The following is a 115,343-nucleotide window of genomic DNA, read 5'->3' as shown; positions in this document are numbered from 1 at the left end:
GCTCTATAAGCTGATCTTATGGCGCCGCCCCTTTGCGCCTATACGGCCAGGCCGGTAGCGCTGGGATCATGACCTCTCCTCACACCATCGTCTTCGATCTCGACGGCACGCTTGTGGATACGGCGCCCGACCTGATCACCGCGCTCAATTACGTGCTCGACCGCGAAGGGCTGCCGCCCGTGCCGATGGCCTCGGCCCGCAACATGATCGGCGCCGGCGCCCGCAAGCTGATCGAGCGGGGGCTGGAGGCCGAGGGCCGCAACGTCACGCCCGCCGATATGGACCGGCTGACGGCCGATTTCATTGTCTATTACGCCGACCATATCGCCGTCGAATCCCGGCCGTTCGAGGGGCTGGAAGCCGCGCTCGACCATTTTGCGGCCCAGGGCCATCGCCTCGCGGTCTGCACCAACAAGCTGGAATGGCTGTCGAAGCGGCTGCTGGACCAGCTGGACCTGAGCCGGCGCTTCGCGGCGATCTGCGGCGCCGACACTTTTGGCGTCCAGAAACCCGATCCGACCATTTTTCGCGAAAACGGTGGCGCGGGCCGGCGGCGAGGTCAAAGCCAGCATCATGGTCGGCGATGCCGGACCCGATGTCGGCGTGGCCCGGCGCGCTGGAGTTCCCGTGATCGGGGTCAGCTTCGGCTATACGGACGTGCCGATCGCCGAGCTCAAGCCGGACCGGCTGATCCATCACATGCGCGACCTGCCGACGGCAGCCCACAGCCTGATGACGGCGTAAGAACACATCAAGTGACTGAAATCACGTGGTTATTTCTCTGTACCTGCGTTAACCATCTATTAATTATGCGCGGCCCGCCGGTTGCTTGCCTGGAACGACGCTCCTAGGTTTAGCCGGGGATGTGGCGGTTCGTCGCAGCAGAAGTGGATGGTCATGCGTCGTGTCATCGCGATTGCGTTAACTGGGGCAAGCCTCCTGGGGGCAACAAGCCTCGCCGGCTGCTCCTCGATGTCCTGGGACGTGTTCAAATCAGCCCCGCCGACGGTCCAGGTCCGGCTCGAATCCAATCCTCCGGGTGCTGACGCCACAACCTCGCTCGGTCCGGGCTGCAAAACCCCCTGCTCCGTCTCGATTCCGGCCCCCGACGCCCCCTTCACGGTGGCTTTCGCCCTGCCAAAATACCAGCCGGCGAGCGTGCCGGTGAACGTCATCAAGAATCCCGGCGATTTCACCACACCCGCCTCGGTCACGACCGACCCGAGCCCGGTTTTCGCTGAACTCCAGCCGGCCACCCCGCCAAAACCGGTCCGCAAGCCGCACCGGCCCAAGAAGCCGAAACCGGCGGCGTCCGCCGCTGCCCCGGCTGAGGCCGCACCGGCCGCGGGTTCGCCGTTTCCCGATCCGAATGCCGGCAAACGCTGACCTCCGTTATCCCCCAATTGTCTCTGACGCCTCTGATGCTTAGATTGCTTCCAGAGCACCGCTGACGCAAAGCTGCGCCCGTTGCCGTAAGGGACAAGGCATTTGGTATGAACGGACTTTCCGCGAGCCCCCGCGCCGCGCTGTCGAGCGCGATGACCGATCCGTTCGGACGGACCATCTCGTATTTGCGCGTCTCCGTCACCGACCGCTGCGACCTGCGCTGCTTCTACTGCATGTCGGAAGACATGACGTTCCTGCCCAAGGCGGATCTGCTGACGCTGGAAGAGCTCGACCGGCTCTGCTCGGCCTTCATTGCCAAAGGCGTGAAGAAGCTGCGGCTCACCGGCGGCGAGCCGCTGGTCCGCCGCAACGTGATGACGCTGGTGCGTTCGCTGTCGCGGCATCTCAAGAGCGGCGCGTTGGGCGAGCTGACGCTGACCACCAACGGCACCCAGCTTGCGAAACATGCCAGCGAGCTCGCCGATTGCGGCGTCCGCCGCATCAACGTCTCGCTCGACACGCTGGACCCGCAAAAGTTTCGCGAGATCACCCGCTGGGGCGAGATCGACAAGGTGCTGGAAGGCATCGAGGCCGCACGGGCCGCGGGGCTTGCCGTGAAGATCAACGCCGTGGCGCTGAAAAACCTCAACGAGGACGAGCTGTCCGGACTGATGGGCTGGGCCCACGGCAAGGGCATGGGGCTGACGCTGATCGAGGTCATGCCGATGGGCGAGATCGGATCGGGACGAATCGACCAGTATCTGCCGTTGTCGCTGGTGCGCGCGCGCCTCGCCCAGCAATTCACGCTGACGGATCTTGCCGAAAGCACTGGCGGGCCGGCGCGCTATGTCAGCGTCGCCGAGACCGGCGGCAAGCTCGGCTTCATCACCCCGATGACCCACAATTTCTGCGAATCCTGTAACCGGGTGCGCGTCACCTGCACGGGAACGTTGCACACCTGTCTCGGCCACGAGGATGCCTCCGACTTACGCAAACCTCTGCGTGCATCGGATGACGATGTGCTGCTTGCGGATGCGATCGACCGCGCCATCGGGCTCAAGCCCAAGGGCCACGACTTCATCATCGACCGCCGCCACGACCGCCCCAGTGTCTCGCGGCACATGAGTGTCACCGGCGGCTAGCATCGGCTGGCCGGCCGCGACTTATTCCCCTTAACTATCAACAAACTTCCGATTGACTGGCGGCACGCTCACTGGTTTGGTGCGGCTGCCTCATGCCTGCGCGGCGAGACAAGCCAACGCGCCACTCGGCGCAGTCAAGACGGCCGGGGCAAATCGGGGAGGACCAATCTTGCAAGCGCTCCTGAAGCTGAGCAATGGAATTGACGCGTTCACACGTTGGACGGGCAAGCGCCTGGCGTGGCTGATCCTGGTTGCCGTCGTCATCTCGGCGCTGAATGCGATTATTCGAAAGACGTTGGACACGTCCTCCAACTCGTGGCTCGAGCTGCAATGGGTGCTTTTCAGCATCGTGTTCCTGCTGTGCTCGTCCTGGACGCTGCTCGATAACGAGCACATCCGGATCGACATCTTCAACAGCATGATGCCGAAGCGGGTTCGCAACGTCATCGACGTGATCGGGCACCTCTTCTTCCTGATACCGCTGACCGTCGTCATGATCGTAACCGGCGTACCGTTCTTCCTGCGTTCGCTCCAGATCAACGAGCAATCCGGCAATGCGGGCGGCCTGCCGCAATGGCCGGCCAAGTCACTCGTCATGATCGGCTTCACGCTCCTGCTTGTTCAAGGCATCTCCGAACTGATCAAGCGGATCGCCATCATGCGCGGCATGATTCCGGATCCCCACGAGTCGCAGATTTCGGCGCTGGAGGCCGAAGTCGAGCACCTCGTTGAAGCGATCGAACAGAAGTGATCGCCAAGCGGCATCGTAGGGGGATTCAATGACCGCGTTTCTCATCGCCAATATGGCGCCAATCATGTTCGCCACGCTGGTGATCGTGCTGCTGCTCGGCTACCCGGCGGCATTTTCGCTCGGCGCCGTCGGCCTCTTCTTCGCTGTGATCGGCATTCAGCTCGGCGAATTCCATCCGGATTTCCTGCAGGCGCTGCCCGAGCGCGTCTACGGCGTGATGAACAACGACACGCTGCTCGCCATTCCCTTCTTCACCTTCATGGGACTGGTGCTCGAGCGCTCCGGCATGGCCGAGGATCTGCTCGACACTATCGGCCAGTTGTTCGGCACAATCCGGGGCGGCCTCGCCTACGCGGTGGTGTTCGTCGGCGCCCTGCTTGCGGCGACGACCGGCGTCGTGGCGGCTTCGGTGATCTCGATGGGCCTGATCTCACTGCCAATCATGCTGCGCTACGGCTATGACCGCCGCGTGGCGACCGGCATCATTGCGGCCTCCGGCACGCTGGCGCAGATCATTCCACCCTCGCTCGTCCTGATCGTGATGGCGGACCAGCTCGGCAAGTCGGTCGGCGACATGTACGAGGGCGCCTTCATTCCGGGCCTGGTGCTCGCGGGCCTCTACGCGGGGTACGCTTTTCTCGTCACCCTGATCTTTCCGAAAGCGGCGCCGGGCCTTCCCAAGGAGGCGATCGGCTTCCGCGAGGAAAGCGGCGACCGCGGCCTGAAGTCGCTTGGCGTGCTGTTCCTCGCGAGCTGCGTGTTCGGCTGGTTCATGATGCGGAATTCGGAGACCCACGGCGCCGACTTCGTCGTGCTCAGCATGTTCTTCGGCATCCTCTTCGCGTTCTTCGTCGCCGTCGCGAACTGGGCCATCGACAAGCTCACGGGCTTCCGTTTCCTCTCGAAGATGGCGCAACAAACCACCTTCGTCATGGTGCCGCCGCTGTTCCTGATCTTCCTGGTGCTGGGCACGATCTTCATCGGTGTCGCGACGCCCACCGAAGGCGGTGCGATGGGCGCAGCCGGCGCCCTCATTCTCGGTGCCATGAAACGTCGGCTGACCTGGGACCTCGTTCGTCAGGCGGTCGAATCGACGGCAAAGCTCTCCGCCTTCGTCGTCTTCATCCTGGTCGGGGCACGCGTATTCTCGCTCACCTTCTACGGCGTCAGTGGCCACGTCTGGGTCGAGCACCTGCTGACCTCCCTGCCCGGCGGCCAGGTCGGCTTCCTGATCTTCGTCAACGCGTTCGTGTTCGTGCTGGCGTTCTTCCTCGATTTCTTCGAACTCGCCTTCATCGTGATCCCGCTGCTCGGGCCCGCGGCGGAGCATCTCGGCATCGACCTGATCTGGTTTGGCGTGATCCTCGGCGTCAACATGCAGACTTCGTTCATGCACCCGCCGTTCGGATTTGCGCTGTTCTATTTGCGCTCGGTCGCGCCAAAGGAACGTTATACCGATCGCGTCACCGGCAAACGCATGGAGCCGGTCACGACGGGACAGATCTATTGGGGCGCGGTGCCGTTCGTCGTCATCCAGCTCATCATGGTGCTGCTGGTGATCATGTTCCCGTCGATGGTGATGCACTACAAGGGCGTGCAGTCCACCGTCGATCCCAACAGCATCAAGATCGAAATTCCGCAGATCGATCTGCCGCCGCTCGACTTCGGCCAGCCGAAGCAATAGCGCCCGGCCCGCCCGCAAAAAAAGAACCCGGAGCTTTCGCTCCGGGTTTTTCGTTTGGCCGATCGCGGCTCGCAATCAGCTCTGCGAGTTGCGCGCCATGAAGTTGTCATAGCCGACTTCGGCGACCTGGAACCACTGATATCCGTTGTTCGAGAACGCGGTCAGCGATTCGTAAACCTTCTTGAAGTCCGCGTTGCTGGCCGAGACTTCAGTGTGCAGCTCCTTTGCCGCCTTGAAGCAGGCTTGCATGACCTCCGGCGAGAACGGATGCAGCTTGGCGCCCGCCGCTAGCAGGCGCCGCAACGCCTGTGGATTGGCCTGGTCATACTTCGCCATCATCCAGTTGTTGGCGTAGTGCCCCGCTTGCTCGAGGATGCTCTGATAGTGCTTCGGCAGCGCGTTCCACTTGTCCTGGTTGACGAAGGCCAGAAGCATGGGCCCGCCTTCCCACCAGCCCGGGAAGTAATAATGCGGCGCGACCTTGACGAAGCCGAGCTTCTCGTCGTCATACGGTCCGACCCATTCGGCGGCGTCGATGGTGCCCTTCTCCAGCGCCGGATAGATGTCCCCTCCGGCGATCTGCTGCGGCACCGCGCCGAGTTTGGCCATCACCTTTCCGGCGAAGCCGCCGATGCGGAATTTCAACCCGCTGAAGTCCTGAGGCGTCTTGACCTCCTTGCGGAACCAGCCACCCATCTGACAGCCGGTGTTGCCGGCAAGCAGCGAAACGACGTTGTACTTCTTGTAGAACTCGTTCAGGACGTCCCTGCCGCCGCCCAGCATGTACCAGGCCTGGTTGATGCGCATGTTCGGTCCGAACGGCACGGCCGAGCCGAAGGTGAAGGTCGGGTCCTTGCCGAAATAATAATAGGACGCGGTGTGGCCGATTTCGCAGGTTCCGTTCTGCACGGCATCGAGCACCTGAAGGCCCGGCACGATCTCGCCGCCGGCAAATGTCTGAATCTGGAATTTGTTGTCGGTCGCTTCCGCGACCATCTTGGCCATCATCTCGGCGCCGCCATAGAGCGTATCGAGTGATTTCGGCCAGCTCGTCGGCATGCGCCATTTGATCTCGGGCATCGATTGCGCGATGGCTGGAGCCGCGAGCGTCGCGGCACCCGCCGCACCAAGCCCGGTTACCTTGATGAAGTCTCTTCTTTTCATGATTTCCTACCCTGATGGATTGTGATGATGGGCCTTCTTGCCGAGGCTTGGAGGCCAGCATGGAACATGTCTCATCCGATTTCCATCCCGACGATGGCGAGGGACACAAATGCCCAGCTCCGACGCCATCCGGTCCTGCGACTTTAGGCTTAGACGATCAGCCGGAGATCGAAGGACGGAGCACGAAGTGATGCAGACCCGTTGGGCGCCTGGTGAGCCACACGCCGCGATCGAGACGGCGCAGGTTCAGCCCGCCGCCGGTCCGGCCGCCTGCATCCCCTCCGCCAGCCTGAACCGCAGCGTGAACTCCGCGCCGCCGCCCGGAAGGTTCTCCACTGCGACCGTCGCCGTGTGATCGTCGGCCACGGCGCGAACGATCGAGAGCCCGAGGCCGGCGCCGTCGCTGCGCTGGCGGTCGGCGCGCCAGAAGCGCTGGAAGATCAATTCGCGGTCGGCGTCCGCGATGCCCGGGCCGCAATCGCGCACCCGCACCGCACCGTCCTCGCTCACCTCGACGTCGACGGACGTGTCCTTTGCCGTGAACTTGATGGCGTTTTCGGCGAGATTGAAGATCGCGCGCTGGAGCATCTCGGAATTGCCATGGACCAGCACCGGCGCCTCGGTGCCCTTGAGGGCGATGTCCTTGTGCTGGGCTAGCGCGAACGGCGCGATCGCACCGACCACCTCGGCGCAGACGGCGCGCAAATCCGCGGACTCGCCGGGATCGAGCACCAGCGTGTCGAGCTCGGCGATCTCCAGCAGCTGGGCGACGATGCGGCTCATGGCTTCGATGTCGGCATGCAGCGCCTGCCGTGCGGCGCCGTCGCCAAGCGTCTCGATGCGCGTCCGCAGGATCGCGAGCGGCGTGCGCAATTGATGCGCGGCATCGGCCGTGAACTGCCGCTGCACGCGAAAGCCATCCTCGAGGCGATCGAGCGCCTGGTTGACGGCGGTGACGAGCGGGATGATCTCGCGCGGGATCTGCTCCGTCGGCAGGCGGATGTCGGTGCGCGCCGGCCCGATATTGCTGGCCTCCTCCGAGGCCTTCCACAGCGGTGCGATGGCGCGGCGGAAGATGATGATGTCGGCGGCGAGCAGGATCAGCAGGATCGGAATGGTGATCCACCCTACCCGCCGGAAGAAGTTCGAGATGATGTCGTCGATGATGACGTCGCGATGCGCAAGGTCCTCGGCGACGCGGATACGCACGATCTTGCCGTCGATGATGCGCGTGACGCCGGCGCCGGAAATCGTCTCGGACAGCGGCGGCGCCTGTGCCGCGGCGCCCGTCTTGCGGCGGGACGAAAACAGCAAACGGCCGTCGGCGTCGCGGATATCATACAGATACCGGCCATAGGCTTCGGAGTAGAGACCGCGCAGGCTGTCCGGCAGATTGAACGTCAGCAAGCCGTCCGGCTGCGCGACGATCCGTTCCCCCAGCACTTCGGCCTGCGCCCGCATGGCTTCGCGGTGCAACTGGTCGACTTCGGAATTGAGCAGCCAGAACATCACCAGCGGCAGGAAGATGGCAACCACCGCGACCGCCACGATGTGCATGAACACGATGCGCCAGATCAGCGATTTGAACGTCGGCGATCTCGCATAGATCCCGGCGACCCCCACGCTATTTCTCCTCGGCCATGAGATAGCCGACGCCGCGGATGGTGTGGATCACGACCTTCGCGCCGTGCTCGGTCAGCTGCTTGCGCAGCCGCGAGACGTAGACCTCGACCGCATTGGAGGCGACCTCGCCGTCGAGCCCGAAGATGTGGTCCTCGACGTTCTTCTTCGGCACCACGCGCCCCTGCCGGCGCAGCAAGATCTCCAGCACCGAGGTCTCGCGCGACGAGATGATCCGCGGCTGGTCGTCGACGAAGATCTGGCGGCTTTCGGTGTCGTAGACGAGATTGGCGAGACGCAGCGAGCGGCCGAGCAACTGGCCCGGGCGGCGCAGGATCGCCTCCAGCCGCGCCACCAGCTCCTCCATCGCGAACGGCTTTGCGAGATAGTCGTCGGCGCCGCTGCGCAGGCCGCTGACGCGGTCCTGCAAGCCGCCGCGCGCGGTCAGCACCAGCACCGGCAGTGGCTCCATCTGCCGGCGCAGCTCGCGCAGCACCGAGAGGCCATCGCCGTCGGGCAGACCGAGGTCGAGGATCATCGCGGCATAGTTGACGCTGCTCACCGCCTCGCGCGCCTCGGCCGCGCTGCCGACGATATCGCTCTCATAGCCGGCCGCCGACAGCCCGCCGGCCACCAGCCGCGACAGTTCGGCATTGTCCTCGACGATCAGAAGGCGCATCGCATTTCCGCCGGATACCCACGTCACCCCACGGCCCTTGCCGCATCTTCGCTCTCTTCCACCATTCCGGCCACCTCGGCCAGCGAAAAAGCACCCGACAGACCGGTCACCTCTTCTGTCAGCTTCGCGTTAGCCAACCAGGCGCGCGCCTCTGCGGCGCCCGTGTCGGTTGTTGGACGCGAGCACACATCCCTGCCCGATCAAGCGTTACCGCTCCTGACCCAAATCTGGCATCGGACGGGGCTATTCGCTGAAACGTGAACGCGTTCACACTTGCAATCCGCCGGTCGTCCTAGGCTCTTTAACCGACGGGGGGCTGTTCTCGAAGCGGAGAAGCTGCAATGCGTGAACCAAACCTTGAAAAGTTGAACGCGCTCGTAGGAAAGCTTGTCGGCGACCTCGGCATCTCGCTTGGCGGCGCAAGCATCCTGCTCGGTGATCGCCTCGGGCTCTACAAGGCGATGGCCGATGGTGCGGTGGTCACTCCGTCCGAGCTTGCCAAGAAGACCGGTCTGCATGAGCGCTATGTGCGCGAATGGCTTTCCGGGCAGGCTGCCTCCGGATACATCGACTACCACCCCGAAAAGAACGCGTTCTCACTCTCGGCAGAGCAAGCCATGGCATTCGCCGAAGAGACCTCGCCGGCTTTCTTTGCCGGCGCATTCGATGTCGTGCAGTCCACCTACCTCGACGAACCCAAAGTCGCCGAAGCGTTTCGAACCGGGAAAGGCGTTGGCTGGCACGAGCATTCGAAGTGTCTTTTCTCTGGCACCGAGCGCTTCTTCAGGCCGGGCTATAACGCCAATCTGGTTTCGAACTGGATTCCGACGCTCGAAGGCGTCGAAGCGAAACTGAAAGCTGGCGCCAGGGTCGCCGACGTCGGATGCGGCCACGGCGCCTCTACGATTGTGATGGCGCAGGCCTACCCCAATTCAGAGTTTTTCGGGTTCGATTACCACAAGCCTTCGATTGAACGCGCGAAGGTCTTGGCGCAAGAAGCAGGAGTTGGAGACCGCATCACGTTCGCGCAGGCCAGTGCCAAGGATTTTCCGGCCAAAGACTATGATCTTGTGGCGTTCTTCGATTGCCTGCATGACATGGGCGATCCCGTGGGTGCAGGCAAGCATGTCAAGGAAACGCTGGCCAAGGATGGGTCGTGGATGATCGTCGAGCCGTTTGCTCATGACAATCTCAAGGACAATCTCAACCCGGTCGGATGCGTCTACTATCACGCCTCGACATTCATTTGTACGCCGGCATCACTGTCTCAGGAAGTGGGCCTGGGGCTCGGCGCACAGGCGGGTGAAAGCAGATTGCGTCAGGTGGCCACTGAAGCAGGCTTCAGGCGCTTCCGCCGCGCGACCGAGACGCCGTTCAACATGATCTTCGAAGTGCGTTCTTGACCGCAAACATTCCGCTCTGGACCCGGAGCGGAAGTGAGCTATGTGCCGGCGCCCCAGCCGCATTCCTGAACACCGCGACCTGGACCGCGATCAAGGAGATGGCCGCGGCCGCCGTCATACAAGCCGACGACGCCGATTTCGAGAGAGAAACGAACACGTGGCGTTCCCGTTTGCCTCGGCTGCAGCATTTCTCATTTGCATGGGGCGTCGTGCAGACTGCTGAGGCAAAGCTGTGGCGCAAGGTGTGCGGCGTCACCCGCTTCGTAATCTCCGCGATCTCGGCCGCGACATGGCAGGCGCGCGTGAGCTGGCGCGTCGTCATCGGGTTGGTCGGGTTCTGGCCCGGAAACAGCCAACCCTGCTGCCGGTTGTTTTGAGCCCCGAGAAACCTTGCGCGGCTCGTGCATGAACGCCAGCTGCTTGGCGAGGTCGGGACGATCAAGCGTCACATTGAACAAGAACCGCAGCGCCGAGACGGTGGCGTTGATCTTCGGCGCCCGCGCCCCACGATGCCAGATGCAGCCGGAAGCGGCGCACGTCCTCTGCTTTGGCTGCGTCGGGAGAGCGGCCGAGAAACGCGGCGAACTCCTTGTCCCTTTGCACGTAGTCACGTTGGGTCCTTGGCGCGAACTTGCGGATCGACATGTCTTCGATCATGCGCCAGCGTAACGGGCTCACGGCCTGGTCGGTCATGGAGGTCCTCCTGTCTTGAGTGAGGTTTGCAGTTCCTCGATCTCAAGACAGGACGCTTCCGCACCTACGCCCTCGATAGTCGCTAAATGCCCGCCCCAAGCGCCCTACCGCGCGAGCGGTTTAGTCCCTTGACTCTAAGCGGTCATTGGCGAGCCAGCCACAAAGTTGATCCTCCGTTCGATATGTCGGATCTCTGCCCATAGATGCGTTATTCGAATAGCAATCGAGTAGCTCAGCAACGTTTGCGCGCTGTTGGCGGATATCGATGGCACCGGACATCATAGATTCTGGAGAGCCGAGACCATCGACCGCCTCCTTTGCGTCAGGTCGAAACGGATTCCGTTCCATGCCTACGGTATCAACCAGATTTTCCCTCAATGGCGGCGGCTATATCGCGGCTGTCACTCGTTGATGCAGTCCACGACTGCCGCCCACGCACTCCGCGAGGTAGTCCACGAATATTCGGACGCGAGCAGGCATGTTCGCCCCGCCGACGAAGACGGCGTGGAATATCTCCTTGTCGCCGGGATTGAACGGTTCGAGAAGCGGGACTAGGCGCCCCGCCGCGATCGCGTCCCCGAGGCTGAAATTGCCGACCCGGGCGATGCCGACGCCGTCGAGCGCCAACTGGCCCAGCGTCTCGCCACTATTCGCCTCAATAGCGCCTCGCACCTTCAGGGCGAAGTCGACTCCGTCCCGGCGAAACGGCCAGACCGGCTCGGCCCGGCGAAAACTGAAGTTGAGGCAATTGTGGTTATGGAGGTCTTCCGGCCTTTCGGGCACGCCCCAGCGCGCTAGGTAGTCCGGCGAGGCAACGATGGTGCGGCCGTTTTCGCTGAGGCGGCGTGCGGTGAGGGCGCTGTCGGCCAGCGGGCCGCCGCGCACCGCCACATCTGCCTGACCGGCGGCGACATCGACGACCCCGTCGCCGAGATTGATGTCGATCACGATATTCGGATAGCGGCGCACGAACTCGCCGAGCAAAGGCACGATGCAAAGACGCCCGTGGGAAAAACACCGCTGCGCTGACCCGGATGCGACCGCGCGGTGAGCCCTGATCGGCAATCGCCTGCTCGGCTTCGTCGAGATCGGCGAGAATGCGGCGGGCCGCGCTGAGATAGGCGCGGCCTTCCGCAGTCAGGGTGAGCGCGCGCGTCGTCCGCAACAGCAAGCGTGCGCCGAGCCGCCGCTCGATCCGGTCCAGGGTGCGGCTCACAGCCGACGGAGTCAGTCCGAGGCTACGGCCCGCAGCCGAGAAGCTGCCGCTGTCGATGACGCCGCAGAACACTTCCAGTTCCCGGGCACGGTCCGCGGTATCTGCTGCCACCTTTGCGCCCCAGTCAAAAATGCTTCGCTTAGATAGTAGCTAATCCCAACGATCTTCCTCGTCTACCTTTGCGTCTACGAAAAAGGCCTACCCAAGGAGATCGCCCATGAACGTCCCCATCCAGCTTCGCCGGGTTGCCCTGACCGGAGCCGCGCTCGCCATCCTGGCCGGCACCGCCGTCGCGTCAGCGGCTGACGGGCCGACGGATTTTCCGAACACCTTCCACACCGAAGAGGTCGCGACCAATGGCACGACCCTCCACGTCCGGGTCGGCGGGTCTGGACCGACGGTCGTGCTGCTGCATGGCTATGGCGAGACCGGAGACATGTGGGGGCCGCTCGCGGCGAACCTTGCGCGCAATCACACGGTGATCGTGCCCGATCTGCGGGGCATGGGCCTTTCTGCCCGCGCAGAGACTGGTTTCGAGAAGGTCAATCAAGCAGACGACATCGTCGGCGTGATGGACACGCTGCATGCGCCGCGCGCTGATATCGTGGCGCACGACATCGGCAACATGGTCGCCTTTGCCCTGGCCTCACGGCACGCCGAACGGGTGACGAAGCTGGTGCTGATGGATGCACCGGTGCCAGGCGTCGGGCCGTGGGAAGAAATCCTGAAGAACCCGTTGCTGTGGCACTTCCGGTTCGGCGGGCCGGATATGGAGCGCCTGGTGGCGGGCCGCGAGCGGATCTATCTCGACCGATTCTGGAACGAGTTCTCGGCCAATCCGGCCAATTTCCCGGAGGCGTCCCGAGCCCACTACGCTCAGCTTTACGCCGCGCCGGGGCGAATGCACGCTGGCTTCCGCCAGTTCGCCGCCTTCGATCAGGACGCGATCGACAACCGCGCCTGGCTCTCGGCCCACGGCAAGCTGCTCATGCCGGTTCTCGCGGTCGGAGGCGCTGCATCCTTCGGCCCAGCAATGGCGGCGGTGATGCAGGCCGGCGCGGTCGATGTGCAGGAGCGGGTCATCGCAGGCTCCGGTCACTGGCTGATGGAGGAGCAACCCGCAGCTATGGCGGCCGCGATCGAGACCTTCCTCGACGAACGACCCATCGCCGCGGAGAGCGGGCACCTAAGGCAGACGGCTCTGACGCTGGAACAGACGCAGGCAATGCCGCAGTCCGGTGCGGGTGCCGGCACCTCCGGAGTTGCTGCTATCCGTACCGTGCTGCTTTCCGGCGACCCGGCCAAGCCCGGCCCCTACGTGCTCGAAATCCACGTGCCGCCGAACACCGCGATCGCACCGCACACCCACCGCGACGACCGCTTCGCCACGGTGATCTCCGGCACCTGGTACTTCGGTTACGGCAGCAAGGCGTCCGACGCCCCGATGAAGCCATTGACGGCAGGCGGCCTCTACACCGAGCCCGGCGACGTTGCGCACTTTGCCTTCACACGCGCCGAGGGCGCCGTCGTCCGTCTGACCGGGATCGGCCCCAGCGACACGTCACGCGTCCCCGCATCCCGCTGACCTGCTCCAGACAAGTGCACATCCACAAAGGAAATTCCGATGACGTCGTTCCCCACCATCCGCGATGCCAAAACCGACCATCTTTTGACCCCGCAAAATGCGGCTCTGGTGATCATCGATTACCAACCGGTTCAGGTCAGCTCGATTCAGTCGATGTCGAAACGAACCCTTGTCGCCAACATCACCGCGGTGGCCAGGACCGCGAAGCTATTCGCCCTGCCGACGGTGATCGCCACCGTGAATGTCGCCACCGGTCGCAACCAACCCACCATCCACCAGATCTCCGAGGTTTTTCCTGATGTCGTGCCGATCGACCGGACCTCGATCAACGCCTGGGAGGACGCGGACTTCGTCGCCGCGATCCGCAACACCGGCCGCAAGAAGCTGATCATGACCGCGCTCTGGACCGAAGTTTGCCTTGTGCACCCGGCACTGGACGCGCTGCAGGAGGGATTCGAAGTCTATCCGGTGGTCGACGCGGTGGGAGGCACCTCGCGCGAGGCGCACGATGCGGGGCTGCGGCGCTTGGTCCAGGCTGGCGCCCAGCCCACCAGTTGGGTGCAACTGATCTGCGAATTGCAGCGGGACTGGAATCGCTCGGCAACCGTGCCCGGCTTTTCGGAGATCCTGTTCACCATCGAAGGCCACTGATCATGGCCATGCAGACCGTGGACGATGCGATCGAGCGGGTGAATGCATCACACAAGCCGCCGGTCATATTCATTCATGGCCTGTGGTCGATGCCCAACTCGTGGGACCGATGGGCTGAAATGTTCGAAGCCGCCGGCTATGCTCCGTTGGCGCCCGGATGGCCGGCGGAGCTGGGCGGCGCCGCGGCGCCAGAAACCATCGGCCAAGTCGCGGCGCATTTCGCCCGCATTGCCGGCGCACTGGGCCGCCGCCCGGCCCTGATCGGCCGTTCGTTCGGTGGGCTGATCGCGCAGACCCTGGCCGGGCGCGGACTTTCGGCCGCGACGGTGGCGATTGATCTGGCTCCGCTTCGCGGCGGCCTGCCTGTCTCCGCTTGGACCAAGGCTCGCGTCGACACCGAGGCAGTCGAGCGGGGACCACTGCTGATGATCTCCGGCGAGCGCGAGGACACCGTGGCGCCATCGGTCACCCGAACTACCTACGAACGGCAGAAGCGCAATCAGCACGCTGTTACCGAATTCGTCCAACTTCCACGATGCGGCCGCTCGCTGCCCATAGACAGCGGCTGGCGGGAAGTGGCGCAGACGGCGCTTACATTCGTGAGACGGTTTCTGTAGCGTTCAGTCGCTCATGTTTTGAGGGCAGCTCAACTGCCGTTTCTGTGAAGGGTTTCGGATGCCGGCCCATGCCTTAGGCCGTCGATCCGATTGTAAAAATGGTCGCCGGCCGGCAGAGGCGTCTTCAGCAAGTCGCCGCCGAAGAGCTCGTGAAGGAGCAGCGCGGTGACGTTGCATTGCCCTGCCGCCGGATTGTTCGCCGTCCATTGGCTGGCGGTTGCCAACGACCAGGCCTTGCGCAGCGCGCTTTGAACCTCATCGGGATCGAAGCTCATCGTCACTCCCCAGGTATCGGCGAAAATTTCGGATTATACGATTATGCCTTTCTGCCACTGTTTTGCCCGACGAGTCAAACGGCCTCGCTGAAGCACTCGCTTGGTGCTCCTGGGCACACCCCGCCTTGGCTCACAAAATGCGGACTTGCCCTCGGCCGCACGATGATCGGGCCTGCCTGCCAATTAGCTCCGTCGCATCAAGCTGTTGGCTGCGCTCACAGCGCCTTGTCCTCTCACCCCTCGTCTACTGTGCATGGGGTTGTTTTTCAGATTTTTTGTTGGACACCCTTCGTACCGCGGCCTCCGCGGCGCCCATCCCGATCGCGTCGCGCCAAAGAAAAGCCCAGCCTCGCGAACGAGACCGGGCGTATCGCCTTTCGACTTCTTGCGAAGATCAGCCGCGGGTGCGCGAGCGGATCATGAAGCTGTCGTAGGTGTATTCGGCGACCTGCCACCACAGATATTCGTCGGAGCGGTAGGCCTGCATGGCGTCGATCGACTTCTTGAAGTCGGGATTCTTGGCCGAGATTTCGCCCCACAATTCGTTGGTCGCCTTGAGACAGGCTTCCAGAACCTCGTTGGTGAACGGGCGAAGCTGTGTTCCCCCGGCCACCAGACGCTTCAGGGCGCCGGGGTTCACCATGTCGTAGCGCGCGGCCATCCAGGTGTTGGTGTTGACGGTCGCGTTGGTGAGGATCGCCTGATAGTTCTTCGGCAATTCGTTCCACTTGTCGATGTTGGCGAAGGCGTGAACGGTCGGACCACCTTCCCAGAAACCCGGGTAGTAGTAGTATTTGGCGACCTTGGCGAAGCCGAGCTTCTCGTCATCGTAGGGGCCGACCCATTCGGCCGCGTCGATGGTGCCCTTCTCGAGCGACGGATAGATGTCGCCGCCGGCGAGCTGCTGCGGCACCACGCCGACCTTCTGGAGCACCTGGCCGGCAATGCCGCCGATGCGCATCTTGAGGCCCGAGAGGTCGGCAACAGTCTTGATCTCCTTGCGGAACCAGCCGCCCATCTGGGTGCCGGTGTTGCCGCAGGGGAAGCCCACCACGTTCGACTTCTTGAAGAACTCGTTGGCGAGCTCGTTGCCGCCGCCCTGGTACAACCAGGAATTCTGCTGGCGTGCGTTGAGACCGAAAGGCACCGACGCGAAGATTGCGAAGGTCGGGTCTTTGCCGACGTAATAATACGACACTGTGTGGCACATCTCGACGGTGCCTTTCTGCGTCGCATCCAGCGCCTGCAGACCCGGAACGATTTCACCCGCCTGGAAGACCTGGATCTGAAACTTGTTGTCGGTCATCTCGGCGACGTACTTCGCCATCTGCTCGGCACCGCCATAAATGGTGTCGAGCGACTTAGGGAAGCTCGACGTCAGGCGCCACTTGATCTCGGGCGAGGACTGCGCGATCGCCGGCGAGGCCACCGCGGCGGTCGCCGCCGCGCCGGCTGCCGACACTTTCAGGAAATCACGACGCTTCATCTTCAGTCTCTCCTTGTTGGGGCGTTTCCCCTAACTTCCTCTTTGCTGCCGCTCATTCCGGCGACGCGTTTTTGGGCCGCGTCGAACCGAAGGGGCTTGACTGCCGTGGGCCTTTAACACGGTAGCCCCGCTTTCGAAACGCGACATTGGCATGACAGGGCTCTACGAAAGTCGCATGTCCCCAGGGTATTGGTTTGAAGGGATTGGCTTGGATCCGCTCATGCCGCGGCGATGACGCCCTTGAGCTGGTCCCGGACCTGTCCTGCAACGGCGCGGTAGATCGCCGCATGGGGACCGTCCGGCTCGCTGTCGACCACGGGCGTGCCGGCATCCGAGGTGGCGCGAATCGCCATGTGCAGGGGGATCTCGCCCAGGAACGGTACCCCGAGCTTCTCGGCCTCGTGGCGCGCCCCGCCATGGCCGAAAATGTCGGATTTCGTGCCGCAATGCGGGCACTGGAAATAGCTCATGTTCTCGACGATGCCGAGCACGGGCACGTTGACCTTCTTGAACATCGCAAGCCCCCGCCTTGCGTCGATCAGGGACAGGTCCTGCGGGGTCGAGACAATCACGGCGCCCTTCAAGGGGACGTTCTGCGCCAAGGTGAGCTGGGCATCGCCCGTGCCCGGCGGCATGTCGACGACGAGCACGTCGAGCGTGCCCCATGCGACGTCGCGCAGCATCTGCGTCACCGCCGACATCACCATCGGCCCGCGCCAGATCATCGCGGTCTCTTCCTCCACCAGGAAGCCGATCGACATGATGGCGAGGCCGAAACGCCGGAGCGGAATCATCTTGCGCTCGTCGTTCAGCGCCGGCTTGTCGTGCAGGCCGGTCAGCCGCGGCACCGAGGGGCCGTAGATGTCGGCATCAAGCAGCCCGACCTTGAGGCCGAGGTCGCGCAGGCCCAGCGCCAGATTGAGCGCAGTGGTGGACTTGCCGACGCCGCCCTTGCCCGAGGCGACCGCGATCACGGCTGCGACGCCCGGAATCTCGGACTGCCGCGCCATCGGCGATTGACCGCCCTGCGGCGGCTTGTGGGCGTGGACCGGCTGCACGCCTGGCGCGCCGCGGCTCGGCGTTGGCGGCGGAGGCGGCGGCGCGGCGCCGGCCTTGCGCTCGGCGGTCAGCGCCACCATGACGGTGGTGACGCCGGGGATGGCGCGGACCGCGGCCTCGGCTTCGGCCCGGACGGATTCCCAGGCCCGCGCCTCGGCGGCATCGACATTGATCGAGAAGAACACCTTGCCGTCGGCGGCGTTGATCGCGCTCAGCACATTGGCATTGGCGAGCGCGACCCCGCGGGGCGATTTGATCCTGGCGAGGCTGTCGAGAACCTGTTGCTGCGTCACGGTCAAAGCGCATCTCCTCGAATTCAAGATGCCCCATTAGAGCGGAAACGCCCAAAAGGCTACCGCCTGCCGATATCGCCAGCCATCTCGGCGGGCGCCGCCCCCTGCTCCAGGGCCGCCTCGTAGTTGAGCTCGATCATGACCCCGTTGGGGTCGTGGACGAAGATCTGCCAGAGTTCGCCGCCGGGCACCTGGCGGGAGTCGAACTTCATCCCCTTTGAGGCCAGCCGCTGCTTCATGCCGTCAAATCCACGGCTGGCGAAGGCGACGTGGTGGACAACGCCGGAATCCGGCTTTTGTGGCTCGGCGGTCGGGGAAATATCGACGAGGTGCACCACCGGCTTGCCCTCGCTGTACATCCAGGCGCCGGGGAAGGCGAAATTCGGCCGGGCGCCATTTTCCAGGCCCAGCACCTCCTCGTAGAAGCGGACTGTCGCGGCCAGATTCCGGGTCCGGATGTTGAAATGATCGAGCACGCCCACGCTTACGCCGCCCATGCTTTCGCTCCCTTTTTGAAGTCCTTAGGTCCGCCATCCTAGCACAGGAGGGCATCGAACGAAGCCGTTGCCCTCCGGCCTCAACGGTTTATGGTGCGCGCGATCTGCCGCAATGGCGGAACTTTTGAGGGCGTCGATTGGCGCCCCCTCGCCCGGCAAAAAACCGTAACACCCGAACTACGGACAAGGTACCCCACATGGCTAAAGTCGCTTTCCTCGGTCTCGGCGTCATGGGCTTCCCCATGGCCGGACACCTCGTGAAAAAAGGGGGCCATGAGGTCACCGTCTACAACCGCACCGCGGCCAAGGCGAAGGAATGGGCGGACAAGTTTGGCGGCAAGACCGCGGCGACGCCGAAGGCTGCAGCCGAGGGCCAGGATTTCGTGATGTGCTGCGTTGGCAACGACAATGATCTGCGCGCGGTCACGATCGGCGCCGACGGCGCGTTCGCCGGCGTGAAAAAGGGCGCGACCTTCGTCGACCACACCACCGCCTCCGCCGAGGTCGCGCGTGAGCTTGATGCTGCCGCGACCAAGGCCGGCTTCAAGTTCATCGACGCACCCGTGTCCGGCGGCCAGGCCGGCGCCGAGAACGGCGTGCTGACCGTGATGTGCGGCGGCGCCCAGGATGCCTATTCCGGCGCCGAGCCAATCATCACAGGCGCCTATGCGCGAATGTGCAAACTGCTCGGGCCGGCCGGCTCGGGCCAGCTGACCAAAATGGTCAACCAGATTTGCATCGCAGGCCTGGTTCAGGGACTCTCCGAGGGTATCCACTTCGCCAAGAAGAGCGGCCTCGACGTCGCCGCCGTGATCGAGACCATCTCAAAAGGCGCGGCTCAGTCCTGGCAGATGGAGAACCGCTACAAGACCATGAACGACGACAAGTACGATTTCGGCTTCGCGGTCGAATGGATGCGCAAGGACCTCTCGATCTCGCTGGCCGAAGCCCGCCGCAACGGCGCCAATCTGCCGGTCACCGCGCTGGTCGACCAGTTCTACGCCGAAGTCGAGAAGATGGGCGGCAAGCGCTGGGACACGTCGAGCCTGCTCGCGCGCCTTAATCGCTGACACCTGATGAAGTGATCCTGCCTTGCTGATCGCACTCGCCGCAATCTTCGTCCTCGCCTATGCGGCGATCGCGCTCGAGCATCCGATCGGGGTGAACAAGAGCGCGTCTGCGCTGCTCGGCGCGGGCGTGCTCTGGACAATCTACGCGCTCGCGACGGGCGACCACACGTTGGTCAGCCGTCAGCTTGATGAGTCCGTCGCCTCCACCGCGCAGATCGTGTTCTTCCTGATTGGCGCGATGACCATCGTCGAAGTCATCGACGCCCATGACGGTTTCGAGGTCATCACCTCCCGCATCAGCACGACCAGCCAGATCCGTCTGATATGGCTGATTGGCTTCGTGACCTTCTTCCTCAGTGCGATCCTCGACAATCTGACCACCACCATCGTCATGGTCTCGCTGATCCAGCGGCTGATCGCCAAGCGCGACGACCGCCTGCTGTTCGCCTCCCTCATCGTCATCGCCGCGAACGCCGGCGGCGCATGGACCGTGATCGGCGACGTCACCACGACCATGCTGTGGATAGGCGGACAGATCTCGCCGCTGAAGATCATGGGCGCGGTGTTCCTGCCCTCGCTGCTCAACCTGCTGGTGCCGCTCGCATTCATCAGCTTTTCACTCAAGGGCAAGACCATCGCGCCGCCGCCGAAAGAGGACGGATTGCAGAGCGTCGATCCGCTCGAGCGGAACGTGATGTTCTATCTCGGACTCGGCGTACTGATCGCGGTGCCCGTCTTCAAGACGGTCACGCACCTGCCGCCCTTCATGGGCGTCCTGCTCGGGCTTGGTATCGTGTGGTTGGTCGGCGAGATCCTTCATCGCAACAAGGATGAGCATGTCCGTGGCCCGCTCACGCTTGCGCATGCGCTGACGCGGATCGACATGGGCTCGATCGTGTTTTTCCTCGGGATCTTGCTCGCGGTCGCCAGCCTCGAACATGCTGGCCTGCTCTCCATGCTGGCCAAATGGCTGGACGCCGCGATCGGTCGCCAGGATCTCATCGTCATCGTGCTCGGCCTTCTGAGCGCCGTCATCGACAACGTGCCGCTGGTGGCCGCGACCATGGGCATGTACGACCTCGGCCACTATCCGCCCGACAGCTTCCTCTGGGAGTTCATCGCCTATTGCGCCGGCACCGGCGGTTCGATCCTGATCATCGGCTCGGCCGCAGGCGTCGCCGCCATGGGGCTCGAGCGCATCGAGTTCCTCTGGTATGCCCGCCGCATCGCCGTCCCCGCGCTCGCCGGCTATCTGGCGGGAGCCGTGGTGTACATCGCGCAGCATGCGGTGCTGCAATGAGCTACTCAGGCCGGATCCAAAATTAACGCCGGGTTAACGTAATTCTTTAGCTCCTTAAGTCACCTCTTAAGGATTTCTTGCCAGAGATAGACAATGCAGAAGGCCCGCCTCGCGCGGGCAGGAATTGTTGTTGTGCGATGAGTAAACCCGCTGAAAAGCCCGAGGTTGTCCAGCTTCCGGCCGAGCCGGTGAGCGCGCCGTCGGCGAGCAGCCGAAGGGCTGCGGCGCAGCGGGTGCGCGAGGCGCGCGACAAGTTAACGTCGACCAGCGGAACCCGGCCGGCTTTCGACGCCGAGATGCTGCGCCAATATGCCCAGACGCGGTTGTCGGCCTCCTATGTCGCGATGCTGCTGGTCGTTGCCACCGGTGTGCTGTTCGGGCTGTGGATGCAGCCGATCCCGGCCGCAGCCTGGACCGCCGGCATGCTCTGCATCCACGCAGCGATGATCCGCAGTTGCCACCGCTTCCTGGCCGCGCCCTCCTCGCCGACCGCGACGCGCGCCTGGCGGACGCGCTTCGTCGTGCTCGACCTGCTCTATGGCCTATGCTGGATGGCGATCCTGATCCATCCCGTGCTCGACCTGGTCACGGAAACGCTGATGATGTTCCTGATGCTGCTGGTCATCGCAGTATCGAGCATGCTGGCGGCCAATCTGCCGATCGCGGCCCTTGCCGCCACGGCGCCGGTCGCGGTCGCGATGGCGCTGAGTTTTGTGATGACCGGCTCGCTGGACAATTACATCCTGGCCGGGCTCGCGCTCGCCGCCGAAGGCTATTTCGTGCTGCTGGCGCACCGCCTGCACTCCTCGACTTTCGCCACGCTCGAGGCGCGCGCCGAGAAGGACGCGCTGATCGGCGAGCTCGAACAGGCCAAGGCGATCTCGGACGAAGCCCGTCACCGCGCCGAATCCGCCAACGTCGCCAAGTCGCGCTTTCTCGCGCAGATGAGCCACGAGCTGCGCACGCCGCTGAACGCGATCCTTGGCTTCTCCGAGGTGATGAAGAGCGAGATTTTTGGCGCGCATGCCGTGCCCGTCTACAAGGAGTATTCCGGGGACATCCATAATTCCGGCGTCCACCTGCTCAATCTCATCAACGAGATCCTCGACCTGTCGCGGATCGAGGCCGGCCGTTACGAACTCAACGAGGAAGCAGTCTCGCTGGTCGGCATTGTCGCCGACTGCCATCATTTGATGAAGCTGCGCGCCTCGAGCCGCGGCATCACCATCCACGAGGTGTTCGAGCAGGCGATGCCGCGGCTCTGGGCCGACGAGCGCGCGATCCGCCAGGTCGTGCTCAACCTGCTCTCCAACTCGATCAAGTTCACGCCGCAGGGCGGCGAGATCTGGCTCAAGGCGGGCTGGACGGCCTCGGGTGGACAATATCTCTCGGTGAAGGATTCCGGCTCCGGAATCCCCGAGGACGAGATCCCGGTCGTGCTCGCCTCGTTCGGCCAAGGCTCCAACTCGATCAAGTCGGCCGAACAGGGCGCGGGTCTCGGCCTGCCGATCGCAAAAAATCTAATCGACCTGCATGGCGGTACGTTCACGCTGAAATCGAAGCTGCGCATCGGCACCGAGGTGATCGTTACCTTCCCGCCCGAGCGCGTGATGAGCGCGCTGGCGCCGATGTCGGATGATTCTCCGCCGCTTCAGCCGGACAGTTCCGCGGTGGCGGACGAGAAGCGCAGGCCGCGTAACAAGCCGATCATGAGCGCAGGTACAGGCTCGTAACGAGATGCTTGCAGACATGCCCGACGATCCCTCACTATGCCCGAATGAGCAAAGAAACGCCGTGCGTCGCCGTCTGCATGATCGATCCCAAGACAAAACTGTGCTTCGGCTGCGGACGCACCTTGCCGGAGATCGCGCGCTGGCATGCTATGGAAAGCGCGGAACGGCTGGCGGTCATGGCGCTGTTGCCGGTGCGCATGAATCAGGCTGGACTTGCGCCCATGGCGGGATCGCCGAAACGCACTTGACCGGCCGGCGCGCATCCGGAGGTGCGCGATGATCCGCTTCCTGCTCGTTCTCATCATGCTCGCCGGCACGGCGGGTGCCGTCGTTGCCTATGGCGATTCCGACCAGCTCGCGCGCGCGAGCAGCAGGGTCTCGCACATCTTTCGCACACAGACCGCATCGCCTGCCCCCGCCGTGCAGATCCAGCGCGGCCAGGGCGGCGAATTCGCGTTGCGCGCGAAGATCAACGGCGTCGCCGCACCGATGGTCATCGACACCGGCGCGACCTCGGTGGTGCTGACCTGGGAAACCGCGAAAGCGATCGGGCTGCCGCTCGAGATGCTCGAATACGACGTCGATCTCGAAACCGCGGGCGGCCACACCAAGGCGGCCCGCCTCACGCTTGAGCGCCTCTCCGTCGGCCACCTCGTCGAGAAGTCGGTGCCGGCCCTCGTCGTTCAGCGCGGGCAGATGAAGACGAACCTGCTCGGCATGAGCTTCCTCGACCGCCTGGAGAGCTGGGGCGTGCGCGCCGACAAGCTGAAGCTCACCGGCTATCCGGAGCCCCAGACCGGTCACCGCCGCTCGCGTCTGGCAGTCGACTAGACTCCCCACGGGAGCCAGCCGCGCCGCCACTGCCGACAGACGCGATCACGCGGGCTGCCATCGATCACGGACGCAACATCAGGCGGCGCGCCGCGGACTGCAATCCGGCTCTTCATGACTACGGCTAGGCTGCCGCCTCTGCCGGCGCGCGTGCACCGACACGCGCGATCGCATCGCGCAGCACCTCGAGGCCGGCGCCCGGCTTCACCCCCTGCTCGGAAAGGTGGCGGCGGAAGGCGCGCGCGCCGGGAACGGCGTGGAATGCGCCGACGAAATGCCGCGTAATGGCGTGCAGCCGCGTGCCGCGCGCGAGCTGCTGCTCGATGTAGGGCATCATCGCCTCGATCGCATCCTGCATCGAGGCATGCGGCGCCGCCTCGCCGAAAATGTCTTGATCGACCTCGACAGCAGCCGCCATGGCTCCTGATAGGCGGCGCGGCCGAGCATCACGCCGTCGACGTGTTCGAGATGTGCTCTCGCCTCGTCGATGCCGGGGATGCCGCCGTTGATGATGACGGGCACGTCAGGCATCGCGCGCTTGAGACGATAGACGCGATCATAGTCGAGCGGCGGGATGTCGCGATTCTCCTTCGGCGACAAACCGTTGAGCCATGCTTTCCGGGCATGCACGATCAGCGCATCGCAGCCGGACGCGACGACCGCGCGCGCAAGCTTGTCGAGCGCGATTTCCGGATCCTGGTCGTCGATGCCGATGCGGCACTTCATGGTGACCGGCACGGCAACCGCACGCTTCATCGCCTCGACGCACCCCGCCACGAGATCAGGCTCCGCCATGAGGCAAGCGCCGAAACGGCCGTCCTTCACGCGATCGGAGGGGCAACCGACATTGAGGTTGATCTCGTCATAGCCGAACTCCTCGCCGATCCGCGCGGCCAGCGCGAGCTCGCGCGGATCCGACCCGCCGAGCTGAAGCGCCACCGGGTGCTCGGCCGTGTCGAACCCAAGCAGCCGCTCCCGGTCCCCATGAACAATGGCGCCAGTGGTCAGCATCTCTGTATAAAGCAGCGCCCGCCTCGTCAGGTGACGGTGGAACACCCTGCAATGCCGGTCGGTCCAATCCATCATGGGCGCGACGGAAAATCGACGCGCTAACATGTTATTTCGCTTATCATCTTGTCCGGAACAGCTGATTTTCGGGGCCGACGGAAATTCAAAACTGACTATCGGGGCATTTTCCTTTCATTTCAAGCTCTTACTCGATCGCCAGTTTGTCCCTCGACGACGCCGCGCCTCCTCCACTACAGCATTGCAGTACCGAATGAGCTCATGCAGTACCGCGCTAGTTCCGACCCTCATTACCAATCCCGCTTGCCTCGAGCGCAAAGTAACGTGCCGCTCTGACCACGCCTAGCATAGAACAAGTGCCATCGTAGTTTTGGCGGTGATAGGGCAAGGAACCTCGGAGCGGCGATCCGAGGTTAGCGTTTGCGCATTCTCATTCCAGGAAGGGACGATGGTCGCTTTCTCCTGCATGAATCGTGTCGCTTCGTTGCGCAAAGGGTTATGCCCCATTCATCAAGGAGTGACCGAGCTTTGGTTTGGCGCTGCGATAGCGACAGAGTCAAGCAGAGCTGGCGTCAGTCGCTCCTCGAGTACGAAGCCGAAGCACTGTACACGGCGGCTTATGCCATCGAGGACTGCGCTTCGGTCATCAAGATCGAAGTCCTCAGTGATCGACCAGTTCCAACGCCGCTTTATGGAGGCGCTCACCCAGAATGGGAGTGCTTGAAACGGTCCCCTCGATTGCCGTGAAATCGGACGTGGTCAATTGGACATCGACGGCGCCGAGGTTCTCTTCGAGCCGGCGCAACTTCGTGGTGCCCGGAATCGGAACGATCCAAGGCTTCCGCGCCAGCAGCCAGGCGAGCGCAACTTGCGCCAGCGTTACCCCCCTCTGTTCCGCGACCTGTTTCAAGGCGCCGACCAGGACCAAGTTCGCTGCGCGCGCTTCCGGCGCAAAGCGTGGAACGTTGCTGCGGAAATCGGAAGGATCGAGCCTGGTGTCCGCAGTAATTGCACCCGCCAGAAACCCCGCGCCCAGAGGGCTCCAGGGAACGAAGCCGATTCCCAGCTCCTCGCAGGCCGCAAGAACATGGTTGTGTTCTACATTTCTCGTCCATAGCGAATATTCGCTCTGGACGGCGGTGATCGGCTGAACAGCGTGAGCGCGGCGAATGGTTCCCGCGCTCGCTTCGGAAAGGCCATAGTGCTTCACCTTGCCTTGCTCGATAAGCTGACCGAGAACCCCGGCCACGTCCTCGATCGGCACTGCGGGGTCGACACGGTGTTGATAGTACAGGTCAATGACATCCGTCTTGAGCCGCTTGAGCGACTGCTCGACTGCACCCAGGATGTGTTCAGGACGGCTGGTGAGGCCGTAGCGGGAGCCGTCAGGATTGATGCCGAAGCCGAACTTGGTTGCGATGACTACTTTGTCGCGGAAGGGGGCGAGGCCATCACCCACGAGTTCTTCGTTCGTGAATGGCCCGTAGACCTCGGCCGTGTCGAAGAAGGTGACGCCGTGGTCAACCGCCGCGTGAATCATCTTGATCGCTTCGGCTCGCTCGAGCGGTTTGCCATAGGTCGAATCAAGCCCCATGCAGCCATAACCGAGAGCTGACACCTCGAGGCTGCCCAGTTGACGTTTCTTCATTAGAATCTCCTTCGCGTTCATCGCTTCAGAACGGCGCTTAGCTCGCTGATTTCATGCCTCAGATATGGATCGACAAACGCACTTTGATTAGACATTCAATTCTGCATGCCGTGATGCATGATATTCACAAGTAGATTCGATTTTCGCAGTTGCGGTCGGAACGAGCTAACTGACGGCCGAGGACATTATCTGCGCGTGAAAGAAGTGGGGGAATCTCGCGGCTGAAAGGGACACCCCACGCGGGAAAGGGTTTTTATAACGCCCCTTCCCTGCCTCGATATCGCAACGAAGGACGCCTGTCAGGCAAAGGCCAGATGCTGGCCAAAGAACTCGGCCAGCTTCGAGACGGCCGGTCCAACGAACTGCGGTTTGTCGTAGAGATCGACATGTGTTGCACCGTCGACCACGAACAGTTGCTTCGGCTCCTTGGCCTTCTCGTAGACCCGATCGCTCCAGAACTTCGTCTCGGCCTTGGAACCTGCGATAACCAGCAAGGGCCGAGGTGAAATCGTCTCGATCATTTCAAACGGGTAGAACGCCATCTGCTGGGGCAGACTCGAGAACACATAGCGGTTCACCGAGTTGGGATGCTGCCCTCGTGCCGTGCGGTAATACTCATAGCCTTCCCTGTACATGACAGGAGTCGCCGCCGTGAAGTCAGCCGGCGAATTGGCTACGACAGGCACGAGGCGTACGGGCTCGCCGCGTGCCTCCCGGCTGCGCTGTTCGCCGGCGTCCTTGAGCCGTTTGATCCGCTCCCCATAAGATATCGAACCCGAAAGACCTTCCCGGCGGCCTTCTCCGATATCGAACGTGCTGACGGCGGCAACTGCCCTCACACGATGTTCGTGCTGGGCGTGGTTCAGCGCGTAGCTGCCACCGATGCAAATGCCCAGCGAGCCGATACGGGCCGGGCCGACCTGAGGGTGCTGAACGAGGAAATCGATGGCGCAACTGATGTCGTCCACGCGTTGCCCTGGCACTTCCATGAGGCGCGGTTCGCCGCCGCTTTCACCCTGGTATGACGCATCATAGGCCAGACCAATAAAGCCCGCCTCGGCGAGACGCTGGGCATAGAGGCCGGAGGACTGTTCTTTGACGGCGCCGAACGGATGGGTCACCACGATCGCTGCATACTTCCTGCTGCTGTCGAAGTTCGCAGGTTTGAACAGGTTGGCGACGATGTTCATCCCAATGTTCCTCGCGGGGTAAGTGACGCGTTCAATCGTCACGCCTTTCTCATTGGGATAGTTGACCACTGCCGGCTCCTTCACGGCGGTGGATTGAGCAGATGCCGAAGTGACGCCAACCAGTGCCGAGCTGGCCACGACAGCACCAGACAGAGCAAACGCAGAGGTTCCGAGGAACTGGCGTCTCTTCGCATCAAAGGTTCTATCAGCCATCACATATTTCCTTGTTTGAAGGTTTGAAGAGGATCGAACCGCGACGAGCCGCCAGCCTAACGCGTCCACGAAATGCACTTCCCTGCATCTGCGAATGTTCAAGGGCTTGCCACGCTCCAGCGACGTCTCAGTCCAAGCCTAGTGCAACTTCGACACAGCGATTAGCCTGCAAGATTGGCATGCAGTTTTGAATAAGATTCATGAGTGTGGGGCGGCCGCGACATAACGGGAGTTCTTGCGGTCGCTCGGGCGCGCAACTGCGCAAAGGCGGCTGCGAACCCGGGGGGATTCGATCTTTATGACGCCAGTTCTGTAACTTGTGGCCCATCTAGTGCAATTGGATCGATCGTACTAGATTGCATAATTAGCGGGCAATACTGAAACGGATTCAAGAATGGCGCGAGACAATATGAGCGACTTGACCACATTTCTCGCTGTCGCCCGGGAGCGCAGTTTCACGAAAGCGGCTGCCCAACTCCGCCTGTCGCCGTCGTCCCTTAGCCATACGATCCGCGGCATGGAAGAACGACTCGGTGTTCGGCTTTTAACGCGGACGACGAGGAGCGTCTCACTGACAGACGCCGGCGAGCGCCTGCTCCAGACAGTGGGCCCCCATTTCGAAGAAATCGATTCCGCGCTGTCGGCGTTGACCGAACTCAGGGATAAACCTGCTGGCAGCGTCCGCATCACGGCTGGTGAACACGCTGCCGTCGCGGTCATCTGGCCTACCGTCGAAACGCTCCTGCCGGATTATCCCGACATCAAGGTGGAGATCATCATCGATCACGGCTTCACGGACATCGTTGCTGAACGCTTCGACGCCGGCGTGAGGCTCGGCGAGGAGGTCGACAAGGACATGATCGCGGTGCCCATCGGTCCCGAGATGCGGATGGCTGTGATCGGCACACCATCCTATTTTGCCCGACATCCAAAACCGCTGACCCCGCAGGATCTGACCGCTCACCGCTGCATTAACATTCGCCTGCCAACATTCGGCGGCTTTCATGCCTGGGAATTCGAGAAAGACGGGCGCGAGCTGCGGGTCCGAGTGGACGGACCTCTTGCGTTCAACGGATCCCGATTGGCGTTGGCCGCTGCGCGCAGCGGCGCAGGACTGGCCTACCTCTTTGAAGACCATGTCCGGGAGGATATTGCCGACGGCCGCCTGATGCGCGTCCTGTCCGATTGGTGTCCGTCGTTTTCCGGTTATCATCTCTATTATCCAAGCCGCCGGCAACTCTCGCCAGCCTTCGCCGTTTTGGCGGACGCTTTGCGGCGTCGATCAACCATCGGAAGTTAAGATTCCTGATTGTGGCAATCGAAGAAAACGTCCAATTCTCGAGATGATCCTCCTGCACAGTTCGTTATTGTCACTCAGTTGCTCGGCAAATCGGCGCTTTGTCACTGGAGCAGTTCTTCTCTCCATTCACATGCAACGCGAGCGCCCCAAAGAAGACGCTAAGAACGTCCCACATTCAACCGAAATCAAGAATCAGCTTTGGCAAATGAAATCAATGTTGATCCAAGGCTTCGAGAGAGAAATCACATGCGCCGCAACATGAGCGTGGTCCGGGAAACTCCTCAATAGAGCGTGAGCAGCATGATGAAATTGGACCACATGGCCGGTCAACCCGCATCAAATCAAGCACGTTGGGCACGAGCACTCCATAACTGCGACCGGATTCTGCGCCCGCTCGGTCTGCAGACGTCATGCAACGCATCGAGCGAAAGCTCGCCTCGCCGATGGCGGCTAAAGGTTATGATGAGCCGGTTCACTCACGGCCCGCCAAACGGCTTCGGTCGCTCTAGCGGGACGAAAGCGCTCAAATGGGCTGGGTATGTCGACGCGCCGCCGCCTATGGTCGTGCCCGTGCTGATGCTCAAGTAGACGTCCTTCACTCCCCTGGGCGTTTCCAGCAGGATCCAGTTCTTGCTTACATCCCCTATGCCGATAGTCGTAAAGCGCATCGACTTGCCGAACTGCGAACAGGAGATTGGCTTTTCGGTCGTAAACGAATTCCAGGGGCCATGCAGGGTACCCGATCTGCCGCCGGTCTTCGGAAGAGTTAAGCCAAAGCCCAGGCCGACCGCCGCATAGACGTAGGTGCACTTCAAATTGTTTTCCGTGTCCCATATGGAGAACAACGCGCTGGCAAACGCAATCCCGGCTCCAGCCCTGCCCTTCACGATGCGCTTGATGGCCGCTCTCGCTGCAAACGAGATCGAACCGTCGACCTCAAGCAGCATGGCTATCTTGAAATTTCGACTGACCTTTGGTTTCGGCGGAACGGGTCGCGGCAAGTCTGGCTTTATGATCGGTTCGAAATAGACCTTAGGCAGTACCCAAAGGACCACGGATCTATCGTTGTCTTCGTCCAGCCTGTGATTTGCCGTCTGCGTATTGCCGATCGCGTGCGTCTGCATTTGCTCCGGGTGGATGCCCATCTCGGACAGAGACTTCGCGACCGTAATCACGCGGTTGGCTGATGTCGTCATATTCCAATCAGCCGTACCGATCCGGCTCGCGGATCCCGTCATCCAGATCTGACCAGCGTCGTGCTCCAGCAGGGGAACCACTTTGTTCTTCAGAAATTCGGAGTGCTCTGTCTTCAAGCCCCGAAACTGGTAGCCGGCAAAGTCATCGAAATCGAAATTCCAAAGCCGCGCGTGCAGAACCCCCACTCCCGAAAAATCCAGATCGACGTCAACCTGGCCCCGACCAGTTTTGTGGAACATGTCTTTTCAACCTGCAATCGACAAATAGGAACTCGTCGGTGATCGGCCGGACGGCGCAGGACCACCTTGTTTTTAGTGCTGGCAAGAAAAGAGAAGTTCATGAAATCGACAGCTGCAACGAAGGTTGTGATCTTGTTCCCATTTCGATCTGGCACCGAAGCAGTATGCGCTTGTGCAATACGCGACATCACTGTCGCGATCGGAGCAGCGACGATCTAAGGGAGTCGCGACAGGACGGGCCCGGAATTCGTACAGCACGACGACTTCGCGGAATCGCCCTAGACTTGGAGGCCCCTACCCAACCGCTGTTAAAACGGCAGCGCATCTGGAGAATACCTTTACCGGCTTGCTCTGCGTCTGCCTGATCGCCCATCAAAAATAGAGCGAAACGGTAAGCGTCGTCCAGCAACCGCAGCGCAATATCCCGGAAGCACTTGATATGGTCGTTGGTGATTTCATCGTTGGGGTCATTTGCGTATCAATTGCGCATGGCTTTTCGCAAAGCGGGCGAAATGGTTACGAGCGTGATCGCAATCATGGACTCTCGCGCTCAACGCCTGGATTGGAGCGACGAGGATCTCGCGAATAGGAACCTGGCGCCGTATCCTCGATCTGCTCCCTCTTTAAGGCTGTCGCCGCCATGGCCCGTTTCCCGCGGGCGCGCGATCTGCAGAACGACGGAGGTGACGACTTCTGCGGTCGGCCGCCGACTTATCCGCCAAATCGCTTGACCAGCTTTGAGCCCTTGGCTGCATCAATCTGCTGGCCCGTCAGGTCAGAGCCGACGCTCAATCCTATCGTCATGAGGTTCTTGACACGCTGCGCCGCCTGCTTCTCATTGGAATAGTCGATCTCGACGTGATCGAGGCTCATCAGATGGCCAAGCTCGTGAGCCCAGGCGCGTCCATTGGCGTGGTCATTGCCATACCACTGGACGAAGCTTGCCGGCTCCGGTTGGCTATTGGGGTATGAGCTTCCGCCGGCGGACAGATTTTCAATCGAATTAACGAGGTAGATGTGGATGGCATTGTCCGGATCGTGCCGAGAGGCAAGAACGCCCAGCAATCGCTGATCATTGCTGCGCGCGCTCTTTGCCATGTCGAGCGGCTTCTCCATCAAGCAATCGCTGATCACGAACGCGATCTTGGCCTTTGACCAGATCGTATTGACCACGTCGAGCGCCTTCTTGGCCGTCTCGCTGCTCCATTGCCCGGGCTCAACGATCCCCCTCTCGGCAAATGGCGTGATGTAAACCCTCAACGGAACTGGCATCAGCTTCTCCGAAGTTCGGAATTGCGATTGTATCCCCGTGCGCCGTCCTTCGAAATGGAGCGGCTTACATTCAGCGCCTTCTGATCAAGCCGGCTGGCGACTTGCGCTCCTACGACCTTCCGGTAGCGGCTACCGACGCGATCGACTGGTTGACCATGGCCAGCCTTCGCAATTCGGAGGACCTTCATTTCAACTCTACCGCAGGAACAATTTCCGGGCCGGGCGCTCCGGCGGGAACATGAAGGTGACGATCGCCTGGGGAGATGGAAAGCCGAACTAACCGGCTCCTGACCTCCGTGCAAGCTGTAACCGAGACGATCACGACCCGCAAGCCGGCCCCCAAGAGTTCACGTCCCCTCGATCTGCCGTCAGCGGAACTTTCGTTTGAACTAAGCCAGAGCCTTCTGCCGCGCTGTCGCGAGCACACCATAGGATGCAATAATCGTGTAATTTCAAAAACTTAATTCATTCGCGCGAGACATAGGCACTGGCGGGTACCCATCATCCACACGAAACCGCCCACAGCGCCGGGCCGCGATTATCTTCCGTGCCTTTTGAACGCGTCCGCATTTCAAGACAACACATAGGAATGGATCGGGCTCGAGATTGGTACTGTAGGCCGATAGGTAGCCGCCACTGGCGTACGAATTCAGTAATTATTTCTTACGCGGCCGTCCTCGCGACGTTACCATTTTATGGGCATAGTTGGGTGTTCGCCATGAGATTATACAGGCGCCTTCGAATTTTGCTTCTCCTTGCCGCTTCGCTGTTACTGGCAGCTCAACCAGCCTGGGCGACAAAGCGCGTGGCTTTGGTGGTTGGCAATGCCAACTATCAGAACGCCCCTCTGCTCCCAAACCCGGCCAACGACGCTGCGGCCATCACCGCAACCTTGAAGGAGGCAGGTTTCGATGTGGTTGACTCAAGGCTCAACCTCGCCGCGACTGATATGCGGCGGGCCCTGAGAGAATTCGCCGATCAGGCTCGCAATGCGGACATAGCCCTGGTGTACTATGCTGGCCACGGTATCGAGATCGACGGGACAAACTATCTGATCCCGACCGACGCCAGACTCGAACGTGACACTGATATCTATGACGAAGCATTCTCGCTCGACCGCGTCCTGCTGGCAATCGAGCCTGCGAAACAGTTGCGCGTGGTGATCGTCGACGCGTGCCGCAACAATCCGTTTGCCGATTCGATGAAGCGTACAGTTGCCTCTCGATCAATCAGCCGCGGGCTGGCCAGGGTCGAACCCGCCGTCTCCAACACGCTGATCGCGTTTGCCGCGAAAGCCGGACTAACCGCACTCGATGGCAACAGCAAGAATAGTCCGTATGCGACGGCTCTCGTAAAGTACATCGCAAAGCCGGGGCTCGACTTGCGCAGGGCCTTCGGCTTCGTCCGCGATGATGTCTTGCAAGCCACGGGCAACCGACAGGAGCCCTATGTCTACGGCTCGCTGGGCGGCGAAGACGTTGCACTTGTTCCCGCTGCCAAGGCTGATGAGCCGGTGCAAGCAGCCAATCCCCAGGCAGAAATTCGTCGTGATTACGAATTGGCCTTGCAGCTACGCAACAAGCCCGCTCTGAACGCGTTCCTGGACCAGCATCCGGACGGATACTACGCAAATCTGGCGAAGCTGCAGCTTAATCAGCTCGATGCTGAGGACGCACGCGTCGCGGCAACAGCGAAGGCGCAGCAGGCTGAACAGCAGAAAACTCGCCTGATGTCGCAGGGCGCCCAGCGTGCCGACCAGGAGAAGGCGGCCGCGGATCTGAAGGCTGCGGAAGAGGCCCGAATTGCCGCCGAGAAGGCGAAGCAGGCGGCGCAGGAGCAGGCCACCGAGGCGGAACGGAAACGGACTGCGTCCGAATCTACAATCGTCGCTGCTCTCTCCGGGAATAAGCCGGCTGTTGGGAGTGCCTTCGCGGATAATCCTACAGCCGCTGCACCCGCTGACGACAATACGCCGCCAAAGCTTGCCGCACTCAGCGCCGAGCCGCGCCAGACCGATATCGCAAAAGCCGATATCACCAAGTCCGTACAAAGCGAATTGAACCGCGTCGGCTGCTTCACCGGTACCATAGATGGCCAATGGAATGCGGCCTCACAGCGCTCGTTGGCTCTGTTCAACCGGCACGCGGGAACGAAATTTGATGCCAAGCTCGCAAGTCTCGACGCGCTTGACGCAATCAAACTCAAGCCAACCCGGGTCTGTCCCGTGATCTGCGATCATGGCTACAAGGCTAACGGCGACCAGTGCGTCAGGATCACGTGTGCCGAGGGCTCGTTCCTCAACGATGACAACGAATGCGAGAAGCGGCGCGGAAAGAAGCCAGTTGCCAAGCGCAACACGGACGAAGGTTCGTCACGTGCCGATCGTTCGGCGCGCCAAAGATCTGAGCCCATGGCAGACGTTCCGCGGCGACAAGCCACTGCGAAGGCAAGTGGCGGAGGCGGCAGCGGCCAGGTTGTTTGTGACCAATATTTGTGCCGTCAGGTCCGTCGCGGCTGCCACCTCGACTACCGTGGCGGGGGAGGCCCGGGTGGCAACACCGGGAATGTCGAGGTATGCAATTAGCAAGGCGCGAGTTCGCCACGCCAATAGGAAGCCGTATCGAGGATATGGCGAACAATTGAGTGCAACACCGGGTCGGCCCAAATCCACGTCCGATCTGGTCGACGCGGAGCGACCTTCGTGGTGGCGTGTGAGCTCGAACAGAAGGACGCCACCTCCTTTCCAGGGGTGACGCTCTTTACGAAGCGGCTAGCGCCCGGCATGAAGCCGACGGCGGTCTATCTTCCGCCAAAGGACGTAACCGCTGCCACCAAGCTCGATATCGTAATCTGGCTGCATGGCTTCTACGTCAAAGACCACGAATTCCTGTTTCACAACGATCCAGCGCGGCTCCGCGAAACAAGTTCGGGATTCCGGCAAGGACGTCGTGCTCGTAGCGCCTTTTCTGGGCTATGAATATGCCGTTGGCGATACCTTTGCTGGAAATTACAGCGTCAAGGATCTGGCAACGTCGAACTGGGGGGAACGCTACCTCGAGGAAATTCTTGGAGCTCTGGCCCGGTTCCTGGGAGGCTCTTCGACGTCCATTCCTCAACTCCAAATTGGCAAGCTCATCATCGCATGCCACTCCGGCGGTGGTAACGGCATGCGCAATCTGGTCGGAACGCTCGGAAAGTATCAGGCGAAGCTGACTGCTTGTTGGGGATTTGACTGTCTTTACGGCGCCAAGGCGCGGCCAGACGATGCGACCTTCTGGTATCAGTGGCTGGCTGGACAGAGCGGCCCGCTTGAGATCGTGTATGGTCCGTCAACGCTGCCGCAGTCCGTGAAGTTGGATCTGATAGGACGCGGGCTGGCGATCTCCGACGGCAATCAAGCGCATCCTCAGCGCCCGGCCCTCAAGAACCTCCGCGTGGCCGTAGGTCACTACGATCAGTTCCCGGCATTCGGTCAGATGGTCAGAGTCGCAGATCTGGACGAAGCTTTCGTGGATCGGTTCATGCTACCTCAGGTCGCCGACCAACCACGGTTGCATCAGAAGCCTCCGCCGGCGAGTGGTGAGTTCCTCCAACACGCGATTTCCAATGCTCGCAGCGCGTTTCCTTTCCCCAGCGACATTCATTACATGATCGCCCGCGGCGGCTTCTTCAGCCGGCTCAGCAAGCTTTGAGCTGGGCGACTCGTCCGGACGAGTTCACCTGATGGAATAGGATTTGACGTCGAACGACCAATTGTTCGGCAACAACTTTCCGCTGGCGTTGTCCAGCACGCGCAGCTCACTGGTCCAGGCCGATAGATAGCTCAACGCGTCGGCCTGACCTTCCAGCTTGCGGGGCATGTCAGGCAAATCGAGCAATTGCACGCGCTGCTCGCTCAGGATGGCGATCATCACTGCGGACCCCGTCGGCGGTGCGACGACATACTCAAAACCACGCTGCCGCGCCGCCGGAGCAGGGACGACAAATTCGACACCCGGCTTGACGAGATTAATATCGCGTTCGTTCGATTGCGCCAATAGCTCGGGGGTCGGAAAGATCTGGGACATCCGCCCTTCCGCGTCGACGTCGACCAAAATGAGATATCCAGGCTTCCTGGCGGTGACGCCGAACGAGACCTTGCCGCCGACGTTGACGGTCTGACTCGGCAGGATCTGAAGGGACACACTCGCGGTATTGCTCTGCCTGCGCACCGCTTGTACGGGCCAAAGCCAACGTGCGTACGTCGTGCCGACATGCAACGAGCCCGTCGGCAACGGTGCTGCGGACGCAACTCCGCTAGCCGCCAGTAGCAGCAGGAATGCGAGCCATGGTCGCTCCTGGCGGATCGGCTGCGATGACGGCATGGCCTGCCCCCTAAGAGTCAGGGAGCACTGAAGAAGCCGATCGAGGCGATTCGCGCGTCCGCGGGCAAGTAACGCTCGAGACTCTTGATCACCTGCCCCGAGGCGCGACGCCGGTTGAACTGCACTAGGGCTGTCTCAAGATCGACCATGCGTTGCTGCGAGGTCACCGCAACGATCTGTTCCGCACCGAACGGCTCGCCGACCCTGAGCGGTAGGCGCAAACTCGCCGATCGGGCCAACGCCGCATCAGCACCCACCGGATACAACAATTGGATGGTGCCATCGCCGGACACATTGAACAGCAGCACCGCCCTTGATGCCACATCAGACAGGTCAACTTCAATGGTCTGGCCAGCACGTTGTTGGCGATCGTCTGGCCAAATACGCATCACCTGCGGCGACCGGGTCGCAATGCGCTTGAGTTCACGAATTGCCGCAGTCCGATCAATCACCGTCGGCAGGCTGGCAACGTCCATCCCATAGGCGACCACATCACCCCAAGCGATCACGTCGTGCGACACTGGATCCCAGATCAGGTCGGGATTATCCGTCGGTTGAACAGCCTGCACGGGAACATCTTTTGGCTTCACGCTTACAAAATAACTCGTCTTGCCGTCGAGCGCCGCCAGCCGGATTGGTGCAGCGAGGCGGAGAGGCCCCGGCGCGTCGCCAGTCGGAAGTTCCTTGGTCGCCCCGGCAAGGGTCGGAACGGCTGGTGCCTTGGCCGTGACAACCGACGGTGCGGGCGCCTGTCCCTCGACGGGCACCCCGGCTCCGGCGTGACCCGAGGCCGCTCTCGCGGCCGGCCCCTGAATCAGTACGACACCGCGCGTCAATCCGAAGGCGACGTCGGTATCCGGCGTCTGAGCTGGCGATGATATGGTCACGATGTTCTGGCGCTGGTCCGAGAGCTGATAGACCACCTGCCGAACATTGCTGAAAAGCTCCTTAAGCGTCACCTTCCCATCGTGGTTGATGTCCGCGCTGCCTTCCACCGCGCGCGCGACCGCATAGCTCAGAGCCCCGCGTAGGCCATCGATGCCAGGGATGCGGACTTCCGGCGCCTTGGTGTAGCGGTCCACCGCAGCCAGGAACGCCGTGTGGTCAAGGTCAAGTTCAGACTTCGGATCGTTGCTGTCCGACACCGGCTTCAGTTCATCGACCAGCAACGTGTAGCGCGGGACCTGCCGGAAGCTCATCTCAGCGGCACGCGGATCGATATCGCGCACCATACCGCCGCCGTGACAGGTATCAGCCACGAAGATCACCCTCGCTCCGCGCAGCTCGAACTGCCGGATGAAATGGTTGAACTCGCTGCCCAGAACACGCTCAACGGACCCGGTTGGCGTGATTTCAAAGCCTGGCAGCAGGAACACGTTCTCCATCCCGTCCGGCTCCGCGCCCTTGAGGCGCTCCGGCTCCTGGGTGCCATGACCGGCGATCGACAGAAAGATGAGGTCGTTGTTCTTGGTCCGCTCCACCAGTGCACTGATCTCGCGCAGGACGCCTGCCCTGTCGGCCTGGGCGTTAGTCAGTTCGATGACGTCGTCAACCCCCATGGATTTCAGGCTGGTCACGATGTCCGTGGCGTCAGCGACCGCACCCTTCAATTTGCGCACGTGCTGGTAGTCGTCGATCCCGATCACGAGCGCGCGCACTGCCGCCCCGTCTGGATTGCTGATCGACAAATCTCCTGCCGCATGCGCTTGCGGGATTGCCAGTCCGATCAACGCACCGAGCCCGACGGTGGCGCATAGCCGCCCGATCCCGCAATCAAGTCCTCTGGGCATCCGCATCGTGATCCACCTCGACATCATGCCTACCCATTTTGTAGCTCTGGCGACACGCTGGGTTCAGCGCCTTTTGCTTGCCGTTTTGCGGCCCGCCGGCGGTTGTTCGGTCTCCTGATAGGCGCCCGCTGAAACCGTCGTCTGATCATCCGCGAACGCCCGAAAGCGGACCGGAACATAGCCGCGCGCTAGCAGGCTCGCCAACGGATAGACGTTGCGACAGACGCGGCCGTTGCAGCCACCGGTCGAGGACTCCATCACCTCAGCCTTGCGATCGGGCGTGAACCGCAGGAACAACATCACATGCGAGCCCGGCTTGTTCAGCGCATCACCGGGCCTCAGGTCCCAAGGATTTGCCACGGGCGCTGCGATCGCGGGGATGGCGGCAGTCGTGTAGTGGACGGAGAGCCCCCACGCGGCGCTGACGAATGCCGAACAGTCGACGCCAGCCACATCCGGCCGTGGCGCATTGCGAGTGCACACATTGCCAGCCAGCGTTCCGCTCTCGATCCGCTGCCGGAAGTTCGCGAGCGAACCGTGGCAGCCCCAGCAATAGGGTACGCCGCGCACCTCCTGGTTCACTTTTCCCTGCAGATACCACGGCCGACGAACACGGCTGAAGCCGCTGCATTGGCTGTCGGGATCGTTGCCGTAGTTCGCCTGCGTCAATTTCCACTGGATGCCCTCGAACGCAAACGCGGTCTCGATCGCCTGCTGGCGATTGGACGGCCTCACGGCGGCCGAAGCGTCAAATTTGACGTCGGATTGTGGTGCCGGCGCTGTTGTCGTTCGCGACGGCCGCACGTCGATAATCGAGGCATTGGTCAGAGGTCGGAACCCGACGCCCACCACTTCGATACCGTCCGGCTTGGTTCGCAGGAAATAGACGTCGCCATCACCCGAAACCGTGACGAACCGTCTGGTCAGCGGCGTATTTTCCAGAGGAAGCTCATAGATTCCCTCGAGACGCCCATTCGCGGCATAGCGTGCGACGAACGTGGAGGCGTTCTTTCCCGATGGCGGAACGTCCTCGGCCAGCACGTAGAAGCGGTCGCTGTTATCGATCTCGAGAAACTCCACCGTGCCGAGTTGGTTGCGCACGCGCAGGCCGAGCTGGCCGATGGTCTCGTTGGTGATCATGGTCTGGATCTCGACCCGTACGCCGGCATTACCCTTGTCAGGAATGATATCGGCGATCACCGAGCCCTTGCTTCGGGAAGCCACATATTGCCGGTCGGGTTGCCGAGTCATCTTGATGATGGCCGCGCGGGTGTTCTGACCGAGCAGGTCTGCCGCGCTGCCGGGCGCCTGCGATCCCATCTGGGCGAAAGCGGAGGCGGCGACCTGGTCGTCCGCGCCGCGGCTCGAGACCTCCTCAAGCTGGATCACGTCACCACCGAGTCCGCGGGTGGATTGCCCCGGCGCTGCCTTCAGCGTCCGTACGCCGCCGTCCCAAACCATTATGTCGTCATCGTGGACGACGAGATCAGTCGGCTGGACGTCTTTAGGCATCTTGAGGACGTCAGGATAGGAATTTGGCTGTTTCGGGTCAAACTGGAGGATGCGACCGTTGATCTGATCGAGCACAAAAAGGGTGCCCTGCCCGTTGGCGCTGAGCGCTTGCGGTCCCGCGAGTTCCACGTCCTCGCTGGCCGGGACGATGCCGACCATGGAAGCAGCCGAACCGCCAGCAAAGCTGCGTACGACAGTATCGTCGGCGTGCGCCTTGGTTCCGAAAAGGCCAGCGCCAACGATGAAGATCCAGACCCAATGATTTGGACGAAGCATGTTCGCCTCAATGTACCCCGAACCGATCGCCGCGTCGGATCGACTAATCCGAGATGCCGTTGATGCGGCGCGTCAATTAGTGGTGAGCAATCTCAATCACGTTCAATCCTATCACTGGACGGTGATCGTTCGAAATTCCTTCAGCTTGCGGTGGAAAACCATGACCCGGAATAGATTTGAGCAAGTGAACGAAATCCAGCCCGACGCGATCACGCTACTCCTGAAACGCGACAATGACGGCGCCTCCGGATCGATCGTGCTGCCTGCCGCCGCGAGCCAGGGACGGCTGACCGCCGATCAGGTCAGCGCGCAATTGCCGGCTCAGGATGCTTTTCGCGGCGCGATCCGGCTGGCAAACGACGTCAAGCTCGCGCTCGTGGTGTGCGATCCAGACGGGGTCTGGAAGCCTGAATGGGGTGATCTTTATCAGCCGATCGATTGACCCGCATCGGATGGAGCCAGCATATGCTGCGACGCCGCATAGAGACCAGATTGCCGAACGGACCCTCCACCCGACTGTCGTTCCGGATACGGGCCCTGATGGTCGCGCTGCTGGTTGCGACAGGCTCGCCGGCACGCGCCAACGACTCGGCTGCGGAATTATCGATCGGTGGGCTCCAGTTGGTACGCACCAATGACGTGGCCATGGAGAGCGAGAACCTTCGTATCGCGCTCGACAGGATCAGCGTTCGCTACCAATTCGCCAACGTCACCGCCAAGCCAGTCACGCTTACTGTTGCCTTTCCGCTGCCCGACATCGACCTGTCGGAGGCTGAGAACGTTGCACTGCCGTCAAATGATCCGATCAACTTCGTCGACTTCGAGACCAAGGTCGACGGCAACCCGGCGCCGCTGACCGTCGATCAGCGCGCCATGGTCGGCAACAGGGATGTCAGTGCCCTGCTCCGCGAACTCAAGTTGCCGCTGCTGCCGATTGGTGGCCGCGAGATCCGGTTGACCGATCTACCCGCGGCGACCCGGACCCGGCTCGTGGACGACGGACTTCTGGTGCCTGCCGGAATGAGCGACAACGGTCGCCAGCAATATGCGCCGGGTTGGGTTATCAAAACCTCGGCTGTGCGCCAGCAGGTGTTTCCGCCCATACGCGCCGTCACGGTCGAACACCAGTACCGGCCGAGCGTCGGCTCCAGTCCTGACACCATTCTGCGCTCGAGCCTGCGCCGCAGCAGCGCACTCGGTCAGGAAGTCGCGCGTTACCGGAAAGAATACTGCGTCCAGGATACGTTCCTCGCCGAGCTCGATAAGCGTGCGGGCGGTAACCAGACCAACAGCGCGAATCTGCAGGAGCGGCGCATATCGTACGTGCTCAAGACCGGCGCGAATTGGGCTGGGCCGATCCGGTCATTCAAACTGATTATCGACCCAGGCGGCAGCGACCGTTTGGTGAGCTTCTGTCCTGGGCGGCTAAAGGCCTCGTCGGCTACTGGAAACACGCTTGAATATACGGCAAGCGACTTCAAGCCGGATGCCGACCTGAAAATCCTGGTGATCGGAACATTCTGAGGGTGCCGGTCAATTGGTGAGCAGCACGTAGCGCGCGGCCGCGATGACAGTCACCTTGTTGCGCTGAGCCTCACTTAGCGCCTGCAGGAAGAACGTGTCGGCCGCCATCGGTCGCGGCTGGCGCAATGAGTCCAGAACCTGCGGGACCGCTACGACCAACAGCAATTGCGGACCGCTCGCGCGCGCTGTCGGGAGCGTAAACGAAAGTGAGTCGATGCCCGGCTTCAGAAGATAAGACAGGCTCTGGACTTCGCCGCGATCCGACACCATGAGCAGCTCCACCACGCGGTTGGCAAAGTTCTCAATGGTCCCATTGAGGATTTCACCGCCCTTCAGCTCTGTCGCTGACAAGGTGATGCGTGGCATTCGCGCCTGATCGCTCCCGACCTGATTCAAGAACTTGACGGCTGGGCATTGCGCTTGGGTCACTTGCCTGACGCCGACCGAAGCCTCGAAACCCTGATCACGCCGAAACGCTTTGTCGAAGGTATCGAATGGGGCGGTCGAGGCACCGAACCCTTCGATGACAGCGGCATTTGGGCTCACGGCAATCGGCAAGACGAAGAAGCAGTCACCGCCGGAATATTGGGCCACGTATTTGCGGATGCGCTCAGCGCGCCCCGCCCCATCGAGTGCCGCAGACTGCGTCGCCGTCGGCTGCGCGGACAACTTCTCCGGCTCTTGGCGTCCGGGCTGTGGTCCAGCGGGCTCGATCTTCGGCGGCGCCATTGTTCCGGCGAGTTTCGGAGGTGGCGGCAAGACCGCGCGGCCTGGCGCTGACCAGACCAGCTTGTAGAAGGCATATCCACCGCCGACCAGCAGCAACAGAGCCGCGACGCCCGCCCCCAGCCGTAGGCTGCGCGGACTCCGCGCGGTCGACGGCATACGGTCCTGCGGCGGCGGCGCCGCGCTTTCCGGCCGCCGCAGCGGATCGAAGCCATATAACGGCGCGGCCGGCGTCTGGGCCGAACCGGTTGGCGTCCAGCTGGCGACCTCCCCCATAGTCGGGCGCAATGCCGGATCAGGCTGCAGCATCCGCTCCAGCAAAGGCCGGATGCGCATATCCACAGCACCGAGATCGGGCACACGCCGGCGCTTCTCCACCAGTTGAAACTGGCTGCCGCCCATGTCGAGTTTCTGTCCGGTCAGCGCATGGAACAGCACAAGACCGAGGCTGTAGACATCGGATTTCGCAGTCACGTCATTGCCGTACAACCCTACTTGCTCCGGCGATGCGTAGTTGTCCTTGCCAGCGAAGCCCGAGCCGATGATGGTCTTGTCACCCATCTGGGTCGACCGGGCGATGCCGAAGTCGATGATCTTGGCCCGCCTGACGTCGTCGAGCGGAACGATGATGTTGTCCGGAGACACGTCGCGATGGATGATGCCGTGCTCATGGGCGGCCTCCAGTCCCGATGCGACACGCTGCATCAGCCTGATCAGCGCCTCGAAGGTCAACGGCCCATCATCGAGCATGTTCGAGAGCGAGCGGCCATTCACGAACTCCATCGCGAGATAAGGTCGCTGCAGCACCGGCTCCACGGTAAACAGGAAGTAGCGAACGATCGCGTCATGCGGAAGATTGTGGAGTGCCGCGGCCTCTCGACGGAACAGCGCGAGCGCGGCCTCGTTATCAACCACGTCGGGCAGTAGCATTTTCACCGCAACGGGCGATCCAGTCTGAATCTCACGGCATTTGTAGACCTCACCCATGCCGCCCGCGCCGATCACCGCTTCGATCTCGTAAATGCCGTTGAGACGGGTGCCGGGCGGCACGCCGTGATAGGACGATCGGAACGGATCGTTAGGAGTCATGGTTGCGGCTCCCGATTGAGCGGAGATCTTGTCGTCTCCTGAGATCGTGGCGTCAGCAGTCGCACGATCACAATCGTCAAATTGTCAAGCCCGCCACGAACAAGAGCCAGCGCGAGCATGTCATCGCAAGCCGCCTGGGCGCGTCGCGTAGCCGCGTGCTGCAGGATCTCGTCGTCCTGCACGTGCCTGGTCAGGCCATCGCTGCAGATCACGAAAATATCCTCCGGCTCGGCCGGGCCTGTCACCACCTCAAATTCCGGATCATCGGCGACACCGACGGCACGCGTAATGGCATTGCTCGGCCAATCATTCACGTCTTCGCGCGACAGCGCACCTTCTGCGATCAGCTCCTCCAGTTCGCTGTGATCATGCGACACCTGGCGAATTGCGCCGCGACTGATAAGGTAGACCCGGCTGTCACCCGCCCATATGCAGGCATAGTAACTATCGCGAACGAGCAGAACCGCCGCTGTGGTCCCGACGGTGGCACCCTGTCGTTCATGACTAAGCGCCAGTATCTGCTGGTTTGCGCTGAAAAGCCGCTCCTCGCATTCCGCCAGCAGGTCTGCGGCTGATTCTGGCGTGCCGATCGCGTCAAGCGACTGCACTACGATGCGACTGGCGAGATCACCGGCCTCGTGCCCCCCCATACCGTCGGCGACCGCCCACAGGCCAACGTCGGTTCGTACCAAACATGAATCCTCGTTCCGCTCCCGCACCCGTCCGGCATGGGTGACGCTACCAACATCGAACAAGGACGGAATATGCACCATCGCGCGTCATCCATTCCCCGATGCCGCGAGGCCGAGATCACCGGTCAGCAGCGTGACGTAGTGAAACGGATCTGGCAATCCGCGACAACTCAGCGCCATTGGCGGGAAGCCTTCCCCTCCGGCGGTCCACCAGAAGCTAGCGGCGGCGTAGACCTGTGGGTTGGCAGCGCAAAGTGCTGCAAACGACCCCGCGAAGGCTTCGACCGCCGAAGCCCTCCCCATTGCCGCAGTACCAAGCGACGTGACCGGCGGATCGCCGGCGATGGTCTCCTGCAGTCGTGGCACCGCAAGCCGATCCAATGCATCGGAGATCTGCTCGAAGGTTGCGGCCCGATCCAGGGTCGAAAGCAGGAACGCCTCCACTTGCCCGAACCATTCGTCCTGCGGATCAATGCTCGGCGGCGGCAGCGAGACGGCCTCGCCGGTCACCGCATGCAGGGTCAAGGGATAGTATCGCCCCACCCCATCGAGCGAGGGCATGATCGCACCCGCCACTGTCGTGCCGCAGATCGCGGCGCCGAGCCAAAACCGCCAGACCGGCGCGGTCAGAAAGGCCTGCTGCCATCCTGGGCCAAGCTGGTGGCGACTTGCTGACAGCGCAGCCTGTACCCATGGCTCCCAGGCTTCCAGGAAGCTGCGCGGGGTGGCGATCGCGATGAAATCGCGCTTCGCACCGATTTTGCCGAATATCCCGCAACGCATGGTCATATCCCGGTCGGGCAACGAAACTCGCGCACCACTGACAGGTTCAGCGGGTTGCGCAACGATCCAGTCGAAATTTGATAGTTGAGCTCGCGCCCGGCGACGATGAAACTCGCGCTGGCCGTTTCCGCTTTCACCACTAACGAACCCGCCTCCAGCATCCGAAACAACGACCAGGGACCAATGCGCTCAAGCACGGATGGCGGGCCGGTGTCGTTACTGACTGAAATTGCCGTTCGCGGCGCTGGGCCCGGCCACAGGACGGTAGTCGGCGAGTTGCTCTGCGGCTGTGGCGGTGGCGTAGGTTGCGGGCCGCCGAACAAGGACGAAGGGACCGATCCGGGAATGGTTGGGCTCGCAATCGTGGTGCCGCCGATCTCGGTCTTAACTGTCACGCCTGGCCCCGGTGCCCCAGGGGGTCGGATCGCGAATGAAACGGCGGGCACACCGCCGCCCGTCTGGAAGAACGCATCCCGGATATAAGCCGCATTCTGGAATTGTTTGAGCGTGTCGGGCGAGAACGACCGACCAACGGGGCTCTCCTTTCGCCAAGCCCAGTCCGACCGCGACGTGTCGGCATAAGGTGCCAGGTACTGGGTGAAGAACCTGTCCATAACGCCATTCGGACTAAACAATTTGGCAAAATCCGCGAGCGGAACTTCCTGGCCGCTGCCGCGGATAAACGGGTAGCGATTAGTCACGGTCTGTTGGCAGACCGGCGTGACCTGATCGCGCAACGTTTGCAGGATTTGCCCGGCGGTCGAAGCCGCGATGCTGCCTTCGAACTCCGCGGCTGCTGCTCGCAGCATGTCGGAGAATGGCGGCGGCATGCGCGAGGCATTGTTGCGGAGCGCTGCGACCTGGGTCTGAAGCGCGGCTGTGGCCTGTGCGGTCAGTTGGGGATTCTCGACGATTAGCGTCAGGTTCTGCGCGATGTCGTTCAGGTTCGCGACGGTCGAGTCGATCGGCCGGCGGGTGCTCTCGCCTTCGAGCGCCGCGTGGTAAGGTTTGAACTGCGCCTCGATTATCGCGCCAGGCGGTCCATCCTGGGCATTCGTGAAGAGTGCTGGCGCCGGTGCGGCAGCTGGGGCCGAAGCGCTCGCCGGCTTCGCCCGTTCCTTGGTCAGCACCGTCTCGTCGCGCACCGATTCCAGAATTTGCCGCATCGGCGAGGTCGGCGCCGAAAGCGCCCGCAGCACCTCATATTTCGGCTTGTCGGCGAGCAGCTTCTTCAGGCGCAGGCTCCCGAGCGCCGTTCGCCAGGTCGTCACGAAATCGTTGGAATAGATGCTGAGCAGATCGCCGGCCAGATTGTCGTACTGCTGGTCGATGGCCGACTGCTGGCCGGCATCTCCCAAAACCCATCGCTCCCGCTTCATCCGCTCTGACAATCCGGACAGCCGGGCAACGAACTTCTGATGGAAGCCGTTATACGTGAAAAATTCAGGTACCCGCACGGCGTCCAAAGGCTGCCCCGTCGTGGTTTCGAACACGACACCCATGTCGGGGCCGCCATGGCGGCTGGCGATCCAGTCGCCGGCGATCGATGCGCGAGCCTCTGATTTCAGAAACTCGTAGGCTCGTTGCGACACGCTCAGGCGCGCCAAGGAGCTTTGGGCCTGCTTGATCAACCGGCCGTCGAGTTCGACCAGCGGCTGCTGTTCGGTCTCGAGGTCGAACATTGCCACGAGGTTCTCGTCGAGCAGACGCCGCCCTTCCGCGTTGGTGACGCCAGGATAGAGGTTATCCGCCCAGTCACGTTGCATCCAGGAGCGGATCAGCTCGCGATCCGGCGACTGCAGGCCGCCGATCATCAGATAGACCTTGAGCGCCTCATAGACGAAGGCAGGCTCGTTTATGCGCGCATTGAGCTGCTCCTCCAGGCGATACAGCAGGCGCGGTCGGAACATGCGTTCAAGCGCGGTATGATAGGCCGCTTTCGAGGGCGACAGCAGCCGGGCGCGCTGACTGAGCCCGTAGCGAGCCGACAGAGGCACCGATTCGCCGCGCGATCCGTAGCCTGCGGGGGCGTTGCGGAGGCGGTAGAGTAGCGGCAGCACCTTGTCGAGATCGTGATCGGCAATCAACGTCTGCTTGATAAGTGGCGCGCCGGCGACTGCATACTCGCTATCCGCCTGCAGGCTTTGCTCGATCAAATCGGAATTCCGCTTGTAGCTCATCAGCCAAGCTGCGATCAGTCCGATCGAGACCAGACCGATCAATGACAGGGCCGCGGCCTTCAGGATCAGCGCGCGGCGCACCGCGGCACGGTCGGTCGAGACCCAGTCGGCCTCGCCGATGATGACCTTGGAAATCAGATCGGCGAGGAAGAAGCTCTTGCCCGTGCCCGAATAGGATCCGGAACTGACCTCCTGAGCGCCGAACGTGCGTGCCAGCGACCCGATCAATTGATCGATCGGCGTGCCCTGCTGCGTACCCGAGGTAAAGTAGAAGCCGCGCAGGTTCGCGTTCACGTGATAGCGCGTCGGCTCGAAGATCAAGTTGAGGAAATCGTGGATCTGGAGCTTGAGCCGCGCCATCTGTGCCGGAAAGCCGAACAATTGCACGCGGTGCTGGGGCGTCGGCTCGTCCTGCAGACGGTCGAGCGTCTCCTCGCTCAGGCGCTCCAGCAAACGATCGAACTCGACCGGGATCTGCCCCACGAGATTCTGGGTTTTGTCGGCGGTCTGGAACGTGGCACCCCAGACCTGGCGGCGGCCGGCCTCCCCGAGATAGGCGAAATACTCGGTGAAGCCGGCAACGAGATCCGCTTTGGTAAATAGCGCGTAGACCGGGAAGCTGACCTTGAGCCTCTGATGCAGCTCGAGCAGGCGCATCCTGATGGCATCGGCATGAAGTGCGAGCTCCTGCTTCGGCAGCGTCAGGATGTCTTCGATACTGATGGCGACAAGGACGCCGTTGATCGGTTGGCGCGACCGGCTTTTCTTTAGGATGTCCAGGAACGCCAGCCAGCTGTCCTTGTCGGCCTTGCTGTTGGAGTCCTGGGTGGTGTAGCGGCCGGCGGTATCGATCAGCACCGCCTCCTCTGTAAACCACCAATCGCAGTAGCGGGTACCGCCGACCCCTGCGATCGCCGCGGGCGTCGCCCCCCGTGCGAGCGGAAATTTGAGCCCGGAATTGACCAGCGCCGTGGTCTTGCCGGCGCCGGGCGGACCGATGATGACATACCAGGGGAGATCGTAGAGATAGCCCGACTTGTTGCCGCTGGCGGTCTTCAGCGTCGCGAGCGCATCCTTCATGCGCTCCTTGAGCACCGGTTCATCGCTGACGGGCTGGTCTGCACCGGCGATGCCATCGGCAATCTCCTTGGCACCCTTGCGCCGCTTGAACAGATTGAGGCCAACGATGCCTGCCACGGCCGTGGTGAGCAGCAGAATAGCGATCTGCCGGACGATATGGTTCTCCAGCGGCCGCCAATCGCCGAACGCGATGAAGGGACCGGCGAAATAGATCACCGCTCCGAGCGAGCTGAGCCCGACTCCGTAGAGAACGATGCGGAGAATGTCCTTGGCAAGCATCTAACCGTACCCGTCGCAAACCACCCTGATCCGGCGGTGTGTGCCTATTCGCTGCGTTCGATAAAGATCTCGACGCGCCGGTTCTTGGCGCGTCCCTCGGGCGTTGTGTTGCTGGCGATTGGCGCATCTGCTCCTTTGCCCTCAACGTCGACGCGCGAACCACCGGTCAAACCAGGTTTCAGTGCCGCGGCAACCGCCTTGGCGCGCTCGACTGACAACTCGAAATTGGTCGGGAAGCGGACTGTGCGGATCGGCGAACTGTCAGTATGGCCGACGACCCGGATCCGTCCCGGCTCCTTGTCGAGGGTTGCTGCGACGCGGAGTGCGATCGGCTTGAAGCCATCGAGGATGGTCGCCTGGCCCGACGCAAACAAGGCCAGGTCGCAGACCCTGATCACGATGAAGCTGGGGGTCTGGTCCGCCGTCATGGCACAGGCGGTGTTCTCCTTCGCGAGCGCATTGCGGATGCGTTGCAACTGGGTAATGCGATCCGGCGGCGGCGGAGGCGGCGGTGGTGGGGGTGGTGCAACGACCTGACGCTTGAGCTCGATCGGGCCGGCCGGATGGAGCGCGAGCGCCACCTCGGCAGCATTCTCCGCTCGCCCAGCGAGGAGCGTCCGCAGAACGAAATAGGACCCGGTCAGGAGCGCGGCAACGACGGCTGCCACGAGCCAGACCGGAACACGCAGACGCTGCCGGCGTCCCGCCAGCGCCTGCCCGCGCCAGTTGGGCGACAGATCGCTCATCGTTTTCGGCCGGACCCGGCGCAGCAATTCATAGAGGTTGCGCTGGATCAGTTGCAGGTTCGCAACTCCGCCCCCTGACGTCCGGTGGATGCCCTGAAAACCAAGCGCAAGGCAGGTGTGCTGAAGTTCGAGGACCGGATAGTTGACCAGTGGATCAACCTTCAAATGGTCGAGGATCTCAAAGAACCGGACGCCGCCGACACGCTCGCCGAAGAACCGGCTCAGCATCGAATATTGCGTCCAGACGTGACGCTCTTCGGTTGGGATGTGCTGCACGATATCGTCGGCAGTGGCACACAGGATGTATTTCGCTGTGTTGGCTTGGTGCTCGGAAATGCCCGCTGAACGGATGTCCTTCTCAAAGAATTTGATCGCGTCCGCGACCTGCTCCATCAGGCTGGCGAATGACGCTCGCATGAGCGCCACCCGCAATCGACCGAGCAGTTGCAGCAACGGGCCCGCAGCGCGCATCACCGGATTGGCATTTGGCGCGACCAGATCGTCAACGCGCAACGGCGGCCCTGGCGGCAACATGGGTTGCGGCACGTGGCCTTGCGCGGGTGTCGAGATCCATTCCTCGGCTGGATGGCTGGCCGGCGCGGAGGCGTAGTTCGAGCCCTGTGGAACGGGCGAAAAGGATGATGGTGGCGCTGGCGCGCCGGGAGAGGGTACGGGTGATGGCGAATAGGCCGGGCGTGCTGCAGGTCCCTCGCCCGGCGGAGGCTGAGAGGTCGGCGCCGGCGGCAACTTCCCGCCGGGATTGGGACGGATGATCGTCCGTTCGCCCCGACCGAAAGGATTGACCGGCTTGTCCTTGTCGCTCATGGCCTGTCTTCCAGGATAGCCCAAAGATACAGCTCAAGCTCGGGCCAGTCGCCGGAAAAGTGCATTCCGATCGACGCAGCCGTACTGAACTCGGGCCACAGCGGCGACTTGCGGTCGAGATAGAAATAGACGTGATCCGTGATGGCCCGGATATGCGGCGGCGGCGTCGGCAAATGCGCCAGTGTCAGGCCCGGCAGGTTTGCGTGCACGATCTCGTTCATCTTGGTGTTCGGCCCGACCTTGAACAGGTGCGGGAAATCGTTCTGGATCTCCACAAGCGGCCGCCGTGCGGCAACCTCCAGCACCAGGGTCGCATTTCGGAATAGCGCTCGATCGCGGATCGGCGATACGAACGCATTCTGTGCGCGCTCGATGATCTCCAGGCGGATCGCCCGCCGGCCCAGCCGCGCGCTCAAGAAGTCCTGGATGTCGCTGACCAAGGGTGTGAAGACGTTCTCGATATCGTCGTGATTGTACGCCGGGTAGTTGCGCGCCCGCCGTTCCGCCGTGGAAAACGTCGCAAGTTCACCCGCGAACCTCAGCAATTCCTCGTACAGGCGCTCGGGGTGCACGCTGCCGGAGCGCTGGAAATGAGTCAGCACGGGAATGGTACGGTTCAGCACTTGCAGGACCAGATAGTCGACGCTCTGCAACCCACCACCGGATGACGGATCGACCGCGTAACGCGCCAGCTCGTCGAGTTTAGTCTCAACCCAGCCGATGATGCGGTTGAGCCAGCCATCGATGATCGGATGCGCGGCGCAGACCAGCATCGGCGGCACGAACTTGTCGTCGAACAGGATGTTCTTGTCGCGCACCTCGAGAATGCGCGCGATGCCGATGCCCATGTATCCGGGCTTGCTCGTCTTGCGCAGTTCGAACGACAAGCGCGGATAAGCGATGTCGATCTCTTCCTCGATGCGTAGCGCCGAGGTCGAGTCAATGAAGGTTTCCGAAGTACGGACATAGCGACTGGCGCTGTCGGTGCGGTCCTCGTCGACCTCGCGGGTGTTTGGCGCCGCGACCGGCATCATCAGCCAGACGATCTGGCCTGCGGCCGTCTCCGGCACATCGATCGATTCGGGTATTGGGCTGTCCGCAGGGATATCGAAGGGCGTACCGTCCGGCATGACGCCGGACGCATTGCGCACCGCGAATTTGCTCTGTTCGGTAAGATCCTTATCGATCTCTAGCTGGGCAAAGCCCCAGGGGTATGGTGTCGTGTAGCGAACGCGCTTTTCCAGCAAGTGTTCGATGTAGCGGTCGTTCTGCTGCAGATGATGCGGCCGCAGAAACAGACCTTCCGACCAGAAAACCTTGCTGTACCAAGACATTCCTACATCCACTTAGAAATTGTCGGCAACCGCGTGGTCGCCGAAAGTTTACTTTGAACCGGGCTTGTCACCGCGGTCGTAATAGTCCGAGAAAAGCAACATAAAGGTTTCGATCGGCGCGCTGTTGTCGCGGCCAAGATGCGCCTTCCAGCGCGTCAAGAACTCGTCCCAGAGTTTGCCCTTGTTCGTGCCGAGCCAGGAGCTTGCGCCACGCTGAAGCTCGAGCTCGCGCGCCATCAGCGTCGGATCTATGCCCGCAATCAGCTCATGGACAGCGTGCTGCATCGCCATATAGGTCCTCAATTGATGTGACTTGAGATCACTGAATCCCTGTGCAAAGGCGCGCTGTGCGTCGAGATAGCTGCGCGTCGGCGGCCCAAAGAGGATGCGCATCGCTTCTTCCGAGGTCGGCGAAAATTTCAGCGGATTATTTTCGAGCGCTTGGACGGTGGTCTGGCTGGTGCTACGGGTCAGCTGCTTGGCTTGGGTTCGCGCCTGCAGCAGCGCCATCAGATTGTCCACGGTCATACGCAAGATGATGCCAAGCTGTTCGGCGAGTTCGGCATCGGACTTGCTGGCAAAGAAGTTGTCCGGCAATCCTGCAGCGCGCGCCACCAGTCGCGCAAAGTCGGTACCACCGACTGGCTTGGCCGTGACAGGGCCCTCGTCTGCTGCTTGCGCCGAGCGCGACGTCTCAACCTGCGGATGCGATGGCGATGCTAGCGGCTGGGCGGCGGCTGATTCATCATCGATCCACACCGACGGCCGGCGTGGAGTCGGAATGGCTGGCGGGCGCTCGACTTGCGGTTTCGGCGCGGTGACCGGACCGGCTGCCCAGTTCATGTCGTCGTCCTGCACGGACGGTTGGTACGGAGACATCGGCGATGACCGTCGAAATGGGTCCACACCCGGCGCCGGGACGCTCGCCGCCCAATCCAGGAACCCCGGATTGACGGGCCGCGGAGCCTCGCGTGGCTTCTTCAACAGTTGCGGATCGATCGGCGGCGGAACGTCACGATCGGCCGTCCAAAGCTCTCCGTAATCCGCATGCTGCTGGCCCGAGGGTTCGTGCAGTTGCGCCTCATGGTGTGGGGTGCGCCCGCCAGCCTCAGCCTCCAGCGGAAACTCCGATGATGTAGTGGCCGATCGTGAGCCGATCGCCGTCGCGCAAGCGGTGCGGCCCGCGTATGCGCTGGTCGGCACCATTGAGAAAGGTGCCGTTGGTCGAGACGTCGTGCAGCCAATAGCCACCGTCGCGAAAGTGCACCTCGCAATGCTTTCCGGAAATCGTCCGCGCCGGATCCGGCAGCGTCCAGTCGAGGTGACGGTCCCGGCCAATATCGACCGAACGCCTGCCGGTGACCGTAAACGACACAGGTCCGCCGTCCGGAAGATTCGGTTCGTTCTCGATATTAAAGCGCAGCACCATCACATCGTCTCGTTAGCGCGGAGGGCGCGGTTCGCCGCGTGCCAATTGAATACCATCCTCCAGGCATGACGTCATTATCTGGTCCCGGGAGTCACGGGGGAGCCGGCAGAGGCCAATCAGCAGTGCTGTACGCACCGCCCGTGCGGCCTGATCTGGCTTGGCTTCCACGGGCGCAAATTCCGGGGGAACCACGCTTCCACCGGACCAGCCGGCCGCCAGCGCCAGCCACGTTGCTGGCTGCTCAGGATCGTTGGCATTGCCGACAGCCAGCGCCTTGTTCCGGGACTGCTCGTCCGGTTGCCGGACCCAGGTCTCCACAATATTGAGCGACCTGCTATCGCTGGCATCGAAACGGTCGAACATCCGTCGCAGAGAGCGACATCCCCAGCCAATTGCCACGCGCCTTGGAAGCAGGTAGGCACAGTAAGACACGGCGGGGTGCCAATTGCACGCGTCGGCGGCCTCCTGAAGGAAATCCAGCGAAGGCTTGTCAGCGTCGGCTCTGCCGACATCATAGCGCGCCAAGGGATAGGCCTGAAACAGATCCTGTACCGTGCCGAATCTAACCTGCCCCATGATCGTCAACCGACAAGAGTTGGAGTGCCGTGAGCGGCCAGCGGACCGCCGGCAGCAAGCGCCATGCCGGCCTGCGCTGTCATGGCGATCGTCGGCGCGTTGATGACGATACCCGCCGGGGTCAGGATAATCTGGCTCGGACCAACCTGCAGGGTGATATTGGCGTTGGCCATGAGCGTGATGCTGATGCCCGCATTGACGGACTGGTCCATGGCCAGCGTGATGTGCTGACCGCCCAATTCGATATCGAGTTTGTCATTGCCTTTCTTGAGCGTGGTCTTACGGGTGTCGCCGCCGAATGCAGCTTCGCCGATGGTCCGTGTCTCGGTGTCGCGGACCGTCACGTCATGGTCCTTCTCGGCATGCACCGTGATCTTCTCGGATCCCTTCTTGTCCTCGAAATTCCACTCGTTGAAGCCGCCGCCGCCTTTGGTGGAGTCGGACTTCAACCCCGCAATCGTCTTCTTCGACGGCAGATCGTAGGGCAGCTTGTATTCGTCGTTGTACACGGTGCCGATCACCAGGGGCCGGTCCGGATCCCCTTCCAGGAATTCGACAACGACTTCCTGCCCGACGCGTGGGATGATCTGACCGCCCCAGCGCTTGCCAGACCAAACCTGGGCGACACGCAACCGGCACGACCGCTTCTTCTTGCGATCCCAGAAAAAGCGGACGTAGATTTCGCCGAGCGACTCGACGTCGATTTCCTCGCTCGAATTGTCGTCTTTGGTCACCACCTTGGCAGTCTGGATGCCATTGATCCTTGGCTTCGGGGTCAGCATCGGCGCTCGAAACGGCCGATCGCTCGGCAGAAACTCGTAGCTGCCGAAATAAACGTGTTGCCCGGCGTCGCTCGGACCGCCGGTGCGATAAGATTCGATCGAGAACGAGTGCGTGGCTCGCACCACGAGATATTCCACGTTCTGCGAATCCTTGGAGTGCTTTTCAAGCTTCGTTAGCCCACCGGGGAACAGGTTGACGGCGTCGCCATTGCCGCGGCGCCTCCGGTCCATTGCCTGCTCGGCCTGGAGCTGGATCTTCGCGTAGCGCTCGCCGTCGGACTTTTCCTTGAACTTCCCCGGATAGTCGTAAAACTCCATCTCCGACCGGGTGTAGTGCTCGGAGCCCTTGGCGTCGCTGATCATCTGCGCGTTGGGCTTCTGATAGTTGTAGTCGTTGAGCTCGATCTTGCCGGTCCGAAACCGGCGCTCCGAGACCCATTCGTAGATATGCTGCTCGCCTCGACGATCGGCCCCCGTCAATGGGATATAGGGAATCGTAGCAAGACCGTTGATCGGGCTATGCGACGACTTGGAGTCCGCCAACACCAGCGTATGTTTGCCGCCCTCGTGCTTGAAGAAGTAGTAGATGCCGTGCTGTTCCATCAGCCGGCACACGAAATTCATGTCAGTCTCGCGGTACTGAACGCAATATTCGAGCTTCGGACAGGACCCCTCTTCGGTCAGTTTGGATTCATAATCGGTGAAGCCGCGTTCGTTGAAGACCTCCTTGATGATGTCGGGCGCTTTCTTGTCCTGAAAGATCCGACAATCGGTGGTCCGCGACAACAGCCAAAACCAAGGCCTCAGCACGATCCGGTAGCTGAAATAGTCGTTGTTTACCCCGAGCCACTGGGCCTCCGTCAGAATGCCACTGAACTCGCGCTCCTTTTCATGCAGCTTTATGGTCAGCGTACATTGCTGACCAATGGCTCGGTCGAAGTCGAGGTCGGCATCCTCACTGAGACACTCGATGCGATACTCGAACAGTTCACTGAGACCTTCCGAGCCTTCGAATCCGGCAAAAACCAGAACGTCTTTGCCAAGAGGCGTCTTGAGTTCGCAGAGGCGGGTATCCTGAGTAAGCTGGCCCATGTGGGCTTAAACTCCCTCCTTCGATCGAATGACCCGCTGCAAAGAGCTGATCAGACGTTATGCAAGAACCGCGGAAATCCTGCCTGCCACTGGCAGTGCCGGCAAGTCCGCCCCGGGGCTGGGCCTCCTGACGTTTCACGACAGCCGTCCAAAGAACCACCCTGGCCATCAAGTAGTCGGCTCCAAGAGCTTGCCGGTTCACGCGAAAATGGCATCTTCGGAAATGAACCAAGATCAGCAGGCATCTGACCCATAGGTATAGAATCGGATCATACGCCCCCGCGCGATCCCCTAGTCGTCACGGGCTCGGCAGCGGGGCCGTGACCGAGCAGATGGACGATCCCTGCATGCTTGATGTCGCCTCCCTGACGCTGCCCATTACCGCTGACGATCCCTGCGGGCCGGATCTCGACGCCATCGGAGACGTCCAATATCTGAACTTCTTCGCAGCTGCGGAATCCCTGCTGCCAATGTCGTTCTTCGAGGTCGTCAATGCCAATGGGGAGCGTGGACGCTTCGATCCAAAGGCAGTCGATTTTGCCGGCCAATTTGCCGCCGCACAGCCCCTTCTGGCGCGTACCCGCGATCTGCGCCTAAACCTGCTGCTGGCCAAGTTTTCAATCCTCAACCGCGATCTCGACGGCTTTCTTTACTGCCTGAGGGCGACCAACTTGCTGCTGCGCGAGCAGTGGGAAGCGGTGCATCCGAAGGGCGAGGACGGCGACTACGCGCTTCGGGCCGTCACGGTCGAAGCAATCGACGTGTTTCCGACCGTGATCAACCCGCTCCAGTTCCTTCCCCTGATTGAGAACCGCAGACACGGCAACCTCAACTACCGTGCCTATCAAATCGCCCAGGGCGAAATTCCCGCCGGTGACGCCGACGCCGACGGGCTCGATCTCGCGACAATCGAGCGCATCGTCAGCGAGACCGATCTCGACACTCTCAAGGCAACCAGCGCGCGGTGCTCCGCGGTCGCTGCTGAAATCGCAGGCATCAAGGCGACCTGGCGTGAGAAGATGAACTCGGGGCAACCTATTAGCCTCGACAGGCTCTCCGGTTTGGTTAACGGCATGGCTGCCTGGCTTGCGGGTCTTGTCGCGTTGCGTGATCCCGCGGCGATTGCCGCAACTGCGGAAGATGCCGGTTCCGTCGATACACAGGTGTCGCTGGACACCACCGGGATGTTGGCTTCATCTGCACAGGCGTCCGCAGCGCTCGGCGCAGCGGCCGCCTATTTTGCCCGAATGGAACCATCCAACCCGGCGCTGTTGCTGGTACGTCAAGCGCAGGAGATGGTCGGCAAATCATTTATTGAAGTGATGCGGATGCTAGTGCCGTCCCACGTGGAGAGCGCTGCGATCAATATCGGGCGGGACAAGGTCTTCGACCTGCCGATCGAACGGATGGCGGAGCTCGCGATCTCGCTCTCATCGACGACCGATGAGAGCGCCCAAGATATTGTTTTTTCGGTGGAAAACAGAGCGCAGGCCTTGGGTCTGCTGACGAAGGTGGCGTCGTTTTTCCGAACCGCGGAGCCGTCCAGCCCGATCCCCTTTTTGGTCGATCGCGCGCGCGACCTTGCACAACGAGATTTCCTCAGCCTTTTGAATGATGTTTTACCTGAGGGAGCGCTTAAAACAATCGACAGATCGCGTTGAACCGAGCTTTCGGTCGAGGGCACTAATTGGACACAAGCATGTTTGCCGACCGCAGCAACTTGAAGCGCCTAGTCAATCTGCGTCGCGCAAATTCGATGTTTAAAGCGATTTCGTAGTGAGGGAACCATGGCTACAGACAGCGGTCAAAAATTCATTCGACGAAACCGCGCACCGCGCGTGCACATCACATACGAAGATCCTTATGACGCCGAGCGACTTATAGAACTGCCGTTCGTCATGGGCGTCCTCTCCGACCTTTCCGGCAATAACCCTGGCGTCGAGAAGACGAAGGTCGAGGAGCGTAAATTCCTCGAGTTCGACATGGACAATTTCGACAGCCGCATGGCCGCAATCCAGCCCGGCGTGACGGCGCGCGTCGCCAATCGCCTCAGCGATGGATCCGACGAAAAGATCTCGGTCAACCTGCACTTCAACAAGATGGCAGACTTCACTCCGGTGGCAGTCGCCCGCCAGGTGCCGGCCACCGCCAAGCTGCTCGAGGCGCGCGAACAACTCGCCAACCTGCTGCGCTACATGGATGGCAAGGTGGCCGCCGAGGACCAGCTGAAAAAACTGCTCGCCGATCCTCAACTGATGGCAGCGCTGCGGGAACGCGCGACAAGCCAGTCGACCGAACCTGGCACCGAGAGCTAAGGAAGGAATGGGGACCATGGCAAAAGAAGCTGTTCACAAAGAGAGCACTACCCAGGTCAAAACCGTCGAAGCTGATGAGTTTGCCAACCTGCTGAAGCAAAGTTTCAAACCGCGCACTGAACGTGCTGCAACCGAAGTCGAAAATGCCGTGTCCACGCTCGTTCAAGAGGCGTTGAAGGACACGAGCGTCATCAAGTCGGACGTCCTCGACACCATCGAGGAGATGATCGCGCGGATTGACCAGAAACTGACCGCGCAAATGAACGAGATTCTTCATACACCTGAGTTCCAGGCAATCGAAAGTGCGTGGCGCGGCCTCCACTACCTCGTCTTCAATTCCGAGACCGACGCCAACCTGAAGATCCGGGTGATGAACGTCTCCAAGAACGAGCTGTATCGGAATCTGCGGCTTTATCCCGATGCGCGCTGGGACCAGAGCCCCCTTTTCAAGCAGATCTATGAGTATGAATTCGGCCAGCTGGGTGGCGAGCCTTTCGGCTGCCTGATCGGCGATTATTATTTCAGTCACCTCCCCACCGATGTACAACTGCTCCGCGATCTCAGCAAGATCGCCGGCGCCGCACACGCCCCCTTCTTCAGCGGCGCCGAGCCGACGCTGATGGGAATGGACTCTTGGACCGAGCTGTCCAACCCTCGCGACATCGGCAAGGTGTTCGACACGCCGGAATATGCCGCATGGAAGGGACTGCGCGATCAGGACGACTCGCGCTATCTCGGCCTGTGCATGCCGCGCGCGCTCGGCCGCCTCCCCTACGGCGCGAAATCGGAGCCCGTGGAAGAGTTCGCCTTCGAAGAGGAGACGGACGGACACACCGGCGACAAATACGGCTGGATCAACGCCGCCTACGCAATGGCGGTCAACATCAACCGCGCCTTCAAGGAGTTTGGCTGGTGCACGCGCATCCGCGGTGTGCAGTCCGGCGGCGAAGTTATCAACCTGCCGACGCACACATTCCCGACCGATGACGGCGGCGTCGACCTGAAATGCCCGACCGAAATCGCAATCAGTGATCGCCGCGAGCACGAACTTGCAAAGGCGGGCCTCATCCCGCTGATCCATCGCAAGAACACCGACAAGGCTGCCTTCATCGGCGCCCAGTCACTCTACAAGCCGAAGAAGTACTTCGGCGAAAAGGGCGTGGATGCCACCGCGTCCGACAACCTGTCGTCACGACTACCTTACATGTTCGCAGTGTCCCGCTTTGCGCACTATCTGAAGTGCATGGTTCGCGACAAGATCGGATCCATGAAGGAGAAGGATGAGCTGACGATCTGGCTGCAAACCTGGATCAACGAATACGTTGATGCCAACCCAGCCCTCTCGTCAGAAGCTCAGAAAGCGCGCAAGCCACTGGCCGCTGCGAAGGTTGAAGTCATCGCAAACGAGGAGAATCCGGGATATTACAACGCGCGCTTCTTTCTTCGTCCACACTTTCAGTTGGAGGCGATGGACGTCGGCCTCAGCCTGGTTTCACGCCTACCCGGCCCCGGTTCCTGACGCCGCAACATCGCAACCGTAACCACGCAGAAATTTGAGAGGACTATGCTATGGCTGTCGACATCTTCTTGAAACTCGACCCGATCAAGGGCGAGTCGCTGGACGACAAGCACAAGGACGAAATCGATATTTTGAGCTGGTCTTTCGGCGAGAGCCAGTCAGGCACTTTCCACAGCGGTTCGGGCGGCGGCGCCGGCAAGGTCAGCATCCAGGATCTGCACTTCACGCACTTCGTCGACAAGGCCACGCCGGAGCTTTTCAAAGTCTGTGCGAACGGCAAGCACATTGATACGGCGATTCTCACGGTCCGCAAGGCGGGTGAAAATCCGCTGGAGTATCTCAAGATCGAGATGAAGCACATTCTGGTCTCGAGTGTATCGACGGGCGGATCGCACGGCGAAGATCGCCTCACCGAAAACGTGAGTCTGAATTTCGCGAAGGTCAAGATGACGTACAAGACCCAGACGGAAAAAGGCGGCGCTGGAGCGGCGCCGGTGTTTGGCTGGGACGTTCCCGCCAACAAGGAATGGGCCTGATTGTCGGCTTCTGCTTGGCGCCGGTTGCGATTAGCGCGAACCGGCGCCGCACGGTGCGATTGCGGTTGACGTCTCGGCGGGAGCGGTCGCGAGCCCGACCGCCTGCCGAGGCGACATCATCATGGAGACCAGCTGATGCTCCGCGAAAGGGCATAGCGAGCCTGGCGTCTTGGGGACGGTAAATGACCATTACTCCAAAGAGGGATCGTCTCTCTCCCCCGCTAATGCTGGCCTTTCGCTTGGCTCATGAAGCTCGCGATGCGCGCAAGAAGCTCAATTTGCGCGATGAATCCGGTGAACGGGTCATTGCCGGGCGGCGTAGCGCAGGCCGCTTTCCGATCTCGGAAACGCTGTTGCGGCGGGAGGTCTCTCATGACCTTGAAACACTTCTCAATACCATTGCTCTGGAATCGACCCTGGATCTGAGCGACCGGGATTGCGTCCGGACATCGATCCTGAACTACGGCTTCCCCGATATCGCCCACCGCTCGATCGACGAGGTTACGGACGACGAACTCACCGACGCGTTGCGCGAGACGCTAGCGACCTACGAGCCCAGACTGGATCGCAAGACGATCCGGGTTCGTCGCGACGGCTCGGTCGGTCCTGAGCAGCTGAAGCTGCGCTTCATCGTTCACGCCGACCTCAAAGCTGAGCCGCTCAACGTCCCCGTGGAATTTGTCGCCGACGTCGACCTCGACAGCGGCGACATCCAGATCAATCGACTTTAGCATGAATCGCGAATTCCTCGATTTCTACAATCGTGAACTGTCATTGCTGTACGAGCAGGCGGGAGATTTCGCCGAAGAATATCCAGGTATCGCAGAGCGCCTCGGCGGCCTGATCCGGGACCGCTCGGACCCGATGATCACGGGACTGCTGGAAGGCGCTGCGTTTCTTGCCGCCCGCGTTCAGCTCAAGCTCAAGCACGAGTTCCCGGAATTCACTGCAAACCTGCTCGAGCAACTGGTACCGAACTATCTTGCGCCGACACCTTCGGCCATGCTGGTCACCGCCCGGCCACCCTATGCCGACCCGGCGCTGCGCGACGGCAGGAAGATCGCGCGCGGCGCCTATTTCGACGCGACCTATCGCGAGAGAGAACGAAGTCTTTCCTGCCGGTTTCGACTTTGCCGCGACATCGTGCTCTGGCCATTTGACGTCACAAGCGCCGAGTATTTCTCGACGGCGGGCGCTCTGCAGGCGCTCGGTATCCCGGTCGGCAGTGATGTCATCGCGGGGCTGAGGCTATCGTTGACCCATCGTAGTGCGGCCCGGCTCGACGAGGAGCCGCCGGACGCAGAGGCCCGGACCAAGCCGGAAACCTGGTTCGCAGGCTGCCGCGTGAGCGAGCTTCCGATCTACCTGTCCGGTGCGGAATCCGACGCCATCGCGCTTTACGAGCAATTGATCTCGAATTGCAGGGGGGTCTACTTCCGGCATCTCGACGACTTCGGCGATCCGGTGGTGACTCGTGCCCCCCATGACAGCGTGCAGCAAATTGGCTTCGACGAGAACGAGTCTCTGTTTCCTAACGACAACCGGATCTTTCGTGGCTCGGAGCTGCTGCGTGAATATTTCATGTTTCCACGCAAGTTCCTCGGCATTAACCTCACCGGACTTCGCAGCGTGATGTCACGGCTGCGCAGCAAATCGATCGATATTGTCTTCGCATTCGATGAACATAATTCACGGTTGGCCGCCTCGGTGCGCCCCGAGACGTTCAGGCTCTATACCGCGCCGGCGATCAATCTGTTCGAGAAGACGAGTGATCGCATTCCGGTCAAGTCGAATACGCACGAGTACCATGTGGTGCCAGATCGCAGCCGCTATCTGGAATACGAACCGCACCAAGTGCTCGAAGTCTACGCGCACCTGCCGGCAGAGAAGGATAAGCGGCCCGTGCGCCCGCTATATTCGGCCGCCGTCGACCGGACCAGCGGGTCGGTCGACGGGCTTTATTTTACCGTCCGCCGCTTACCTCGGCGCCGCACAGTGGAAGAAAAGACATACGGTTCTTCCTCCGACTACACCGGGACGGACATGTTCCTGTCACTGCTCGAGCCCGGTGAATTGAGCGGCAAAGGCTCTGTCGCCGAACTGAGCGTTCGGGCTCTCTGCTCCAATCGCCATCTCACGGAGCACTTGCCGGTCGGCCAGGGCGGCGCCGATTTTCGCCTGCTGGACGACACATCCCTTGATCTGATGTGCGTCGCCGGTCCCACGCCGCCGCGCGAGCCGGTGGTAGCCCAATTGCGCAGCCGCAGCGAAATCGCCAACAGCGGGATTGTCAGCTGGCGGCTGATCAACATGCTCAGCCTCAACTATCTTGGCCTCGTCGAACGCGGTGGCGGCAAGAACGCCGCAGCGCTGCGCGAGATGCTGTCCTTGTTCGCCGACCAATTCGACGACGCCACGGAACGCAAGATCCGCGGCGTGCGCAGCATAGAAAGCCGCCCCGTGGTGCGGCGCGTGCGTGAGCGCACTGGCAGCGGCGCAGCACGGGGCCTGGAGATTACCGTCACGCTCGACGAGAAAGCATTTGAGGGCAGCGGCGTATTTTTGCTCGGGGCGGTGCTGGAACGCTTCTTCGCCGACTATTCCGGCTTCAACACCTTCACCCAGACGGTCATCTCGACGCCGGAGCGCGGCGAGATCATGCGATGGCCGCCGCGCATGGGCACGCGGAGACCGCTATGACGCTGATCGACCAGATGAAGGCCGAGCCATGGCGTTTCGATTTCTTCCATACGTTACGCCAGTTCGAGCGCGCCAACCCGGATCGACCGCGGATCGGTGACAGTGCCGCGCGCCGCGACGAATATATCGAACTCGGCCAAGTGCCTTATCTGGAGTTCCCCGCCTCGAACCTCGCGGCAGTGGACGACCAGAGTGGCCGGCTCAGGATACTCGTCAAATTTCTCGGCCTCCTGGGCCCGCAGGGCGCCCTGCCCATTGCCACCACCGATGAAAGTCTCAGCTGGTGGCTGATGCGTGATGACGCCTTCCCGCGCTTTCTCGATCTCCTCAACGGACGCTTCCTGCAACTCTTCTTTCGTGCCTGGGCCGATGCGCGCCCGATCGCGCAGCATGACCGCCCCGCGGAGGATCGCTTCATCGCCTATGTCGGCTCCTTCGCCGGCTTGGGCTCCGCTGTTTTCGCCGATCGCGATACGGTACCTGACATGGCGAAGCTCAGCTTCGCTGGACTGGTCGCGCCCAGGGCGAAGTGTGCATCACGGTTGACTCGGTTCCTGCAAGGACTGTTCGAGGTCAAAGTCGAGATCGACGAATTCGTCGGCACCTGGCTCTCATTCGACCCAAGTCACTGCAGCCGGCTCGGCGGAACGCATGCGAGGCTCGGTCAGGACGCCCTTCTGGGTTCGCGCGTGTTCAGCGTCGAGGACAAGATCAGAGTTCGGGTCTTTGTCAGAACATTTGCTCAGTACGAACAATTCCTGCCGACCGAAACACCCAACCTGTCGGAGCCACTGGCCGACGCCGTTTTCTTCTATATCGGCGACGAATTGGAATGGGAGGTCGAGCTCGCCATTCCTGCGGGAGAGGTTGTACCGGTCAGGCTCGGACAAAGTGGTCGACTTGGATGGACCTCCTGGGTCTCACCGAACTGGGCTTCCACGGAAGAATATCGCCGCGATGCCCGCTTTCAGCTCGGCGAGCGATTGAGAGCCCGCCGGAGCGCCGCAGCCAATGCCGCGGCGATTTGAACCTATCCATCGCGCTGATCGCCTAATGCTATGGAATTTGAAGCAATTTCCGCATGATGGCGAGCATCCGCGGAGGAATTGAGCAGGAGGAGCCGCCGTGACCGACATCAGCATTGAAGCTGTAACGGGCAAGCTGAACCGGGCCGGCTATGATGCCTTCATACAGGCCCTGCGCCACGCAAAGAGCGCCGGCAATCGCAACGTCGAGCTTGCGCACTGGCTGTTTCATATTCTGCAGCAGGAGCGCAACGATCTCAGCCTCTCGGTCGATCACTACAAGCTCGACCGCGCGCGCTTATTGTCCGACCTTGCCGGCGTGATCAGCGGCTTTTCTAAGAACGAGACCGACATGCCGGGCGTCGCGAATTCGGTCATCGATCTGCTCGATCGCGGCTGGCACTATGCCACGCTCTTCTTTGGCGAGACTCAAATCCGCACCGGTCATCTGCTTGTGGCAGGCCTGAAATCGAACGATATTCGTCGCACGCTGAACAACCTCTCGCGGGAATTTGCCAAGGTCAACGTCGACGCACTGGCGGCGGAACGCCGCGCTGTCTGGACCGGCTCCGACGAGGAGACCATGCGGCCGATGGACGGTTCGGGCCTGGTTGGCGCCGGCACGGAAGGCGCGGCCCAAGCGGGTCGGAAGGGCACGACGCCGCTCGACCGGTTCTCCCAGGACCTCACCGCCAAGGCCAAATCGGGCGAAATGGATCCGATCCTTGGCCGGGACGAAGAAATCCGCCAACTGATCGACGTGTTGATGCGTCGGCGGCAGAACAATCCAATTCTCACCGGCGAGGCTGGCGTCGGCAAGACCGCAGTTGTCGAAGGCTTCGCGCAGCGCATTGCCGCGGGCGACGTGCCGCCACCGCTACGCAATGTAAGGCTCTGCGCACTCGACATCGGCCTGATGCAAGCCGGCGCCTCCATGAAGGGCGAGTTCGAGCAGCGTTTGCGGTCGGTGATTGACGAGGTGCAGAGCTCACCTACCCCCATCATCATGTTCATCGATGAGGCCCACACACTGATCGGCGCCGGCGGCGCGGCCGGCACCGGCGATGCGGCCAATCTCCTGAAACCTCCCCTCGCTCGTGGCACGCTGCGCACAATCGCCGCCACCACATGGGCGGAATATCGCCAGTACATCGAGAAGGATCCCGCGCTCACCCGGCGCTTCCAGCCAATCCAGATCGACGAACCTGATGTGGAGACCTGCTGCATCATGCTGCGCGGACTTCTCGGTCCGATGGAAAAGCACCACGGTGTTCGCATTTCGGATGCTGCGATCGTCGCAGCGGTCAACCTGTCCCACCGCTACATTCCTTCGCGGCAGTTGCCGGACAAGGCGGTCAGCCTGCTTGACACCGCCTCGGCACGCGTGGCCATCAGCCAGAGCGCGACGCCGGCCCTGATCGAGGATGCACGCGTTGCGATTGCCGCTCGTGAAGCTGAGAGATCAGCACTCGTCAGCGACAGCGACCTTGGGGTAGATGACAACGAGCGCATTGTCGCGATCGCCAACGACATCGCCGCACTGAAAGACAAGCTGACGAACCTCGATGCCGATTGGGCGGTCGAGCAGGAGCTCTTCAAGGACATCCGCAGCATTCGTGAAATCCTGTCCGGGCCCAAGGAAGGCGAAGATCCGGCTGCCAGGCGCGCGGAGCTGCGCAGCAAGTTCGACACACTTGAGACTATCAATCCGGAAAAGCGAATGGTCTATGCCCATGTAGATCAGCAGTCGGTGGCGTCCGTTGTCTCTGATTGGACCGGCATCCCGGTCGGCCGGATGATGCGCGACGAGATCGAAACCGTGCTGAAGCTACCGGAGATCCTCAACCGCCGCGTCGTCGGCCAGTCCCATGGGCTGACGATGATCGCCAAGCGAATTGAGACCAGCCGCGCCAAGCTGGACAACCCGTCGAAACCGATCGGCGTGTTCATGCTGGCTGGCCCGTCCGGTGTGGGCAAGACCGAAACCGCCCTGGCGCTTGCCGAGACTCTTTATGGCGGCGAGCAAAACATGATTACGATCAACATGTCAGAGTTCCAGGAAGCGCACACCGTCTCGACCTTGAAAGGCGCACCTCCCGGCTATGTCGGCTATGGCGAAGGTGGGCGCCTCACCGAGGCCGTCCGGCGCAAGCCCTATAGCGTCATTCTGCTCGACGAGGTGGAGAAAGCTCATCCCGACGTCCATGAAATCTTCTTTCAGGTATTCGACAAAGGAACCATGGAGGACGGCAATGGGCGGCGGATCGACTTCAAGAACACTTTGATCATCCTTACCACAAACGTCGGCACCGATCTGATCATGGGCCTATCACGCGATCCAAAGTATCGCGACGAGCCGGAAGAGCTCGCCAGGATGTTAAGGCCGGAGTTGCTGAAGGTGTTCCCAGCGGCGCTGCTCGGACGCATCGTCTCGATACCGTACTTCCCGCTGTCGGACGAGATGCTGTCCGGGATCGTGCGTTTGCAACTCGACCGCATCGGACGGCGCCTTCGCGACAATCATAACGCGACCTTCGGTTATGACGACGCGGTCGTCGAGCACATTGTGTCGCGTTGCAACGACCCGGACTCCGGTGGGCGAATGATTGACAACATCATCACCAACACCCTGCTCCCCGAGCTGTCGCGCGAATTCCTCAGCAAGTCGCTCGCCAAGGAAGAGGTGAAGGAAGCACGCGTCTCGATCGAGAACGACAAGTTCGCATATTCGTGGAATTGAGCACGATGAACATTCAAGCCGAGCATCGTCACCCGAACATCGGTCCAACGCCATACGACGAGGTCTACTACCCGGGCCATGTTTATGGGCTTACTCATCCCAACCATCTTGCTACCATGGCCGCCGTTTACGGCATGCAGCCGGCGCCGGTCGAGCGTTGCCGGGTGCTGGAGCTTGGCTGCGGCGTCGGCGGCAACCTGTTGCCGATGGCCTTTCAATACCCGAACAGCGAATTCGTCGGTGTCGACCTGAGCGGCGTGACGATCGAGCGCGGCCAGCAAAATGTCGCTACATTGGGCCTGGAGAACATCAAGCTTCTCCACTGCGACATCATGAATGTCGATGCAAGCTTCGGACGGTTCGACTACATCATCGCGCACGGCGTTTATTCCTGGGTGCCACCGGCAGTGCGCGAGAAGATGATGATGGTCTTCAAGCAGAACCTGGCTCCGCGCGGGGTCTGCTACGTCAGCTACAACGCGCACCCATTCTCGCATCTTCGCGACATGGTCCGCGACATGATGCGGTATCACACCCGCCGCCTCACCGGCATGGAGGAGAAGGTAGGACAGGCCCGCGCGATCCTGAAGTTCCTGAGCGACGGCTCCAAGGCCGACTCGGTGCACGGCGCGGTTATGCGCGACCAGTACAACCGCGTCCTCAAGTCGCCCGACGAGCTTTTATTTCACGACGATCTCGATGATGGCGCCGAGGCCTTCCTGCTGCATGAGGTCGCCGAAGACGCAAGCCGCCATGGCCTGCAATACCTGGGCGACGCTGATTTTTCACGACGCTATCTTGCCGGCTATTCCGAGGAGGTTCGCGCAGCGCTGCAGCGCTTCCCGGAAAGCGAGTTCATGGCGCGCGATCAATATCAGGACTTCATCGACGGCAATGGTTTTCGGCGCACCTTGCTCTGCCACAACAGCATTTCGCTATCCCGCCAGATCGACCTCGATTTCGTTACCCGGTTCCATTTGCTGAGCACGACCAACCCGGTCCATTCCGACTCCTGCGTGACAGACGATTCCGCGATGGAATTCGAGAACCAGGACGGCAGCAGGGTCACGCTAATCATTCCGCTCTTGAAGGCCGCGTATCTATGTCTCGGCCGAGCTTGGCCGCGGGCATTATCATTCGACGAGCTGCTCGATGGCGCCCGCGCGCTGCTGGGCAACCGGCAGGCATATGATGACCAAAAGGTGTTGACTGAGGCGATGTTCATCCTGGCTTGCAGCGGCGAGGTTTCGTTCCTGCTGTCGCGTCCCTTTTTGTTGAAGGAAGCTACGGAGCATCCGCAGGCCAGCCTGCTCGCGCGAAGACAAGCGCAAACAGGTCCGCTGGTCACCAATCTCCTCCACCAAACAGTGCAGTTGGAGGACGACCGGACCAGGGATTTCCTGCAATTGCTCGACGGTGCGCGGACCATCGACCAGATCACGGCCGAAATGACCGAAAAATTCGGCCCTACCATTCGGATAGGCCAGAAGGATGGAGCCGGGCAGCCAGCCGAGCCGTTACTGCTGTCAATGCGAGAAAGCGTTCAACGCTCGCTTGCGATGGTCGGCAAGCTGGGCCTGCTGGTCGCGTGACGCGCTCAAGTGCACGGCTCCGTTGGCGATGAACGGCAGGAGTTGGAAGCTCCTGCTGTTTCCTGAAACGGATGCGGTCCCCGGCACTCTAGCCGTCGTGGGTATATTGCTGGCCGAGGAGCCATCCCGTGAGAATACCGCCAGGGCCGCTGGTATAGACCGGATCAAAGCCAACACCTGCGCGCAGCATTTTCCATTCATGCTCCCCGACCCAGGGAATCCCGGGATCGCCCTTCTGATACTGGGACAGCAGTGTTCGGGCGACTTCTGCGGCATTGGCGTAGATCGGCCCGTTGGCCCAGCGAGGGCGAGGGCAGGCCAGTCATGCGGCAATAGAGCGCCGTGCAGACATAGGCAGACGCCTCTTCCGCATTGGCATCAAGGCCGGTACGCAACAGATCGTATGCCGCGTGCAGGCTCTCGTGGACGATATAGGCTGCGTCCAGCCGGCCCGTCGCCGACACGACCTCAAGCGTATTAGCCGCAACCGCTGTGCCGTCGGCTCGGGTTCGCGCGACATCGTTATATTGCGCAGCAACACCCGCTGCGAGATCGGTCGGAACCGCGACTGTGACCTGCCCCAACCGGATCGCCCGGGCAACGTGATGAAACGTTTGCGGCGCAATCGTCACGTGGCTGCCGCGGATCGGAAACCGGAAGCGCATGCGTGCGACCGCCGGGCCATTGAGCACGTCTAATACCCTGCTCCGCAGTGACATTGATCGTCCTCACTGTTCACACTACCCCACGGATGGTGGTCGCCGTTTCCGATCGGCAGGTTCAAACACTGCGCTGGCGCGACATGACTTCGCATGACCTGGGCCGGGCGCCAGCTTCATCGAATGCGCCGGCATTGAACCCGAACCCGTTCGGGCGAGACTAATCTGAGGCGAGGATTGCCGCGGAAGGCGCCCCATGACGACGACCGATCCGACGACGACCGACACTTACCGGAAGATCGCGGCACGGCTGACCATGTTTCGGCCGCAGATCGATTTGACAAAGTATTTTGCGGGGCCCAACCCGGATGTGCGGCTCTACGACGAAAAGCCCTACATCCGACACCAACTCGAGAAGTATGGTGTCGCGGCTGCGACGAACACACTCGATGGCGTCACCTTCCTGCCGAAGCACTGGCGAGATCTGACCAAGAAGCTGCGTATCGCCAAGACGCCGGAAGGATTCGACGCCTTCGCCGAAGGCCAAAGTGCCGAGAAGCCATCGCACTGGGCTCTTGACCTGTCGATGGCCGCCACAATCGGCAAGGGATTTCGGGAGATCTGGCGTCCAAAGCTCTCCGACAGGCCACTCTCAACGCGCGATCTTCCGGGGCGGCACGGTTTCGGGCTTGGACGCGATCGCGGACAGTGGGGCGACGCCTACAGCTCGCAATTCGGCAAGGACCCGCAGCCACAAGACATCACTTCGCTACATTTCGCGGTGGCACCCGATCGGGTAAACGTTCACATCGACGAAACGGGCTTCGCGTTCGAGGGTGTAGGTGGTGCACTGACGGTGGGCCCAAACTTTTTGCATCACGCCGGCAATGAACTGTTCTGGAAGAGCAACAAGCATATACCGCAATGGGCGGCAGAGCATATCGACCTGATTCTGCCGAACAGCGCGAACGACTTTTCGCGCCTGGGCATTTCGGTCGACATGTACCAGCGCAAAGATTTGCGTGTCACGGTCACCGGCTCCTGCGGAATTTTCGGCGGTTTCGAGTGCTCGGGAACCGTGAGCATCAGCGGAACGCATGATCTGCTCGGTTCGAGCTCAAAGGGCCGGCGCTAAAGCGGATATTGCTCATTCGACATTGCTCCTTGTCTACGCCTTCATGCTACGAATGAGGCTCCTCGATTTGCCACTGCCAGTTCGCGCATCGAATGAATGGAACCATCGAACCGACTCGAGGTAGTGGCGACCAATAGATATTGGTGGCGAGAACGCATAGTTCCGCAGGAATCAGCAGGGGAGGCTTTACATTGCCGAACCAGGAAAGGCCCTTGAAGCCTGTCGTCGAAAGCTATGTACCGCCAGCAGGAATCCGGCATGCCGTGACGGCGGGCGAGACTTGGATATCCCTCGCCAAGCGGATCGGCATCGATCCCTGGGACCTCATCGAGTTCAACTTTCCGGGCATCAAGCTCGTCAAACAGCGCGATTTCCAACAAGCCACACGACAGGTGAACTGGTACCTGGCCGAGTATGTAGGCTGCCGCACGATGTCGCGCGACCGCCAGAATTTTGCGTTCTCTTCCGGTACGACCGGCGGGAAAGGTGGGTGGCGAGGGGGATTCATCTATCTGCCGCCAGGTACGCCGCCTCCCCCGCCGATTGCGCCCACTCCACCGGTTGCGCCCACCCCAGCGGCTCCGACCCCGCCGGCATGTGAAGGAAGCCGACCGGACTTCGCGCGCGTGCTGGACGTCAGCGAGCGGAATTTCGCGCGCAACGTCTTTGGCCCGACGCTGCCGCCGTGGGAGACAATTGCGATTACCAATGGCCTGGGAGCAGGCGGAAGACCGTGGACGAACGATGGGCCGTTCTTTAGGGGAAGCAATCCCATGGTGCCAAGCATGCGGTATGCCATCAATCTTGGCAATGTCGCGTTCAGTAACATGGCATCGCCTAACCCCACCTTCGGCCTCTTGTGCGACGACTTCGGTCGCATCTGCGACCTCTTCGTGCACGAAATGACCCACGTGTGGCAGGCGTTCAACGATTCAAACTGGACGATGGCGCGCTCCTTCTGGGCGCAGACAGTCGGTGCCGGCTACGAGTACACGCCGGGCGATACCTGGGACTCATACAACGTCGAGCAACAGGCACACATCGTTGAAGATTGGCACAAGTACAAGATCAGTTATCCGATGCTTGCCGAGGAACGCTATCCGTACGTCCGACTCGTGATCCGCTCTGGACGCCTCACTTTTCCTCGCGGGCTGGATTTGGTGACGTTGAAAAAGGATCTTCAAGATCTGCGCGCAAGGCACCTGGACTAGAAATCTCGGTCACTTCTTGCACCACAAACGAAACATGCCCGGGAGTGGACACCATAGCCGATGTGGTATTTTGCTTTCCATTGGCATGGAAAGCTTGTCCTTGGACAAGCAACTCGTCACCAACTTCAACGCATGGTGAGAGCACTCGTTCTCGGCATCCCTTCAGCAGGTTGAGGCTGCGGTCAGCGCCGGCAGTTCGTTGAATGCCGAACGCCTGTTTAAGAGCCTGCGCTATCTGCGACAATGTCGGCTTGCCTGCGCTGCGGTTGAGAGCCAGAACCGGGCTTGCCGCATCCCCAAAAACTGCGCTGGCACCGCGTGAGGTTCCGCCTACGAAATTGAACCGTCATCAATCGAGCGGGGACTAACCTTTCAGCGCGGCTGGGTCTGACCGCAAGTGAGAAAAGGCCGCGAATCCGCCAGCAGCCGAATACCTCATATGGAACGTCTCCATGTCCGACACCCATACACGCGACCCCTCGTGGAAAACCGATTTGATCTGGCACTATTTCCACGCCGTCAGTACGGCGGCCAAGGTGCCCACCTATCGCAAGTTCTACAGCAACCAAGACCCGAGCGACGAATTGGACAACCGCCATCGCGTCTATGAAATGCTGGTGGATGAGCCGCTGCACACCCATCCCACGCTGTCGACGACCTCGACGGACGAGTCGATGGAAAACTACAAGAAGAGCAAGCTGCCATGGAACCAGAACAATGGCGGCTTCCTCAAAGCGGTGAACAATGAATATTGGTGCGGTTCGATCCTCAAGATCGTGTTCGTCCGCTACATGGGCTGGAAAATTGGCCGAACCGACGGCGCGCGACCAAGTGAGCGTGGGAAGGGATCCCAGCAAAGCGGTGGATTGGACAATCAAGAATCTCGAAAACAAGATGCCGGTACGGGCGTCCCTCGGCGGCGCCCATTATGTCGGCATCGTCGGCCACCGCACTACGGGGGCCGACAACAAGGTCACCGAGTTTCTGTGCCTCGATCCATGGGCCTATGGCATCGACGGCGGCAATCAGGCCATGAAATATGCCGGTACGTCGACCGCCTTTCTCGGGATCAGCAAACGCGACGGCGCGACATGGACCTATAGCAACAAGGCCGTCGCCTTCGTCGAACGGCCATCGTAGGAAATTATGGCAGCGAGTTGCCATCATGCTCGCTCGGTGCCGAGCTGTTTTAGTCGTCTACGAAATAGGATGTTTCTGAAACCCCACCAAGTGCCGATTGATCTCAGTACTAAAAGCTGGGACAACTGGTAAGTCTGTCGAGAAACACAATTGGTCCTATCCTGAAGAGGCGCTCGAGGGTCGCTTCAAAAGGACCATTTCAAAAATCAACTGTGATCAGTTCACGGCGCATGAAATCGAATACATCGCGCTGATCCAGCGGTATCGTATCGCCAAAGATCTTGTCCGCGAAGCCCGCGAAAACCCGGCAAGCGCGCGCCGCAAAATGCATCTGGTCGTGCGTCTCCCGGATGATCTCGTGGTCCGAGTTCTACATGATCGCCATGCGCTCAGTCTGCGCATCGAGCAGACCGGCGCTCGCCCCTCTGGAGAGCCTTCGTTCCTGCTCTAACCGATCGGAATAGCTGGCGAGAGCGCTCATTTCTCCGGAGGACGCAGCGGGCCGTCCGCCCACTTGCGCGCTGCAGGATCACGCAGCGGGTCGTCGTCGCATTTGGCGCAGACGTAGCGCAGCCGTCCCTCCGCTGCTTCGTCCGGCAAACCCTTCATTGGCCTGCCACAGCCAGGGCAAGACTTTCGGACCGCATAGCGCCGTGCCATCATTGTTTTATTTTCCCCGCAAGGGCACTCTAGTCCCGCAATGATGGCGAACTCAACCGGATCGCGGAAACTTGTCCAGCTGGGGGACCTTAAATGCGTCTGCGCCGGCCGCCCGGTCCGGATCCTCGGAATTCGCTGCCAGCATGCGCGTGTGCTTCGACGAGACGACGAAAACTAGCCTCGGAGCGCAGGGTCGGTCGCTGTCGTCGCACTCATGGCGCGACCAGTTTCTTCCGGATCGCATAGCGAACAAGCTCCGCCGTCGATGACATCCCGAGCTTGCGCATCGCCGCGGCACGATGGGTCTCGATGGTTTTCACACTCAATTTCAAGATGGCGCTGATCGATTTGTTCGTATGCCCCTCCGCAATGAGCTGGACCACGCTCTGTTCCCGCGAGGTGAGCAGTACGCCCGACTTGTTCTGCTTGTTGAGCTGGAAGTCCCGCAGAAGCTTTTCCAGCAACACGCCAGTGAAGTACGGCCTGCGATCAAGCAGGGCGTCTATCGCGGATATCAGGTGCTCTCGGGCATCAGACTTGAACAGGAAGCCGCGAACGCCGGCCAGAATGGCCTCCGTCAACAGTTCCTCGCTGTCATGCATCGTCAGGATCAACACCTCGGTTCGCGTGTGCATAGCGCTGAGGCGGCGACTCACTTCGAGTCCATTCATGAACGGCATCGAGTAATCGGCGATCAGGACGTCCGCACGCGTTTCGATCGCCAAAGCCAGGGCCTGCTCGCCGTCGCAAGCCTCGCCGCCGACGACCCAATCGGAGCGCATTTGGACGATCGCGCGCAGCCCCGACCGTACAACCTCATGATCATCGGCAATGACGATGCGCTTCACGACGGCGCTCCCGTATGTCGACCCAGAACCTATCGGGCAATCAACGGAGATGACTGGCAGCCAAGTCGGCTGACTGTATCGACCCTCTTCCGGAAAGTTATCCCACAAAACCCTGAGATCGGGTCGCGGATGTCCCGATCGCCGGAATGCTCCATCACTCGTCGACCAGTTTGGCTCTAACCGCGTATCGGACCAGACCGGCTGTCGAGTTCACATCGAGCTTCCGCATCGCGGCGGCCCGGTGAGCTTCCGTGGTCTTCACACTGAGGTTCAAGATGGCACTGATGCCCTTGTTGCTATATCCGTCGGCAACGAGCTTGACGACCAGTTGCTCGCGGGGCGTCAGCCTCGCCTCATCGAGCGGTGCGCGATCCATATGGTCAACCCCGCTTCCAACGCCGAACGACTTGTGAACCAGGAGTGAATCGACAGCCGCAAGCAGCAGCTTGTTCGCCTCCGACTTCGACAAGAAGGCCCGCGCGCCGGCCTGATAGGCCTGCTGCGCCAGCAAGCTAGAGCTGTGAACGGTAAAGATCAGGACCTCGGTGGGGAGCGAGCACTCCCTGATCCGCCGGGTCACCTCAACTCCGGTCATGCGCGGCATGGAGAAATCCAGAATGGCGACATGCGGCCTGCTCTCGATCGCGGCGGCAACTGCCTTTCTGCCGTCGCTCACCTCCGCCACGACCTCCCAATCGGCACGTTGCCCAAGCACCGCTCGGATACCTGAACGGACAGCCTCATGATCATCGGCGATCAGGATACGTTTCATGCAAGGTGCTCCTGCTTCGATCGCCGCCGCTTCGAGTACCGCAAGCCGATGGCCATATCGGAGCGCGACGGTCGCCCGACGGATCTCGTCCTTGGAGATGCGCGTCGGCTCTCATGACTGCAACAACAAGCGCCGCTTGTGCCGCTTCGCCTCGTTGCGAACCGGGATAACCGCGTACAACGTGGTCCCGGAGCTTTCCGGATCGGATCGAATCTCGAGGCTGCCGCCAAGGCGCGCGAGCCTCTCTCTCATGGCGGGAATGCCGACACCCATCGACGTCGTTCCGCCGCCTCGTTCAGCGCGGTGAGCCGCGAAGCCGCGTCCATTGTCGCTGATGGTCAGTCGAAACTGCCCGCGGGTGGCCTGGACGAGGATTTTGACCTCCGTCGCGCTCGCGTGCCGGAATATGTTCGCGAGTCCTTCCTGAACGATCCGCAGCAACGCCCTTTGGCTGTCGTATGACAGCCCGTCCACTCCAGCGTCGACGACGCTCCGGGCGCGCAAGGCGGTGCGCGCAGCAAAGCCGCGGACGTAGCACTCGATCGTCGCTTTCAGTCCCTCTTCCATCACGTCCTGTGGATGCAACAAATACGTAAGCGAGCGGATATCCCTCAGAGCCCGGTCGATCGATGCATCAACGTCGTCGCAAAGCCTATCGATGCCGTTTGCTCTGCCGACGCAGGCGCGGATTCGCATCAACCCAAGACTTGCCGCGACCAAATATTGACAGGTCGAATCATGAAGTTCCGAGGCAATCCGCTGCTGAATACCCTCCTGTATGGAAGCCAAATCGCGACCGGTTGGGTCATCCGGCTGTTCTTCAGAAGACTCAAGAACGCTCATCCGGTGTCGACCGAGGCGCTTCGCGGTTCCATGTGGCTTCAACAGGCTCGCAGGAAGGCTGCACGGCTTCATTGGACGCATCCAGCTTTTAAGTCCGTCCTGGACATCGACTGTCGCCAATCGACGACCTAGATAATTACCCGTTCAACATGTCCCATGAGGGCCGCAATTCGACGCGCACCCCTAAGGGAATGACGTGCACTATCATACCTCCTGGTTTTCCATACAACCAAGGGGTTAATTCATAATACTTCAAAACCTGCGCATGACTGACATGAGTTTTCGTCCGGTATATGCAGTTTGTGCCAATCGCTGGAACCAACGCGATAAAATGAGACAATGACTGCTAAAATTCCTCGTCGCGCATCCGGACACGACCGAACGTCACCTTACGGTCCAGACCATCAGGGACGAGCTTTATGGAAATGCAGGGTGGCGTCGTTTCTGGCACATCGCTAGATGCCCGAACTATCGCACGACGACGTCCTATCGACCGCTATCTTTGGCTGAGCCCGACTTCTTCTTCGTCCGAGAGACCGGAGGAGTTTGCGGGGCCGGTACTATCACCAGTGGATGAGCGGGAACTCGCAGGCGATTCTGCCCGATGTCATCCCGGAGCGCGTCGGTATCCATGCGCTGGCTCCGCTCGACGGAGTCACGGGGGTCCGCCAACGCGGCGGTTGCCGCCGTCATTCCGAAAACCGTCCACAGCAGGACGAAGAGTCGTCTCGTTGACATTTCGTATTCTTTCTCAGAAGGCGAAGTCGAGCCGCGGACCGATCCGAAGATCCCTGTAGTGCCGGATCGGAACGTTGGACGTCCGGGCCTCGTACAGCACCGTGGTCGTGAGCGACAGATTGCTCGCGAAATTATACTTCAGACCGATATCCGCCGAATAGAGCTGGTCCTGCCGTCCTGAATTCAATCCATCGGTAAACCAATAGGCTTCGAACAGAGGCGTGCTCACGACCGACCATTTGGGGTCGAGCTGCACTTCGATTCCGAGAACGGCATCGAAGCGCCAGCGGCGCGCTTCCGCGAGATCGGAAAACCGGTAGGTCAGCAGCAACAATGGGGACAGGGTGACGTTGTTGATGCGAAAGTCGCGGGCCACCGATCCCATCACGTCGTTCGAGGTAAACGCGAGGCCGCGGTAGACGCCGTCGAAGTCGTAACGATTTTCGTAGATCGCCGAGAACCGCCAGCCATTCCAGTTCTCGGTCAATCGTCCTCCCAAGCGGGCGATTGCGGCATTCCCGTCCTTCTCCGTTGCGAATGCCTCATACTGCGCGCGGGCATAGAGGCGATAGGACAGTTCGTTCGTCAGGTATCCGTCCAGTCTGGCGCTGATATCGGGCTCGTAATAACCATCCGACTTGCGGGCGTCGCGCGTGAACAGAGCGTTGTCGGTAAACATCGACGACACGGAACCGACCACACTCCACGAAGGCAGCGGCAGTGCCGGCGGATCCGCCCTGAACTCTTTCAGGTCAACGTCCGCGGCCATTGCAGCAGTGGCACCCAAGGCTCCAACCAGCTGCAGAAGAACTCCAGATACACGCATCTGAACCTCGAGACTGTCGGCCCCGCCTTCCCCAACGACGCGACCATAGGCCCCGCAGTAGTTGTGTCAAGCGACGCCGACAACGCACGACTCTTTCGCGGAATGTTGTTACTGCGTGACCACACAATCTCGGATCACACAAGCTCGGAGACCGCCGAAAGAAACGTGCACATCACTTCCTAAACCGCGCCACCGTAGACCGGCGCCGATTCATTCTGGGAGAGGTCCATCTCCGCGCGTCAATGAAGCAAGCCATCCGACTGCCAGACAGATCTCGAGGATGACGATGCCGATGATCAGTGAGCGGCGCCCGGCCTTGAACAGCGCCTGCGCGAGGTCGAGCGTGTGAAACAGCTTCAAGGAAATCGAGAGCCTCATGACGATCCTGCCCATTGCGGGCTCGGGGCCCGTCGATACAAGCTCCTGCATGTGCCGCGTCCGCTGAACGGCCGCGAGGCCGGCCGAGCTTCCCGAACTCACGACCTCCGATGCCTTGGGCTTCGCCCAGGCTTCATCCTGGGTTCACCCGCCGGGGTGCTTCTGCCCTAGTAGTCCACGGCGTCACGGATGATCGGGCACGTCATGCAGTGGCCGCCACCGCGACCACGGCCCAGTTCCGCCCCGACGATGGTGATGACCTCGATACCTTCTTTGCGCAGCAGTGTGTTGGTATAGGTGTTTCGATCGTACGCGTACACCACGCCTGGCGACGCACAGACGAGGTTGGCGCCGCTGTCCCATTGCGTGCGCTCGCGCTGATAATCGCTTCCTCCCGCCTCGACCACACGAAGCTTCTTAAGACCCAGCGCTTCCTCGACGACACTGACGAATGGCTTGTTCTCGGGGTGCAACTCGACGCCACTCGGTTGGTCGCTCGGGCGATAGGAGTAGGCGCGGGTCTGATTGATGAAGTCGGGCGCGGTCAGTACGCAGTCGCGGTCGGCGAAGGTGAACACAGTGTCGAGATGCATGGCTGCGCGGATCTTGGGCATCGCCGCGACGATCACGCGTTCGGCCGCCTTCTTCGCAAACAGCGTCGCCGCGAGTTGGCTGATCGCCTGACGGGATGTACGTTCGCTCATCCCGATCAGCACGACTCCTTTGCCGATCGGCATCACGTCGCCGCCCTCCAGAGTAGCCAGCCCATGGTCGTGCGTGGGGTCGCCCCACCAGACATTGACCTTGCCGGCGAAATCAGGATGGAACTTGTAGATCGCGGTTGTGAGGATCGTTTCCTCGTGTCTGGCCGGCCAATAAAGCGAGTTGAGCGTCACGCCTCCATAGATCCAGCAGGTGGTGTCGCGCGTGTACAGCGTGTTCGGCAGCGGCGGCAGCAGGTACTCGGTGGCACCCGCCGCCTCCTTGACCATCTTGATCGCCTGGCCGCCATGCTCTTCAGGAAAGTCATGAGTCGACAGGCCACCGATCAAGGTTTCCGCAAGCGCGCGATTGTCGAGGCCGGAAAGGTAGCTCCTCAATTCGTCGATGAAGCCGAGCCCGACCTGATTGGGCACGACCTGATTGTCGAGTATCCACTTTTTACCCTCCGGTACCGCCACCGTTTCGGCCAGTAGGTTGTGCATTTCCACCACATCGACGCCCCGGTCGCGCATCTTGGTGACGAAGTCAAAATGGTCACGCTTGGCGTTCTCCACCCAGAGAACATCATCGAACAGCAACTGATCGCAGTTCGACGGCGTGAGCCGCTGATGCGCCCGACCTGGCGAGCACACCATCACCTTCCGGAGCTGACCGACCTCCGAATGAACGCCGAAGGCTGAGGAATTCGCCATTGGTGGCTCCTTTCGTACTGGGGCTAGATGCTGATATAGCCGGTAGCGAGGCCATGGATACCGACGACACATCCGATCACCGCCACCGCGAACAAGACCCATTCGGCCGGCGTGAAGAGCTGTTTGCCCTGCTCTTTCCGCGTGATGTAGTACAGGATCGTGCCGGGGGCGTAGATGATGAAGCCGAGCAGCAGGAACTTCGTCCCGCCGGCGAACAACAGGAATATCGTGTAGATCGTCGCCAGAACCGCAATGATGGTGTCCTTGCGGAGGTCGCGCGGGTCCTTTTCGTAAGTCTCTCTGCGAAAAACCAGCATCAACGCAAAGGCCGCTGACAGAAAGTACGGAATCAACGAGAGGTGGCTGCAGAGCGACAGCGCGAAGGTGAAGGCGTCGTCTGAGAACAGCGTGGCGACGAGCACCACTTGAATCAGCAGCGTGGTCATCAGCAGCGCCGATGACGGCACTTGATTGGCGTTCTCTCGTGCCAGGAACGCCGGCATGTCCAGTTTTTTGGCGGCCACCGAAAGCACCTCGGCAGCCATCATCGTCCACGCCAGATAAGCGCCGAGAACCGAGACGATCACGCCGGCCCCGATCAACACCGCTCCCCAATGGCCGACCGCGGCCTCGAGCACGCCACCGACAGAGGGCTGGCGAAGCTGCGCGATCTCCGCGCGTGGCAGGACGCCGTAGGCCAATATCGACACCGACGCGAACAGCGCCAGCACGCCGAGAAATCCCGTGACGGTAGCGACACCCACGTCCTCGCGCTTCTCCGCGAAGCGCGAATAGTTGCTCGCACCCTCGATGCCCAGGAACACGAAGACGGTCACCAGCATCGTCGCCTTGACCTGCTCGAACAGGTTACCATAGTCGCCCGCCGCGCCGCCCCAGAGGTTGTCCACGAACACGGACGGCTTGAGGAAGAAGATCGACAACACCACGAACAACAGCAGCGGAATGATCTTGGCGACCGTGACGATAGCGTTGATTCCGGCTGCTTCCTTCACGCCGCGCAGCACCAGAAAATGGAATGCCCATATCCCGACCGAGGAGATCAGGACTGCGGTCAAGGTATTGCCCTGGCCCAAAGCGGGAAAGAATGCGCCGAGCGTCGACTTGATCAGGATCCAGTAAGACACGTTGCCGACGCAGGCGCTGGCCCAGTAGCCGAACGCCGAATAAGAAGCCGACATACGGCCCGAATCCCGCCCGCGCATAGGCGTAGACACCGGCATCGAGATCCGGCTTGCGGTTGGCCAACGTCTGAAACACGAAGCAGAGCATCAGCATGCCGGCACCGGCAATGGCCCAGGCGATGAGGGCCCCGTAGATGCCCGTCGCCTGCGCGAAGTTGCGCGGTATCGAGAATACGCCGGCACCGACCATGCCGCCGACCACCATGGCAGTCAGGGTCCGCAGCGGCAATCTTTGGACGTCCTTATTGGTGGTCATTGGAAGCGTCCCGATTATCTGTCGTCACAGATGCACCCATCGCGGAGCGGAAAAACATAGGGTTGACTACCTAGCCGATGACGAGGATTCCCCTATCCGGCTTTGCTTTGCCCCTCTGACGGCTTGCGCAGAGCGGCGCCGCCGGCCCGCTCGGTCGCGCCGAACCACGCGACGTAAATCGTCGGCAAGAAGACGAGCGTAAGGACCGTCGCCACCAGCAAGCCGCCCCATGATCGCGAATGCCATCGGTCCCCAAAACACCGTCGGCGCGATCGGGATCATCCCGAGGACGGTGGATACGGCCGTCAACATGATCGGCCGGAACCGGGAGCTGCTGGCGTCGACTGCGGCGTCCCAGGGCGTCTTGCCAAGGGCGCGTTCCGCGTCGATCTGACCGATCAGGATGACCGCGTTCTTGCTGATCATGCCGAGGAGCGCGAGGACCCCCAGAATGGCGACGAAGCCAAGCGGCCTTCCGGACAACATCAACGCTGCGACGACCCCGATCAGCCCCAGGGGAGCCACGCTCAAGACCATGAACAGTCGAGGGAAGCTTTGGAGCTGCACCATGAGGACTGTGAACATGACCAATAGCATCACCGGCACGACCGCCAGCACGGATGCCTGCGACTTCTGACTTTCCTCCACTGTCCCACCCACCACCACGCTGTACGATCGCGGGAGCGTCTTCCGGAACTTCTCGATCGCCGGCAATAGCGAGGCGACCACGCTTTCCGGCAAGCTGTCACCGGCGATGGCGGCTTGGACCGTCAAGGTCGGAACCCGATCTCGCCTCCAGATGAGCGGAAACTCCTGGTCATACTCGAAGGACGCAAATTGGCTGAGAGGAACCGTTTGTCCGCCCGGCAGTCCCACTTGCAGATTGCGCAGACTGTCCAACGAGACCCTCTGCTCGTCGGTAGCCCGCGCCACCACGTTGACCAGGTAGATATCGTCACGGACCTGGGTGATGGGCGTGCCCGTGATGACGGCGTTCAGGACGGTCGCGGTTGCCTGCGAGCTCAGGCCGAGTTGTCGCGCCTCGTTTTGGTCGACACGGATGCGCACCTGTCGGTCGGGCTCCATCCAATCGAAATTCACCTGCTTGGTGTCCGCACTGGACGCGACGATTTTCCCGACCTGCAGCGCGATCTCGCGCACCCGCTCGACGTCAGGCCCGCTGACCCGATACTGGATCGGCCAACCGACCGGCGGCCCGAGCTCGAGCGGAGATACGAACGCGATGGCCTTGGGAAATTCTTCGGCGAGCAGCTTTTCAAGCTTGGAATGCAGGCGTTCGCGTGCGGCGACATCCTTCGCGATCACGACGGTCTGCGTGAAGAAGTCGTTCGGGAGCTGGACGTTGAGGGGCAGATAGAAGCGGATCGCACCCCGTCCGACGTAGGTGCTCCACCGCGCCACATCGGGGTCGCTCGCGAGCGCCGTATCGAGGCGCTTCGCCGCAGCTTCGCTCGCGTAGATCGAAGCGTTCTGAGGCAGGCTGACATCGACCAGTAGCTCCGGCCGATCCGACGAGGGAAAGAACTGCCGCGGGATCATCGGCATCGCCAGAACCGAGGCGACGAAGAGCGCCACCGAGATCGTAATGGTCAGCCATTTCGCGCGCATCGCCGATGTTAGGAAACTGCGGTAGATCCGGAAAATCCTGCCCGGGTCGGCTGAGTTGCCTTGCTTGGGCGGGACGAGGATCGCAGCGCCAAGCAGCGGCGTGAAAATGACCGCGACGAACCACGACACCAGCAGCGCGATCGTCACCACCGCGAACAGCGAGAACGTGTATTCGCCGGCCGAGCTTGCCGCAAAGCCGACCGGGATGAATCCCGCGATCGTCACCAGCGTGCCCGCGAGCATCGCCATCGCATGGGTCCGGTAGGCGAAGGTTGCCGCCTCGACCTTGCCGGCGCCCTCCGCCAGTTTGGTGAGGGTCGCGTCGGTCGTCGTCATCGCATCGTCGACCAGCAACGCGAGCGCGATAATCAGCGCGCCGAGCGATATCCGCTGCATGTCGATGCTCAGCAGACCCATGATCGGCAAGACGATCGCCAGCGTGAACGGTATGGCAAGCGCTATGATCAGGCCGGGTCGCACGCCGAGGCTGATGAAACTCACCACCATGATGATGGCGATCGCCTGAAGCAGCGAGACCATGAACTCCCGAATGGCGTGGTTGACCACGACGGGCTGATCCGCGACCACGCTTGGCTCGATCCCGATCGGGAGGTCCGCGGTAATTTGCGCCATCGCCTTCGTGATGTTCGCACCCAGCGCAAGAATATCACCGCCGTCCCGCATGGCGATTGCGAGTCCTATCGCCGGCTTCCCATTGACCCGAAACATCGGGTGGGGCGGGTCCGTGTAACCGCGACGCACCCGCGCGATGTCGCTCAGGCGAAGCATACGTCCGCTCGCGGAAAAATTGATGTCGGCGATGTCCCGTTCCGACTGAAACCCGCCAGATACCCGTATCGAGATGCTGTCGGCGCTCGTCTGTATCGTTCCGGCCGGACGTACGATGTTTTGCGACTGGAGGGCCGCAATAAGGGCGGACCGGTCGACTCCGAGTGCCGCAAGCTCCTTCGTGGAGAACTCGACGAAGATCACCTCGTCCTGTTCGCCCAGGAGCTCGATCTTCGACACGTCGGGCACGAGAAGCAGCCTTGAGCGGATATCTTCGACCCGGTCGCGCAGCTCACGCTGGCTGAAGCCGTCGCTGGTAAAGCCGTAGATAATTCCGAAAGTATCGCCAAATTCGTCGTTGAACCCAGGCCCGATCACTCCGGCGGGTAGCGTATGGCGCATGTCGCCGATCGACTTGCGCACGTGGTACCAGGTGTCTGTGACCTCTCGTGCGCTGGCACTGCCTTTCAGATTCACGAAGACGGTCGAGACGCCTGCCCTGGTAAAACTTCGCAGGAAGTCGAGATGCGGCGTCTCCTGCAGGCGGCGTTCGAGGCGCTCCGTCACCTGCTTCATCGTTTCCTCGACGGACGCGCCCGGCCAAGCGGCCTGAACGACCATGGTCTTGATGATAAAGGCCGGATCTTCGTTGCGACCCAGGCGGAAATAGAACAGCCCACCCGCAACCACCGCGATGATCATCATATAGACAACCAGTGAACCGCTTTTCAGCGCCCAATCGGACAGATTGACCCCGCTCATTGCTCTGATCCGAGAACCCGGACCTTCTGGCCCGGATGAAGCGCCTGCACCCCAGCGGTAACAACGATCTCGCCGGTGTCCAATCCTTGCGAAATCACCGCCTGGGCCTCGTCGAACCGCAGAACGTCCACATTGCGCACCGACACCGTACTGGCGGTTGGATCGACGATCCACACGGCGGGTCGCTGGTTCATCCTCGTCAGGGCTGAGGCCGGAATATCGATCATCGGCCCCGCGCTCGTGCTCACCCGCCCGACGACCGTCGCACCAAGGCGCATCGCCGGCGGTGGGTCGGTCAGGCCGACCCTGACCTCGAAGGTCCTAGTCACGGCGTTGGCCTGCGCGCCAACCTCGCGGATGCGCCCCTTGGCCTTGATGGTCGGATCATCCGCCAGGCTGACCTCGACCTCCGGATCGGCCGAAGCCGATCTGACCAGTTGAGAGGGAACGTCGAAGACGGCATCGCGACCGTCTTGCCGCGCGATCCTCGCGATCATCTGTCCGGCCTGCACCACTTCGCCGGCTCCCTGACCGGTGGCGGTGATCACGCCTGGGGCATCGGCTTTCAGTTCGGTGAAGCCGACGAGGTCATGCGCGGCACTCAGCGCGGCTTCGGCGGCGTCGACTTGCGACCGCGCCGTTTGCTGGGCCTGCGTCGCGGCATCGTAGTTGACCCGTGTGGTCCAACCCTGCGCCAGGAGCGTCTCCTGACGGTCGAAATGATTGCGCGCCTGTGTCAGCTGCCCTTGTGCCGCGGCAAGCGACGCCTGTGCCTGGCGCAGCGCGTTCAACTCGTTCTGGGACTCCAATCGCGCCAGCACCTGACCGGCTTTGACCCGATCGCCGATCCTGGTGTCGTTGTTCAACAGCCGACCCGAGATCCGGAATGCCAGATTGACTTCATCTTCGGCTTCGATCCGTCCGGAGAACGTCAGGGGCGTCGTGAGCTTGCGCTTTTCCACGGTCGTCGTGCGCACTATACGAGGCGCTGGCGTGTCATTCGCTGCCGTTTCCCTCCCGCAGGCTGCCAGCACCGGCGAGAGCGCCGTCAAAATGGCCATAGCTCTGATGCGTCTGAACGAGGAATGGCTGCCGCGCTTGAACATGAGCTCTTCCGTTCCCGGTGTGAAACGTCGCCTGGCAAATCGGCTTTCCGCAGGCCTCGGTCTTCCGACGATCCCCGCCGCCATTTTTGCCGGAAGCGCCGGTCCCGGACATCGGTAAATCTACCCGATGCGTCCGGATGTAATCGCGGTTTGCCCGGGTTCGCGGCTTGGGAGATTCCCGAGACCCGATTAGGCAATCACCCGATATCGCCGCCTACGCCCAGGACACATGATGGAATCGTCCGGCGAAGCACCGGCACGCTGGCGCCGGACGAACGACCTATGATGTATCGCTACGCGCGGTCGCGCCCCAACGCGAATGCTGATCCCTTCAGGTACCCTGTAGCCCGACGATGCGATGTGATGCCGATGGAGGATTTCCAGCATGAGCGGATCCTCAGGACAACGAAACGTGCCGGCGGGCACCATCACCCGAGGGTGGTGGTCGAGCGTTGCTTCGCGTGCGGTCGGGTTCGGCTGCCTCTGGCTCGTGCTCGCTGGCGCTCAGGTCGGAGACGTTCCTGCCGCAGCGGTCGCAATCGCCGCAGCAACCTGGACAAGCTTGTACTTGCTGGAGCCGGGCAGTTCGCGGCGGTCGCTCCCAGCCATTGCCCGTCTGGCGTCGCTTTTCCTGTATCACTCCGTCGTCGCCGGAATAGACGTGGCAGGCCGCGCGCTGAACCCCCGATTGCCTCTGCGTCCCGGGTTCGTAGCCTATCCGACGCGGCTGCCGCGAGGCGTGCGGCAAAACGTTTTCACGACACTGACCAGCCTGCTGCCCGGAACAGTGCCTGCCGGCGAGGAGAACGGACAGATCATCTATCACTGCCTCGATGTCACGCAGCCGGTCCTTGCCGATCTCGCCGCCGAGGAAGCGGCACTCATTCGGGCCCTCTACAATGACTGAATTCCTGACCGCCGCCGTCGGCTTGATCCTGACGCTGCTGGCCCTCGGCCTTGTGTCGATATTGCGCGGTCCGGGCGATGCCGATCGGATGATGGCTGCGCAGCTGATCGGCACCGCGGGCATTGCCGTGCTGCTGCTCCTCGGCACCGTGACAGGCGTCCGGGCGGCCGTTGACGTGGCGTTGATCCTCGCGCTGCTCGCCACTTTCGCGTCCATCGCGTTCGTCAAAAAAGGGCTGTCCCGCCTGGAAAGCGACGGCGTCGGTTCGGCGGAGGGCAAATGAACCTCGCGCGGGACATCATGACGATTGCGTGCGTGTCGACGGGCGCGTTCTTCTTCCTGGCAGGTACAGTGGGCCTCCTTCGCTTCCCCGACACCTTGACCCGCCTCCACGCGCTGACCAAGGCAGACAACCTCGGCCTCGGATTCGTCGTGCTTGGGTTGCTCCCGCAAGCTGAAGGCCTTCGCGACGGGCTGAAGTTGATCAGCATCTGGATGTTCGCACTGCTGGCGGGCGCCACCGTCTCGCAATTGATCGCGCGCGCGGTGCGCCGAAGCGGGGCCAGATGAGCATCGCAACGGTTTTCGAGATCGCACTCGCCGCCGTGGTACTGGGCCTCGCCATCTGGACCATCGCCGTCCCCGAGACGTATTCGGCGACCGTCGGTTTCGTCGCCTACGGTCTCCTGGTTGCGCTGATCTGGGTCCGTCTCGACGCGGTCGATGTCGCACTGACGGAAGCCGCCATCGGCGGCGGCTTGGGCGGCGTCGTGCTGTTGGGTGCGGCTGCCCGGTTGCGCGATGCCGAGGCGACGGCAGCCGAACGACCCGACCGTTCTACACGTCTGATCGCCGCCATCCTGTCCGCATCGATCGCGGCAGCCCTGGCGTTCGCGATCCTGATCCTGCCCGATTATGCTCCGACGCTGGCACCGGCGGTCGTCGCGAATGCCGGGGCGACCGGAATGGCCAATCCGGTCACCAATGTCCTCATGGCATTTCGAGGGCTGGACACCATGCTCGAGAAGGTCGTGCTCCTGTTGGCCGTCGTGGGCGTCTGGTCGCTCGCGTCGGACCGGGCCTGGGGCGGCCGTCCGGGACCGCGTCACGAAGCCGACCCAAATGGCGTTCTCGCCTTCCTCGCCCGCCTGTTGCCGCCGGCGGGGATCGTCGTCGGCATTTACATGCTGTGGACAGGCGCCGATCACCCCGGCGGAGCATTTCAGGGCGGTGCGGTTCTCGCGTCCATGTGGCTGCTGGTCATCATGGCTGGATTGGCGGACACACCACCGGTGAGCAGCCGATGGCTACGGTTTATCCTGGTCGCCGGGCCCTGCCTGTTTCTTGTCGTTGGCCTCGGCGGGCTTTGTTTCGGAGCGGCCTTCCTCGCCTATCCGGTTGCGTTCGCCAAACCGCTAATTCTCGGCATCGAGGTCGCGATGATCCTCACGATCGCAGCGACCCTCGCCCTCCTCCTCGCCGGCGCGCCGGAAAGGAATACATAGCGATGAGCAGCGTATCGGTGTTCGGATTGTGCGCGGCCGCTGCGGTCGGGCTTGGGCTTTACGGCCTGATCACGAACCCGCAATCGCTCCGCAAGATCCTCGCGTTCAACTTGCTCGGCAGCGGCGTGTTCCTTCTGTTCGGGATCGTCGGACGGAGGGGGGCTGCGGCGGGTGTTGGCAACGATCCGGTGCCGCAGGCCCTGGTAATCACCGGGGTCGTGGTCGCGTTTTCCGCGACGGCAATGGCGATCGCCCTTTTGCTGCGGTTGTTCCACACCAGCGGCTCCACGACGCTCGGCAGTCGCGCGCCGACGAGCTCGCGTTCCGACGCGCCCGGCGGCTGATGATGGCCACTCCCTCCGCGCTGGCGACGACGGCGGCAGATCTCCTGCTGGTGCTGTTGATCGTCGTGCCAGTCGCAGGCGTGCTGCTGGCGTTCGCGCTCGGCGACCGCTATGTCCGGCGGGTCGCCTTCACAGTCATACCGGTCGGCTTAGCAATTTCCGGGGGCGTTCTCCTGGCGTTGCCGCAGAACGACGGTCACATGGTCTATCTGCTCGGTGCCTGGCCGCCACCTCTTGGGGTTGCCCTGCGCGCGGACGGATTGTCGGCGGTGATGCTCGCCGCCACGGCCATCGTAGTCTGTGCGGTCGCCATTTTTGCCGCAGCCGATTTTCGTCTTGCAGCAGGATACGGCCGGGCACCGTTCGCATTCTGGATTCTTCTGCTAGCGGTTTGGGCGGCGCTGAACACCATCTTCGTCGGAGGCGACCTCTTCACCCTTTACGTTGCCTTGGAATTACTGACGTTCGCCGCGGTGCCGCTGGTCTCTCTGGAGGGCCAGGCGGAGACGCTTCAGGCAGCGTTGCGCTACCTTCTCTTCGCGTTGGTCGGGTCCGTCCTCTACCTGATGGGCACGGCGCTGCTCTACGGCCTCTACGGCACGCTCGATATCGTGCTGCTGTCTCATCGCGTCTCCACGGAGCCCGGCGCGCTGATTGCGGCAGCGTTGATGACGACCGGCCTCCTCGCCAAGACAGCGCTGTTTCCGCTACACCTCTGGCTGCCGCCCGCTCACGCCGGCGCCCCGGCCGCAGCGAGCGCGATCCTGTCCGGCCTGGTCGTGAAGGGATCGTTCTTCATCCTCCTGCGGGTGTGGTTCAACGTGCTGCCCGGCGTGCCCGGCTTTGCCGCTGCACAATTTCTCGCAGCGTTGGGAGCCGGCGCGATCGTGGTCGGAAGCATCGTCGCCCTGCGGCAGGAGCGCCTCAAGCTGCTCGTCGCATATTCGACAATGGCCCAGATCGGGTACCTTTTCCTGCTGTTTCCACTCGCTCTCGATGCCTCAGGACGGCTCGAAACGGGACAGGCCCTGGCGGGCGGATTGATGCAGGCGATCTCCCACGCCGCCGCGAAAGCGGCAATGTTCCTGGCAGTCGGGTCGATCTACGCAGGACTGGGCCATGATCGCATCACCGGGATCCGCGGCGCCGCACGCGCCCTGCCCTTGAGCGTCATGACCTTCGGGTTAGCCGGCTTCGCACTGATGGGAATTCAACCGAGCGGCGCGTCCCTCGCGAAGGAGTTGTTGCTCCAGGAGACGGCGAGGACGGGACAGTGGTGGTGGGCTGGCGTGCTCCAGGTCGGCGGGATGTTCACGGCCGCCTATGTCGTTCTGGTACTTGCCCATGCGCTTTCGCCTTCGGATCAGCCGGTCGCCCTCGTCGCGAAGCCGCCACGCGGCAGCGGTTTGGCGGCGCTTGCCTTGGCACTCTGCTCGCTATTGCTTGGCCTGCTGCCATGGGAGCCGTATTTGCCGATTACGTATACCGTGGAATCGAAACTGTTCGGAGACGAAGCGCTCGTCAAATTTCTCGCAACCGTGTTCGGAGGTGCAGCGCTTGCGATCCTGCTCAGCCCCTGGCCGCATCCCCTGGCGTTTTCGGCAGCCGGGAAAACGATCATGCAGCTGATCGCCCCCTTGCGGCGCACCTGTATCGGACTCGGCAGCCTCGTCGAAACGGGCGACGGCATTCTTCGTCAATGGTCGACGGCCAGCATATCCCTCCTCCTGGTCGCGTTGCTGCTCGCCGCGCTGATGTTCGCCGCCAATTGAATTTCTAAGACCGGCGAAGGATTCTCGTTCCGGCAGGTCCGGAACATCCTCCCTGCTCCCGAGGGTTTTCTCGGATGCCGGGCTGGCCTCTCACCTTCTAGTCTCGATGTGGCACCGTGCAGCCGGAATCAGTCCCTTCTGGACGAGCTACCTCAATGTAAGCGGAGGCCTCCATGTCTGATCTTGTCGCGATCGTGTACCCGAACGAGGCGAAGGCCGAGGACGTCCGCCAGCGGCTGCTCAAGTTGCAAAAAGAGTATCTGATCTCCATCAGCGATGCCGTCATCGCAGTGAAGACAGAAACAGGCAGCGTGAAGCTGAACCAGCTCGTCAACACCACGGCGACGGGCGCGATCTCCGGCAGCTTCTGGGGCCTCCTGATCGGCGTCCTCTTCCTCAATCCGATCATCGGTGTGGCGCTCGGCGCCGCGTCCGGAGCGCTGGGAGGCGCATTGACCGATTTCGGCATCAACGACGCGTTCGTGAAGGAGCTTTCGGCATCGCTCCACCCCGGCAACGCGGCCCTCTTCGTCCTGATCAAGAACATGACCGCCGACAAGGTCCTCAACGAGATCAAGGACGCCGGCGGCGTCGTGCTGAAGACCTCTCTGGACGAGACCAAGGAAAAGATCCTGCGCGACGCGCTCGCCAGCGCGGCGGAGCGACCGGCTTCCTGAAACCGCCGGTCTCTGCTTTCCAGCGTCGACCTGAGGTGAGGCGCGCCAGTCATTTCTCGTGGTTGAGAGGGAGGCCCTGGGTAGTCGCACAGGCGGCGCGCGCGGCTACGTTCGGTGCCGTGGATAAGCTCGTCGTCGACATGGATGCAGTCGTTTCGGTTATTGATCGACGAGCAGGATAGCAAAGCCGGTCCGCGACAACGACCGCTCGAGCTTAGCCTTCAGCGCCGACCGCCCCAAGAGGCGCAGGAGCATCATGAACAGATTGATGAAGTTCAGATAGAGCGACAGCGCCCCGATCACGGACTTGCGACCTGCCGTGGTCTCGTCGTCCCTGTTGTCATACATCGCCTTGATCCGCTGGGTGTCGTAGGCAGTGAGCCCCGCGAAGACACCGACGCCGACGATCGAAATCAACCAATCGAGTCCCGTCGACCTCAGGAAGAGGTTGATCAGGCTTGCGACGATGACGCCGATCAGGCCCATGAACAGGAAGCTCCCAATCCCGGACAGATCTCGCCTTGTGGAGTAACCGAAGATGCTGAGCGCTCCGAACATTGCGGCCGCGATGAAGAAGACGCGCGTGATCGAGGCACTGGTGTAGATGTGCAGCAGGATCGAGAGCGAGACACCGACCAACGCGGCATAGACGAAGAACAACAGCCGCGCCGTTGCCGCCGACAGCGTATTGATGCGCGCTCCGATAAAAAACACCAGCCCGAGCGGAGCTAGAATGAAAACCCACATCAGCGGGCTCTCCAGCAATGCGGGACCGGTAACCTCATAAGTCAGCCACGCAACAACGGCGGTCAGGCCAACGCCCGCGGCCATATAGTTGTAGATGCGCAGCATGTAGGCGCGTAATCCAACGTCGATCGCAGGCGACGTGCCAGCCGTGGTCGAGAAAGTCGCGTTCGGATCATAGTCGGACATCGCTTGGCCTCCTCGCGTCTGGGCAGGAAGTATGCACAATACCGGCCGGCCTGCGATTGGAACATCAGCTGATCACCCGATCGCAGGCAGATACAATACCTATCTCCGGACGCGCTGGTGGCCCGCGAACCATAGCGTGCGCGCGAGTTCCTCATCCCTTTTGCCTAGATTCCTTACACGCTTGTCACTGGTAGCTCGCGGCACAGCGGCCTACTCAATCCGCATGCGCTACTTTTTTCATATCGTCGACAAGTACGGGCTCTGCCTGGACGGGACCGGATATGAGCACGTGGATCAGGAAGCCGCGGTCGTACACGCCAGACGTATCGCAGCAGAAATCGCAAAAGCAGGCGAATTCTGCCGCGCCAGCTTCGTGCTGATCGTCGCCGCGGCGCCTGGACCGGCCAGTCGGCATTAGAGCACAGCTCCTCCCCGCCCGGCGTCCCGCTGCCGCGGGGTCGCCGTCGGGCCGATTTCCGACATTGCCCTCTACATGGAATCCCTGATGTTCCGACCGGGAGGTCGCTTCTAAGATCTCGACCAAGAGTGGCCGGTCCCGTTTCATTTCGAGGTCGCGCCCACTTCATCTCCGGCCGGAAAGCCATTCTCCTCATGGCTCCTTCGTCGAACGAGGTCGACCAAAAGCTTTCGCGTAGCGCGCTCATCGCGCTCGTGATCGGGTCGATGATCGGCTCCGGCATCTTCGCGCTGCCCGCATCGTTTGGACACGCCACGGGCGTCCTCGGGACGTTGATCGCCTGGATCATCGCGGGTACCGGCATGCTGATGCTCGCCTTCGTTTTTCAGGCGCTCTCGCGTCGTCGGCCGGACCTGGACGCCGGCATCTACGCCTATGCCAAGGCTGGCTTCGGTGAATATATCGGCTTCGCTTCGGCGGCCGGCTATTGGATCGGATGCTGCCTCGCAGACGTCGCCTGCCTCATCCTGATCAAGGCGACAATCGGCCAATTCCTTCCGATCTTCGGCGACGGCACGACGCCGGCAGCGATCGGGGCGGCATCCCTCCTCCTGTGGAGCGTCCATTTCCTCGTACTGCGAGGCATCAAGAACGCCGCCACGCTCAACACGATTGCGACCTACGCCAAGATCATCCCGATCCTGCTTTTCATCGGCGTGGCGTTCATCGTCCTCGATCCGGACCTGATCTCGCAGAATTTCTGGGGGACCGAGCAGCCGGGCGCGGTAGCGGTGTTCTCGCAGGTTCGAAGCACGATGCTACTCACGGTGTTCGTCTTTGTCGGAATCGAGGGCGCCAGCGTGTACTCGCGCTACGCCCGTGATCGCTCCGACATCGGATTTGCGACCGTCGCCGGATTCCTGTCCGTTCTCTGCCTTCTCGTCCTCGTGACGATACTATCCTATGGAGTCCTTCCGCGACAGGAGCTCGCGGGCCTGCCGACACCGTCGATGGCCGGCGTGATGGAAGCGATGGTCGGGCGATGGGGCGGCATTTTCATCAGCCTGGCGCTGCTGGTCTCGATTCTGGGCAATTACCTGTCGTGGTCGCTGCTCGCGGCCGAGGTGCTGCATTCCGCGGCCATCAACCGCACCATGCCCTCCTTTCTCGCGGTCGTGAACAAACACGAAGTCCCTGTCGGAGCACTCTGGCTCACCAACTGCGTCATCCAGGCCTTCGTTCTGGTCACCTGGTTCGCGGAGTACGCGTTCACCCTCGCCCTGAAGATGACCAGCGCGATGACGCTGATCCCCTATTTCCTGGTCGCGGCGTACGGCCTCAAACTGTCATATATCGGCAATTCCTACCGTGCCGGCGAACGCGCCCGCACCGTCGACGGGATCCGCTCGGCCATCGCAACGCTCTACGCCATCGGCATGATCTACGCCGGTGGCCCGACGTTTCTCCTGCTGTCGTCGATACTCTACGCGCCGGGAACGGTTCTGTTCGTTCTGGCCAAGCGCGAGCGCAAGGAATCCGTCTTCAAGCCGTTCGAGGCGATCATCTTTGCCGCGATCACGCTCGCTGCTTGTGCCGGAGTTTATGCGCTGGCCGTGGGTGCAATCTCGATCTGAGGTGTTGGGACCAAATGGAGGCGAACATGAACGTCCGGCAGGTTTACGGCGCACTGATCCTAATCGGGTCGATCGCGGCCGCGCAGCCGAGTTTCTCCCAAGCGCAATCGACCGCGTCGACGCCGAAACCCGCAGCGACAGCGCCCGCAGCCGCCACACCAAATACGAATACGAACCCGACCAAGCATCGCCATTGGCGCCATCGCGGCGGCTCGCATCCTCACTATGGCAGCCGCCGTGTTCGTACCTGATGGGCGGATGCGACGGTCCCAGCTGCAATCCCCGAGTTCCCCCGATGAGCGACGTGACGTCCGGACAAGAGCAACTCCACGAGAGCGCGATCCGCACGACGCCGGCGATCGAACACGGCCCGCGCAGCATTCTCGCAACGGGTCTCGCTCTGCTCGGCGTAAGCGTGGCCCTCTTTTTGATCTGGAAAACCGTCTCGAGCCTGCTCATCATCTTCGCGGGCGTGCTGTTTGCAGCGCTTCTGGATGCCGCCGCAAGGGCGATTGCGCCTGTCGTCCGCCTCGGTCGCATCTGGCGCCTGACCTTGGTGCTGCTGCTGCTCACTGCGGCGGTCGGACTTGGCCTCGTGTGGGGAGCCGGCAAGCTTCCGGAGCAAACTCGTCTTCTGCTGAAGGTCATGGACACCCAATTTGACGTCCTGCAGCAGCATCTTCTGACCTATGGCGTCGATCTGCTCGGTCCCGAATGGGGCCGGGATTTCACGCAATGGCTGGTCTCCGACCAAGGCCGGTTCTTCAGCCACGCCCAATTCGTCCTTGGCGGAGCGTCGAGCTTCCTGACTGGCGTGCTGGTGATCCTGTTCCTGGGCATCCTCTTCGCCTTCGATCCCGATAGCCACCGCGAAAGTCTCGTCATACTCGCGAAGCCGTCCTATCGCGCACGGATGCGCGGCGTGATGGACCAGATGGGAAGCGTCCTGCGGCTCTGGTTCGTAGGACAACTTATCCGCATCGTCCTGATGACGCTGTGCGTCTGGATCGCGCTCTACTGGATCGGGCTGCCTGGTCCCTTCCTGCTTGGTTTGCAGGCGGGCTTATCGAACTTCGTCCCGTATCTCGGGCCGATCGTCGCCGCAATTCCGATCGCGCTCGTCGCTATGCCGCTCGGAGGATCGCCGCTGATCTGGGCCGTTGTCGTGTATACCCTGATCCAGTCGATCGAAGGATACGTGATCGGCCCCCTGATCCAGCGCCAAGCCGTCGAAATCCCCCCGGCCTGGACACTTTGGTGGCGATCGTGCTGCTGGGCGCCATGTTCGGCGTCATGGGCATCGCGCTCGCCATGCCACTCGTCGCGGTCGGCCGGGTCGCGATCATCAGGTTCTACGTCGAGGACTATCTCGGCGATCCCCCGCTGGTGGTCAACAAGGGACGATCCTGAGGTGCCGCATGAGCGAGCTCGAAGCTGAACGGAACGCCGCAACGGGTCCGCCGTCAATACATCCGGGGATGACCCGCTTGCTGTGGCAGCAGCTGCCCTACATCGTCGCGCTTGTGCTCGCCATTGCGGGCGTCGCCTACACCAATGCTTCGCATCAGCCTCTCGTCGGCTATTGGGAATTCCTTGCCCTTGCCATCGGCGTAGTCTGCGTCATCAACAAGTGGCCCGAGGTCGACGGCAGGGAGGAGCGCTGGCGGCTAATCTGGACCCAGGCGCTGCATTGGGTCGCCGTCTTGGTCGCGATGAACATCATGCTGGTATCCGGAGTTCAGCAGTTGCTGCCGACGCCGGCGACAAGCCTGGTTCTCCTTACCTTGCTCGCGCTCGGGACATTCCTCGCCGGCGTCAGTCTCCAGTCCGCCCAGATCGCCTTCCTCGGCCTTGCGATGGGCATCACGGTTCCGGCGATATCCTGGCTGCAGCACTCCATCATCTTCTTCCTGTTGGGCGCCGTCCTGCTGATTGGCCTCGGTATCACGTTCTGGCTCCGTCAGGACCGCAGCCCAGCGAGCTTGCCCGACAACACTGGAAGCCAAACGGAGGCCTGAATGCGCATTAACCTGCTTCTCGCAATCATCTGCGGATTCGCTTTGATGTGCGCCGATGCCCTGCCCGCGCGCGCGGAAACGTTCCGAGTCGGCCGGCTTATATGCGCCAGCACACCACGCGTTGGGCTGGTGCTTGGCTCCGCGCAGGAGCTTCGTTGCGTATTCACGACCACACGCCCGACTCGGCAGTACGTCTACGACGGGCGGATCAGGCGGGTTGGTCTCGACATCGGCGTGACCAGCGCCGGAAGCCTCTCATGGGCCGTCTTCGCCAGGAACTCGCGCGTCGGCCCCGGCACGCTGCGGGGGAGCTACGTGGGCGCGAGCGGCAATGTCGCGTTCGGTCCCGGGCTCGGAGCAAACGTTCTCATCGGAGGTTCTCGCCGGACGATTGCGCTCCAGCCGCTGTCGATCGAGCGATCAATCGGATTGAACCTTGCGGCGGGGATTACGAACCTGACACTCGGCCCGCGCGGACAGCGATAGCAGCTTGTCCCAAGCCCTGGAGCCGGGAGCGGACAATGGACCTTGCGGAAATTTCGGTCAGGATGCTGGCGGCGAGTTTCCTGACATTCATCGCTGGCGGCATGGCCTTAGCACAGCCAGCCTCCAGCGCTCCGCCTGCTGTCGGCATCGTCGAAGCGATCAAGCGACCGATCACCGAGAGCAGCGAATTTCTCGGGCGGATCGAGGCGGTCAATCGGGTCAATATCGTGGCTCGCGTCACCGCGTTTTCTGGAACAGCGACTGTTCGTCGACGGTGCCGAGCTTAAAAAGGGCGCCCCGCTCTACCGGCTCGAGCGCGGCCCGTTCGAGGCCGATCTTGCGTCAAAGCAGGCGCAGGTGGCCCAGCTCCAGGCGATGCTCGAGAACGCCAAGCTGACGACCGAGCGCGCGCGTACGCTGCTCAGTGGGCCAGCCGGTCAGCAATCGACCTACGACGCAGCGATCGCCAACGAGCGCAGCCTGGAAGCCCAGGTCCAGGCCGCACAAGCACAAGTCAATGCGTCCCAGATCAACCTCGACTACACCATGATCAGCGCGCCGATCGACGGCAAGATCGGACGCACAGCCGTGACTGAAGGCAATGTCGTCGGTCCAAGCTCGGGCGTGCTGACCACGATCGTCGGCCAGGATCCGATGTACGTCACCTTCCCGGTGCCGCTGCGTCAGGCACTCGAACTGCGCGAACGTTATGGACCGCAAGGGGGTCTGGAAGCCGTGGTGATCCGGCTGCGACTGCCCAATGGCCGCATGTATGGCCAGTCCGGCAAGCTGAACTTTGTCGACAACACGATCGCCCAGAATACCGACACGATCACCGTGCGCGGCGAGATCGACAACCCGATCCTGCGCGCGCCGTCCGTCGCGGGCGTGACCGTCCACGAACTGACCGACGGCGAATTCGTTACGGTCGTGCTGGAAGGTATCCAGCCCATCGAGGTGTTGGCGGTCCCGCGTTCGGCGGTGCTGTCCGATCAGCAGGGCGACTACGTTCTCATCGTCGGCACCGGCGACAAGGCCGAACAACGCCGTATCCAGCTTGGGCAGTCGACGCCCACCATCGCTTCCGTCATCAATGGCCTCGCCGCCGGCGACAAGGTCATCGTCGAAGGCCTGCAAAGGGCTCGTGCGGGTCAGGCGGTTTCGCCGGGTCCGGCCAGTGCGCTGATCCAGTCGAGCATGAAGGCCGGCGCAAGCGACGCACCCTCGTTGCCAGACCGTGGCGCCTCGACCGCCACGCGCCCGGAGGACAAAAAACCATGATGTCCGCCGTCTTCATTGATCGCCCGCGACTTGCGATGGTCGTTGCCTTCATCATCACCATCGCAGGCGCGCTCGCGCTGACGCGGATCCCGGTAGCGCAGTTCCCGGACATCGTGCCGCCGCAGGTCACGGTCGCCGGCACCTTTCCCGGCGCGTCTGCCGAGGTCGTGGAGACCAGCGTCGCTCAGCCCCTCGAAGCGCAAGTGATCGGTGTCGATCGTGCGCTCTACATGAAATCGACCAGCGGCAACGACGGCAGCTACACCCTGACGGTGTCGTTTGCGCTCGGCACCGACCCCGATATCAACACCGTCAACGTCAACAACCGGGTGCAGAGCGCGCTGTCGCAATTGCCCACTGAGGTACAGCAGCAGGGCGTGACGGTGCAGAAGAAATCGTCGGCGATCCTGCAATTTCTGGTGCTGTACAGCGCCGAAGGTCAGCAGGACCCGCTGTTCATCACCAATTTACGCGATCATCAACGTGCTCGACGCGATCTCCAGCACACCCGGCGTCGGCCAGGCTCACCTGTTCGCCAAGATGAATTACTCGATGCGGATCTGGTTCGATACGCAGCGGCTGACCAGCCTCAATCTCACGCCCTCGGACGTGATCGCAGCAATTCGCACGCAGAGCGTCCAGGCGCCGGTCGGCCGCATCGGTGCGCGTCCGATCAGCGACGACCAGCAATTCCAGTTCAACGTGCAGACCCTGGGGCGGCTCGCAACGGTCGACCAGTTCGCCAATATCGTGCTGCGCGCAAACCCGGACGGTTCGACGCTGCTCGTCAAGGACGTCGCCCGGGTCGAGATGGGCGCGCAGAACCTTGACAGCGAAGCGAGGATCGACGGGCGCGCCGCGGTGCCTCTCGCGATCTATCTGGCGCCGGGCGCCAATGCCGTAACGACCGCGCAGGCGGTCGCAGCCACGATGCAGCGGCTGTCCAAGCGATTCCCGACGGGGTTGAGCTATCTCGTGCAGTACGATTCCACGAGCTTCGTACGAGATACGATCTCGGAAGTTCTGCGGACGCTGGGCGAGGCATTCGTCCTTGTCGTGATCGTGGTTTATCTGTTCCTCGGCAATCTTCGCGCGACGGTGATACCGGCCGTTGCCGTGCCGGTCAGCCTGGTCGGCACCTTCGCCGTGTTGCTGATGCTCGGCTATTCAGCGAATACGGTGTCGCTGCTCGCAATGGTGCTCGCCATCGGCATCGTCGTGGATGACGCCATCGTCGTCGTGGAGAACGTCGAGCGTGTGATGGAGGAAGAACCGGATATTTCGCCGACCGAGGCCAGCAAGAAGGCCATGAGGCAGATCACGGCGCCGATTGTTGCGATCACGCTGGTGCTGCTCTCCGTCTTCGTTCCGATCGCCTTCATTCCCGGCATTTCCGGCACGTTGTTTCGGCAGTTTGCGGTGACGATCAGCGCCGCCATGATAATCTCGGCGCTCAATGCGCTGACCCTGTCGCCCGCTTTGTGTGCGCTCATCCTACGGCATACCGGACCGCGGCGCGGCATGATCGGACGCGTTCTTGACGGCATCGACTGGATTCGCGACCGCTACAGCGGCGGTGTACGACGTCTGCTGCGCGTGGCGAGCCTCTCGCTCATACTCGCCGCAATGTTCGCGGCCGGCATTTTCGGGATGTCGCACCTGACTCCGACAGGGTTCCTTCCCGAGGAAGACCAGGGCGCCTTCTTCACCTCGATACAGCTGCCGGACGGCGCGTCTGTCGCGCGGACCAGCGAGGTCACCGGACAGATCGAGCGCGTCCTGACGCAGATGCCTGCGGTCGACCACGTCTTGGCCATCATAGGTTTCTCCCTGCTCGACGGGGCGTCCGAGCCCAACAGTGCGCTGGTGGTGACGCGCCTCAAGCCGTTTTGCCGATCGCAAGGCGGCCGCGGATTCGGTGCAGGCGTTGATCCGGCAGACTTACGCAGCCGGCGCGCAAATCCGGCAGGCCAATGTGCTACCGTTCAATATGCCGCCGATCATCGGACTCTCGACCTCAGGCGGGTTCGAATACCAGCTCCAGGCGCTGGAAGGACAGGACCCAGCCGCGATTTCCAGTGTCACGAGTGCGTTGATCGAAGCGGCCAATGCCGATCCACGACTGACGCGCGTGTTCTCGACCTTCACCGCGACCAATCCATCGATCTATCTCGACATTGATCGCCGCAAGGCGCAGGCGCTCGGCGTGACCATCAGCGATATCTTCACCGCCCTTCAGGCGACGCTGGGCGGCATCTACGTCAACAACTTCAACCTCTTTGGACGCACCTGGCAGGTCAACGTGCAGGGCGAGGCGCTCGACCGCGCCGACATTTCCGATATCTGGCGCATCTATGTGCGCAACAATACCGGTCAGATGGTTCCGATGCGGTCGCTCGCCGGCATCAAGATCGTAACCGGACCTCAGGTCATCACCCGCTACAACAATTATCGCTCGGTGACGGTGAATGGCAGCCCGGCGCCAGGCGTCTCGTCGGGCACCGCGATAGCGGCCATGGCGGAGATCTCCAATGCCGTACTGCCCCCGGGCTACAGTTTCGAGTGGACCGGCACCGCCTATCAGGAGCAACAGGCTTCAGGACAAACCGGAGCGGTGCTCGCGCTCGCCGTGCTGTTCGCCTATCTGTTCCTGGTGGCGCTCTATGAGAGCACGATGATCCCGATCCCGGTGCTGCTGTCCGTCGTTGTCGGCGTGCTCGGCTCCTATATCGGGATCAAGATCGCCGGCCTCGATCTCGATCTGTATGGCCAGATTGGCCTCGTGGTGCTGATCGCGCTTGCCGCCAAGAACGGCATCCTGATCGTGGAATTCGCGAAGGAGCGACGAGAAGCCGGGACGGAACTTGCGGAGGCCGCGATCGAGGGTGCGTATATGCGGTTCCGCGCGGTCATGATGACCTCGGTTGCCTTCATTCTCGGGCTGCTGCCGCTGGTGCTCGCAACCGGCGCCGCTGAACTGAGCCGCAGGGCGGTCGGGACCGCCGTCTTTGCCGGCATGCTCGGCGCAAGCTCGATCGGAATCTTTATGGTGCCAATGCTCTATGTGACATTCCAGCGCCTGCGCGAGCGCCTGAAGGCACGATCGGTTCCGGCGCGAACCACCTGACCCGCGCGTCCAGAACGCCGGGAAGCACTTTCCGGCAGGCTTCGGGACACGGCGAATATTCCCGCCGACACATTCAGGGTTTCATCGGATGTCGATGTTGCGCGGCGGCGACTAGCGTTTCCGTGGCGCCAACTTGATTGGCCGCCGGAATGCGGGAGGATGACGTGGCCACCTACGATAGCAGCCCCCAGGTAAAGACCTTTAGTTCTCCATCCCGGTGGACATGCGCGCTCCTTGGCGTCGTGATGATCGCGGCCGGCATTTTGGCGCTGGGCGACATCGTCTTCGCAACGATCATCAGCGTCAAGCTGATCGGGCTTACCGCAATCCTTGCCGGTGCATTCGAGATCATCCACGCCTTCTGGACAAAGGGATGGGGCGGATTCCTGTGGCAGATCCTGCTCGGCGCGCTCTATCTCGCGTTCGGGTTGCTGCTGCTCACGCAGCCGGCGGCCGGTGCCCTCATCTTGACCTCCCTGCTGGGCGCGGTTCTGTTGGCATCGGGCATCATCCGGTGCGTGCTGAGCTTTGCACATTGGCGACAGGGTGGCTGGCTGATGCTGGTTTCTGGCGTCATCGGACTGCTCGCCGGCTTCCTGATCGTGTTTGGCTTCCCATCCATCAGCGTCTGGGCGCTTGGATTCCTGCTGGGAGTCGATCTGATTTCGCACGGGCTCGCTTGGCTGCTCTACGCGCTGCAATCCCCGCGGAGAGCCGCTTAACCTAACCCGAAGAGGAGAAAACCATGAACGCTCCCAGCCGTCGCGATTTCCTCGGTCTCGCCCAAAACGCCGTCGCCGCTGGCGCGGTTGGCGCGATTGCACTTCGCTTCATCGGCACAGCGGAGGCGATGCCGGTCGCGTCCAACCCCGGACCTGCCGATAAGCGGCCCGACTTCGTGACTGAAGCACAGTGGGGTCCCGGTTGGGGGCCTCCGCCGCGCCGGCGTCGGCGCCGATGGGTTTGCTGGTGGCATCGCGGCCGCCGTGTTTGCGGCTGGCGCTGGTTCTAATCGGATCGACCGGTCCGCAAGCATCGAGCATCTGCGCCTACGGGCACCCTCCGTGAGGATCGCCTACTCACCTGGGAGCCCCTGGGCCTCATTGCTCGCTTTCCACGCCTCGAAATCGTGGCCAAAGAAATCGAGGTCAATCAAGAGTGATCCACAGTGGCCAGAAGGCCGACAGATCGCCCGCAAGTCTAACTGCTGCGATAGCGTTCGATATATGAAAGTTCAGGCACTATTCCGAGCCCCGGATCCTGGTCCAATTCAACCGTGCCCTCCCTCACATTGAGGATCGGGCCACAAAACAGATCGCGCAACGGATTGTCATTGGCATCGACTTCCAGCCAGCCGTCGCCACCGATACCGGCGAGAACATGCGCGGACGCAAGCAAGCCGAGGCCGCCGCCGAGATAGTGCGGACAAAAGGTCTTGCCCGCCTTCAGAATGTCGCGAGCCAGTCCAGCGCAGGCGCTGAGCCCGCCCCACTTCGCGATATCGGGTTGGACCACGCCGAGCACGTCTTCGGCCAGGGCTTCCTTGAAGCCTTCGACGCTCGAAATGTTTTCGCCGGCGGCAATCGGCATCTTCGCCTCGGCGCGCAGCTTGTGCCACTCCTCGCGCGGCCGATCGGCCCTGATGGGCTCTTCCAACCAACGCAAATCAAATTCGGCAAGGCGCGGCATCATCTCCAGCGCCTGCGCGACTGACCAGCCTTGATTGGCATCTGTGGCGAGCATGTCGGCACCAACGATCGCGCGCAGTGCAGCCAGATTGGCGAGATCGGTCTCGGCTCCGAACCCGACCTTCAGCTTCAACGCGCGATGGCCGCGCTTGAGCGCGGCTTCGGCTGTTTGCGCGGCGCCGCCGGGATTGATGCCGCTGGCATAGACCTTGATCCTGCGCGACTGCCCGCCGAGAAGCCGCCACAGTGGCAAGCGCTGCCGACGCGCGGAGAGATCCCACAGAGCGAGATCGATGCCCGAAATCGCCTGCGCGAACGGGCCGGGCTCGCCGCATTGAAGCGCAAGCACCTCGGTGCCCTTGGTCAGGACCTCGAATGCCAGCGCGGGACTATCGAACTTGCGCCCTACGAGGCCGGGCGCGAGCACCTCGTTGACGAGCCGTGCGCGATGCTCCGCCCCCGGTGCGGGGAAGTTGGACCAGGCTTCGCCCCACCCCTCGACGCCGTCTTCGTCGACAGCACGAACGAAGACGGCGGGGCGGTTGAGCATTTTTCCGAACGACGTCACCACCGGCGTCGCCAACGGATAGCGATAGCAGAACGCCTCGATCGAGCGGATGGTGAAGCTGTCAGTCGTCATGTTGCAGATCCTGCGAGCGAGATCGGACCACGCTGAACTGCCACCCTCTCAATAGGCGCGCGCGAAGTCACCTTCCTGCTTGATATCAGTGAACACAGGAAAGCGCGCCTTCCACGGCGTGCCTTTGGCCGTGGTCAGTTCGCTGAGCCGTTCGAGCACGTTGAGGCCATCGTTGCGCAGGCTTGCCGACACCGCCGCGCGGTCCGGAAAATTCTTCAGGACGGCATCGAGCCAGATGGTGCGGCCGGCGAGGAAGCCGCCGGCGCCCGCAGCATAGGCGAAGTCGAGGACGCGCTCGAACTTTTCGGGCGCAGCGCCACCCGACAGCAGCACCCAGGGGATGTTGCGCTCGCGGCAGAGATCGCCAATCGAATCGAATTCCTTCTGCGCGGCTTTCGCTTGCGCACTGCCGTCGCGGGCCGGCAGGCTATTGGCCGCCAGCGGGCTCTCCAGCTTGAGGAGATCGACGCAGTATTCCGGCTTGGCAAACTCGCGGACGCTGTCGATGACGAGGCCCGGCAGCTTGCCCGGCGACTCCACGTAATCAGCGGTGTGATTGGCGCTGCCGAGGAACGGATAGACAAGCAGTTCGAGGACATAGGGAATGTCGTGGCGGGCGCAGTCCTCGCCGATCTCGCGGACAAACCGCTTCTGATGTTCGTTCACCGCGGCATCGGCATCCGGCCGGTACCAGGCCAGCACCTTGACGGCATCGCTCCCCATGGCACGGATTTTCTCCACGCTCCAGTTGGTGATTGCGCGTGACTTGCGACCGCCTGCGGTTTCTTCGACGCGATGCTCTTCCAGCGTCATGATCAGGCCGCAGCGCGGCGGCAGCAGATCGATCGCGGCAGGCACCGCGAAATTTGGGTCGAACAGCATCGAGCTGCAATGCGGCGCGAGGTTCTCGACCAGGAGACGCTTGGCCGCCGTCACGTCGGAATATTCGACCTGATCCCGCGCGATGCCTCTTGCTTTCGCGATAGCATCGAAAAGTGGCGGCCGCTGATCCAGCGCGACCATGCGAAAGTGGCCATCCGCGTCTGCGAGCCGTGCCAGGCCGCGGTTCTTTCCAATCGTTCTCATGGCTTCGTCCTCATGAATGCAAGACACTCGTTGATGGTGGGGATTCCGTTGCGGCCGCCGGCGTGGCGGCATTTCATCGCAGCTGTCGCTGCCGAAAACGCCATGGCGGCGCGCACATCGAGGCCGACGCCGATCGCAAGCGCATAGGCGCCGTGGAAGACGTCGCCCGCGCCGGTGGTGTCGACGACATCGACCGCAAACGCGGCCTGCTGGTGCAGTTGGCCATTCTCGTACCAGCTCACGCCCGCATCACCGCGCGTGACGGCGATGACATGGCAGCCGAAGCGCGCGAGCGAGGCAAGAGATTCATCTCTAGCCGAGCCGGCAAAGGATGTGAGCGCGGGTTCGGAGAAGATCGCGTGGTCGGTCAAGGGCAGCAGCCGCTCGAATACGTCGGCATCGGCCACGTCGCCGTCAAGCACCGCCGGGAATGCCGCGCGCGCGGGCTTCACGGAACAACGTTGCGGCACCTTCGACCCAGCGCGGATCGGCCAGCACGGAGGATGCGCGGGCGACCGCTTCGAGCGGAAGCCAATCCGCAGCTTCCGGGAACAGGCCACGGAAGTTGACGATCTGCCGCTCACCCGAACGGTCGACGATGATTCCGGAGACGGAGGAGCGGCCGTCGGGAAACAGCCGGAAATTATCGACATCGACGCCTTCGGCAACAAACGCGGAGCGCATCTCCGCGCCCGCGGCATCATTGCCTGCCCGGCCCCAGAACGCGACGGAAGCGCCGAGCTTTGCCACCGCGACCGACGCATTGGCGGCCATGCCTCCGCCAAGGGTGCCGTAGCCGGCGGCCTTGATCTTCTCGCTTCCACCCGCGAACAGACGATCGACGCGCCAGACCTGGTCGAGCGCGGACAATCCCAGGCAGACCACCTGCACAGGCCGGGCCCCGGACGCCACGTCCGCCAGCGCCGACATATCTCCGATGTTCGCCGACGCGCTCACCGCAAGACCTGCCCGTTGGTCGCATCGAACAAATGGGTCTTGCCCGCCTGCGGACGCAGGCCGAGACGATCGCCGACCTTTGGCCGCAGGGACGGATCGACCCGCGCGATCGACGACACGCCGGCGAGATCGAAATGGATCAGCGTATCCGAGCCGAGCGGCTCGACGAGCTTGACGTTGATGGCGATGCCGTCGGCGGCATCGGGAGCAATCGTAAAATGTTCAGGGCGAATACCGACGACAGCGCTGCCGGCCTGCCGCAGGCGGCCCGCGGTCTCGCCATCCAACGGCAGCGTTGCTCCTCCTTGCGAAAGGATCGCACGCTCCTCGCGCCATTCTACGGCGAAGAAATTCATGGCGGGCGAGCCGATGAAGCCGGCCACGAACTGGTTGGCCGGCCGCTCGTAGACCGTCTCCGGCGTGTCATATTGCTGGATCGTGCCGCTCTGGAGTACGACGATCCGGTCCGCCATGGTCATGGCTTCGATCTGGTCATGGGTCACGAAGACCATGGTGGTCTTCAGCTCCTGCGACAGCGCCTTGATCTCCGCCCGCACCTGCCCGCGCAGTTTTGCGTCGAGATTGGACAGCGGTTCGTCGAACAGGAACGCCTTGGGATTGCGCACGATCGCGCGGCCCATGGCGACACGCTGGCGCTGACCGCCGGAGTGCTCCTTCGGCTTGCGGTCGAGATAGGGCTCGATGTGCAAAAGCGCGGCGGCGCGCTTCACCCGCGCATCGATCTCCGCCTTCGGCGTCCCCCGCAACTCCAGCGCAAACGACATATTGTCGTAGACGCGCATGTGCGGATAGAGCGCGTAGTCCTGGAACACCATCGCGATGTCGCGCCGCGCGGCCTGGACGCCGTTGACGCGCTTGTCGCCGATATAAAGGTCTCCCGATGAAATCGGCTCGAGGCCCGCAATGATGCGCAGCAGGGTCGACTTGCCGCAGCCGGACGGGCCGACGAACACTACGAATTCGTGGTCAGCGATCTCCAGATTGAGATCGGGGATCACGGTGAAATTGCCGTAGCGCTTGACGAGGTTACGGATCGATATCGAGGCCATGATCGTTTAATCCAGCGCCAGAACTGGCTTGATCAACTCGCCCTTGGCGAACCGCGCGAAATTCCCGGGCAGAGCCGACAGGCCGAACTCGCCATCGACGAGCACGCGGTACTCGTCCTTGTACTTGCGCAGCAACTCGACATTCGGCTCGAAGTCCGACACCGGGAAATAGAAGGTCCGGATCATGTAAAAATCCTTGCGGCGGAACACCTTGCCTTCCTCGATAGTCCAGGGCGCGGCGTTCTCGCCGACCAACACCAGCGCGCCCCGCGGCAGCACGAGTTCGATCCCGAGGTTGCGCGCGGCATGCGCGCCGGAGCATTCCATGATGAGGGCAAAGCGTTTTGAGGCATCGCCCACCGGATGCGCCTTCGCACCGAACGATTGCGCGATCTTCAGGCGCGCCGCGTTCGGATCGGCGATGTGGATGTCGTCGTAGCCGAGCGCACGGAGCGCCAGTACGACGCCGAGACCGACAGGCCCTGCTCCCATCACGAGAACCGGCCCCGCCTCGCCCGGCGGCACCACGCGGCTGACAAAGCGCACGGCGTGGCCGGACGTGCCGATGGTGTCGAGCAGGAGCGGCGCGAGGCTGTCCTCGATATCGTCGGGCACCGGAAGCAGGCAATTTTCCGGCACCGGCACATATTCGGCATAGCCGCCGGGCCTGTTCCAACCGATCAGGCTGGAGACTTCGAGGCACATCTGGGTATCGCCGCGCTTGCAGGCGGCACAGTGATCGCAATGCAAGGGAATATAGACGGCGCAACGGCGGCCATGCAGGCGGTGACCGGGCTGCTCGACGACGCCGAAAATCTCGTGGCCAGCGGTGAACTCGGCGCCCTTGTGCCAGAGCTTGAAGTCCGAACCGCACAGCGCGGTGCGCGAGACACGCACGAGGAGCTCGCCTGCCCCGACGTCAGGCATCGCCACCCGCTCGATGGTGATGCGGTCGTGGCCGTGGAAGACCGCCGCCTGCATGATCGAATTCGGTCGTGGTGACAAATTCATCAGATACCTAACCTTTCACCGCACCGAGCGTCAGCCCGGACACCAGCCAGCGCTGAACCAGGGCGGCCAGCACCAGCGGCGGCAATGCGATCAACGTCGCCGCGGCCATGAGGGCGCCCCATTGCGTCGAGCCTTCGCCGATGAAGTTGAAGGCCGCCGCGATCAGCGTCTTGGTGTCACCATTCGAGAGCACCAGCGCAAACAGGAAGTAGTTCCACGAGAATACAAAGGCGAGGATCGCGGCGACGGCGACGCCGGATGCCACCAGCGGCAGCGCGATACGCCAAAGGATGCGCGTAACGCTGCATCCGTCGACCTGCGCCGCCTCGAAGATGCTGCGCGGGATACCATCGAACGACGGCAGCAGTACCCAGATCACGATCGGCAGCGTGATGACCGCGTGGCTGAGGATCAGCGCCGTGTACGATCCGATCATGCCGACCTGCCTGAACATGACGTACCACGGCAGCAGGAACAGCGTGCCGGGCGCCATGCGCGCCGCGAGCGTCAGGATCGCCGGCCACGTAATCCGCGTCCAGGACACGGCGAAAGCGGCGGGAATTCCGAACAGCAGCCCGAGCGCAGTCGAGCCGACGGTGACGATGAGGCTGTTGAGGGCATAGCTCAGGAACGGCGTGGTCTTCGTCAGCTCGACATAGTTATCCAGCGTCGGCGTAAAGACCAACGTCGGCGGATAGGCCGTCACCTCGAACGATGGCTTGAACGAGGACAGCACCATCCAGACCGTGGGCGCCATGATGATGATTCCGGCCAGCACGAGCTGCACCAGATTGAGCCGCCGGATCCAGCGATCGGTGTTGACTGCGTCCGTCATGGTGTCACCATGCCACGGCGCCGCGAAGGCGGTTGAAGGCGAGCACGGCGCCGAACACGATCGCTGTCAGCGTCAGCATCAGCGCGCTGGCATAGCCGATGTTGAAGAATTCGAAGCCGACCCGGAAGCCATAGATGTTGAGCGTGTTCGAGGCGTTGCCCGGGCCGCCCTGGGTGGTGATGTAGATGATGTCGAAGAAGCGCAGGAGATCGACGCTGCGCAGGATCGCCGCGGTGACGATCGTCGGCAGCAGCAGCGGCAGCGTGATGCGCTGGAACGTCTTGAATGGAGTTGCGCCGTCGATTTGCGCGGCTTCGTAGACGCTCGGTGGCAGGGATTGCAGGCCACCCAGCACGATCAAAGCGACATAAGGAGTCCACTGCCAGCTGTCGATCAGTGCGATGGTCGGAATGACCAGTGACGGCGATGCCAGCCAGTCGGACGGCGGCAGGCCTAACGACTGGAGGATATAGTTGGCCGCACCCAGCGAAGGATCGAGGATCACCAGCCACATCATGCCGGCCACCACCGGCGGCATCATGAACGGCGAGATGAATAGCGAGCGCACGATTCCGGGCAAGCGCTTGGCGTGGAACAGCACCAGCGCGAGCCAGACCCCGAAGACGAGTTGGAGCATCAGCGACAGCACGAACAGCGCAATGGTGATCCACAGCCCGTGCCAGAATTCGTAGTCGGAGATCAGCTTGGAGTAATTGGCGAGGCCGGCAAAGGATTGCTTGCCGGTCGAGGAGAAAGTCTGGAAGCCGAGCCAGATCGTATAGACGACCGGAAACGCGATCATCGCGACCGTGAAGATCACGGCCGGCGCCGAGAGGGCCGACATTTCCAGTCGCTGTCGGTCCCGCGTTATTGTCGCAGCCGCATCAGACATGCGTCCGTGTCCTTGATCGGTTGAGATGCCGGCCGGCACGAAGCCGACCGGCATCGGGCCGTTATTTCTGTGCGATCAGCGCGTCGAGCGCCTTGTCGGCGTCAGCACAAGCCTGGTCGATCGGCTTCTGCTTCAGGATCAGATCCTGCACGGCCTGGCCGATGAACTCGCGCGACTCGGGGTTGGCGACGATGGGATAGCCGACCTCGGAGGAGCCCTTGGTGGCGAGCACGTCGAGCGCGGCCTGCCATTCCTTGCGCACCGGTTCTTCGTCGATCCACTTGCGATATTCAGGATCCTTGGCGACGGACGGGCGCGGCGGAGCGATGCCCTGGAGCGCCATCTTCTTCTGCACTTCGGGGCTGGTCGCCCATTGCACGAAATACCAGGCTGCGTCCGGCTGCCTGCTGTGCGAGGACACTGCCATGCCCCAGCCGATCGTGGTTGGCACCTGCCCGGCCTCGCCCGCCGGGAACGGCAAGAGCCCCGTATCCTTGAGGCGCGCGCCGCCTTCCATCACCGTGCGCAACTCATTCGACGATTCAAACGCCATCGCAGCGCGGCCGCTGCGGTAGAGTGCGGAAATCTGCTGGAAGCTGTAGTTGACGACGCCGGGCGGTCCAAAGTCACGCAGCAACCGGCTATAGGTGTCGAGTGCCTCCTTGCCCTTGGCCGAGCAGAGGTTCGACTTGCCGGCGGCGATGTAGCTGCCGCCGACATTGTGCAGCACATTGCTGAAGGTGTAAGCGATCGCAGGCTTGAGGCCGCGCGAGACGAACGGCGTGACCGCGCTGTCGCAGGTCTTGATCTTCTCGGCCGCGGCCTCGACGTCCTTGATCGTTTTCGGCGTCTCGATGCCGCATTTCTTGAAGATGTCGGTGCGGTAATAGAAGATCGGACCTTCGATGTTCATGGGCATGCTGGTCAGCTTGCCGCCGAAGGTCGCAGCCTTCAGGAGGGCCTGGCTCAGCCCGGCCGGGTCGTATTCCCTGGCGACATCGTTCTTGGCCATCGCGGTGAGATCCCCGTACCAACCGGCGGCGGCGAACTGTTCGCCTTCACGCGAGGGCAGCGTCATGAACACGTCGACCTCGTCGCTGTTCGCATTCATGACCGTGATCAGACGCTGGCGCATCTGCTGTTCCTGATAGCCGTCGACCTTTAGCGTCATGCCGGTCAGCTTTTCGAAATCGGCCTTGTAGGTCAGCAGCGCCTGCGAGACCGGATTGTTGTTGGCGAGAAAGGTGACCGTCTTGCCCTTGAATTTCATCCAGTCGAAATCGGCCGCGCGAGCCTGCGCACCGGCGGCGGCAATTGCGAGAACCGGCAATGCGACATGCGTCGCGAGCATCCTGGCCTTCATCGAACTCTCCTCCCGGTTGGCCCGCCTTAAGCTGGCGGACCTTTTTGAACGCGATCTGTTTGAACATTGGCTGAAAACGGTTACATCCTAAGCATCACATCGGCCCTGTCAAGCGATGGACAAACCGCACAATCTAAGGCAGATTTACAATATCGCCGCTACCCAATGGCGGCCTGATGTCAATGTAACGTTACATTTATGAGACTGACGAACGCCAAATCTGTGAAGCAGGGCATCCGCGCCGTTGCGGCGCGCGCCGGCGTCTCGACCGCGTCGGTCTCGCGCGTTCTCAACAATCCCGACGCGGTAAGTCCCTCTTTACGCGCGCGCATCACGCAGGCCATCGAGGCACTCGGCTACATCCCGCATGCGCCGGCGCGCATCCTGTCGTCGCGGCGCTCGCGCACGCTGGGCGCGATCGTGCCGACGATCGACAATACGATGTTCGCGCGCGGTATCGCTTCGCTTCAGCAGTATCTCTCCTCGGTTGGATACATGCTGTTTCTCACCACCAGCGGCTATGATCTCGATGTCGAATTACAGCAGGCGCGCAACCTGATCAGCCGCGGTGTCGATGGCCTCGTGCTTCGCGGCGACTGCCATCATGACGGGTTGCGCAAGCTGCTCGCGGACAATGCAGTGCCCTTCATCAATGTCGGCATCTATCAGCCGGACCGGCCCTACCCGTGTGTCGGAACCGACAACGAAGCTGCCGCGCACCGCGCAGCCACGCATGTCATCGAACTCGGCCATCGCCGCATCGGAATCGTCTCGGCCCTCCAGCGCAACAACGACCGCGCCAGCGCTCGCGTCGCCGGCTTTCACCGCGCGCTCACGGAAAACGGCCTCGAACGCCCGCCGCAATGGCACGTCGAGGTGCCCTACACGCTGGACGACGCGCGCGAGGCGGCGCGCTATCTCCTCAATCTGAGTGATCGTCCAACGGCCGTGGTGTGCGGCAACGACGTTATCGCCTACGGCGTCCTGCTCGAGGCTGAACGCAGCGGTTTTTCGGTGCCGCGCGATCTATCAGTCGTCGGCTTCGACGACCTCGACTGGAGCCGCCATTTGCGACCTAGCTTGACCACGATCCATGTTCCGACCGGAGAGACCTGGCAGCGCGCAGGCGAATATCTGGTGCGCAGCCTCGCTGGCGAGCAAACCATCATGCATCGAGAGATCGATTTTTCGCTGGTAGTCCGCGAATCGACAGCTTCGCCTCCCAAATCCTGAAGTGAGATCCTTGCGATGAGCTCAAGCTTTTCTCTTGCCCCCGGCTTTCATGCCGTGGTGATCGGCGGGGCCGGCGACATCGGCGCCGCAATCAGCAACCAGTTTTGCGACCTCGGCGCAACGGTGACTGCAACAGGTGCCAACGAGACCGATCTTGCGCGCACCCTGCTGAAATCGCGTACCGGGCTCACGCTCGCATCGCTCGACGTCACGAACGACGACGCTGTCACCTCTTTCTCCCGACAGCACGAGCGCGTCGACGCGCTGATCAACTGCGCCGGGATTCTCGCGCGCGACAAGGAATTCGAAATCGAGACCTTCATGAAGGTGCTCGACGTCAATCTCACCGGCACGTTCCGAACCTGCATGGCGTTCCGTCCGCTGCTCGCCGAGAGAGGAGGGTCGATCGTCAACATCGCCTCGATGAATGCCACGCTGGCGCTGCCGCGGATTCCCGCCTACTGCGCCAGCAAAGGCGGCGTCGTGATGCTGACCAAGGCGCTCGCCTTGAAATGGGCCGAGGAAGGCATCCGCGTCAATGCCGTGGCGCCCGGCTATATCGAAACAGCGATCAACGCGGCCGGCCGCACCGATCTCGCACATTATCAGCGCATCGCCGACCGCACCGCGTTCAAGCGCTGGGGGCAACCGGAAGACATTGCAGGCGCCGTTGCCTTCCTCTGCATGCCGGCCTCGCAATACGCGACCGGAACGGTTGTCGCCGTAGACGGCGGTTTCTTGGCGGGATGATTGACCCGACGCTCCCGGCCATAAGGGCTTCGCATTAGCCAGAACTGACGCGTCCGAGCCTGCAACAAGCACGCTGCTCGTTCATCTCTTTGCCGAAGACATGCGCGAGAGTGCACCGCAGAACGATTTGCGCCGCAACATTCAAAATGAGACTGGCCGTTAAGCCGCGCACGGCTCCGACACGTGCGCTGCATCCGAGTTCGGTTAGCTTCCATTTCAAGAACCGCCAACCTCGCCAAAACGCCGCACCTCGCGGCGGACGCGCGAAGGTGCGGTAAAAAATTGCGACAAGAACGCCCAGGGAGGGGAGCAATTGTTGAGAAGCAGTCTAGGACTGATCGCGTTGAGCAGCCTGTTACTTTCGGGCACCGCCTTCGCACAGGAGAAGATCAAGGTCGGCGTCACCGCGACGCTCGAAGGCACCTACACCGTGCTCGGCGAGGACGGTATCCGCGGCTTCCAGACGGCCCTCAACGTGCTCGGCAAGAAGGTCGGCGACAAGGAACTCGAATTTGTCATCGCCTCGACCGACGCGACGCCCGACTCCGCAGTCCGGGCCGTACGAAAACTGATCGAGCAGGACAAGGTGCAGATTCTGCTGTCGCCGCTATCCGGAGACGAAGGCATCGCGGTCAAGAATTTTGCAAAGACCCATCCCGAGCTGACCTTCATCAACGCCGCCTCCGGTGCCCAGGAAACGACCTATGTCGATCCGGCTCCGAATTTCTTCCGCTACAACATGGACGGCGCGCAGTGGCAGGTCGGCCTCGGAAAATACGCCTTTGAGGAAAAGAAGTATCGCAAGATCGCCACCGTCGGCGAAGACTACTCCTTCATCTACACCCAGGTATTCGGCCTCGTACTCGAATTCTGCGGTGCCGGCGGACAGGTCACCAACCGGCAATGGGTGCCGCTCGGCACCAAGGACTTTGCCTCGGTTATCGCCGCGCTGCCCGACGACGTCGACGCGATCTATCTCGGCCTCGGCGGCGCCGACGCCGTCAACTTCCTCAATCAGTACCAGCAGGCCGGGGGCAAGGCGCATCTGATGGGCGGCTCGATCATGATCGACCAGACCATCCTGTCGTCCAAGGGCAACGCCAAGAACGCGCTGGTCGGCACGCTGGCCGCGAGCGGCCAGGCCGACACCTGGGAAAACCCCGGTTGGCAGAAGTTCGTGAAGGACTATCAGGACGCCTTCCCGCCCAACAAGCGCTTCCCGAGCCCCTCGCTGCTCGCCACCAACTATTACGGCTCGACCATGGCGCTGATCCTGGCGCTGCGTCAGGTCAACGGTGATCTCTCCAACAACCAGGCCAAGTACAAGGAAGCACTCGCCAAGATCGAGCTCGACGCCCCCAACGGCAAGATCAAGCTGGACTCCAACCGCCAGGCGATCGGCACCAACTTCGTCACCGAGGTCGTCGACGACGGAAAGGGCGCGCTGTTTTCAAAGGTCGTGAAGGTGATTCCGAACGTCAACCAGACGCTCGGCTACGATCCCGCGGTGTTCGCCAAGATCGGTTTGCCAAGCCGTACAGTACCGGAATGTAAGAAGTACTGACGTAGTCTTGTTCGCGAGCGATGGCGGACTTGGGAGAGATTTGCAAGGCGCGGACTTCGTGCGCCCTTGCATTCTCTCCCCGGTTGTTGAACGCTACCAAAAAACGACAAGAGCTTTTGGGAGGGAAGGCATGAGCCGGGCGCTCGCCGTCTTCCACGGCCGCTTTGGCCGGGCGACGGTCTATCAGTTGAACCGCCCTTTCAACATCCACGCACATCGCGAAGGTCATCTGATCTTCCATGTCGGGGGACGTCCCGCTTGCATCGATGTCAGCGAGGGACATTACGAACTCACCGAAGGTTCTGTCGTCGCGGTCAATCCATGGGAGCCGCATAATTTCCTGCCATCCGATCTGGAAGGCGGCGCCGTTTTCTTCGTGCTCTATGTCAATGCGGAGTGGTTCGCGCCCGATGCGCCCGGCGCCGACCGTCTGCGCTTCGGCCGTACCCAGTTCACGCGGTCGGTTGCGCTGGACAAGCAGATCAGGCACGCAGCCGCCCTCGTGTGCGGCGCACCCTCGCTCAACAGCCTCGATGGCGAGCTGAGAGGTCTGATCGATATCTGTTACGACGAAAGCTGGCAGCAGGCCGCGACCGCGCGTGATCCGCGCGCAAACGGCTCCGTCACAGATTTTCGCGTGCGCAAGTGCATCAAGATGATGTCGGAGAGTCCCGGCGCCGAGATCGAGCTCGACACTATCGCGCGCGAATCCGGCCTGTCGCGGCCGCATTTCTACCGGCTATTCCGCACCCAGACCGGCGTCACCCCACACCTCTATCTCAACACGCTGATGATGGAGCAGGCGCTGGAGGCGCTGGTGGCGAGCGAAGCGCCGATCGCCGATATCGGCTTCGACCTCGGCTTCTCGTCGCAGAGCGGATTCACCCGCTTCTTCGCCGCCAATGTCGGCATGGCGCCGACCGATTATCGCCGCGCGGCCAAGGTTTTGCGCACCTGACGGCACGCGAAAAGATACTCACGATCAAGTGCCTCCCTTATGGCCGCATTAGGATGCGCCAAACGCGGTCCCGAAAAGAGGATCGCACTCGATAGGGAGCGCACGTTCATGGCAGGGCTTGCGGCCGGCAACGGTCTGCGTGCCCCTTCGCCCCGCTTGCGGGGTGAGAGTTGGGGTGACGTGAAGACGGAGCGGCGATCATGACCCGCTTTGTCGAACGCCATCCCGCCTGGGCACTGATTGTCATCATCGCGATCGCGGTGGCGCTTTGGCTGATTTTCGCGGTGTGGCCGCAGGGCCTTGAAGAAGCGATCGGCCGCAAGCGCGTCTTCCTCAACGCCGTCTTCAACGGCATCACGCTCGGCGGGCTCTACTTCCTGGTCGCCAGCGGTTTTACGCTGATTTTCGGCCTGATGCGCAACGTCAACCTCGCGCATGGCTCGCTCTATTTGTTCGGCGGCTATGTCGGCTACGCCATCAGCGCTTCGACCGGCTCATGGATCCTCAGCTTCATCGTCGCCTTCATCCTGACGGCACTGGTCGGCGTCCTGCTTCAGGTGCTCGTCTTCCGCCGCATGGAGGGCCAGGACCTGCGCCAGACCATGGTGACGATCGGCCTTTCGATCGTGTTCGCCGATTTGATGCTGTGGGCCTGCGGCGGCGATTTCTATCAGATTCAGACCCCGAACTGGCTGATCGGACCTGTGGAGCTGCCGCTGGTCACCGCGATCAAATCATCAGGCGAGCCGGTCTATCTGCGCTATCCCTTGGTCCGACTCGTGATCTTCGCCGCCCTCCGTCGTGATCGGCGTGGCGATGTGGCTGGCGCTCAACCGCACGCGCATCGGCATGATCATCCGGGCCGGCGTTGACGATCGCGACATCCTGGCTGCGACCGGAGTGCGGATCCAGCTCGTCTTCGTGGTGGTGTTCGCACTCGGCGCCGGGCTCGCCGGCATCGCCGGCGTCGTCGGCGGGACTTTCCAGTCGCTCTCGCCCGGCGAGGATATCCGCTTCCTGCTCGCCTCCCTCGTTGTCGTGATCGTCGGTGGCATGGGCTCGATCCCGGGAGCCGCGCTGGGCGCGCTCATCATCGGCCTCGCCGAGCAGCTCGGCTCGGTCTACATCCCGACCTACGCTATCGTCGTGACCTTCCTGATCATGGTGCTGGTGCTGGCAATTCGGCCGCAGGGCCTGTTGGCGAGGCGCTGACATGTCCCTCGCTCACGACGCCCACGTCACGGTTCGTCCCACGGCTGCGGTTCAGGGCTCCAAATTGCGTGGATGGCCGGAGATCGACAATCCAGCGGCCTGGACCGTCGCGGCCATTCTCCTGATCATGCCGCTGATCGCCAACGGCTTCTTCCTGATCGAGATCTTCGCCACCGCGCTGATTCTCGGAATCATGGCGCTGAGTCTGATGTTTCTTGCCGGCTATGGCGGCATGGTCAGCCTGATGCAGCTCACCATCGCGGGTTTCTCCGCCTATATGGTCGCGGTGTTCGGCGTCAGCGGCAACGCCAATATCAGCCTGGGCTGGCCGTGGTGGCTCGCGGTTCCGATGGCACTCGCGCTGGCGACCATGTTCGGCACGCTGGGCGGCGCGCTGGCCGTGCGCACTGAAGGTATCTACACCATCATGATCACGCTCGCGATCGGCGCGGCGTTCTATTATTTCACCAACCAGAACTGGGCGATCTTCAACGGTCATACCGGCATCAACACCGTTGCCACGCCGCATTTCTGGGGCGTCAACTGGCGCGCCGACATTCCCTACTACTATATCGTCCTCGCGGTTGCCGCACTCTGCTACTTCGCCGTCGACTACATCTCTCGCGCCCCGTTCGGCCTGGCGCTGCAAGGCGTGCGCGACAATCCCCGCCGCATGGCGGCACTCGGCTTCCACGTCAATGCGCACCGCGTCGCGGCTTACGCCTTCGCGTCCTTTGTCGCGGCGCTGGCCGGGGTGCTCCAAGTCTGGAATTACGGACAGATCTCGCCGGGATCCGTGAGCGTTGCAGCCTGCATCGATATCCTCATCATCGCAGTGGTCGGCGGCATCACGCGGCCCATCGGTCCCTTTATCGGCGCGCTGATCTTCGTGCTGCTGCGCACCTTCGCCCTCGACTTCCTGGTCAAGCTGGGGCTCGACGGCAACCGCTTCCGGCTCCTGATCGGCCTTGGCTTCCTCGCCATCGTGTTCTGGTCCTCGGACGGCGTCATCGGGCTCTGGCAGAGCTGGCGGCAGCGCCAACGTTCCGGCGCGGTCAGTTCAAGCGGCCGACGTGGCCGAGTATCTGGCCAAGGATCTGGCCAAGGATCTGGCCAAGGATCTGGCCAAGGATCCAGCCATGGATAGCGTCGCGCAACGCCTCTCTGCCGTCGGTGCCGGCGCAGCGCTGGAGCTTCGCGGCGTGACGCGCATGTTCGGCGCGCTCGCGGCGCTCACCGACGTCACCATTACCGTCCGCCCCGGCGAACGGCGCGCCGTGCTCGGCTCCAATGGCGCCGGCAAGACCACGCTGTTCAACTGCATCACCGGCGACTTCCCGCCTTCTTCCGGCACCATCCGCTTCTTCGGCGAGGACGTCACGCAGTTCCCGCCCTATGAGCGAATCCGCCGCGGCCTGCGCCGGACTTACCAGATCTCCGCGCTGTTCCCCGGCCTCACCGTCCAGGACAATGTCTATCTCGCTTGCCGCGGCGTCTCACGGGGGCGTTTCTCGTTTCTCCGCCCCGGCCAGAACGACGCGCTGATGCACGCGGCCGAAAATCTCGTGCAGGCCGTCCATCTCATGGGCGTGAAGGATCAGCACGTTGCCGAACTCGCACATGGCCAGCAGCGCCAGCTCGAGATCGCACTGGCGCTTGCCGGCGCGCCTCGCTTCGTCCTGTTCGATGAACCGGCCGCAGGACTGTCGCCGACCGAGCGTGCCGAGCTGATCGAGATATTGACCTCGCTGCCGGCGCATATCGGCTACATCATCATCGAGCACGACATGGACGTGGCCCTGCGCGTCGTCGAGAGCGTCACGATGATGCACAACGGGCGTATCTTCAAGGAAGGCCGTCCGCAGGAGATCGAGTCCGATCCCGAGG

The 115,343-nt window shown here is 62.0% G+C and carries 93 protein-coding genes and 10 pseudogenes (1 of these 103 running past the window's edge); 56 read left to right on the top strand and 47 right to left on the bottom strand.

The features are described from left to right. Positions 1-68: 68 nt before the first annotated feature. The 5 genes and pseudogenes from ACVWW3_RS07275 to ACVWW3_RS07255 all read left to right on the top strand — a co-directional run bounded on the left by ACVWW3_RS07275 (position 69) and on the right by ACVWW3_RS07255 (position 4,963). Positions 69-744: pseudogene (locus ACVWW3_RS07275) on the top strand (HAD family hydrolase). A 153-nt stretch (positions 745-897) separates the two neighbouring features. Further along, positions 898-1,386: a hypothetical protein gene (locus tag ACVWW3_RS07270; RefSeq protein WP_456650469.1), complete on the top strand. Its 489-nt coding sequence runs from the start codon at positions 898-900 to the stop codon at positions 1,384-1,386. 107 nt (positions 1,387-1,493) lie between these two features. After that, entirely contained in the window at positions 1,494-2,528 is a 1,035-nt protein-coding gene (gene moaA, locus ACVWW3_RS07265) for a GTP 3',8-cyclase MoaA (RefSeq protein ID WP_456671920.1), read from the top strand. Between the two features lie 169 nt (positions 2,529-2,697). Continuing rightward, complete coding sequence (locus ACVWW3_RS07260; RefSeq protein WP_247340840.1) at positions 2,698-3,279, top strand: TRAP transporter small permease subunit; 582 nt, start codon at positions 2,698-2,700, stop codon at positions 3,277-3,279. 28 nt (positions 3,280-3,307) lie between these two features. Continuing rightward, positions 3,308-4,963, top strand: a complete 1,656-nt coding sequence (locus ACVWW3_RS07255; protein WP_456650470.1) for a TRAP transporter large permease — start codon at positions 3,308-3,310, stop codon at positions 4,961-4,963. A gap of 75 nt (positions 4,964-5,038) precedes the next feature. Here ACVWW3_RS07255 and ACVWW3_RS07250 read toward each other — a convergent pair whose 3' ends face one another. The 3 genes from ACVWW3_RS07250 to ACVWW3_RS07240 all read right to left on the bottom strand — a co-directional run bounded on the left by ACVWW3_RS07250 (position 5,039) and on the right by ACVWW3_RS07240 (position 8,426). Then, a complete protein-coding gene (locus ACVWW3_RS07250) occupies positions 5,039-6,127 on the bottom strand; it encodes a TRAP transporter substrate-binding protein (protein ID WP_247340842.1) in 1,089 nt (362 codons plus the stop codon). A 246-nt stretch (positions 6,128-6,373) separates the two neighbouring features. Further along, entirely contained in the window at positions 6,374-7,684 is a 1,311-nt protein-coding gene (locus ACVWW3_RS07245) for a sensor histidine kinase (protein WP_247340985.1), read from the bottom strand. A gap of 67 nt (positions 7,685-7,751) precedes the next feature. Next, positions 7,752-8,426, bottom strand: coding sequence for a response regulator transcription factor (locus ACVWW3_RS07240; RefSeq protein ID WP_247446102.1), 675 nt, complete (start codon positions 8,424-8,426; stop codon positions 7,752-7,754). 341 nt (positions 8,427-8,767) lie between these two features. Between ACVWW3_RS07240 and ACVWW3_RS07235 the strand changes: the two genes are divergently transcribed. Beyond that, positions 8,768-9,829: a class I SAM-dependent methyltransferase gene (locus ACVWW3_RS07235; RefSeq protein ID WP_456650471.1), complete on the top strand. Its 1,062-nt coding sequence runs from the start codon at positions 8,768-8,770 to the stop codon at positions 9,827-9,829. Here ACVWW3_RS07235 and ACVWW3_RS07230 read toward each other — a convergent pair. From ACVWW3_RS07230 to ACVWW3_RS07220, 3 genes and pseudogenes are all read right to left on the bottom strand, one after another. Next, positions 9,801-10,151, bottom strand: coding sequence for a hypothetical protein (locus ACVWW3_RS07230; protein WP_456650472.1), 351 nt, complete (start codon positions 10,149-10,151; stop codon positions 9,801-9,803). The genes ACVWW3_RS07235 and ACVWW3_RS07230 overlap by 29 nt on opposite strands. Positions 10,152-10,267: 116 nt before the next feature. Continuing rightward, complete coding sequence (locus ACVWW3_RS07225; protein WP_456650473.1) at positions 10,268-10,522, bottom strand: phage integrase N-terminal SAM-like domain-containing protein; 255 nt, start codon at positions 10,520-10,522, stop codon at positions 10,268-10,270. 387 nt (positions 10,523-10,909) lie between these two features. Continuing rightward, positions 10,910-11,849: pseudogene (locus ACVWW3_RS07220) on the bottom strand (LysR family transcriptional regulator). 106 nt (positions 11,850-11,955) lie between these two features. Here ACVWW3_RS07220 and ACVWW3_RS07215 point away from each other — a divergent pair. From ACVWW3_RS07215 to ACVWW3_RS07205, 3 genes and pseudogenes are all read left to right on the top strand, one after another. Continuing rightward, positions 11,956-12,894, top strand: a pseudogene (locus tag ACVWW3_RS07215) (alpha/beta fold hydrolase); the annotation flags it as partial. Between the two features lie 468 nt (positions 12,895-13,362). Next, positions 13,363-13,974, top strand: a complete 612-nt coding sequence (locus ACVWW3_RS07210; protein WP_456650475.1) for a hydrolase — start codon at positions 13,363-13,365, stop codon at positions 13,972-13,974. A gap of 2 nt (positions 13,975-13,976) precedes the next feature. Next, on the top strand, positions 13,977-14,591 hold the full coding sequence (locus ACVWW3_RS07205; RefSeq protein WP_456650476.1) for an alpha/beta hydrolase: 615 nt from the start codon (positions 13,977-13,979) through the stop codon (positions 14,589-14,591). 29 nt (positions 14,592-14,620) lie between these two features. Here the strand turns inward: ACVWW3_RS07205 and ACVWW3_RS07200 are convergent, their stop codons facing one another. The 4 genes from ACVWW3_RS07200 to ACVWW3_RS07185 form a co-directional block, all read right to left on the bottom strand. Beyond that, on the bottom strand, positions 14,621-14,866 hold the full coding sequence (locus tag ACVWW3_RS07200) for a YunG family protein (protein ID WP_456650477.1): 246 nt from the start codon (positions 14,864-14,866) through the stop codon (positions 14,621-14,623). 394 nt (positions 14,867-15,260) lie between these two features. Beyond that, positions 15,261-16,352 (bottom strand): TRAP transporter substrate-binding protein, encoded by a 1,092-nt coding sequence (locus tag ACVWW3_RS07195; protein WP_027517246.1) that lies wholly within the window; start codon positions 16,350-16,352, stop codon positions 15,261-15,263. A 218-nt stretch (positions 16,353-16,570) separates the two neighbouring features. Next, entirely contained in the window at positions 16,571-17,710 is a 1,140-nt protein-coding gene (locus ACVWW3_RS07190; protein ID WP_456650478.1) for an Mrp/NBP35 family ATP-binding protein, read from the bottom strand. Between the two features lie 53 nt (positions 17,711-17,763). Continuing rightward, positions 17,764-18,201 carry a VOC family protein gene (locus ACVWW3_RS07185; RefSeq protein ID WP_456650479.1) on the bottom strand — a complete coding sequence of 146 codons (438 nt, stop codon included), beginning with the start codon at positions 18,199-18,201 and terminating at the stop codon, positions 17,764-17,766. A gap of 197 nt (positions 18,202-18,398) precedes the next feature. Here ACVWW3_RS07185 and ACVWW3_RS07180 point away from each other — a divergent pair, with 197 nt between their 5' ends. The 5 genes from ACVWW3_RS07180 to ACVWW3_RS07160 all read left to right on the top strand — a co-directional run bounded on the left by ACVWW3_RS07180 (position 18,399) and on the right by ACVWW3_RS07160 (position 23,135). Continuing rightward, positions 18,399-19,271: an NAD(P)-dependent oxidoreductase gene (locus ACVWW3_RS07180; RefSeq protein ID WP_354103835.1), complete on the top strand. Its 873-nt coding sequence runs from the start codon at positions 18,399-18,401 to the stop codon at positions 19,269-19,271. 22 nt (positions 19,272-19,293) lie between these two features. Then, complete coding sequence (gene nhaD / locus ACVWW3_RS07175) at positions 19,294-20,571, top strand: sodium:proton antiporter NhaD (RefSeq protein WP_456650480.1); 1,278 nt, start codon at positions 19,294-19,296, stop codon at positions 20,569-20,571. Positions 20,572-20,708: 137 nt separating this feature from the next. Next, entirely contained in the window at positions 20,709-22,304 is a 1,596-nt protein-coding gene (locus tag ACVWW3_RS07170) for a sensor histidine kinase (protein ID WP_247340857.1), read from the top strand. 44 nt (positions 22,305-22,348) lie between these two features. After that, positions 22,349-22,552 carry a DUF1289 domain-containing protein gene (locus ACVWW3_RS07165; protein WP_456650481.1) on the top strand — a complete coding sequence of 68 codons (204 nt, stop codon included), beginning with the start codon at positions 22,349-22,351 and terminating at the stop codon, positions 22,550-22,552. Positions 22,553-22,580: 28 nt separating this feature from the next. Continuing rightward, positions 22,581-23,135 (top strand): TIGR02281 family clan AA aspartic protease, encoded by a 555-nt coding sequence (locus ACVWW3_RS07160; protein ID WP_456650482.1) that lies wholly within the window; start codon positions 22,581-22,583, stop codon positions 23,133-23,135. Between the two features lie 124 nt (positions 23,136-23,259). Here the strand turns inward: ACVWW3_RS07160 and dusA are convergent. The 3 genes and pseudogenes from dusA to ACVWW3_RS07145 all read right to left on the bottom strand — a co-directional run bounded on the left by dusA (position 23,260) and on the right by ACVWW3_RS07145 (position 27,212). Continuing rightward, positions 23,260-24,221: pseudogene (gene dusA, locus ACVWW3_RS07155) on the bottom strand (tRNA dihydrouridine(20/20a) synthase DusA). Between the two features lie 601 nt (positions 24,222-24,822). Then, the gene (locus ACVWW3_RS07150) at positions 24,823-25,809 is read right to left on the bottom strand and encodes an aldo/keto reductase (RefSeq protein ID WP_456671919.1); all 987 of its coding nucleotides are present in this window, start codon (positions 25,807-25,809) and stop codon (positions 24,823-24,825) included. Between the two features lie 299 nt (positions 25,810-26,108). Next, positions 26,109-27,212 carry an alpha/beta hydrolase gene (locus ACVWW3_RS07145; RefSeq protein WP_456650484.1) on the bottom strand — a complete coding sequence of 368 codons (1,104 nt, stop codon included), beginning with the start codon at positions 27,210-27,212 and terminating at the stop codon, positions 26,109-26,111. 394 nt (positions 27,213-27,606) lie between these two features. On the opposite strand from ACVWW3_RS07145, the gene ACVWW3_RS07140 reads away from it, so the two are divergent. After that, positions 27,607-28,512, top strand: coding sequence for a LysR family transcriptional regulator (locus tag ACVWW3_RS07140; RefSeq protein ID WP_456650485.1), 906 nt, complete (start codon positions 27,607-27,609; stop codon positions 28,510-28,512). Between the two features lie 476 nt (positions 28,513-28,988). Here the strand turns inward: ACVWW3_RS07140 and ACVWW3_RS07135 are convergent, their stop codons facing one another. Further along, a complete protein-coding gene (locus tag ACVWW3_RS07135) occupies positions 28,989-29,948 on the bottom strand; it encodes a hypothetical protein (RefSeq protein WP_456650486.1) in 960 nt (319 codons plus the stop codon). Between the two features lie 711 nt (positions 29,949-30,659). Then, entirely contained in the window at positions 30,660-31,064 is a 405-nt protein-coding gene (locus ACVWW3_RS07130) for a hypothetical protein (protein ID WP_456671918.1), read from the bottom strand. Between the two features lie 874 nt (positions 31,065-31,938). Between ACVWW3_RS07130 and ACVWW3_RS07125 the strand changes: the two genes are divergently transcribed. Continuing rightward, a complete protein-coding gene (locus ACVWW3_RS07125; protein WP_247340867.1) occupies positions 31,939-33,804 on the top strand; it encodes a caspase family protein in 1,866 nt (621 codons plus the stop codon). Between the two features lie 274 nt (positions 33,805-34,078). Beyond that, positions 34,079-34,912, top strand: coding sequence for a hypothetical protein (locus ACVWW3_RS07120; protein WP_456650488.1), 834 nt, complete (start codon positions 34,079-34,081; stop codon positions 34,910-34,912). Positions 34,913-34,936: 24 nt separating this feature from the next. On the opposite strand, the gene ACVWW3_RS07115 is transcribed toward ACVWW3_RS07120, so the two are convergent. From ACVWW3_RS07115 to ACVWW3_RS07105, 3 genes are read right to left on the bottom strand one after another with little or no spacing between them, the layout of a single operon-like run. Continuing rightward, positions 34,937-35,584, bottom strand: coding sequence for a DUF4384 domain-containing protein (locus ACVWW3_RS07115; RefSeq protein WP_456650489.1), 648 nt, complete (start codon positions 35,582-35,584; stop codon positions 34,937-34,939). Positions 35,585-35,601: 17 nt separating this feature from the next. Beyond that, complete coding sequence (locus ACVWW3_RS07110; protein ID WP_456650490.1) at positions 35,602-37,380, bottom strand: caspase family protein; 1,779 nt, start codon at positions 37,378-37,380, stop codon at positions 35,602-35,604. Between the two features lie 57 nt (positions 37,381-37,437). Then, positions 37,438-39,162 (bottom strand): hypothetical protein, encoded by a 1,725-nt coding sequence (locus ACVWW3_RS07105; RefSeq protein ID WP_456650491.1) that lies wholly within the window; start codon positions 39,160-39,162, stop codon positions 37,438-37,440. Here ACVWW3_RS07105 and ACVWW3_RS07100 point away from each other — a divergent pair. Further along, positions 39,161-39,604, top strand: a complete 444-nt coding sequence (locus ACVWW3_RS07100; RefSeq protein WP_456650492.1) for a hypothetical protein — start codon at positions 39,161-39,163, stop codon at positions 39,602-39,604. The genes ACVWW3_RS07105 and ACVWW3_RS07100 overlap by 2 nt on opposite strands. A gap of 98 nt (positions 39,605-39,702) precedes the next feature. Then, positions 39,703-40,686 carry a DUF4424 domain-containing protein gene (locus ACVWW3_RS07095; protein ID WP_456650493.1) on the top strand — a complete coding sequence of 328 codons (984 nt, stop codon included), beginning with the start codon at positions 39,703-39,705 and terminating at the stop codon, positions 40,684-40,686. A gap of 9 nt (positions 40,687-40,695) precedes the next feature. On the opposite strand, the gene ACVWW3_RS07090 is transcribed toward ACVWW3_RS07095, so the two are convergent. The 9 genes and pseudogenes from ACVWW3_RS07090 to ACVWW3_RS07050 form a co-directional block, all read right to left on the bottom strand. Continuing rightward, on the bottom strand, positions 40,696-42,501 hold the full coding sequence (locus ACVWW3_RS07090; RefSeq protein ID WP_456650494.1) for a protein kinase domain-containing protein: 1,806 nt from the start codon (positions 42,499-42,501) through the stop codon (positions 40,696-40,698). Beyond that, positions 42,498-43,274 (bottom strand): PP2C family protein-serine/threonine phosphatase, encoded by a 777-nt coding sequence (locus tag ACVWW3_RS07085; protein ID WP_247340877.1) that lies wholly within the window; start codon positions 43,272-43,274, stop codon positions 42,498-42,500. Before ACVWW3_RS07085 ends, ACVWW3_RS07090 begins: the two co-directional genes overlap by 4 nt. A 6-nt stretch (positions 43,275-43,280) precedes the next feature. Continuing rightward, a complete protein-coding gene (gene tagF, locus ACVWW3_RS07080) occupies positions 43,281-43,982 on the bottom strand; it encodes a type VI secretion system-associated protein TagF (RefSeq protein ID WP_345947003.1) in 702 nt (233 codons plus the stop codon). Continuing rightward, on the bottom strand, positions 43,979-47,515 hold the full coding sequence (tssM, locus tag ACVWW3_RS07075; RefSeq protein ID WP_456671917.1) for a type VI secretion system membrane subunit TssM: 3,537 nt from the start codon (positions 47,513-47,515) through the stop codon (positions 43,979-43,981). The genes tagF and tssM overlap by 4 nt, the downstream gene beginning before the upstream one ends. Before the next feature lie 44 nt (positions 47,516-47,559). Next, positions 47,560-49,086, bottom strand: coding sequence for a type VI secretion system protein TssL, long form (gene tssL / locus ACVWW3_RS07070; protein ID WP_456650496.1), 1,527 nt, complete (start codon positions 49,084-49,086; stop codon positions 47,560-47,562). Beyond that, a complete protein-coding gene (gene tssK, locus ACVWW3_RS07065) occupies positions 49,083-50,420 on the bottom strand; it encodes a type VI secretion system baseplate subunit TssK (protein WP_456650497.1) in 1,338 nt (445 codons plus the stop codon). The genes tssL and tssK overlap by 4 nt, the downstream gene beginning before the upstream one ends. A 48-nt stretch (positions 50,421-50,468) precedes the next feature. Continuing rightward, a pseudogene (gene tagH / locus ACVWW3_RS07060) lies at positions 50,469-51,849 on the bottom strand (type VI secretion system-associated FHA domain protein TagH). Between the two features lie 12 nt (positions 51,850-51,861). Continuing rightward, complete coding sequence (locus ACVWW3_RS07055; protein WP_456650498.1) at positions 51,862-52,425, bottom strand: DUF6931 family protein; 564 nt, start codon at positions 52,423-52,425, stop codon at positions 51,862-51,864. Positions 52,426-52,430: 5 nt separating this feature from the next. Beyond that, positions 52,431-54,299, bottom strand: coding sequence for a type VI secretion system Vgr family protein (locus tag ACVWW3_RS07050; protein WP_456650499.1), 1,869 nt, complete (start codon positions 54,297-54,299; stop codon positions 52,431-52,433). Between the two features lie 347 nt (positions 54,300-54,646). On the opposite strand from ACVWW3_RS07050, the gene ACVWW3_RS07045 reads away from it, so the two are divergent. From ACVWW3_RS07045 to ACVWW3_RS07005, 9 genes are all read left to right on the top strand, one after another. Continuing rightward, entirely contained in the window at positions 54,647-55,960 is a 1,314-nt protein-coding gene (locus ACVWW3_RS07045) for a type VI secretion system protein TssA (protein WP_456672401.1), read from the top strand. Between the two features lie 126 nt (positions 55,961-56,086). Next, positions 56,087-56,614: a type VI secretion system contractile sheath small subunit gene (gene tssB, locus ACVWW3_RS07040; protein ID WP_354043919.1), complete on the top strand. Its 528-nt coding sequence runs from the start codon at positions 56,087-56,089 to the stop codon at positions 56,612-56,614. A 16-nt stretch (positions 56,615-56,630) separates the two neighbouring features. Beyond that, positions 56,631-58,133, top strand: coding sequence for a type VI secretion system contractile sheath large subunit (gene tssC / locus ACVWW3_RS07035; protein ID WP_247448077.1), 1,503 nt, complete (start codon positions 56,631-56,633; stop codon positions 58,131-58,133). Between the two features lie 50 nt (positions 58,134-58,183). Continuing rightward, entirely contained in the window at positions 58,184-58,669 is a 486-nt protein-coding gene (locus ACVWW3_RS07030) for an Hcp family type VI secretion system effector (RefSeq protein ID WP_247340886.1), read from the top strand. Between the two features lie 182 nt (positions 58,670-58,851). Next, positions 58,852-59,400, top strand: a complete 549-nt coding sequence (gene tssE / locus ACVWW3_RS07025; protein WP_456650500.1) for a type VI secretion system baseplate subunit TssE — start codon at positions 58,852-58,854, stop codon at positions 59,398-59,400. Position 59,401: 1 nt separating this feature from the next. Beyond that, on the top strand, positions 59,402-61,369 hold the full coding sequence (gene tssF / locus ACVWW3_RS07020; RefSeq protein WP_354105888.1) for a type VI secretion system baseplate subunit TssF: 1,968 nt from the start codon (positions 59,402-59,404) through the stop codon (positions 61,367-61,369). Continuing rightward, the gene (gene tssG / locus ACVWW3_RS07015) at positions 61,333-62,397 is read left to right on the top strand and encodes a type VI secretion system baseplate subunit TssG (protein ID WP_456650501.1); all 1,065 of its coding nucleotides are present in this window, start codon (positions 61,333-61,335) and stop codon (positions 62,395-62,397) included. Before tssF ends, tssG begins: the two co-directional genes overlap by 37 nt. A 97-nt stretch (positions 62,398-62,494) precedes the next feature. Continuing rightward, positions 62,495-65,134, top strand: a complete 2,640-nt coding sequence (gene tssH / locus ACVWW3_RS07010; protein WP_354105886.1) for a type VI secretion system ATPase TssH — start codon at positions 62,495-62,497, stop codon at positions 65,132-65,134. A 5-nt stretch (positions 65,135-65,139) separates the two neighbouring features. Beyond that, positions 65,140-66,726 carry a methyltransferase regulatory domain-containing protein gene (locus ACVWW3_RS07005; RefSeq protein ID WP_456650502.1) on the top strand — a complete coding sequence of 529 codons (1,587 nt, stop codon included), beginning with the start codon at positions 65,140-65,142 and terminating at the stop codon, positions 66,724-66,726. A gap of 197 nt (positions 66,727-66,923) precedes the next feature. Here the strand turns inward: ACVWW3_RS07005 and ACVWW3_RS07000 are convergent, their stop codons facing one another. Further along, positions 66,924-67,445 (bottom strand): hypothetical protein, encoded by a 522-nt coding sequence (locus ACVWW3_RS07000; RefSeq protein ID WP_456671916.1) that lies wholly within the window; start codon positions 67,443-67,445, stop codon positions 66,924-66,926. A gap of 196 nt (positions 67,446-67,641) precedes the next feature. Between ACVWW3_RS07000 and ACVWW3_RS06995 the strand changes: the two genes are divergently transcribed. From ACVWW3_RS06995 to ACVWW3_RS06980, 4 genes are all read left to right on the top strand, one after another. Then, positions 67,642-68,520, top strand: a complete 879-nt coding sequence (locus tag ACVWW3_RS06995; protein WP_456650503.1) for a hypothetical protein — start codon at positions 67,642-67,644, stop codon at positions 68,518-68,520. Positions 68,521-68,732: 212 nt separating this feature from the next. After that, a complete protein-coding gene (locus ACVWW3_RS06990; RefSeq protein WP_456650504.1) occupies positions 68,733-69,731 on the top strand; it encodes a hypothetical protein in 999 nt (332 codons plus the stop codon). Between the two features lie 861 nt (positions 69,732-70,592). Then, entirely contained in the window at positions 70,593-70,871 is a 279-nt protein-coding gene (locus ACVWW3_RS06985; RefSeq protein WP_456671915.1) for a hypothetical protein, read from the top strand. A 97-nt stretch (positions 70,872-70,968) separates the two neighbouring features. Then, positions 70,969-71,322: a hypothetical protein gene (locus ACVWW3_RS06980; protein ID WP_456650505.1), complete on the top strand. Its 354-nt coding sequence runs from the start codon at positions 70,969-70,971 to the stop codon at positions 71,320-71,322. 421 nt (positions 71,323-71,743) lie between these two features. Here the strand turns inward: ACVWW3_RS06980 and ACVWW3_RS06975 are convergent, their stop codons facing one another. The 9 genes and pseudogenes from ACVWW3_RS06975 to ACVWW3_RS06935 all read right to left on the bottom strand — a co-directional run bounded on the left by ACVWW3_RS06975 (position 71,744) and on the right by ACVWW3_RS06935 (position 83,095). After that, the gene (locus tag ACVWW3_RS06975) at positions 71,744-72,379 is read right to left on the bottom strand and encodes a response regulator transcription factor (RefSeq protein ID WP_456650506.1); all 636 of its coding nucleotides are present in this window, start codon (positions 72,377-72,379) and stop codon (positions 71,744-71,746) included. A 154-nt stretch (positions 72,380-72,533) separates the two neighbouring features. Then, positions 72,534-73,151, bottom strand: coding sequence for a response regulator (locus ACVWW3_RS06970; protein WP_456650507.1), 618 nt, complete (start codon positions 73,149-73,151; stop codon positions 72,534-72,536). A 111-nt stretch (positions 73,152-73,262) separates the two neighbouring features. Then, on the bottom strand, positions 73,263-73,994 hold the full coding sequence (locus ACVWW3_RS06965) for a sensor histidine kinase (RefSeq protein ID WP_456650508.1): 732 nt from the start codon (positions 73,992-73,994) through the stop codon (positions 73,263-73,265). A gap of 751 nt (positions 73,995-74,745) precedes the next feature. Further along, positions 74,746-75,501 (bottom strand): outer membrane beta-barrel protein, encoded by a 756-nt coding sequence (locus ACVWW3_RS06960; RefSeq protein ID WP_247340906.1) that lies wholly within the window; start codon positions 75,499-75,501, stop codon positions 74,746-74,748. 267 nt (positions 75,502-75,768) lie between these two features. Next, the gene (locus ACVWW3_RS06955) at positions 75,769-75,987 is read right to left on the bottom strand and encodes a hypothetical protein (protein ID WP_456650509.1); all 219 of its coding nucleotides are present in this window, start codon (positions 75,985-75,987) and stop codon (positions 75,769-75,771) included. A 116-nt stretch (positions 75,988-76,103) separates the two neighbouring features. Beyond that, positions 76,104-77,351: an arginine deiminase gene (arcA, locus tag ACVWW3_RS06950; RefSeq protein WP_247340908.1), complete on the bottom strand. Its 1,248-nt coding sequence runs from the start codon at positions 77,349-77,351 to the stop codon at positions 76,104-76,106. A 23-nt stretch (positions 77,352-77,374) separates the two neighbouring features. Further along, positions 77,375-78,809 (bottom strand): annotated as a pseudogene (locus ACVWW3_RS06945) (basic amino acid/polyamine antiporter). 92 nt (positions 78,810-78,901) lie between these two features. Next, positions 78,902-81,989 (bottom strand): annotated as a pseudogene (locus ACVWW3_RS06940) (efflux RND transporter permease subunit). Next, a complete protein-coding gene (locus ACVWW3_RS06935; RefSeq protein ID WP_247444835.1) occupies positions 81,986-83,095 on the bottom strand; it encodes an efflux RND transporter periplasmic adaptor subunit in 1,110 nt (369 codons plus the stop codon). The pseudogene ACVWW3_RS06940 and the gene ACVWW3_RS06935 overlap by 4 nt, the downstream one beginning before the upstream one ends. Positions 83,096-83,480: 385 nt before the next feature. Here ACVWW3_RS06935 and ACVWW3_RS06930 point away from each other — a divergent pair, with 385 nt between their 5' ends. The 7 genes from ACVWW3_RS06930 to ACVWW3_RS06900 all read left to right on the top strand — a co-directional run bounded on the left by ACVWW3_RS06930 (position 83,481) and on the right by ACVWW3_RS06900 (position 88,300). Beyond that, a complete protein-coding gene (locus ACVWW3_RS06930; protein ID WP_249811637.1) occupies positions 83,481-84,002 on the top strand; it encodes a Na+/H+ antiporter subunit E in 522 nt (173 codons plus the stop codon). Continuing rightward, positions 83,995-84,285: a monovalent cation/H+ antiporter complex subunit F gene (locus ACVWW3_RS06925; RefSeq protein ID WP_247340912.1), complete on the top strand. Its 291-nt coding sequence runs from the start codon at positions 83,995-83,997 to the stop codon at positions 84,283-84,285. The genes ACVWW3_RS06930 and ACVWW3_RS06925 overlap by 8 nt, the downstream gene beginning before the upstream one ends. Next, complete coding sequence (locus ACVWW3_RS06920; RefSeq protein ID WP_247340913.1) at positions 84,282-84,572, top strand: cation:proton antiporter; 291 nt, start codon at positions 84,282-84,284, stop codon at positions 84,570-84,572. The genes ACVWW3_RS06925 and ACVWW3_RS06920 overlap by 4 nt, the downstream gene beginning before the upstream one ends. Then, entirely contained in the window at positions 84,569-85,507 is a 939-nt protein-coding gene (gene mbhE, locus ACVWW3_RS06915; RefSeq protein WP_247340914.1) for a hydrogen gas-evolving membrane-bound hydrogenase subunit E, read from the top strand. The genes ACVWW3_RS06920 and mbhE overlap by 4 nt, the downstream gene beginning before the upstream one ends. A gap of 2 nt (positions 85,508-85,509) precedes the next feature. Then, positions 85,510-85,851: an NADH-quinone oxidoreductase subunit K gene (locus ACVWW3_RS06910; RefSeq protein ID WP_247340915.1), complete on the top strand. Its 342-nt coding sequence runs from the start codon at positions 85,510-85,512 to the stop codon at positions 85,849-85,851. A 2-nt stretch (positions 85,852-85,853) separates the two neighbouring features. Further along, positions 85,854-87,623, top strand: a complete 1,770-nt coding sequence (locus ACVWW3_RS06905) for a complex I subunit 5 family protein (protein WP_456650511.1) — start codon at positions 85,854-85,856, stop codon at positions 87,621-87,623. 173 nt (positions 87,624-87,796) lie between these two features. Next, positions 87,797-88,300: a DUF1269 domain-containing protein gene (locus ACVWW3_RS06900; RefSeq protein ID WP_456650512.1), complete on the top strand. Its 504-nt coding sequence runs from the start codon at positions 87,797-87,799 to the stop codon at positions 88,298-88,300. A gap of 159 nt (positions 88,301-88,459) precedes the next feature. On the opposite strand, the gene ACVWW3_RS06895 is transcribed toward ACVWW3_RS06900, so the two are convergent. Continuing rightward, positions 88,460-89,233: a Bax inhibitor-1/YccA family protein gene (locus ACVWW3_RS06895; protein WP_456671914.1), complete on the bottom strand. Its 774-nt coding sequence runs from the start codon at positions 89,231-89,233 to the stop codon at positions 88,460-88,462. Between the two features lie 223 nt (positions 89,234-89,456). Here ACVWW3_RS06895 and ACVWW3_RS06890 point away from each other — a divergent pair, with 223 nt between their 5' ends. The 10 genes and pseudogenes from ACVWW3_RS06890 (at position 89,457) to ACVWW3_RS06845 (ending at position 99,209) form a co-directional block, all read left to right on the top strand. Continuing rightward, the gene (locus ACVWW3_RS06890; RefSeq protein WP_354105875.1) at positions 89,457-89,651 is read left to right on the top strand and encodes a DUF6894 family protein; all 195 of its coding nucleotides are present in this window, start codon (positions 89,457-89,459) and stop codon (positions 89,649-89,651) included. A 194-nt stretch (positions 89,652-89,845) separates the two neighbouring features. Further along, positions 89,846-91,285, top strand: a complete 1,440-nt coding sequence (locus tag ACVWW3_RS06885) for a basic amino acid/polyamine antiporter (protein WP_456650513.1) — start codon at positions 89,846-89,848, stop codon at positions 91,283-91,285. 26 nt (positions 91,286-91,311) lie between these two features. Further along, positions 91,312-91,536 (top strand): hypothetical protein, encoded by a 225-nt coding sequence (locus ACVWW3_RS06880; RefSeq protein ID WP_456650514.1) that lies wholly within the window; start codon positions 91,312-91,314, stop codon positions 91,534-91,536. Between the two features lie 44 nt (positions 91,537-91,580). Continuing rightward, the gene (locus tag ACVWW3_RS06875) at positions 91,581-92,723 is read left to right on the top strand and encodes an AI-2E family transporter (RefSeq protein ID WP_456671913.1); all 1,143 of its coding nucleotides are present in this window, start codon (positions 91,581-91,583) and stop codon (positions 92,721-92,723) included. After that, positions 92,704-93,303: a hypothetical protein gene (locus ACVWW3_RS06870; RefSeq protein ID WP_456650516.1), complete on the top strand. Its 600-nt coding sequence runs from the start codon at positions 92,704-92,706 to the stop codon at positions 93,301-93,303. Before ACVWW3_RS06875 ends, ACVWW3_RS06870 begins: the two co-directional genes overlap by 20 nt. Then, on the top strand, positions 93,304-93,789 hold the full coding sequence (locus ACVWW3_RS06865) for a DUF992 domain-containing protein (RefSeq protein WP_456650517.1): 486 nt from the start codon (positions 93,304-93,306) through the stop codon (positions 93,787-93,789). 35 nt (positions 93,790-93,824) lie between these two features. Continuing rightward, positions 93,825-95,070, top strand: a pseudogene (locus ACVWW3_RS06860) (efflux RND transporter periplasmic adaptor subunit). Then, positions 95,067-98,197 (top strand): annotated as a pseudogene (locus ACVWW3_RS06855) (efflux RND transporter permease subunit). The pseudogenes ACVWW3_RS06860 and ACVWW3_RS06855 overlap by 4 nt, the downstream one beginning before the upstream one ends. Before the next feature lie 164 nt (positions 98,198-98,361). After that, positions 98,362-98,919 (top strand): HdeD family acid-resistance protein, encoded by a 558-nt coding sequence (locus tag ACVWW3_RS06850; protein ID WP_456650519.1) that lies wholly within the window; start codon positions 98,362-98,364, stop codon positions 98,917-98,919. A gap of 23 nt (positions 98,920-98,942) precedes the next feature. After that, on the top strand, positions 98,943-99,209 hold the full coding sequence (locus tag ACVWW3_RS06845) for a twin-arginine translocation signal domain-containing protein (protein ID WP_456650520.1): 267 nt from the start codon (positions 98,943-98,945) through the stop codon (positions 99,207-99,209). Between the two features lie 188 nt (positions 99,210-99,397). Here ACVWW3_RS06845 and ACVWW3_RS06840 read toward each other — a convergent pair whose 3' ends face one another. The 9 genes from ACVWW3_RS06840 to ACVWW3_RS06800 form a co-directional block, all read right to left on the bottom strand. Next, positions 99,398-100,525: a mandelate racemase/muconate lactonizing enzyme family protein gene (locus ACVWW3_RS06840; RefSeq protein ID WP_456650521.1), complete on the bottom strand. Its 1,128-nt coding sequence runs from the start codon at positions 100,523-100,525 to the stop codon at positions 99,398-99,400. 48 nt (positions 100,526-100,573) lie between these two features. Beyond that, entirely contained in the window at positions 100,574-101,611 is a 1,038-nt protein-coding gene (locus ACVWW3_RS06835; RefSeq protein ID WP_354105867.1) for a tagatose 1,6-diphosphate aldolase, read from the bottom strand. Then, positions 101,608-102,033, bottom strand: coding sequence for a PfkB family carbohydrate kinase (locus tag ACVWW3_RS06830; RefSeq protein ID WP_456671912.1), 426 nt, complete (start codon positions 102,031-102,033; stop codon positions 101,608-101,610). Before ACVWW3_RS06830 ends, ACVWW3_RS06835 begins: the two co-directional genes overlap by 4 nt. Beyond that, positions 102,026-102,568, bottom strand: coding sequence for a PfkB family carbohydrate kinase (locus tag ACVWW3_RS06825; protein ID WP_456671911.1), 543 nt, complete (start codon positions 102,566-102,568; stop codon positions 102,026-102,028). The genes ACVWW3_RS06830 and ACVWW3_RS06825 overlap by 8 nt, the downstream gene beginning before the upstream one ends. Beyond that, positions 102,565-103,638: an ABC transporter ATP-binding protein gene (locus tag ACVWW3_RS06820; RefSeq protein WP_456650522.1), complete on the bottom strand. Its 1,074-nt coding sequence runs from the start codon at positions 103,636-103,638 to the stop codon at positions 102,565-102,567. Before ACVWW3_RS06820 ends, ACVWW3_RS06825 begins: the two co-directional genes overlap by 4 nt. A gap of 6 nt (positions 103,639-103,644) precedes the next feature. After that, on the bottom strand, positions 103,645-104,649 hold the full coding sequence (locus ACVWW3_RS06815; RefSeq protein WP_456650523.1) for a zinc-dependent alcohol dehydrogenase family protein: 1,005 nt from the start codon (positions 104,647-104,649) through the stop codon (positions 103,645-103,647). A gap of 7 nt (positions 104,650-104,656) precedes the next feature. Further along, entirely contained in the window at positions 104,657-105,484 is an 828-nt protein-coding gene (locus tag ACVWW3_RS06810; RefSeq protein WP_354044033.1) for a carbohydrate ABC transporter permease, read from the bottom strand. 4 nt (positions 105,485-105,488) lie between these two features. Beyond that, positions 105,489-106,328: a carbohydrate ABC transporter permease gene (locus tag ACVWW3_RS06805; protein ID WP_247444856.1), complete on the bottom strand. Its 840-nt coding sequence runs from the start codon at positions 106,326-106,328 to the stop codon at positions 105,489-105,491. 109 nt (positions 106,329-106,437) lie between these two features. Continuing rightward, entirely contained in the window at positions 106,438-107,739 is a 1,302-nt protein-coding gene (locus ACVWW3_RS06800; protein WP_456650524.1) for an ABC transporter substrate-binding protein, read from the bottom strand. A 198-nt stretch (positions 107,740-107,937) separates the two neighbouring features. Between ACVWW3_RS06800 and ACVWW3_RS06795 the strand changes: the two genes are divergently transcribed. The 7 genes and pseudogenes from ACVWW3_RS06795 to ACVWW3_RS06765 form a co-directional block, all read left to right on the top strand. Beyond that, on the top strand, positions 107,938-108,972 hold the full coding sequence (locus tag ACVWW3_RS06795) for a LacI family DNA-binding transcriptional regulator (protein ID WP_247444858.1): 1,035 nt from the start codon (positions 107,938-107,940) through the stop codon (positions 108,970-108,972). A 15-nt stretch (positions 108,973-108,987) separates the two neighbouring features. After that, positions 108,988-109,722: an SDR family NAD(P)-dependent oxidoreductase gene (locus tag ACVWW3_RS06790; RefSeq protein WP_247444859.1), complete on the top strand. Its 735-nt coding sequence runs from the start codon at positions 108,988-108,990 to the stop codon at positions 109,720-109,722. Between the two features lie 313 nt (positions 109,723-110,035). Beyond that, positions 110,036-111,286 (top strand): ABC transporter substrate-binding protein, encoded by a 1,251-nt coding sequence (locus ACVWW3_RS06785; protein WP_247340939.1) that lies wholly within the window; start codon positions 110,036-110,038, stop codon positions 111,284-111,286. Between the two features lie 130 nt (positions 111,287-111,416). After that, the gene (locus ACVWW3_RS06780) at positions 111,417-112,244 is read left to right on the top strand and encodes a helix-turn-helix domain-containing protein (protein ID WP_247444861.1); all 828 of its coding nucleotides are present in this window, start codon (positions 111,417-111,419) and stop codon (positions 112,242-112,244) included. A 200-nt stretch (positions 112,245-112,444) separates the two neighbouring features. After that, positions 112,445-113,456, top strand: a pseudogene (locus tag ACVWW3_RS06775) (branched-chain amino acid ABC transporter permease). 1 nt (position 113,457) lies between these two features. Continuing rightward, positions 113,458-114,603, top strand: coding sequence for a branched-chain amino acid ABC transporter permease (locus ACVWW3_RS06770; protein ID WP_456650525.1), 1,146 nt, complete (start codon positions 113,458-113,460; stop codon positions 114,601-114,603). After that, positions 114,596-115,343, top strand: partial view of an ABC transporter ATP-binding protein gene (locus tag ACVWW3_RS06765; RefSeq protein ID WP_247340943.1) — the 5' portion only. Its footprint extends 35 nt past the window's final position; the window shows 748 of its 783 coding nt (coding positions 1-748); it begins with the start codon at positions 114,596-114,598; the stop codon falls past the right edge of the window. The genes ACVWW3_RS06770 and ACVWW3_RS06765 overlap by 8 nt, the downstream gene beginning before the upstream one ends.

The organism is Bradyrhizobium sp. LM2.9, from assembly GCF_054056555.1.
The sequence above is the reverse complement of the archived record's forward strand: the minus strand, read 5'-3'. Positions and strand labels throughout refer to the sequence as shown.

Excerpts from the sequence above, each read along its gene's own strand:
- ACVWW3_RS07270 (WP_456650469.1), top strand. The coding sequence starts at position 898 with ATGCGTCGTGTCATCGCGATTGCGTTAACTGGGGCAAGCCTCCTGGGG.
- moaA (WP_456671920.1), top strand. The coding sequence starts at position 1,494 with ATGAACGGACTTTCCGCGAGCCCCCGCGCCGCGCTGTCGAGCGCGATG.
- ACVWW3_RS07255 (WP_456650470.1), top strand. The coding sequence starts at position 3,308 with ATGACCGCGTTTCTCATCGCCAATATGGCGCCAATCATGTTCGCCACG.
- ACVWW3_RS07250 (WP_247340842.1), bottom strand. The coding sequence starts at position 6,127 with ATGAAAAGAAGAGACTTCATCAAGGTAACCGGGCTTGGTGCGGCGGGT.
- ACVWW3_RS07245 (WP_247340985.1), bottom strand. The coding sequence starts at position 7,684 with ATGCACATCGTGGCGGTCGCGGTGGTTGCCATCTTCCTGCCGCTGGTG.
- ACVWW3_RS07240 (WP_247446102.1), bottom strand. The coding sequence starts at position 8,426 with ATGCGCCTTCTGATCGTCGAGGACAATGCCGAACTGTCGCGGCTGGTG.
- ACVWW3_RS07235 (WP_456650471.1), top strand. The coding sequence starts at position 8,768 with ATGCGTGAACCAAACCTTGAAAAGTTGAACGCGCTCGTAGGAAAGCTT.
- ACVWW3_RS07230 (WP_456650472.1), bottom strand. The coding sequence starts at position 10,151 with ATGACGACGCGCCAGCTCACGCGCGCCTGCCATGTCGCGGCCGAGATC.
- ACVWW3_RS07225 (WP_456650473.1), bottom strand. The coding sequence starts at position 10,522 with ATGACCGACCAGGCCGTGAGCCCGTTACGCTGGCGCATGATCGAAGAC.
- ACVWW3_RS07210 (WP_456650475.1), top strand. The coding sequence starts at position 13,363 with ATGACGTCGTTCCCCACCATCCGCGATGCCAAAACCGACCATCTTTTG.
- ACVWW3_RS07205 (WP_456650476.1), top strand. The coding sequence starts at position 13,977 with ATGGCCATGCAGACCGTGGACGATGCGATCGAGCGGGTGAATGCATCA.
- ACVWW3_RS07200 (WP_456650477.1), bottom strand. The coding sequence starts at position 14,866 with ATGAGCTTCGATCCCGATGAGGTTCAAAGCGCGCTGCGCAAGGCCTGG.
- ACVWW3_RS07195 (WP_027517246.1), bottom strand. The coding sequence starts at position 16,352 with ATGAAGCGTCGTGATTTCCTGAAAGTGTCGGCAGCCGGCGCGGCGGCG.
- ACVWW3_RS07185 (WP_456650479.1), bottom strand. The coding sequence starts at position 18,201 with ATGGGCGGCGTAAGCGTGGGCGTGCTCGATCATTTCAACATCCGGACC.
- ACVWW3_RS07180 (WP_354103835.1), top strand. The coding sequence starts at position 18,399 with ATGGCTAAAGTCGCTTTCCTCGGTCTCGGCGTCATGGGCTTCCCCATG.
- ACVWW3_RS07170 (WP_247340857.1), top strand. The coding sequence starts at position 20,709 with ATGAGTAAACCCGCTGAAAAGCCCGAGGTTGTCCAGCTTCCGGCCGAG.
- ACVWW3_RS07165 (WP_456650481.1), top strand. The coding sequence starts at position 22,349 with ATGAGCAAAGAAACGCCGTGCGTCGCCGTCTGCATGATCGATCCCAAG.
- ACVWW3_RS07160 (WP_456650482.1), top strand. The coding sequence starts at position 22,581 with ATGATCCGCTTCCTGCTCGTTCTCATCATGCTCGCCGGCACGGCGGGT.
- ACVWW3_RS07150 (WP_456671919.1), bottom strand. The coding sequence starts at position 25,809 with ATGAAGAAACGTCAACTGGGCAGCCTCGAGGTGTCAGCTCTCGGTTAT.
- ACVWW3_RS07145 (WP_456650484.1), bottom strand. The coding sequence starts at position 27,212 with ATGGCTGATAGAACCTTTGATGCGAAGAGACGCCAGTTCCTCGGAACC.
- ACVWW3_RS07140 (WP_456650485.1), top strand. The coding sequence starts at position 27,607 with ATGGCGCGAGACAATATGAGCGACTTGACCACATTTCTCGCTGTCGCC.
- ACVWW3_RS07135 (WP_456650486.1), bottom strand. The coding sequence starts at position 29,948 with ATGTTCCACAAAACTGGTCGGGGCCAGGTTGACGTCGATCTGGATTTT.
- ACVWW3_RS07130 (WP_456671918.1), bottom strand. The coding sequence starts at position 31,064 with ATGGAGAAGCCGCTCGACATGGCAAAGAGCGCGCGCAGCAATGATCAG.
- ACVWW3_RS07125 (WP_247340867.1), top strand. The coding sequence starts at position 31,939 with ATGAGATTATACAGGCGCCTTCGAATTTTGCTTCTCCTTGCCGCTTCG.
- ACVWW3_RS07120 (WP_456650488.1), top strand. The coding sequence starts at position 34,079 with ATGGCTTCTACGTCAAAGACCACGAATTCCTGTTTCACAACGATCCAG.
- ACVWW3_RS07115 (WP_456650489.1), bottom strand. The coding sequence starts at position 35,584 with ATGCCGTCATCGCAGCCGATCCGCCAGGAGCGACCATGGCTCGCATTC.
- ACVWW3_RS07110 (WP_456650490.1), bottom strand. The coding sequence starts at position 37,380 with ATGCGGATGCCCAGAGGACTTGATTGCGGGATCGGGCGGCTATGCGCC.
- ACVWW3_RS07100 (WP_456650492.1), top strand. The coding sequence starts at position 39,161 with ATGTTCGCCTCAATGTACCCCGAACCGATCGCCGCGTCGGATCGACTA.
- ACVWW3_RS07105 (WP_456650491.1), bottom strand. The coding sequence starts at position 39,162 with ATGCTTCGTCCAAATCATTGGGTCTGGATCTTCATCGTTGGCGCTGGC.
- ACVWW3_RS07095 (WP_456650493.1), top strand. The coding sequence starts at position 39,703 with ATGGTCGCGCTGCTGGTTGCGACAGGCTCGCCGGCACGCGCCAACGAC.
- ACVWW3_RS07090 (WP_456650494.1), bottom strand. The coding sequence starts at position 42,501 with ATGACTCCTAACGATCCGTTCCGATCGTCCTATCACGGCGTGCCGCCC.
- ACVWW3_RS07085 (WP_247340877.1), bottom strand. The coding sequence starts at position 43,274 with ATGGTGCATATTCCGTCCTTGTTCGATGTTGGTAGCGTCACCCATGCC.
- tagF (WP_345947003.1), bottom strand. The coding sequence starts at position 43,982 with ATGACCATGCGTTGCGGGATATTCGGCAAAATCGGTGCGAAGCGCGAT.
- tssM (WP_456671917.1), bottom strand. The coding sequence starts at position 47,515 with ATGCTTGCCAAGGACATTCTCCGCATCGTTCTCTACGGAGTCGGGCTC.
- tssL (WP_456650496.1), bottom strand. The coding sequence starts at position 49,086 with ATGAGCGACAAGGACAAGCCGGTCAATCCTTTCGGTCGGGGCGAACGG.
- tssK (WP_456650497.1), bottom strand. The coding sequence starts at position 50,420 with ATGTCTTGGTACAGCAAGGTTTTCTGGTCGGAAGGTCTGTTTCTGCGG.
- ACVWW3_RS07055 (WP_456650498.1), bottom strand. The coding sequence starts at position 52,425 with ATGGGGCAGGTTAGATTCGGCACGGTACAGGATCTGTTTCAGGCCTAT.
- ACVWW3_RS07050 (WP_456650499.1), bottom strand. The coding sequence starts at position 54,299 with ATGGGCCAGCTTACTCAGGATACCCGCCTCTGCGAACTCAAGACGCCT.
- ACVWW3_RS07045 (WP_456672401.1), top strand. The coding sequence starts at position 54,647 with ATGCTTGATGTCGCCTCCCTGACGCTGCCCATTACCGCTGACGATCCC.
- tssB (WP_354043919.1), top strand. The coding sequence starts at position 56,087 with ATGGCTACAGACAGCGGTCAAAAATTCATTCGACGAAACCGCGCACCG.
- tssC (WP_247448077.1), top strand. The coding sequence starts at position 56,631 with ATGGCAAAAGAAGCTGTTCACAAAGAGAGCACTACCCAGGTCAAAACC.
- ACVWW3_RS07030 (WP_247340886.1), top strand. The coding sequence starts at position 58,184 with ATGGCTGTCGACATCTTCTTGAAACTCGACCCGATCAAGGGCGAGTCG.
- tssE (WP_456650500.1), top strand. The coding sequence starts at position 58,852 with ATGACCATTACTCCAAAGAGGGATCGTCTCTCTCCCCCGCTAATGCTG.
- tssF (WP_354105888.1), top strand. The coding sequence starts at position 59,402 with ATGAATCGCGAATTCCTCGATTTCTACAATCGTGAACTGTCATTGCTG.
- tssG (WP_456650501.1), top strand. The coding sequence starts at position 61,333 with ATGGCCGCCGCGCATGGGCACGCGGAGACCGCTATGACGCTGATCGAC.
- ACVWW3_RS07005 (WP_456650502.1), top strand. The coding sequence starts at position 65,140 with ATGAACATTCAAGCCGAGCATCGTCACCCGAACATCGGTCCAACGCCA.
- ACVWW3_RS07000 (WP_456671916.1), bottom strand. The coding sequence starts at position 67,445 with ATGTCACTGCGGAGCAGGGTATTAGACGTGCTCAATGGCCCGGCGGTC.
- ACVWW3_RS06995 (WP_456650503.1), top strand. The coding sequence starts at position 67,642 with ATGACGACGACCGATCCGACGACGACCGACACTTACCGGAAGATCGCG.
- ACVWW3_RS06970 (WP_456650507.1), bottom strand. The coding sequence starts at position 73,151 with ATGAAACGTATCCTGATCGCCGATGATCATGAGGCTGTCCGTTCAGGT.
- ACVWW3_RS06965 (WP_456650508.1), bottom strand. The coding sequence starts at position 73,994 with ATGAGCGTTCTTGAGTCTTCTGAAGAACAGCCGGATGACCCAACCGGT.
- ACVWW3_RS06960 (WP_247340906.1), bottom strand. The coding sequence starts at position 75,501 with ATGGCCGCGGACGTTGACCTGAAAGAGTTCAGGGCGGATCCGCCGGCA.
- ACVWW3_RS06955 (WP_456650509.1), bottom strand. The coding sequence starts at position 75,987 with ATGCAGGAGCTTGTATCGACGGGCCCCGAGCCCGCAATGGGCAGGATC.
- arcA (WP_247340908.1), bottom strand. The coding sequence starts at position 77,351 with ATGGCGAATTCCTCAGCCTTCGGCGTTCATTCGGAGGTCGGTCAGCTC.
- ACVWW3_RS06935 (WP_247444835.1), bottom strand. The coding sequence starts at position 83,095 with ATGTTCAAGCGCGGCAGCCATTCCTCGTTCAGACGCATCAGAGCTATG.
- ACVWW3_RS06930 (WP_249811637.1), top strand. The coding sequence starts at position 83,481 with ATGAGCGGATCCTCAGGACAACGAAACGTGCCGGCGGGCACCATCACC.
- ACVWW3_RS06925 (WP_247340912.1), top strand. The coding sequence starts at position 83,995 with ATGACTGAATTCCTGACCGCCGCCGTCGGCTTGATCCTGACGCTGCTG.
- ACVWW3_RS06920 (WP_247340913.1), top strand. The coding sequence starts at position 84,282 with ATGAACCTCGCGCGGGACATCATGACGATTGCGTGCGTGTCGACGGGC.
- mbhE (WP_247340914.1), top strand. The coding sequence starts at position 84,569 with ATGAGCATCGCAACGGTTTTCGAGATCGCACTCGCCGCCGTGGTACTG.
- ACVWW3_RS06910 (WP_247340915.1), top strand. The coding sequence starts at position 85,510 with ATGAGCAGCGTATCGGTGTTCGGATTGTGCGCGGCCGCTGCGGTCGGG.
- ACVWW3_RS06905 (WP_456650511.1), top strand. The coding sequence starts at position 85,854 with ATGGCCACTCCCTCCGCGCTGGCGACGACGGCGGCAGATCTCCTGCTG.
- ACVWW3_RS06900 (WP_456650512.1), top strand. The coding sequence starts at position 87,797 with ATGTCTGATCTTGTCGCGATCGTGTACCCGAACGAGGCGAAGGCCGAG.
- ACVWW3_RS06895 (WP_456671914.1), bottom strand. The coding sequence starts at position 89,233 with ATGTCCGACTATGATCCGAACGCGACTTTCTCGACCACGGCTGGCACG.
- ACVWW3_RS06890 (WP_354105875.1), top strand. The coding sequence starts at position 89,457 with ATGCGCTACTTTTTTCATATCGTCGACAAGTACGGGCTCTGCCTGGAC.
- ACVWW3_RS06885 (WP_456650513.1), top strand. The coding sequence starts at position 89,846 with ATGGCTCCTTCGTCGAACGAGGTCGACCAAAAGCTTTCGCGTAGCGCG.
- ACVWW3_RS06880 (WP_456650514.1), top strand. The coding sequence starts at position 91,312 with ATGAACGTCCGGCAGGTTTACGGCGCACTGATCCTAATCGGGTCGATC.
- ACVWW3_RS06875 (WP_456671913.1), top strand. The coding sequence starts at position 91,581 with ATGAGCGACGTGACGTCCGGACAAGAGCAACTCCACGAGAGCGCGATC.
- ACVWW3_RS06870 (WP_456650516.1), top strand. The coding sequence starts at position 92,704 with ATGAGCGAGCTCGAAGCTGAACGGAACGCCGCAACGGGTCCGCCGTCA.
- ACVWW3_RS06865 (WP_456650517.1), top strand. The coding sequence starts at position 93,304 with ATGCGCATTAACCTGCTTCTCGCAATCATCTGCGGATTCGCTTTGATG.
- ACVWW3_RS06845 (WP_456650520.1), top strand. The coding sequence starts at position 98,943 with ATGAACGCTCCCAGCCGTCGCGATTTCCTCGGTCTCGCCCAAAACGCC.
- ACVWW3_RS06840 (WP_456650521.1), bottom strand. The coding sequence starts at position 100,525 with ATGACGACTGACAGCTTCACCATCCGCTCGATCGAGGCGTTCTGCTAT.
- ACVWW3_RS06835 (WP_354105867.1), bottom strand. The coding sequence starts at position 101,611 with ATGAGAACGATTGGAAAGAACCGCGGCCTGGCACGGCTCGCAGACGCG.
- ACVWW3_RS06820 (WP_456650522.1), bottom strand. The coding sequence starts at position 103,638 with ATGGCCTCGATATCGATCCGTAACCTCGTCAAGCGCTACGGCAATTTC.
- ACVWW3_RS06815 (WP_456650523.1), bottom strand. The coding sequence starts at position 104,649 with ATGAATTTGTCACCACGACCGAATTCGATCATGCAGGCGGCGGTCTTC.
- ACVWW3_RS06810 (WP_354044033.1), bottom strand. The coding sequence starts at position 105,484 with ATGACGGACGCAGTCAACACCGATCGCTGGATCCGGCGGCTCAATCTG.
- ACVWW3_RS06805 (WP_247444856.1), bottom strand. The coding sequence starts at position 106,328 with ATGTCGGCCCTCTCGGCGCCGGCCGTGATCTTCACGGTCGCGATGATC.
- ACVWW3_RS06800 (WP_456650524.1), bottom strand. The coding sequence starts at position 107,739 with ATGAAGGCCAGGATGCTCGCGACGCATGTCGCATTGCCGGTTCTCGCA.
- ACVWW3_RS06795 (WP_247444858.1), top strand. The coding sequence starts at position 107,938 with ATGAGACTGACGAACGCCAAATCTGTGAAGCAGGGCATCCGCGCCGTT.
- ACVWW3_RS06790 (WP_247444859.1), top strand. The coding sequence starts at position 108,988 with ATGAGCTCAAGCTTTTCTCTTGCCCCCGGCTTTCATGCCGTGGTGATC.
- ACVWW3_RS06780 (WP_247444861.1), top strand. The coding sequence starts at position 111,417 with ATGAGCCGGGCGCTCGCCGTCTTCCACGGCCGCTTTGGCCGGGCGACG.
- ACVWW3_RS06770 (WP_456650525.1), top strand. The coding sequence starts at position 113,458 with ATGTCCCTCGCTCACGACGCCCACGTCACGGTTCGTCCCACGGCTGCG.